We start from the raw sequence: 115,343 nt of genomic DNA on the forward strand, positions 1-115,343 counted from the left end.
CAGGCGTCACCCCCTATACATCATCTTACGATTTAGCAGAGAGCTGTGTTTTTGATAAACAGTTGCTTGGGCCTATTCACTGCGGCTGACATAAAATCAGCACCCCTTCTCCCGAAGTTACGGGGTCATTTTGCCGAGTTCCTTAACGAGAGTTCTCTCGCTCACCTGAGGCTACTCGCCTCGACTACCTGTGTCGGTTTGCGGTACGGGTAGAGTATGTTTAAACGCTAGAAGCTTTTCTTGGCAGTGTGACGTCACTAACTTCGCTACTAAACTTCGCTCCCCATCACAGCTCAATGTTATAGATATAAGCATTTGACTCATATCACACCTCACTGCTTAGACAGACTCTTCCATTCGTCTGCTTTAGTTAGCCTACTGCGTCCCTCCATCACTACATACTCTAGTACAGGAATATCAACCTGTTGTCCATCGGATACACCTTTCGGTCTCTCCTTAGGTCCCGACTAACCCAGGGCGGACGAGCCTTCCCCTGGAAACCTTAGTCTTACGGTGGACAGGATTCTCACCTGTCTTTCGCTACTCATACCGGCATTCTCACTTCTATGCGTTCCAGCACTCCTCACGGTATACCTTCTTCACACATAGAACGCTCTCCTACCATACCTATAAAGGTATCCACAGCTTCGGTAAATTGTTTTAGCCCCGGTACATTTTCGGCGCAGGGTCACTCGACTAGTGAGCTATTACGCACTCTTTGAATGAATAGCTGCTTCTAAGCTAACATCCTAGTTGTCTGTGCAACCCCACATCCTTTTCCACTTAACAATTATTTTGGGACCTTAGCTGGTGGTCTGGGCTGTTTCCCTTTCGACTACGGATCTTAGCACTCGCAGTCTGACTGCCGACCATAATTCATTGGCATTCGGAGTTTATCTGAGATTGGTAATCCGGGATGGACCCCTCACCCAAACAGTGCTCTACCTCCAAGAATCTTGATGTCGACGCTAGCCCTAAAGCTATTTCGGAGAGAACCAGCTATCTCCAAGTTCGTTTGGAATTTCTCCGCTACCCACAAGTCATCCAAGCACTTTTCAACGTGCCCTGGTTCGGTCCTCCAGTGCGTCTTACCGCACCTTCAACCTGCTCATGGGTAGGTCACATGGTTTCGGGTCTACGACATGATACTAATTCGCCCTATTCAGACTCGGTTTCCCTGCGGCTCCGTCTCTTCAACTTAACCTCGCATCATATCGTAACTCGCCGGTTCATTCTACAAAAGGCACGCTCTCACCCATTAACGGGCTCGAACTTGTTGTAGGCACACGGTTTCAGGTTCTATTTCACTCCCCTCCCGGGGTGCTTTTCACCTTTCCCTCACGGTACTGGTTCACTATCGGTCACTAGGGAGTATTTAGGGTTGGGAGATGGTCCTCCCAGATTCCGACGGGATTTCACGTGTCCCGCCGTACTCAGGATACTGCTAGGTACAAAGACTATTTTAAATACGAGGCTATTACTCTCTTTGGCTGATCTTCCCAAATCATTCTTCTATAATCTTTGAGTCCACATTGCAGTCCTACAACCCCGAAGAGTAAACTCTTCGGTTTGCCCTCCTGCCGTTTCGCTCGCCGCTACTAAGGCAATCGCTTTTGCTTTCTCTTCCTGCAGCTACTTAGATGTTTCAGTTCACTGCGTCTTCCTCCTCACATCCTTAACAGATGCGGGTAACAGGTAGTACCTGTTGGGTTCCCCCATTCGGAAATCCCTGGATCATCGCTTACTTACAGCTACCCAAGGCATATCGTCGTTTGTCACGTCCTTCTTCGGCTCCTAGTGCCAAGGCATCCACCGTGCGCCCTTATTAACTTAACCTTATTTTTTGACCTTTCAGTCATAAACTCTTTTAATACTACAGCGTTTCGGTTTATTTTCTTGTTACTATTTGATATAGATATTCAATTTTCAATGTGCATTACTTGGTGATCTCTCACCAATGGAGCCTAGCGGGATCGAACCGCTGACCTCCTGCGTGCAAAGCAGGCGCTCTCCCAGCTGAGCTAAGGCCCCACAAGACCTCTCAAGACTAAACAAGACCAATGTGCAGTTCCTTATCCTTAGAAAGGAGGTGATCCAGCCGCACCTTCCGATACGGCTACCTTGTTACGACTTCACCCCAATCATCTATCCCACCTTAGGCGGCTGGCTCCTAAAAGGTTACCTCACCGACTTCGGGTGTTACAAACTCTCGTGGTGTGACGGGCGGTGTGTACAAGGCCCGGGAACGTATTCACCGCGGCGTGCTGATCCGCGATTACTAGCGATTCCGACTTCATGTAGGCGAGTTGCAGCCTACAATCCGAACTGAGACTGGCTTTAAGAGATTAGCTTGCCGTCACCGGCTTGCGACTCGTTGTACCAGCCATTGTAGCACGTGTGTAGCCCAGGTCATAAGGGGCATGATGATTTGACGTCATCCCCACCTTCCTCCGGTTTATTACCGGCAGTCTCGCTAGAGTGCCCAACTGAATGATGGCAACTAACAATAGGGGTTGCGCTCGTTGCGGGACTTAACCCAACATCTCACGACACGAGCTGACGACAACCATGCACCACCTGTCACCTCTGTCCCGAAGGAAAACTCTATCTCTAGAGCGGTCAGAGGGATGTCAAGACCTGGTAAGGTTCTTCGCGTTGCTTCGAATTAAACCACATGCTCCACCGCTTGTGCGGGCCCCCGTCAATTCCTTTGAGTTTCAACCTTGCGGTCGTACTCCCCAGGCGGAGTGCTTAATGCGTTAGCTGCGGCACTAAACCCCGGAAAGGGTCTAACACCTAGCACTCATCGTTTACGGCGTGGACTACCAGGGTATCTAATCCTGTTTGCTCCCCACGCTTTCGAGCCTCAGCGTCAGTTACAAGCCAGAGAGCCGCTTTCGCCACCGGTGTTCCTCCATATATCTACGCATTTCACCGCTACACATGGAATTCCACTCTCCCCTCTTGCACTCAAGTTAAACAGTTTCCAAAGCGTACTATGGTTAAGCCACAGCCTTTAACTTCAGACTTATCTAACCGCCTGCGCTCGCTTTACGCCCAATAAATCCGGACAACGCTCGGGACCTACGTATTACCGCGGCTGCTGGCACGTAGTTAGCCGTCCCTTTCTGGTAAGATACCGTCACAGTGTGAACTTTCCACTCTCACACTCGTTCTTCTCTTACAACAGAGCTTTACGATCCGAAAACCTTCTTCACTCACGCGGCGTTGCTCGGTCAGACTTCCGTCCATTGCCGAAGATTCCCTACTGCTGCCTCCCGTAGGAGTCTGGGCCGTGTCTCAGTCCCAGTGTGGCCGATCACCCTCTCAGGTCGGCTATGTATCGTTGCCTTGGTGAGCCGTTACCTCACCAACTAGCTAATACAACGCAGGTCCATCTGGTAGTGATGCAATTGCACCTTTTAAGTAAATGTCATGCAACATCTACTCTTATGCGGTATTAGCTATCGTTTCCAATAGTTATCCCCCGCTACCAGGCAGGTTACCTACGCGTTACTCACCCGTTCGCAACTCATCCGCTCGGTGCAAGCACCAAGCTTCAGCGTTCTACTTGCATGTATTAGGCACGCCGCCAGCGTTCGTCCTGAGCCAGGATCAAACTCTCATTAAAAGTTTGAGTTCTCACTCATTTCTGTCACTGACAGATTTATTGTTTTTTCATTGTTCAGTACTATAACTTCAGTTATAGTGCCCTGCACATTGGTTCGTCTTGTTCAGTTTTCAAAGGTCTTTGTCACTCAATCTCTCTCAAGCGACAACTATATTAGTATATCACAGCTACCTGTCTCTGTCAACAGATTTTTTAAACTTTTTTCAAGTTTTTTTAACCGCAATACACCATAGTCCGTACGGGATTCGAACCCGTGTTACCGCCGTGAAAAGGCGGTGTCTTAACCCCTTGACCAACGGACCTTGAGCTTTTCAACTCTTTCTATTATACCTACTTTTTTACCTTTGTCAAGGACTTTTTTCAGTGAATTTGATTTTTCTTTTCCTCACTAACTTAACCACGGCTTCTGTCCGTGCAGTGTGGGGAAACATATCAACTGACTGGATATACTGGAGATCATAGACTTTTACTAGTCTAACTAAATCTCGTGCCAAGGTCGAAACATTGCAGGATACATAGACCATTTTTTCTGGGACATAGGTCAGAATGGTATCCAGTAGCTTATCATCTAAGCCTGTACGAGGAGGGTCGACTATCAATGCATCCGCTCGGTAGCCATCTTTATACCAGCGTGGAATAATCTCTTCAGCTGTTCCCGCTTCATAATGGGTATTGTCAAACCCCATTCTCTGAGCATTTCTCTTAGCATCTTCTATGGCTTCTGGAATAATATCCATCCCTCTGAGACTCTTGACCTTATTTGCGAAGGCAAATCCAATCGTCCCAACACCGCAATAGGCATCGATCAGATGATCCTCTTTGCTGACATCCAGAGCCTTAACTGCTTCACTATAGAGAATTTCTGTCTGCTCAGGATTAAGCTGGTAAAAAGCTCGAGGGGAGAGAGAAAACTCATAGTCGAGTACTCCTTCTTGAATACTCTCTTGGCCCCAGATAATTTCCGTCTTTTCACCATAGATTTCACTTGTTTTCGCTGTATTTGTATTGACTGCAACTGTGACGACTTCTGGAAAATCTTTAACTAAGTCTTTTACTAGCTGGGTTAAATTAAGCTGGCGATTTGTGACAATGATAATCTGGACTTGTCCCGTTTTTCTTGCTCGACGTACCATGATAGTACGAACGCCTAACGTTTTTCTCTCATCTGTAATTGGAATTTGGTGGTAAGTAAGAAGTTCAGCTAGGCAATTCGCTATTACTTGGGTTTCCTTATCTTGTACCAAGCAATCTTTTAACTCTACGAGGTAATGAGAGTTTTGCGCATACAAACCTGCCTTGACCTGATTTTTAAATTTTCGAGTCTGGAATTGAAGCTTAGCACGGTAGTACTTTGGTTCCTGCATTCCGATAGTTGGACGGATTTCATAGTTTTCATATCCTGCAGGAGCAAATTTTTTCAGGGCTTGATGGAGCAGATCCGTTTTGAACTCTAACTGTTTATCGTAGTGGAGGTGCATGATTTGGCAACCACCACATTCATTATAAATCGTACAAGCTGGCACGACTCGAAATTTAGACTTCTTATTAACCTTTAGTAATTTGGCTTCAACAAAGTTACGTTTAATAGAAGTAATTTGACAATAGATGTCTTCTCCTTTGAGGGCGCCTGGCACAAAAACGAGGGTTTTCTGATAGAAACCGATTCCCTCACCATTGATGCCCATCCGCTTGATTTTTAAAGGTATTTTTTGTTTGACTTTCAGATTCATACCCCTATCTTATCACATTTTAGGGTATAATAGAACTATGAAAATCACAAAACTTGAAAAGAAAAAACGTCTCTACTTGATGGAGTTAGATGGACAGCAAACCTCTTATATCACGGAAGATACCATTGTCCGTTTTATGCTATCTCGAGATAAGGTCATTAGTAAAGAGGAACTTACCGAGATTCAGGACTTTGCCCAGTTCTCTTATGGTAAAAATCTCGCTCTCTACCATCTATCATTTAAAGCTCGAACCGAAAAGGAAGTTCGTGAGTATCTGAAAAAGTATGATCTTGATGAAAAAATCACTAGTCAAGTTATCGCTAATCTTAAAGAAGATAACTGGATTAATGATCGTCAGTATGCCTACTCTATCATCAACGCAAATCAACTTTCTGGAGATAAGGGACCCTATGTGCTAGCTCAAAAACTGTCTCAAAAAGGGATTGTCAAATCAACGATTGAAGATGTTTTAAAGGATTTTGATTTTTCAGAGGTTGCTCAACGTGTGGCGGAGAAACTGCTAAAAAAATACACGGGAAAGCTTCCCGCTCGTGCCTTGCAGGATAAGATCATTCAAAGCTTGACGAACAAAGGCTTCTCCTATTCTGATGCTAAGAATGCCTTTGACGACTTGGACAGTCAAGTCGACCAAGAAACGACTCAAGAACTCATTTTTAAAGAGCTAGACAAACAATATGCTAAGTATGCTCGCAAATATGAAGGTTACGAACTAAAGCAACGATTAACTCAAGTTTTAGCTCGAAAAGGCTATGATTTTTCGGATATAGCTAGCGCTCTCAGAGAATATCTTTAATATTTTCGTGTAAAATTCAAAAAAATTAGACCGATTTATGATATAATAGTAAACGATAAACTTATAAATTGTAGAAAGTTGGTTAGTTATGAAACTTCCAAAAGAAGGCGACTTTATTACAATTCAAAGTTATAAGCATGATGGGAGTCTTCACCGTACTTGGCGAGACACCATGGTACTAAAAACAACAGAGAACGCCATTATCGGCGTCAACGACCACACACTTGTTACCGAAAGTGACGGTCGTCGTTGGGTGACTCGAGAACCGGCTATTGTTTACTTTCACAAAAAATATTGGTTTAATATCATTGCCATGATTCGTGATAATGGGATTTCCTACTATTGCAATATGGCAAGTCCTTACTATCTAGATGAGGAAGCCCTGAAATACATTGATTATGATTTGGATGTCAAGGTTTTCACTGATGGTGAAAAGCGTCTCTTGGACGTTGAAGAGTATGAGCGCCATAAACGCAAAATGAAGTATTCTGATGATTTAGACTATATTTTGAAAGAGCATGTTAAAATCCTTGTTGATTGGATCAACAAGGGACGCGGTCCTTTCTCAGAGGCCTATGTCAACATTTGGTACAAACGCTACATAGAACTAAAGAATCGGTAAAGTTGTCAAACTGGGGTGAGAGCCCTGGTTTTTTTATTTGAAAAACCCAGCTTTTCAGCTGGGTTAATTGCTATATATCTAATTTAGTGACAGTAAACTTGATGTGGGAATAGTCTTTTTCAACATCCTTATCCAACAAGAAAGCCGTGGCATCCTTCTTAACCTGAACCAGGTCAATATTCTGGGCTTGAGCTGCATAGACGCATCCACAATAACATTGACGATAGATATCATACTCCTCACACATCTCCACTGAACGTTTGTAGCCTTGATTTTTCTTGAAATCACTTGGAAGATAGTGGGTGGTATAAATCTTTTGCACATCAATTCCGATGCTGTTGATGGTTTGAGAATTCTTATGGGGACTGATGGTCAAGGCTGAACCAAAGTAGTCAAAGCCCAAGTCCATAGCTACCTGTGCTGTTTTGTCCAGACGGTAGTCAAAACAAACCTTGCAACGGTCACCACCTTCAGGTTCTTCTTCCAGTCCTCTGACTAACTTCCGGTATTCATTTGGTTCGTAGGGAGCTTCAAGGTACTGAACCGTATTGCCTGTTCGCTCATTGAAATCACTGACAAATTTCTTGGTGACGTAAGCCCGCTTGTGGTATTCTGCCTTAGGATGAATATTGGAATTGGCAAAATAGATGGTCACATCAGCGTATTTTGTCAGGTATTCTAGGGTGTAGGTACTACAAGGAGCACAGCAAACATGCATGAGAATAGTGGGACGTTGCTCATTTTTCTCCCAAACCTGTACCATTTTCTGCATAACACGGTCATAATTAATCTTCTGATTGGGATTCATCTTGCTCAGAATTTCTTCTACATCGATCATGTTCTTCTCCTTTTTCTAGTCTTATTTTATCATATAAGTTAGGAGAGCTCAAATCAATTTTAGAAGAGAAAAGCATAAAAGGAGGGATGCATGTTCCCTCCTTTGGTGTTTTTTAAAGTTACTTTTACATCATCCCGCCCATCATGCTTGGATCCATTGCTGGAGCTGGGGCTGCTGGTTCCGGTTTATTGGCTACGACTGCTTCTGTTGTCAAAATCAAGCTGGCTACAGATGCTGCATTTTGAAGGGCTGAACGGCTCACTTTCACTGGGTCAATGATTCCTTCTTCAATCATGTTGACCCATTCGCCAGTTGCTGCGTTGAAGCCTGTACCAACTTCAGCATTTTTCAAACGATCGATGACAATAGATCCTTCAAATCCTGCATTGTGGGCGATTTGACGAACTGGTTCTTCCAAGGCACGGAGAACAATATTGCGTCCTGTCGCTTCATCTCCTGTCAATTCCAAATCAGCAACGGCTGGAATGACATTGGCAAGAGCAGTTCCACCACCTGCAACGATTCCTTCTTCAACAGCTGCACGAGTAGCGTTGAGGGCATCTTCGATGCGGAGTTTCATTTCTTTCAACTCAGTTTCAGTTGCAGCGCCGACCTTGATGACTGCGACACCACCTGACAATTTAGCCAATCGTTCTTGGAGTTTTTCACGGTCGAATTCAGAAGTTGTGGTTTCGATTTGTGACTTGATAACTGCAACACGGTGAGAAATAGCTTCAGGATTTCCAGCACCTTCTACGATAACAGCGCTATCTTTGTCCACAGTTACTCTCGCTGCTTGACCAAGCGCCTCAATAGTAGCGTCCTTCAACTCAAGGCCAAGATCTTCTGTGATAACAGTTCCACCTGTCAAGATAGCGATATCTTCAAGCATCGCTTTACGACGATCACCAAAGCCAGGTGCCTTAACTGCTACGACATTGAAGGTTCCACGAATCTTATTCAATACTAGAGTCGGAAGAGCTTCGCCATCTACATCATCCGCGATAATCAAGAGTGGACGATTGCTTTGAAGAATACTTTCTAAGAGTGGCAAGATTTCTTGGATATTTGAAATCTTCTTATCAGTAATCAAAATGTATGGATTTTCGAGGTCAGCCACCATTTTTTCGCTATCTGTCACCATGTACTGTGATAGGTAACCGCGGTCAAACTGCATCCCTTCCACGACTTCAAGCTCTGTTTCCATACCACGTGATTCTTCAATAGTGATGACTCCATCTTTTCCAACTTTTTCCATAGCTTCAGAGATGTATTCGCCGACTTTCTCAGAACGGGAAGATACGGCAGCAACCTGAGCGATGGCTTCTTTGTTGGCAACAGGAATGGCATTGTTTTTCAAGGCTTCTACAGCTGCGGCAACTGCTGCTTCAATCCCACGACGGATACCGATTGGGTTGGCACCTGCAGTGACGTTTTTGATTCCTTCACGGACGATAGCTTGGGTCAAGACAGTTGCAGTTGTCGTTCCGTCACCTGCGATATCATTGGTTTTTGAAGCTACTTCTGATACCAATTTGGCACCCATATTTTCAAAATGGTCTTCCAATTCGATTTCTTTGGCAATAGTAACACCGTCATTGGTAATTAATGGTGAACCAAATGATTTTTCCAATACAACATTACGACCTTTTGGTCCCAAGGTTACTTTAACAGTATCTGCAAGGATATCGACACCACGGACCATAGCTGAACGAGCATCAGATGAAAATTTAATTTCTTTTGACATACTTACTTTCTCCTTCTATTCTTCAATGATTGCCAAAATATTGGCTTCGCCAACGATGATGTACTTTTCATCGCCATCTTTGACATCAATACCTGCATGAGCTTCAACTAAGACACGGTCTCCAGGCTTAACGCTTGGAGCAACCAAGTCACCGTTCAAGGTACGAACCCCTTGTCCAGTAGCTACAACTTGGGCTGTTTTTGTTTTTTCTTGGGCTGAGCCCGCAAGGACAAAGCCTCCAACAGTTTGTTCTTTTTCTTCTATTTTCAAGACCACACGGTCTCCTAATGGTTTCAACATCTGTTTTCCTCCATGATGAAATACATATTATTAGCACTCTTTATATCTGAGTGCTAATTCATAGTTCTATTGTATCACTTGGTCAGAAATAGTCAAGAAAAAAGTCTGACTTTGGCAAGATAAAAAGCCTGAGACCAACTCAGACTTTTCAATGTTTATACTCAATGAAAATCAAAGATCAAACTAGGAAGCTAGCCGCAGGTTGCTCAAAGCACTGCTTTGAGGTTGTAGATAGAACTGACGAAGTCAGTTACCTATACCTACAGCAAGGTGAAGCTGACGTGGTTTGAAGAGATTTTCGAAGAGTATTAAAATGGCAATTCCTCCTCTTCCAAGACCAAATCTGCCAAATCCTGTCCTGCGTTATTTTCACGCATAGCCCGTTGGGCGCGGCTTTCCAAAAGTTGGAATCCTGTGGCAAGGACTTCAGTCACATAGTTCATCTGGCCATTTTTCTCGAAGCGACGAGTACGAAGTTCTCCATCCACAGAGATAAGACTACCTTTAGTTGCGTAGCTTGCTAAGGTTTCAGCCAATTTTCCCCAAAGAACCAGATTGACAAAGTCAGCTTCACGTTCACCGTTTTGGTCTTTGTAACGACGATTCACAGCGATAGTTGCTCGCGCTACTGACTTGTCATTGTTGGTTTTGTGCAATTCTGGTGTAGACGTCAAGCGCCCGATCATGATAACTTTATTATACATATTTTCTTCCTCCTACTTATCTATTCGTAAGGAATCAAAAAAAGTTACAGAAATTTGTAACTTTTCGAAGAAATTTTTTATTTTTTATGCACCATGAAACCTGTCGCCTGTTGATTGGCCATAATAGTCATATCTGTAATCTGCACACGACGGGGTTGACTGGTCACATAGACAACAGTGTCTGCGATGTCTTGTGCCTGCAAGGCTTCGATCCCCTGATAAACCGTCGCAGCCCGCTCTTTGTCACCATGAAAACGAACTGTAGAGAAATCTGTTTCGACAATCCCTGGCTGAATGGTGGTCACCTTGATATCCGTTGCGATGGTATCAATTCGCAGGCCATCTGAAAAAGTCTTAACTGCTGCCTTGGTGGCTGAGTAAACAGCTGCACCCGCATAGGCATAGATTCCTGCGGTCGATCCCATATTGATAATATGTCCCTGATTGGCTTTTACCATTTCTGGCAAGAAACAGCGAGTAACTGCCATCAACCCCTTGACATTGGTATCTAACATGGTCAGCATATCCAACTCTTCATAGTCTTGATAGGGAGCCAAGCCAAGAGCTAGTCCAGCGTTATTGACCAAGATATCAATCTGCCCTATCGTTTCTAGAATATCGGAACAAACAGTCTTTACCATGGTCATATCCGTCACATCCAGAGGAAAAGTCCAAACTGTTTGATTTGGAAACGTTTCTGCAAACTCTGACTTGAGGGCCTCTAGTCTGTCTGTCCGTCGCCCTGTTAGAACGACATTCTCCCCCTGCTCCAGATAAGCACGCGCAATCGCTTCACCGATTCCTGAGGTCGCTCCTGTAATCACTACATTTTTCGCCATCTTATCCCCCTCTATCTGGTCTATCAAATACCGACAATTTCCTAGGACGTCCAGTGTTTAGCTGGGTCAAATGGAGTTCCAACAACTTGGTCTTCTGATAATTCAATAACCCCACGTTTTTGCGGAGCATTTGGCAAGGCAAGTTCACGAGGGCTGCACATCATACCAAAACTCTTTTCACCACGAAGTTCGCCTGGGAAAATGAGATTTCCTTTGGGCATCATCGCTCCAGGAAGAGCTACAATGGTTTTCAACCCAACACGCGCATTAGGTGCTCCTGCAACGATTTGCACTGTCTTATCACTTGCGACTGCAACTTGGCAGATGTTGAGGTGGTCACTATCTGGATGGGCTACCATCTCGACAATCTCACCAACAACAAACTTAGGTTCCTTGTCATTGACAATTTCTTCCTCAAAACCTTCCGCCTGCAACTCTTGGTTTAAACGAGCGACTTGTTCATCTGTTAAAAAGACTTGACCGCGCTCTGCAATTTCAAACAAACTTGAAACTTCGAAAATATTCCAAGCTACTGTTTCTCCATTTTCTTTGAGGAAAACACGGGCTACCTTGCCTTTACGCTCCACGTCCAGTTTGGCATCTCCGCTGTTTTTCACGATGATCATAAGGACATCGCCAACATGTTCTTTATTATATGTAAAAATCATTCTTTCCTTTTTCTCCTATTTCAGTCCTGCTAAAAAGTCGTTAATTTGTTGCTTGCTTTTACGGTCGCGATTGACAAATCGGCCGACTTCCTTGTCCTTTTCTAGCACAACAAGGCTAGGGATTCCATAAACATCCCAGAGTTTGGCCAAATCCATATACTGGTCTCGGTCCACTCGAATAAATGTGAACTCTGGATTGGTCTCCTCAATCTCTGGCAAGGATGGATAGATATAACGACAATCGCCACACCAGTCCGCCACAAAAAGGAAAACCTTCTTGCCATCTTGCTCGACAAAACCTGCTAGTTCTTCTATACTACTGGGAGTAATCATAAGACTTCCTCCTCATAGACTAGGTCTTCATTTTCATAGACAAAGGTATAGTGACGACCATCCTCGAAAATGACTCCTCCGACGAGTCGCTCTAGACTACTTTCGTAGACTTGAACATAGAGAGTCGCAATCTCACCCATATCTGAGAAAAGTTCGCGCACGACAGCGGTCAACTCTTCTTGAGTCTTCATGAGTTTGTGGTTATCTGCTGCTTTTTTAGCCCCTAAAGCAAGGGCACTTAGACCAGCCACAGTCAAGCCAGTCATCCATAATTTCTTAGCTTTCATACCATTCATTGTAACACAAAAAGGGCTCTAGGACAAATAGGGAAGTCGTAGAAAAGCAAGTAAAAAGCCCCTTCCTTAAAGGAAAAGGACTTCTTATACTCAAAGAGCAAACTAGGAAACTAGTCGCAGGTTGCTCAAAACAGTGTTTTGAGGTTGTGGATAGAACTGACGAAGTCAGTAACCATACCTACGGTAAGGCGACGCTGACGTGGTTTAAAGAGATTTTCGCAGAGTATTATCCTTATTGCCAAGCGCCTGAGTTGCCAACATAATAGCCATCAGGTGTGTAGGTATTGCGAAGCATCTTACCTGAGGAATCCAGATAGTACCACTTGTCCTAATCCTTAACCCAATCACTCTCAACCATATCGCCAGAAGAAGTGACATAATACCACTCTCCCTTGTCATAAAGCCAAGTGCTTGCTTTCATAGAGCCTGAAGTTGATAAATAGTACCACTTTCCTTGGTCGTAAAGCCAATCACTAGCAATCATAGCTCCTGATGATTTAAAGGCATACCAGTTGCCACCTTGATAGAACCAAGTTTGATTAAACATAATCCCTTTATCATTCATAAAGTACCAAGTTCCATTGTCTTTAACCCAAGCATTTTGAACTAGTTGGCCTTGTTTTTGATAGTACCAATTTTGGTCTGATTTTAGCCAGCTTTCTGCTTTTACAATCGGATAAAGTTCTCGGAAGGCTCCTCCCCCCTTGTAGGAATGACTGATAGATTCTGGGTTTGTAAGTTTTAACTCACCATTGTCATGGTCTTTCCAAGCATAAACTTTTTGACCATTGATAGTCTCTGGTAAGGTAGCAGTGTAGGTCTTGGTTTGATAGTCCCATTTTGTATCAAGGTAGGTGTAATGGTCTTTTGATTCTTCAATACGGTAGTAGCCACTTTTCTCACCATTATATACATCATCTACCACTTTAGAGGACCAGGTCTTTACTTCATTTCCACTCTTGGCCTCGACCTTGATATCTCCTCTATAGCCATAAGGTACGTAGAAATTCAGGTAACGCCCCTCTGTACCGACCATAGACTTGTCCTTTTCTTGGCCTAGGAAATTGACTGTCTGATCTTGACCATTGAGACTGACCATCCACTCGATTTTCTCAGTTTTTGGCAAATCCAAGACTTTGATATCTACTTCATGGCCATTATTAAATCGAAGAATTTTGCCATCTTGATACTTAACCCCACCCTTAATAACCCATTCTTCTTCCAATTCGAATGCTTTTCCTGAATGAGGGAAAGCCAGTAAAGCTAAACCTGCTAGAGACAAACAAAATAGTGTGATTTTTTTCATTGTATATCCTCCTTAGGAATTATTATATTAATCATATCACTATCTATTTTTTTTGCAAATCTTATCCTAAATATGCTAGAAGAAACCTCTGAGATTGCTCTCAGAGATTAGAGGATAACTAGTTACTATTCTCAACCGCTGCAGTAACAAAGGCAGTGTAGAGTTCTTCTGGGCGGTTTGGACGACTTGAAAGTTCAGGATGATACTGACAAGCCACAAAGAATTTATTTTCAGGAATTTCCACAATTTCGACCAAACGATTGTCTGGAGATACTCCTGAGAAGACAAAACCTGCTGCCTCAAACTGTTCACGAAAGGCGTTGTTAAACTCATAACGGTGACGGTGACGGCGTTGCACCACTTCTTGATTATGATAAGCAGCCGCTGCCTTAGAGCCACGTTTCAACTTAGATGGGTAAAGTCCCAAACGAAGGGTTCCTCCCATATCCTCAATATCAACCTGGTCACGCATGATATCAATGATAGGGTATTTTGTATCAGAATCAAGCTCTGCAGAATTGGCACCTTCAAGCCCTAAAACGTGACGAGCAAACTCGATACAAGTCAACTGCATTCCCAAGCAAACACCCAACACAGGAACATCATTCTCACGCGCATAACGGATGGCTTGAATTTTTCCTTCCGTACCACGTTGGCCAAAACCTCCTGGTACGATAATTCCGTCCGCATCAGACAAGAGTTCTGCCACATTCTCTGCTGTCACATCATTGGCATTGATCCAATTAATCTTCACTTCTGCGTCGTTGGCATACCCAGAGTGTTTCAAAGCTTCAACCACAGAGATGTAGGCATCTTGCAACTCCACATACTTACCAACGAGGGAGATCTTGACTTGTTTTTTCAGGTTCATGACCTTGTCCACCATGGCTGACCATTCTGTCATATCCGCTACTGGTGCGTCTAATTTCAAATGGTCACAGACAATTTGGTCCATGCCTTGCGCCTGTAAATTCAATGGAATTTGGTAAAGGTGTTCAACGTCCAACGATTCGATAACAGCTTCTGGAGCCACGTCACAGAACTGTGCTAGTTTATTTTTAATACCCTGACCAGCTGGTTTCTCCGTACGAATAACCAACATATTTGGCTGAATCCCCAAACCACGCAATTCTTTTACAGAATGCTGGGTTGGTTTGGTCTTCATTTCACCAGCAGCCTTTAGGTAAGGAAGCAAGGTTGTATGGATGTACATGACATTATCCGCACCCACATCTGCCTTCATCTGACGAAGGGCCTCTAGAAATGGCAAGGACTCGATATCTCCAACGGTTCCACCAACCTCTGTGATAATGACATCCGAGTCGGTCGTTAGAGCGGCACGCTTGATTTTTTCTTTCAAAGCATCTGTGATATGAGGAATAACCTGAACAGTTGCACCAAGGTATTCTCCACGGCGCTCCTTACGAAGAACTTCACTGTAGATTTTACCAGTTGTCACGTTGGAGTATTTGTTGAGATTGATATCGATGAAACGTTCATAGTGGCCCAAGTCCAAATCGGTCTCAGCCCCATCATCTGTCACAAAGACTTCCCCGTGCTGGTAAGGGCTCATGGTTCCCGGATCGATATTGATATAAGGGTCAAACTTCTGAATAGTCACTTTTAGACCACGATTTTTCAAGAGACGCCCCAGACTTGCTGCGACAATCCCTTTCCCAATAGACGATACCACACCACCAGTTACAAAAATATATTTCGTAGACATAGATTCCTCTTTCTAAAATGCTCAAGGCCTTGTTAACTACGAGGGGACATAGAAAACAAGACCCTTATGGATAACGACTTTTCAAGAAAACTTCCTGAAAAAACAAAAATAGCTCCCTAGTAACTAGAGAGCCCCGACCTCTAAAAGAGGTGCCCGAACAATATAATACCTCAAAGCAGAACATTTGTCAACCCGAATCGGTAAAACCTGAAAATAAGAAGATTACTTTCAGAAAACCAACTAAAAATCCGCATCCAAACGGATGACCTGCTCAAGGAACAAAAAGGAGATCTTACGATCTCCTCTGTGAAGTCTTTTACTCTTCTTCACTCGTTTCAGCGTCATCGTCAGAAAACTCGTCGTCTTCTTCGTTAAGATCCACGTCTTCACCCAAGTCATCAGGAGCAATTTCGTTGATTTCTGCATCGTAAGCTTCCACTTCATTTTTCTCATCATCTGGATTTTCATCATCATATGAAAGAGCTGGATCTGCTTCGTATGCATCTTCGTCTTCTGGATCATCTGCATTGTAGTCAATGGCATCTGAATCACCATCCATAAAGGCATTGACACGTTTTTTCTTAGCTTTTGGTGCTACTTCATCGTCGTCACTTTCTTCAAGAGCGATGATTTCTTCGTCGATTTCGTCCACACCATACCATGAACGAAGGCCCCATTTGTTGTCTCCAAGTGAGATGAAGCTACCGTCAAAGTTCAACTCTGTGTAGAACAAAGGCAAAGCTTCACGGATATCGCTGTTTGATGTTCCAAGGTAGTTTTGAATTTCGTTTACAAGATCGCTAAAATGCATCTCATGATCGCGACCACGAAGTTCCAAGATAGCACGCGCTACCTCAATCATAGATAGTTCACTTTTTTCTTGCCCAGCAAATACTTCTAATTCCAAAGCGTTTCTCCTCATTTATACTACTATTGCCAGAGCGAACAGACTCTGACCTCATTTTATCATGTACTCTTTATTGTACGATAATTTTACGGAATAGTCAAAGGTTAAATGGGAGAAAGTGACAGGACTTTTTATTTCTTTGCTACCCAGTCGATAGCATCGTGAGGTGGATTTTCGGTATCAATCCAGATGAATTCGATGCTGATGATATATGAAATTAAACTGCAATACTATACTTCTCAGGATGGTTCGAACTTACGGAATTTGTTATGTAGTAACCTGCTTTCTAAATTGTTGGCTAACCATTCTAGTATATCATTTTAAGAAAATACAAATCAATTGAATCATTCCTTAGAAATTATAAAAAATTCCCTTTACTCTATTGCTAGCTTACAAGTTTTAAAATCTAAAAAATTATCAGTTATTGTTTGAACTAACTAATCTTAGTTTAAGATGTTATTTATAAAATGTGTAAATACTCGTTGATTTTAGCTGATGATAATTCTTCACTAAAAAATATATATTCTATTCCTTTTTTTGAATTACCCGCACTATAGTTTAACATATAAGGGAAATGCTCAAATTTTGAGTACATATTTTGGATTTCCTCGTGAAAATCATATGTAAGAACCCATTTATGTTTACTCATATATTTGTCAATAGTGTCTCGTAATTCTAAATGATCTATGTGTTCATAAAAATTTGTGTACAATTGTTTTCCCTTAACATAATATGGTGGGTCAAAAAAAGTCAGAGACCGTTTTGTACGATTAATATTATTTTTAATAAATTCAATAGCATCTATATTATACAAATTGATTCTACTCTTATTTTTAGCAATTAATTCAATCTTATTTATCAATACTTCTGTATTATATCTGCAATCCATTTTATAATTTCCCATTTGGGCTCTGCCACCTATGGGACCAGCTTGAATAATTCCTGATCGATTAGTTCTATTTAGATAAAATGTAGAGAAACCTAATGTAAGTAAGTCGACATTTTCTTTGTTTCTTTGAATATCTTGCTGCTTATCCCATTCTTCAATCGTAAATACTGCCTCTTTTACTTTTTTTATAAAAGAATCAGTATTATGTAAAATTGAAAACCACATTGCATAAATGGATTTATCAAAATCATTTAACATTATTTTTTTTACGTCATTATTAAGCAACAATTTTAATGCTACTGCAGCCCCACCACAAAACGGCTCTATATAAGTATCAATATTGTTATTCTCTACCAAATATTTAACATACTGATAAGTTTTATTTTTTCCCCCAGGATAGCGTAGCGGGCTAAAATTATCCATTATTCACTCCTTCATACAATCTATTAAATACAATAGAGAAAAAATTTTGATACTTACTGCAAGTGGTTTTAATATCAATGGAACTTATAGTGGTCCCGTAATCATGAATTAAACCATTTAATGTTTCTATATCATTAGTATTTTTTAACGCCTTTACTTCCTCTTTATTTAATAACCCTTTATCAGATAAATGTCCTTTAACTGTGGTAATAAGGGAGGATAAATTATCAGCAGGCTTCTTAACTGAGAATAAGTCTATGTAAGCTTTAGTAGTATATTCAATTAACGCACGAAGTAAAAATGCAATTATGATATATTCGTCGTTACTATGTGATAAAGAGTTGTATTTTTGTAAGTTTCTTATCACTCCACAAATTTTAAAATACTTGGGATTAGCTGATAACTTTGATAAAGACTCATCATACCACCGTTGGTTAAATAAAACTTGATATTCCTGTTGCTGATTATTAATCGCTATATTTAAACATATTGGAAAATGTTTAGTTTGTCCATTATATTTAACATCGATAGTGTACGTCCCGTTTTCAGAAATAGACTCTATAATATTATCTGTAATTACGATATTTTGATGATTGCAACTAATTAAAAGCCTAGAATATTCTGAACTTTGTCTTGAAACTTTATTATTTTTATCATCTCGCAATTCAATATCATCAGCTAAATCATAATTTTCTCGTTGTATAGTAACTGATTGCTTGGGAACAAAGAATTTATATTTTGTTTCTTGATTTTGTGTGTCATTATTATTCGTAGTATTCTCACGCGTATCATTTGCTGGTAAGTTAGGAGTCTCTTTATTATCTCCCACACTATCTTCAGTAGTTTTTGTATCATTACTTATAGGAGTATTTTTTAATGACTCTTCATTAGAACCGTTGATTTTTTCAGATTCTTTATATTCCTTAATTTTGTCAGCTAAACCTGGTATTACTTTGTCACTTTTGACAATTTCATTCCATTGTCCTTGTACACTAAATACCCGTGTATCTAATTTTTTATCAATCCAAACTGCTTTACCTAATAATCCTAATATTTCATGATAGACTTTTTCATTTTTTGCTACAACTTGAAAATCATCATTAAACTCAAGTTTTAACTCTTTAATCAATGGTCTTGAAACTCTCGACACAAGAACATCTGTATCTAAATGCGTTAACTTTTCCAAATCAGACTTATAAATTTTGGCTGCATTATAAACTGAAGTTAAATAATTTAGTTGTTGTATAGCATTTCTTATCGCAACTTTTCCTTCTGGAGTAATATTTTTAATATTATCTAAAGCTTCATCACTTGATAATCCCTTTTCCCTATATTGGGTATAAAGATTATGGTAAAATACCCTTTTATCAGTCGCACTCCATGTCTTAATCCCATCAACATGTTTTGCACTAATTTTAAAAAGCGCTTCGTCTCTAGTATCTTCTTTTACTACATCACAACTAACTTCAAAATCACTTAGATTCAGATTTAATTGTTTAAGTTTATTTCTTTCTGAACTTGTTAATAGAGATGAATACTGAAACAAAAGTTTCAGCGAAGCAATTCTTCGATTACCTTCTAATACAGTATAATTAATCTTTCCAGCATTTCTGCTTTTTAAAACGATAATACGTTCACCTATTGTGTTATACCCGTTTTCTCCAATTTGAAATGCAAGTTCTTTAATCTGCTCAAATTCAACCAAATATTTGACTATTTCTTCTTCAGTATTAAAATCAAACATTGAAAATCTAGGGTTATTAAAATCTAAATTAATTTCTAAAGGATTTAAAACTACAGTATCAAACATATATATTCCTTTCACAACTGCTACATTTATAATTGATATTATAACACAAAAAACACGGCATTACACCGTGTTTCTGTGTTTATTTAATCAACTTCTTCATCTCATCAATACGTGCTACGGTCGCATCATATTTCGCTTGGTAGTCGGCTTGTTTGTCGCGTTCTTTTTGGACGACTTCTGGTTTGGCATTGGCTACGAAGCGCTCGTTAGAGAGCTTCTTACCGACCATATCCAGTTCTTTTTGCCATTTAGCGAGTTCCTTGTCGAGACGAGCCAGTTCTTCTTCGACATTGAGGAGGTCTGCCAGTGGCAGGTAGATTTCTGCTCCTGTGATGACGCTTGACATCGCGAGGTCAGGTGCAGGGATGGTTGATGCGATTTCCAAGTGTTCTGGATTTGTGAAGCGTTTGATGTAGTTGACATTACTGTTAAAGAAGGCTTCCAAGTCGCTATCGCTAGTCTTAACAAGGATGGTGATTGGCTTGCTTGGTGCTACGTTTACTTCCGCACGCGCATTCCGAACAGCACGGATCAAGTCTTTGAGACTTTCTACACCAGTGTGGGCTGCAAGATCTTCAAAGGCTGGGTTGACAGTTGGGTACTCCGCTGTCACGATAGAGCCTTCTGAGATTTGCCCAAAGATTTCCTCTGTCACGAATGGCATGATTGGGTGAAGGAGACGAAGGATCTTGTCCAAGGTGTAAAGGAGAACAGAACGTGTGATGACTTTCTCTTCTTCATTATCGCTATAAAGGACTTCCTTAGTCAACTCAACATACCAGTCCGCAAACTCGTCCCAGATGAAGTTGTAGAGAATGTGTCCAGCCACACCAAACTCAAACTTGTCAAAGTTTTCAGTAACTTTGCCAATCGTTCCGTTGAGGTTGTGGAGAATCCAGCGGTCAGTAACATTTCCAGCTTCCTTGTTTGCAACTTTTTCCACATTGGCAGTTGCTTGCTCAAGAGTCAAACCTTCATTGTTCATGAGGATGTAGCGAGAGATGTTCCAAATCTTGTTAATGAAGTTCCATGACGCATCCATTTTCTCGTAAGAGAAGCGCACGTCTTGCCCTGGTGCAGAACCGTTTGAAAGGAACCAACGAAGGCTATCTGTTCCGTACTTATCAATAACATCCATTGGATCAATCCCGTTACCGAGAGATTTCGACATCTTGCGTCCTTGCTCATCACGAATGAGACCATGAATCAAGGCATTTTTGAATGGCGACTTGCCAGTAAATTCCAAACCTTGGAAAATCATCCGAGACACCCAGAACGGAATAATATCATAACCAGTCACCAAAGTTGATGTTGGATAATAACGTTTAAAGTCTTCTGAGTCGACATCCGGCCAGCCCATGGTAGAGAATGGCCAAAGAGCAGAACTAAACCAAGTATCCAAGACGTCTTCGTCCTGAGTCCATCCGTCGCCTTCTGGAGCTTCTTCACCAACGTATATTTCACCCTCAGCATTGTACCAAGCAGGGATTTGGTGCCCCCACCAGAGCTGACGTGAGATTACCCAGTCATGGACATTTTCCATCCATTGGAGGAAGGTATCGTTGAAACGAGGTGGGTAGAATTCTACCTTGTCGTCTGTGTCTTGGTTGGCAATGGCGTTCTTAGCCAATTGGTCCATCTTAACGAACCACTGAGTAGACAAGCGTGGCTCAACCACTACACCTGTACGCTCTGAGTGACCAACACTGTGGACACGTTTTTCGATTTTAACAAGGGCACCGATTTCTTCCAACTTAGCAACGACTGCCTTACGAGCTTCAAAACGGTCCATGCCTGCAAATTCAAAGGCCAAGTCGTTCATGGTTCCATCGTTGTTCATGACGTTAACTTGTGGCAAGTTATGACGTTGACCAACCAAGAAGTCGTTTGGATCGTGGGCAGGTGTGATTTTCACGACACCTGTACCAAATTCAGGATCAGCGTGCTCATCTCCAACGATTGGGATGAGTTTATTAGCGATTGGAAGGATAACATTTTTTCCAATCAAGTCCTTGTAGCGTGGGTCTTCTGGATTGACCGCAACAGCAACGTCCCCAAACATAGTTTCAGGACGAGTTGTCGCAACTTCAAGGGCGCGTGAGCCATCTTCCAGCATGTAATTCATATGGTAGAAGGCACCTTCGACATCCTTGTGAATCACCTCGATATCAGAAAGTGCTGTGCGAGCTGCTGGATCCCAGTTGATGATAAACTCACCACGGTAGATCCAGCCTTTCTTGTATAGGTCCACAAAGACCTTACGAACGGCTTTTGACAAACCTTCGTCAAGGGTGAAACGCTCGCGAGAGTAGTCTACAGAGAGCCCCATCTTGCCCCATTGTTCCTTGATAGTCGTCGCATATTCGTCTTTCCATTCCCAGACTTTATCTAGGAATTTTTCACGACCAAGGTCATAACGGCTAATACCCTCACCACGCAAGCGCTCCTCAACCTTAGCCTGAGTCGCAATCCCAGCGTGGTCCATCCCTGGAAGCCAAAGGGTATCAAAGCCTTGCATACGCTTTTGACGGATGATGATATCCTGCAAGGTCGTATCCCAAGCGTGACCAAGGTGAAGTTTACCTGTAACGTTTGGTGGTGGAATCACGATCGAATAAGGCTTAGCCTTTTGATCGCCTGAAGGCTTGAAAACATCGGCATCAAGCCATTTTTGGTAACGACCAGCCTCAACCTCGGCTGGATTGTATTTAGGTGAAAGTTCTTTAGACATGTGTTTGTCCTTTCTCTATTGTATTCATTTTATTTTGAATCTGCTTCGCAACTTCTTCTGCAGACAGATTCGTATTATTTATTTTAAGGTAGTGGTACAACTCGTTCGGTTGATGTTGGGAATTTAATTGAAGTGTTTCAGCAGTCTCCAAAATTTCTCTTTCAGATACCTCAATATGTCGTTTTAAGGGTTTGTGCTTTAATCGATTCTCCGTTCGATTTCGATGTATGCGCTCCTCAAGACTTGTTTCCAACTCCACAAACAGAATCTCTTGATGATAGTCATCCAACAAATCCTGAATTTGCTTCAAATACAGTAGCTGGTACTGATTTGAAAAATTAATTACGTCTGTTAAAATCACAGATCGCTGATTCCGAGCTCTTGCTCCAAGGAAAGAAAAGGTAATTCCACGAACAAATTCCCACATTTCCTCTGTGTAGTCCTGATAGATTTCTAGTGCAAAATCGATAGCTTTATGGTTATAAAAGAGGGTAGCATTTGTCTTTCGAGATAACTCTTGGCCAATCGTCATTTTCCCAGAAGCCGGAGCCCCAATGATGAAAATGTGCATCAAACCACCTCCCACTCACTCCTCAGCAAGCCATATATCAGACTGTCACAGCGATTTCCTTGGGCATCTTTGCGGTCTCTTATGCGAGCTTCTAAGGTAAAGCCAAGTTTCTCAGCGACTCGTTGACTTTGGACATTGTAACCAAAACAAGTTAGTTCAATCTTGTGTAGGTTCAATTCTTTAAAAGCTAAATCAATCAAGGTACGTGCCGCTTCGGGCACATAACCTCGTCCCCAATAGTCTGGATGTAAGATATAGCCAATCTCCAAGACATCATCCTCGTGACGACGAGGGAAATCAACAGAGCCGATGACCTTATCGGTTCCTTTAGCGACAATTCCATAGCCCGCTGGGAGATTGTTCTTTTCATTACGCTCGGGAAGGATATGCTCCAGATAATAAATCTCATCTTCCAAGGTCTTGACGGGAGGAAAGCCTGCTGGGTAGGAAACTTCTGGCCTATTGGCATAGTCAAAGATATCCACAACATCAGCCACGGTACGGACTCGTAAGACTAGCCGTTCGGTTTCTATACGTTCTGGCAACTCTGCTCTTGTCATCCTTCTACCTCGCTTTCTACAAAAAATCGCCCCTGCCATATACATGACAGGGACGAATGTGCTAATCCGCGGTACCACCCAATTTCGGGCAGATGCCCGCAACTCTCGTCTTTATAAATAAAAAGACAATATTATTTCATTTTTATCCATCAGCAACCAGTTTTGACACATTTGTGGACTTCTCATCGCCGCCACTTTCTGTAAAATGTGGGATCCAAAACACCTCTGATGGCTTTATTGTAGCAAGTTTTTCACGGAAATGCAAGACTCAAGAAAGATTACTTGAAGCTGATTCCATGCTCTTTTAATTTCTTAATGGTAGCTGGGCCGATTCCCTTCAAGGCAAGGAGTTCTTTTTCAGTCCAATTTTTAAAGTCAGCAGCCGACTTGATGCCTTCATCGTAGAAAGCCTTGGCACGATCTACTGAGAGGCCACCCAAAGTAGCTGCGAAATCTTCTACAGAATTGGCTACTTTTTGAGCTTGTTCCTTAGTCGCTTCTACTGCCTGTTCCACTTTTTTAGAGACAACTTTTCCTGCTTCGCTGGCAGATTTTTCTGCGTGTTTCACGACTTTCTTGGTCTCTTCGACAACTTTGGTCACCGTACTTGAAAAGGCACCTGAACGACGAAGGCTATTTCGCAATTGTTTTTTACGTTGGAGTTTCTTTGACATGATAAAATCCTTTCAATAAAAAATCCCTGCTCTGACAAGGATTTAATAAAGATATTCTATCAAGATTTTGGGAAAAAATCAAGAAAGGAAATAAGATTCCCCTTAAAAATCTAGCCGTTTTTTCCTTTCAAACTAGTTTGACAATGATTCGACTTCTTGATAAAATATGCAGTAATGTGCAAGACTGATTCACGTAAAAAGCTGATAAGGAGAACGATATGAATAACGAGAGTTACTTTGACGGCGGTCTTTTGAGCTACGTTGGACATACTATCCTAGTCATGCTTATCATGGGATTTACTGCCGAAATTGCTACGCCTTGGGCAGTTTGCATGATGCAAAACTGGAAGGTTAAGCACACTGTCATCGATGGACGTCGCCTTTATTTTGATGGAACAGGTTCTCAATTATTCGGGAACTGGATTAAGTGGTTCCTGCTCACCATCATCACCTTGGGCATCTATTCATTCTGGTTGCATATCAAAATGGAACAATGGATCACCAAACACACACATCATGTATAAATAGAAAAAGTGCATTCATACGCACTTTTTGATTTGTAACGATTAATAATTCCGTTCGCCAAACAATCCTTCTGGCAAATCATGGAATCCCTTGCCTGCCTTGAAATTTTCGAACTTACCAAGCAAGAACTGGTAGGCATCCAAGCGACTTTCGTAGCGAATCATGGCATCTTTGGCACGTTCGTCTTGGTCTTCTTCGTAGACCTTTTGACTTTCCTTGTGCGCCATGTCGTTGATCATGATCTGGGTATTGACCCAAGCTTCAAATTCCTTCATAAATTCCTGTTCGTAACTCATTGATTCTCCTTATTCTAATCCACGGAAGAAGTCCGTATCAATCTCTCGGTAGGGCTGGATATCCTGAACATACTCCAACACGCCTTGGAATTCCCCGTTTTCATCGTGTACCGCAGCATAGGTAATGTGGACAAACTTGCCTCGCGAATCTGACTTGAACCACATTTCATACTTGTCCTTGACCCCTTCACGAAGACCTTTCATAACGGCCTTCACCTTTTCTAGATACTTGGGCGGATGGCAAAGTTCAACATTGCGACCGACTTGGGACGGCGTCCGTTTAAAAATCATCTCATCAGCTGGCGCATTGTCATTATAATACTGGAAAATATCGTCTTTATTGACAAAGGTAATCTCCATAGGGAGATGATTGAGGATGAGGTTAGCCTGCTCGACGGAGAGATAGCCATTTCCAAAAGCCTGTTGACTATGACGATCCAACACTGCTTCCTTTTCCTTAGGGGTAAAGGTAATGGTGAACTGTCCTTCTGGTGTATCGATAACTTGCTGAACTTGACCTTCAGCCGTGTCTAGTTGTACGGGCTCTTCTGCACTTTTTTCCTCAACGAAACTCTGACGTTCTGGCACCCATTTCTCTGACGGACGGATGATGGCATAGCCGTAGGCATCGCTCTCCTCCGCAATCTGAATCCAATCATCCTGAGTGAAGGACTCAAGAAGAATCATGAGGAGGATGGACTCTTCCTTGAAAATCATACTTTCAAACTCTGTCGCAAAAGCTTCAAAAGCTTCCTTTACAGTGTTAATCGACACTTCTGGTAGTGCCTTAGCCGTCGTTAGAGCTGTTTGAAAGAGTTCCCTAATCTGGTCATCCACCCCCCACATAACTTTAGGAGGTGAATCGTGACCATAGCGCTCCATGATGGGAAAAAAGAGCTCTTCCTTGCGCTGATAATGGATGCCAAATTGCCCCAACAGCCCCATTTGACGGACCAAGCCCTTGCGCATCTCTGCCAGCATTTCCTCATCTTCCATAGACTCATAGGTATCCAACAGTCTCCGAATGCGAATCAAGGCTGCACGGAGAGCCAGATTTTCATCCTTGAAGACGCGAACTGGATGGCCAGGGTGTTCGGTGTCCTCTACTTCGACGCCCTTAACAGCGTTTTTAAAAAGATTGGCATGGACATCACAGAGCTCCATGACATCTTCAAAGGTGACACCTGAGTCTGAGTTCATCAGCTCGTGCTCCATGAGGGAAATCTCGATGGCTGAAACACCCGTAAAGGTCGCATCAAAACGCTCCTGAACTGACTCAGGAGAGGCACCATTGTGCAATTCTAACAAAATATCCCGTAGGATATGAATCCGTTCATCTGCCATTAGTCTAATCCAATCACTTCATAGCCGTTCGCTTCTAGCGTGCGGACAATCTTGTCCATAGGCGTTCCTTCAAGTTTAGAACCCTGCTTAAGCGATACTTTGCGACCGACTGTATTGCGCATCAAGGGATTAGCAAGTGGTTTAAAACCGAGCTCCACTAGGATTTCCAAAACTTCTGGGTGCTTGTCTACCACTTCTGCAACGGGTATTGACACATCGATGATATTGTCCATGACGACCTCCATTGTATGTTCTAATACTCAATGAAAATCAAAGAGCAAACTAGGAAGCTAGCCGCAGGCTGTACTTAAGTACGGCAAGGTGAAGCTGACGTGGTTTGAAGAGATTTTCGAAGAGTATAAAATGATTTTACTGCTTATATTATACCATATGGGAAGAGATTAAAAAACTAGCAGTGGAATTCCTGCTAGTTTCTTTCATTTCAAGTTATTCCTTATCATCTGGTTTTGCGAGCCACTGGGCTACATCCATCAGCTTGTCAGCAAGCAGTACTTTCCCGAAACCTACTAGAGCATTGTCATCTTTTTTCATGTTCTTCAGGACTTTGATGCTTTGCATCACAAAAAAGTAATTCCCATAAGTTTTAGCTAGAGTTTTTATAAGTCCCATATTACTCTCCTTCGATGATTTCGACCTCTTTTCGGATAATATCAACGTCTCTTTGATATTGCGCTTCATTGTAGTTGACTAGCTTGGACAATTCCCGTTGCAATCTTTCTCCCATCGGTTTCATGGTCGCAAAGGTTAAGCCCCCAGAAATGACTCCACCTAGGATAGGGATCACTTTCCCCATCCCTTTGGCTAGGCCTCCTTTTGTCAGATTGACTCCAAAAATCTTCAAAACTTTTTCTAAAATAGGATACCAGAGCGTCTTTGTCAAGGCTTTCTTGTTCACTACTTTTATGACTTGCTTGGCTACTGTCACACCGCCTGATCGAAGCAGAGCACCTGCGCCATTTACTCCCAGCATCACACCTAGATACAGCACGAGAGTGTTTTTAGCATCTTCACTTAACTCATTGCGCGATGCCCAGAGATCATCAAATCCGTAAATATACCCTAGTTCCTGAGCTAGTTTTAATGAGAATGCATAAAACTGGGCTACGTCTGTCGGAATAGTAATCGCCATGACAATCCCTCCAGGTAGACCAGCCAAAACCGAAGTTCCACTGGCTAACAGGACATTGTCCTTAATACAGGCCTTGGCCACGCGATCCAAGCTTTCCTGGGGTAATAAAGCCGTCGGTCCTTGTTCAATCAAAGTTGGAATATCCTTACGGTCTAATTCCTTTGAAAACTTTTCTACTAAAAACTTTTCTCGATCGACCTTGACTACGGGTAGTTTCACCACTTGTTGTAGTACTTGCATAGCTATATCTTGTTTAGCCATATATCTCTCCGTTTTTCATTTATATCAAGGTTTATCATATCATACTATTTGAAATTTACAAATTTTTTAAACCGATTTTTATCAGATAGATACATCGTCAAATAGCTATTATCGTACTCTGGCAACAAAAAAGAGGGTTCCCCCTCTTTCTTAGTTCTTATCCAGATTGCGTAGCATCTCGTCAATCTTGTTTCCATATTCGATGGATTCGTCTTTGACGAAGGTCAAATCTGGGATTTTGTACAATTTCAAATTGCGACCAAGTTCACGTTTGATAGTACCAGTTGCTTTTTCAAGCCCGATTTGAGCTTTTTGGTTATCCGAAGCAAGGTTACTCAAAATGGTGTAGTAAACCTTGGCTACAGACAAGTCACCTAGCATCTGAACATCTGTGATGGTCACACCTTGGACACGCGGATCACGGACCTTCTTTTGCAAAATCTCATTGACTTCACGCTTGATTTCCATGCCCACACGATCCGTACGGAAATGATTTGCCATGATATTCCTTTCTCTACTTTGAACCAAAAGCTAGGCCAGCAGACCTAGCTATTTTTAAATTTATTGATTTTCAGTTCAAATTGAAACGAAGTGCAATTTGAACTCATTCGCTTCTTTCGCTGTGGTGAAAGTGATGGAACTGATTTATCAGTCCCATCACAGGGGATTTTTGAGACACTAGGCTCAAAAATAAGCAATGAAACCATCCATTTGCTTGCGTCCCTCACCACCTAAGAAAGGAGCAAAAATCTTAACGTTTGATTTCTTCCATGACATAGGCCTCAATCACATCATCAGTCTTGATATCATTGTAGCCATCAATCATCAATCCACCTTCACGACCGTTTGTAACTTCTTTAACGTCGTCTTTGTAATGTTTCAAGCTTGCGAGTTCACCGTCATAGATAACGACACCGTCACGGATAACACGGACTTTCGAGTCACGGGTAACCTTACCGTTGATAACCATGAATCCACCGATGGTTCCCACTTTAGATACCTTGAAGGTTTCACGGATAACTGCTTCACCGATAACTTTTTCTTCAAATTCTGGGTCAAGCATCCCTTTCATAGCTTCTTCCATCTCTTCGATAACCTTGTAAATAATGCTGTGGAGACGGATTTCTACATCGTCAGCTTCCGCTTGTTGACGAGCTTGTGGTGTAGGGCGTACGTTGAAACCAACGATAAAGGCATTTGAAGCTTCGGCAAGAGTCACGTCAGACTCATTGATGGCACCGACCGCTGAGTGAACGATGGTAACTTTGACACCTTCTACGTCAATCTTTTGAAGTGAGGCAGAAAGGGCTTCAACAGAACCTTGTACGTCGGCCTTGATGATGACATTAACTGACTTGAGCTCACCAGCTTTAAGTGTATCAAAGAGGTTTTCAAGGCTGACACGTTGGGTAGCTTGACGTTGTTTCATGAGGGCACGTTTCGCACGCTCTTCACCGGCTGCACGCGCAGATTTTTCATCTTCGTAAACGGCAAAGTGGTCACCTGCCATTGGCGCTTCGTTCAGACCTGTGATAGAAACTGGTGTTGATGGTCCAGCCACCTTGACACGACGACCAAGGTCATTGGTCATAGCACGGACACGACCGAAGGTATTTCCGACAACGATTGGGTCTTGGACATTCAAGGTACCTTGTTGAACAAGAAGGGTTGCGACCGCACCTTTCCCTTTATCCAAACGAGCTTCGATAACTGTACCGATCGCACGCACTGTTGGGTCTGCCTTGAGTTCTTGGATTTCAGCTACAAGAAGGACTGTTTCCAACAATTCTTCGATATTTTGGTTGAATTTAGCTGAGATTTCAACAAATTCAGAATCACCACCCCAAGCTGTTGACATAACACCATGCTCTGCCAATTCACCGATAACGCGTTCTGGGTTGGCACCTGGTTTATCAATCTTGTTGATAGCCACGATAATTGGAACGTTGGCCGCTTTTGAGTGGTTGATGGCTTCGATAGTCTGAGGCATAACCCCGTCGTCGGCCGCTACGACCAAGATGGTAATATCGGTAACAGATGCACCACGCGCACGCATAGAGGTAAAGGCCGCGTGTCCTGGTGTATCAAGGAAGGTAATCTTCTTGCCATTTTCCACGATTTGGTAGGCACCGATATGCTGAGTGATACCACCTGCTTCACCTGTTGCAACACGAGAGTTACGAAGGGTATCCAAGAGGGTTGTTTTACCATGGTCAACGTGTCCCATGATGGTTACAACTGGTGGACGTTCAACCAATTCATCTTCATTAAGATAGCCATCTTCGACGAAGAAACGTTCGATGTCGGCATTATCCACTTCAACCTTTTGTTTGGCTTCGATACCGTAATCCACCATGAGGAGTTCGATGGTTTCTCCATCCAAGGATTGGTTTTGTGTGGCCATGACACCCATCATAAAGAGTTTCTTAACGATTTCTGCTGGTTCACGTTTGATACGTTTTGCGATTTCCGCAACAGTCATACCATCTGTATACTCAAATTCTGTTGGCAATTCATGGAACTTACGCTCTGTAACAGGTTTTGGAGTCTGGTTACGGTTGTTTTGCTTGTTCCCTTTTTTATTTTTCTTGTTGTTATTCCAGTTACTATTTCTTTGATTTCTCACTTGATTCTGACTACTTCGATTCTTTTGTTGTTTTCTAGGACCATCTTCTTCGTGATCATAATCATCACGTTCTTTGTCTGGTCGAGCTTGTTTTTTACGACGTGTATCCACTGGCGCTTCTTTCGCTACAGGAGCTACTGTTACTGCTGGCTGCGTTTGTTCAGCTAGCTTAGCAGCTTCTTCAAAGATTTCCTCTGGCTCCTTGCGTTTGTTAGCTTGAGCCAAGGCTTCTTTGGCAGCTTGTGATTGTTTGAAGCGCTCCTCGCTTGAGCGTGCGTACTCTGCATTTTGCTCTGCTTTTAGGGCTGCTGCACGGGCTTTAAAGTCAACACGTGGTCCAGCTTGTTTTGGCTGGAAGTCTTGTTGCTGACGGCGATCATTGCCACGATTCCCTTGACCTTGTGGTTTTTTCCCTTGGTCGTTGAATCGGCGATTGTCGCGGTTCCCTTGACCAGGTTTACCACCATTACGGCCGTCATTTTTCTGACGGTTGCCGTTTTGTTGTTGGTCACGGTTGTTGCCCTTGTTTTGTTTGCGTCGCTCTGCCTGCTCTTTGGCACGAGCCTCACGCTCCGCCTTGAAGTTTCGACTCTGTGGTCTTGCGGCCACTACTTTTTCTTCCTTAGGAGCTGCAGGTGTAGCTGATTTGCTTTCTTCCTTTGCGGCAGCTGGTTTAGATGATGCAGGCTTTTCAGCTTTCTTTTCTACACTTGCTTTTGGTGCTGCAGGTTTTGCTTCTGCTTTAGGAGCAGGTGCAGGTTTAAAGCTAGCTGCGATTTGCTCAGCAGCAGCAGCTTCCACGCTCGATGAGTGGCTTTTCACATCCAAGCCCAACTCTTTTGCACGCGCTACAACTTCTTTACTTTCTTTTCCAAGCTCTTTTGCGATTTCGTACAATCTTTTCTTAGACAAATCATGTCCTCCTCTTCTATTCCATAAGAGACCTCATTTTCTTTGTAAATCCAGCATCTGTCACAGCCAAAACCTTTCTCGGTTTCCCGACTGCTATGCTTAATTCCAGTGTTGAAAACACGGTTATAACTTCTACTTGATAATAGTCACTTTTATCTTGAATCTTCTTGGTCAGATTAGGACCAGCATCATGGGCTAGAAAGACTAGCTTGGCTTTCTGGTCTTGGATGGCTTTAACCACCAATTCCTCACCCGATATGATCCGGCCTGCTCGTTGAGCAAGTCCCAAGAGATTACTTATCTTTTGCTTATTCAAGTCCTAACTCTCTTCTTTTCACTTTGTGATCCACATAAGCGATCAACTCGTCATAAAAGCTTTCTTCCACTTCCATGTTAAAGCTGCGGTTAAAGACTTTCTTCTTTTTTGCCTCTAGGGCTTCTGCGTTGTCTAGCTTGATATAAGCGCCACGACCATTGGCCTTGCCTGTCGGATCGATAAAGACTTGCCCTTCTTTGTTCTTGACAATGCGGAGCAAATCACGCTTATCAATCACTTCGTTGGATACAACAGACTTGCGCAAAGGGATTTTTCTTGTTTTCATCTTTCCCTCCTCTAGCAGCTTTTATTCTTCGATCAATTCGTCCGCAGCTGCGTAATCCACTTGGCCTGCTTCTTCCATAGCTTCAAATTCACTGGCAGACTTGATATCGATACGGTAACCCGTCAAGTGAGCCGCCAAGCGAACGTTTTGTCCACGACGACCGATAGCAAGAGAAAGCTTGTTATCAGGCACAACGACTAAGGCACGTTTGCTGTCATTTTCATCAAAGATAACTTGGTCAACCTCAGCAGGAGCGATGGCATTGTAGATAAACTCAGCTGGATCTGCTACCCACTCGATAACGTCGATGTTTTCTTCAACAGGAATCATACGGTCACTCTTGGCATCGTAACGAGCTGGGTGGAATTTGCTGGTGATTTTCTTGATATTGGCACCACCACGTCCAACGATTGTCCCAATAGCGTCCACGTTTGGATTGTGGCTACGAACGGCAACTTTCGTACGGTCACCAGCTTCGCGGGCTACGCTCATGATTTCAACAGTTCCATCGTAAACTTCTGGAATTTCTTGCTCCATCAAGCGTTTGATCATTTCAGGATGGCTACGGCTAACAAAGACATTGACACCACGAGGGTTGTCTTCAACCTTGTAAACGTAGACTTCGATACGGTCATGGGAAGCAAACACCTCTCCAGGAATTTGGTCTTGTTTTGATAATTGGGCTTCGATGCTACCAAGGTTAACATAAATGAAACGGTTGTCAAATCGTTCTACTGTACCAGACATGATTTCTTGTTCATGTTCTTTGTAAGTATTGTAAGTGATGGCACGTGTTTGCTTGCGCATTTTTTCCATGATGGTTTGTTTAGCAGACTGGGCTGCTACACGACCAAACTCAGCTGGTGCTTCTTCGAACTTGATTTTGTCACCAAGTTCATAGGCTGAATTAATGGCAAGAGCATCTTTCAAGCTGATTTCCAAGCGGCTATCAAACACTTCATCAACAACTTCACGGACAGTATAAACTGTAAAGTCACCTGTCTTTTCATTGAAGTCAATGGCTACGCTGTCAGATTGACCATAGCGTCTGCGATAAGCGGAACGAAGCGACTCTACTACTGCGTCGATGATGTCTTCTTTTTTGATTCCCTTGTCTTCTTCCAAAATGCGGAAGGCCTCTAGCATTTCTTTACTCATGTTCTTTTTACTTTTGAATCCTCAAAAGCTATCCTTTCTTTTCTATAGTTTTACTGCTAAACGTGCTTTTGATACTAAACTGTATGGAATTTGGACAGTTTTCTTACGTGTCTTGTCCATATATTCCATGGTCAACTCATCCTCTTCAAAGGATACCAAAGTTCCTTCAAAGACTTTTTGTTTATCGATGGCCTGGTAGAGCCCGACATGGATGTATTTCCCAACTGCTCCAGCGACAGCATCCTTGGTTTTCAAAGGACGTTCCAAGCCTGGACTGGTGATTTCTAGGAAATATTGTTCTGGGAAGGGATCAGGCTTGATGGTGTCTAGGACAGGACTGATGATTTCTGTCAGGTCTGCCGTGTCATTCAAGGTAATTCCTTCAGGTTTGTCTACAAAAATACTGAGAATCATGTCACTGCCAATCTTTCCATACTCGATATCCACGAGTTCGAAAGGTGCTTGGATGACAGGTTCTACAACTTCTCTGACTAATTCTACGATTGTTGCGATTGCGTCCACCTCCTCATAAGCAAGAGGCGAAGATATTTCCCCGCCTCTCTTTCTCATATTCTTACTATCAGTATAGCACGTTTGTCAATTTATGTAAAGCATTAGCACTCAAACAGCTGGTTTTCAAGCTATTTCTTAAAATTCTGCCTCAACTCGGTAGATCACTTGACCTTTGCTGGAGAATTTTTGCTCATATTCTGTCATGACATTGCCTTCAAAATCACTGGCATGCAAGTCTAGCCAGACGCCATTGAGCTTCATCCCATACTGAGAAAAGCTCACTAGACTGTACTCAAACAAGCCACGATTGTCTGTCTTGAAATGGATTTCCCCATTCTCAGGCAAGATGCGCTTGAAGGTATCCAAGAAACTCTTGTAAGTCAAACGACGTTTTTCATGGCGTTTTTTAGGCCAGGGATCTGAAAAGTTTAGGTAGAGACGATCAATCTCACCGTCTTCAAAGTAGTCAGTCAAATCTGAACCATCTACCCACAGCAACTTGATGTTGGGCACTCCAACTTCAAGCACCTTGTCCAAGGCATAACTCAATACCGACTTTTGAATATCAATCCCGATGTAGTTGATGTCAGGGTTTTGTTTGGCCATTCCTGATACGAAGGCCCCTTTCCCACTTCCAACCTCAACATGAATAGGATGATCATTTCCAAACAAGTCTCGCCATTTCCCTTTTGCTTCTAAGGGATTGAGGACCACATACTGAGGATTGGCCTCTAGTAATTCTGTCGCCCCTTTACGATTTCTAACTCTCATCTCTTCTTTCCATACTTGTCACGGAAGACGCGCAAGGCGTAAATCTCCCGGTTTACATTGTCTAAATCTTGATTTTCAGAGTATTTGGCAATCTGGTTCAAGTAAGAATACTGACCATACCAATACAATTTATCTAACACTGTCTGATTGTACTTATAGCCGTAGTCTCTCAACCATTGGCGCCACTGATGATCTGGAATGTAGTGGCATAGCAAATGCGCCACATCAAACATACGATCCGTCAGACGAACCGAATCCCAATCCACTAGATAAACGAGTCCACTCTCTGTCTCAATCCAATTACTATGACGAAGATCTCCATGCACAATCGTTGCATGGTCTTCCCTAAAACCTGGAACCGTCTTACCTAACTCAGCAATCACACTGTTCAAATAGTGGTTCTGCTTCAAGATTTCTGGAACTCCTTGCTGCCAAGAACGTAGCAAATCAACTGGTGTTTCCATGGTATATCCCAAACGGCTCAACTGCTTCATCAAGGGACGCGAGCGGTGAAGGCGGTTCAAGATATTAATAATCTGCTTGCGATTCATATCGTAAGGGGTCAAGATTTTGCCCGTCAGCCATTCCTGAGCGCACATATCACGGCCATCTGGCAAACGACGAGTCCATAGTAATTGAGGAGCGATTTGTTCTCTGGCTAGGCCAGGTAGGATTGGAGAGGTGTTCATTTTTACAAAGACGCGCTTCCCATCAGGGTAGCTTCCCATATAAGCTTTGCCGCTCTTCCCAGGGATAGGGGTCAGCGTTAGCTCATTATCACCCAAGTCCATTTCTTTCCTCCGTATAAAGTTTCCTTACTATTCTACTAGTTTTTGGTCTATTCGTCAACCAATCTTTTTAGTTGGTAAGGCAAATAAAACAATTGTAGGAAGAGACTAGCCCCTACAAGAGCCAACAAGGCTATTTTCTCTTGAAAAACCACTGCTCCGACCAGTAATTCTAACAAAAGAACTGCACTTCCCACACCGACTACAATCTGTTTCAACCCTTTCTCCTTCTCCCCTTTTTCTAGTGGAAAGAGCTGGGTCAAGTATTGGTAGTCAAAGGCATGATAGAGGGCCAGTAACTGAAAGAGCAAGAGGTAGTTAAATAGAACCACCACTGCTGTCGCAATCCAAGATTGCTCGATAAAGAGCAAAGCTAACAAGGATAGGAGCAAAAGACGCAAACTGAGGGCAAAGAGGTCTCCATTTCGCAAGTAAGAACGGAGATAGAGGTTTTGCCAAATCTTGCTCGGCACTTTCTGAACTGCTTTAAGGATGAAATCCAGATAAGCGCGACGTTTGACACTATTTGAAACGCCCTTGACCTGAGTAAAGAGAGCAAAGAAACGAAGCAAAACTTGCTTGCGCTTGCTTTCTTGGGCAATGACATAATCCCAATCCAGCCCAGTTTCAGTGAAAAATTTGCTGGCTTTTTGGCGAAAAAGGAGGTATTTCCCAGCTCCTAATAAAAGCACATAGACGAGAAAGACTGGCAAGCCATAGCCCATGGCTAAAAACAAGGGTGCAAACAAGAGTAAAAAGAGGGTTTGAACAATTGTCCAGAAAACCAGTGAACTCACCGTCTGTCCTTTGAGGTAGGACTTTACCTCTTCTTCACTGACTAAGAGAAAGAGTTTGTCCGGTCCTTCCATGTAGGTCGCGATTCCTCCCCAAGCCAAAAGCAAGGCAGATACAATCCCCAAAAACAAGAGGATAGGCCAGTGATTTTCAGGAAAATCTTGCAAGAGTTGACTGTACTGGTAAGCTAGAAAACCGATGAGAATCAGCAAGAACAAGACAAAGTGGTCATTGAGAACATAGCGCAGATAACCGACACACTCCTTACGAAAAGCCTGCTTTCGCTTTAAGAACAAGTCTTTCATAGCTCCTCCTCTTTGGTCAGAGCCAAGTAAATATCATTCAAACTCGCTTCAGGCATGCCAAAGGCTTCGCGCAGTTGCTGGAGGTTTCCCTGAGCCCTCACCTCCCCCTTGTGGAGAATAACAAAGGCGTCACACATCTTCTCCGCCGAGTCCAGCACGTGGGTACTCATGAGGATAGACTTACCTTTTTGCTTTTCTACTTCCAAAAGCTGAATCAAGTCAGAAATAGCCAGCGGATCGAGGCCAAGAAAAGGCTCATCCACGATGAAAAGACTCGGATCCACCACAAAAGCACAGATAATCATGACCTTCTGCTTCATCCCTTTGGAGAAATGCACAGGAAACCAATCTAATTTTTGATCCAAACGAAACATTTTTAACAAAGATTCTACTCGCTCAAAAGCCACATTTTGTTCAATACCGTAAGCCATAGCCACCGTTTCGATATGCTCTCTGAGAGTCAGCTCTTCATACAAGCTAGGCGTTTCTGGGATGTAGCCAATCTGCTTGCGATAGTTGGTCGCATCTTCTCGCAGTGTCAAACCATTAATCTTGATTTCCCCACTGTAAGGTGTCAAAAGACCGATAATCTCATTGATAGTCGTTGATTTCCCAGCACCGTTGAGACCAATCAAACCGACCAACTGCCCACTTTCAACTGTAAAGGACACATCTTTCAAGACAGGAACGTGAACATAGCCTCCTGTCAGGTTTTTAATTTCTAACATATTTTCTCCGAATCTGGTATAATGTAGCTATATTATATCAAAATTCAATACAGTAGAGGTGGATTTTATGTCAGATTGCATTTTTTGTAAGATTATCGCAGGGGAGATTCCTGCTTCAAAAGTATACGAGGATGAACAGGTTCTTGCCTTCCTTGATATCTCTCAAGTAACACCTGGACATACCTTAGTAGTACCAAAAGAACATTATCACAATCTTTTGGAGATGGATGCCGCAAGTGCCAGCCAACTCTTTGCCCAGGTGCCAACAGTGGCTCAAAAAGTCATGAAGGCTACCAAGGCTGCCGGCATGAATATCATCGCCAACTGTGAGGAAGTTGCTGGTCAAACAGTCTTTCATACTCACGTGCATCTCGTACCTCGCTACGGTGCAGACGATGACCTCAAGATTGACTTTATCGCCCACGAACCTGACTTTGACAAACTTGTCCAAGTCGCTGAAACCATTAAAAACGCTTAAGGAGATGCCATGAAACTATCAAATCTACTGCTATTCGCAGGAGCTGCAGCTGGAAGTTATTTTGTCGTGAAAAATCGCCAAGCCATTCAGGATGAAGTGCTAGATACAACTGACCGCGTCGAAGCTATCAAGGATGATTTGGATATCATCCAAAACAGCCTACAAATCATCGACCAACAAAAAGCACTTATCAAAGAATACCAAAAAGATTTAACCTACAAATTTAAAGTCTTGGAAAAAGATTTCCAAACCAGAATGGCGGTTCTCCAAGAAGAAAACCAAGAATAAGAAAGCCTCCAACTTTCCTTAAATCCATTTTGGGTTGCTAGATTCGAACAGAAAAGGGAGGGAATGAAAATGAAACAGTCTTTAAAAGTTCTAGCGAAGGTCATCGCGATCCCTTGTGGTTGCCTCTGCCTGCTTGCAGCCTTGGCATTTCTACTACTGATGAATCTTTTCAAGGCTTCACCGAGTGACATCCGAAATGGGAATGAAACCTTAAAACAAATCTTTATCTCCCTTGACCTCCCTCCTGAGAAAGTCGAATCAGATGGACACTATCAATACGAGGGAGGGGGCTTAAATTTTTATGTTACTTTCTCAGATGAGGTTGTCAATAGCCACCCCGTTCTAAAGGAAAGTCCAAAACTCACCAAAAACCGACTTAAAGTCTATGTCCTCCAGACAGGAGACATCTCCTACTATAAAGTAGGAGACAACTTATTCAATCGTGGTTTAATACAATTTTTAGGGGAGGAGGGCGAGAAGTATTTCCAAGAAAAAGGAAAGAAATCAAATTCTTCTTACACAATTCTAGCTTGGAAGGATCAGAAAAGTCTAAAAAAGGGAATCGCATTCTATGAAAAAGCTTTGACCTTAGTAGATATTCAGGATAATTCGGCGATCAAACACATTGATACCATCACCGTTAAGCATGACAAAGAAGCGGAAATCAAGCAACTCATCCAGGAGATGGATGAGGCTGGCTTGCTCACTCAAAAGCATAGATAGTAGACTAACTGGAGAATGATTTCTCGATACTAAATTTTTAATGATAACAAAAAAAGAGCCCGATGGCTCTTTTTACTTTATTCTCCTTCAAAGGCATCTTTTATATGGTCAAAGAAGCCTTTTTTCTTTGGATTGACTTTCAAGTCACCTGCAGCTGCGAATTCTTTAAGCGCAGCTTTTTGGCGGTCGTTCAAACCTGTCGGAGTCACGACATTGACAGTAACGTATTGGTCACCAACGGCACCGCCACGAAGGCTCGGTGCTCCCTTGCCACGTAGACGGAATTTCTTGCCAGTCTGAGTTCCTTCTGGGATAACCAATTCAACATCTCCATGAACAGTTGGAATTTCCACAGTATCTCCAAGAGTTGCTTGGACAATATTGAGATTTAACTTGTAGAAAATAGTTGTTCCTTCACGTTCAAATTTATCACTGGCTTCAACAGAAACCACCACGTACAAGTCCCCGTAAGGTCCACCGTTAAAGCCTGCTTCACCTTGACCAGCGAGGCGGATTTGTTGGCCTGTTTCCACACCAGCAGGGATTTTTACATGTACGCTATGAGCTTGTTTTTCATGCCCTGTTCCGTGACAAGTTGTACATGGATCTTTGATTTCTTTTCCGCGACCATGACAGACATCACAGGTTACTTGGCGACGCATCATACCAAGAGGAGTCTGCGTATCGACGTTAATGACACCAGCACCATGACAGCGTCCACAAGTGACTGGACTTGTCCCTGGCTTAGCACCAGAGCCATTACATGTACGACAGCTGGCTTCACGATTGTATTTAACTTCTTTTTCCGTTCCGAAGATAGCTTCTTCAAAGGTTAAGTTCACACGATACTGGAGGTCATCCCCTTGACGAGGAGAGTTTGGATTGCGTGAAGCTCCTCCTCCTCCGAAAAAACTTGAGAAGATATCTTCAAAACCACCGAAGCCACCTGCTCCGTCAAAGCCACCAAAACCACCAGCACCACCAAAGCCACCGTTGGCACCCGCAGCACCATACTGGTCGTAGGCTGCACGTTTTTGGTCGTCACTCAAAGTCTCATAGGCTTCTTGAACTTCCTTGTATTTTTCCTCAGCGCCAGGCTCCTTGTTGATATCTGGGTGATATTTTTTCGAAAGCTTACGATAAGCCTTTTTGATCTCGTCTGCCGAAGCGTTTTTCGACACCCCCAGACGATCATAAAATTCAGTATTGTTCATACAAGATACTAAGAGCGAACAGAAAGCGACTGAAATTTAGGAAACCGACAAGAAACCCTGATTTCTTAGGAGGTTTATCTAATTTCCAAGCTTTCCGCTTGAGTTCAATTACGAACACCCTTATTCCTTTCTGTTAATATTGCGGAACGAAACCTCGATTTAGGTCAGTTTCAGTTCCTTTCTAACTTAGTTTAAAGAAGAACCAAAAATTTACGTTCCAACTCTTTTCTTACCGAAAAACAGAGGCTGGGTTGCAACCTCTGGATTTCTTCCTATACTTATGACATCAGACCAAGGCTAAGACAAAGACCTATCCGCCTCATCTAATTTTCAAAACAACTTTTGACGCAGTAGCTGATTGGATTTTGGGTTCGTCTTTCAGACTCCCAAAAATCCTAATCATCCTCGCGGGGGTTCGACTACGAACTAAAAACTTTCAATTTTTAGTTCTGTCTCACCGCCTATTTCTCCGTAAACTCTCCGTCTACGACGTCATCTCCTGCGTTTCCTGTTGCTTGTGCGCCTTCTGCTCCTGCTTGAGCTTGTTGGGCTGCAGCGGCTTGTTCGTAGAGTTTAACAGCAAGTCCTTGAGCTTTTTCGTTCAATGCTTCAAGTTTCGCTTTCATTTCGTCCAAGTTATTGTCTTCTTGAGCTTTTTTAAGGTCATCAAGGGCAGCTTGGGCAGCATCACGTTCTGCGTCGAAGCCTTTGCCTTCAGTTTCCTTGATTGTCTTTTCAGTCGCAAAGATAGCTTGGTCTACTTCGTTACGAAGGTCTACTTCTTCTTTACGTTTCTTATCTGCTTCAGCGTTAGCTTCAGCATCTTTCATCATGCGGTCGATTTCTTCGTCTGTCAAACCTGAGTTAGATTGGATCACAATAGTTTGTTCTTTTTGAGTTCCAAGATCTTTAGCCTTAACAGACACGATACCGTTCTTGTCGATATCAAATGTTACTTCGATTTGAGGAATTCCACGAGGTGCAGCTGGGATATCAGTCAATTGGAAGCGTCCAAGAGTCTTGTTATCAGCTGCCATTGGGCGTTCACCTTGAAGAACGTGGATATCAACGGCTGGTTGGTTGTCTGCTGCAGTTGAGAAGACTTGTGATTTAGATGTTGGGATAGTAGTGTTGCGATCGATAAGTTTTGTGAAGACGCCACCCATTGTTTCGATACCAAGTGACAATGGTGTCACATCAAGAAGGACAACGTCTTTAACATCACCAGTGATCACACCACCTTGGATGGCAGCACCCATAGCAACCACTTCATCAGGGTTTACTGATTTGTTTGGTTCTTTACCAGTTTCAGCTTTCACAGCTTCTACAACGGCTGGGATACGAGTTGAACCACCAACAAGGATAACTTCGTCGATTTCTGACAAGCTCAAACCTGCATCTGAAAGGGCTTGACGAACTGGAACTTTTGTACGTTCTACAAGGTCACGAGTCAAATCATCAAATTTCGCACGAGTCAAAGTCATTTCCAAGTGAAGAGGTCCAGCCTCACCTGCAGTGATGAATGGCAAGCTGATTTGTGTTGAAGTTACACCAGAAAGGTCTTTCTTAGCTTTTTCAGCCGCATCTTTCAAACGTTGCATTGCCATCTTGTCAGTAGACAAGTCAATACCGTTTTCTTTCTTGAATTCTGCTACTAAGTGATCGATAATTTTTTGGTCAAAGTCGTCACCACCGAGTTTGTTGTCCCCTGCAGTTGACAATACATCGAAGACACCGTCACCCAATTCAAGGATAGATACGTCAAATGTACCACCACCAAGGTCGAATACCAAGATTTTTTCTTCTTTGTCAGTCTTGTCCAAACCGTAAGCAAGAGCTGCTGCAGTTGGTTCGTTGACGATACGTTCTACTTCAAGACCAGCGATTTTACCAGCGTCTTTAGTTGCTTGACGTTGAGCATCGTTGAAGTAAGCTGGAACTGTGATAACTGCTTTGGTTACTTTTTCACCAAGGTACTCTTCAGCGTAACCTTTCAAGTATTGAAGAATCATAGCTGAGATTTCTTGTGGAGTGTATTCTTTTCCATTTGCAGAAACTTTTTCAGAAGTTCCCATCTTAGATTTGATAGAGATAACAGTATCTGGGTTTGTTACTGCTTGACGTTTTGCAGCATCACCAACGATGATTTCTCCGTTTTTGAATGATACTACAGATGGAGTTGTACGGTTACCTTCTGGGTTTGCGATGATTTTGCTTTCAGTTCCTTCAAGAACTGCAACTGCTGAGTTTGTTGTACCTAAGTCAATACCAATAATTTTAGACATGTGTTTTTCTCCTTAAAGTTTAATTCGAATTTTGATTTTTTTGATATTTCCCTTAAGTGGTGGGGACGTGAGCAACTCCCTACGGGATTTCATCACTTATTTTTGAGCCAATTGTCTCAAAAATCCCCTGTTTCAGTAGCACACGCTACTGAAACTTTCACCACGGCGGGCAACATCTTCCTTGCAAGCCTCCAGCTTGCTTTTTATCTTTCTTCATAGTTTATTGTCATTTCGGACAAAATTTTTAAGCTCTGTTGCCTAGTTATATACTACTACCATGGCTGGGCGTAGGATGCGGTCATGGAGTTTGTAGCCTTTTTGAAAGACTTGGGCGATGGTATCTGCTGGATGTTCATCATCTGCTGGGAGAGTTTGGATGGCCATATGATAGTTATGGTCAAATTCGCCGTCAGCTGCGATTTCTTCGATTCCTTCTTCTTTCAAAGCGTAAACCAAGCTTTCTTGCACCATCTCCAATCCTTTTTTAACATCGTCTGTCAAACCTTCAACGGCTAGTGCACGTTCTAAGTTGTCGAGCGATGGTAAGATTGCTTTTGCCAGGTCTTGGCTACGATAACGTTGCAAGTTTTGACGTTCTTCATTGGCACGGCGTTGAATATTTTGCATTTCTGCATGAGCGCGAAGGTATTTATTTTCAAACTCATCTGCACGTTCATTTGCCAAGTCCAACTCTGACTTTTCAGGAGTTGTTTCTTCAGTTGTTTCCACAACTTCCTCTTCTTTCATTTCTTCATTTTTTATATCTTGGGCCATTTTCGCCTCCTTTAATGATTTCAATCTTAATGTACTTCGTAATGATTACTGCTGAGGTAGCGGTAAAAATCTGTCAACTTCATGGTCAAAACACGATTGACAACATTGACTTGATTGACCAATTGCTGGTAGTCCAGATTGACCGGACCGATAATCGCTAGAATTCCAAAACCACGATAAGGGATGAGGAATTTACTGCTAATCACTGCTAGGTCAGCTAGACAAGACTCTTGACTGTCCGCAACACGGACATTTTGCATCTGATCTTCATGCAGACTTTCACGAATCTCTAGGGCCACCTTTTGCGGTTGGTCAAAGAACTGATAGGCTGCTAGATTGGCAAAATTTAAGAGATTGACTTTTCCCGCTACCACAATATTTTCGTTGAACATTTCCCTAAAGATATGTTCAAAGAGATCCATGACATTGTCCGTTGTCGTAAAGTAACGCTGGATAATCTGTGGAATCTCCGTCCGAATCTTGTAGTGAATATCTAGAACGGTATGACCGAGGAAACGTTCCTGAATGATGCTCTTCAGTTTCAGCAAATCTTCCTGCAAGAAGTTCCTTGGAATCAGAAATTGACTGGTAACCGTTCGGGACTCGTCTAGGGTAAATACTGCCAAGGCTGTATGTTGTCCCAAAACAACGATATCAAAGGCTGTCAACCGTTGCCTGCTCGGCTCAACATCCAGAGCCACTACCGTACAGCCACTCAGTTCTGTCAGTAGATTAGCAGCCTCTTGCAGAATATCCTCCAGTTTGAAGAACTCCTGATCAAAGGCTTTGACAATCTCGTATACCTCATTTTCAGCCAGTCTGTCAAAAGCAAGCGAGTGTTTCACATAGTACTGAAATCCCGCGACACTTGGCATCCGACCGCTTGAGGTATGAGCCTTCTCAAGCAAACCCTGCTTCTCTAGAGCTGCCATGTCATTACGAATGGTAGCACTACTAGAATTGATAGACTCTTGTAGCGCCTTGGATCCGACAGGTTCGTGCGTTTTGGTAAAGATGTCAATAATCAGATTTAAAATATCCTGCTGACGCTCTGTAACCATCTCATCACTCCTCTCTGTCCGATCAATTAGCACTCTATGCATCCAAGTGCTAACTCATGATTCTATTATACACCCTTAGAAGAGAATGTCAAGACAAAAACTCAAAAAATTAGCACTCTTTTGCCAAGAGTGCTAAAAATCAGTCTGAAGACCTAGAATCTCACTTCTCATCTACTTGGTATTTCCTTTTAAGTCTGAAAAAACCATAGATTAGATAAGAAATCAAGCAAGCGTATAAAACGAAAATAATAAAGAAAGACTGAGACAAATTTTCTCGATACAAACTCATGAAAACAACAAGACCACCTGAAAAAGTGGCTATACAGGAACGAAGTCTAGACCGCATAACTTCCCATCTGAGACCCTTACTCATATAGACTTGATCCTCTGAAAGTATATCAGAAGTTGGTTTACGAAGAATTAAACAAAAATCTGTTTCTATCAATTCCCAACCTCTATTTCTAAAATCTTGTAGTTCATGCTTATACTTTTTAAAAAATCTAGAGTCATAGATATGATAGATGACATCATCTGGTTGGCATTGTTCAAAATAGAAAAAGCCAAAACGATTAGTTCTATATCTCCAACCTTTCAAGTGCATCTCATGTAAATATTCTTCTTCCTTGTCCAAATCAACTATTGTAAAAATCCGAAATTGTACTTCACTATTCATTGTCTTACCTCCAGATTAGAAAACAGGTATTGCTTCATTTATCAGATAATTCTTTCCATTTTTGAAACAATTTCCAAAAAATATAAGAAATCTGAACCACAAGAGCCAACAATAAAACACAATCTATGATAGTAAGCAAAAACACTAGCCCACTAAAAACGTCTCTTTCACTGAGCAACTTTAAGAACAACGGAATCAACATTGACAAGAAAAACAAAACAGGAAGCAACCGCAGTCTTAAAATCCGATGAACCATATCTAACTTCCCAGTAGCATCATTATAAATTTCAAACTCTGCATCCGATTCAATTTCAGAATGTGCTTTTCTAAAATAAGAAAAACCATTAAAGTCTGTAATATGCTCCCAGCCACAGTCTTTAAACAGTTGCAAATAAGAGGTTTTCTCTGATGTTTTCATTGGATAAAAATCCAACTGATAAGATACTTGTTCCGGCTGACACTTTTCAAAGGTATACTTAACCACAAACAATAAGATAGAATAGCTTACTTTCCTAAGCTTCCAGCCCTTGGCATGCATTTCTCTAAAGTATAGAGCCTCCCTCTCATAATCCGCAATTGTAAAAATTCGATAAACATTTTTCTTTTCCATCATCCTTCCTCCCGACTATTTCTATAGAGCCGTTCAATACGTTTCAATTCAATATCTAAGACTTTTCGTCCCAAGTCTGTTATCTGATAGATTTTACGTTTTTCCTCTTCCCGGATAAAGGAAATCAAGCCATCATTTTCCATCTTTGACAAGGTTCCATACATAGTCCCTGGACTAATCAAAACTTGCGAATCTGTCATCTCCTTGACCTTTTGTGTGATACCATATCCATGGTTCTCCTTCTGTAGACAAAACAAGATATAAAACCCCGTTTCAGTCATGGGAAGGTAAACACGCCTGATCTTATCTGTTAATTCCATTTAACCACACCTCCTATTTAATTCGATATATCGCACCTCGATATATAAACTATATCACATCTCGATATAAAATGCAAGAAAAAGAGAGAACGATTTCTCGTTCTCTCTTCTTAGGCTCAGGAATTAAGAAGTCATTTTGTTATTTCCTAAGAGTGGCTTAATCTTTCTTGCGAAGAACAAAAGCTGCTAGGCTTGCAAAGGCAAGACCGATGATTGAAAGAAGACCAGATACTGCTGAACCTGTGTTTGGTAACAAGTTCTGCTTTTGACTACTTCCTTCTTCTGGTTGACTATTATTTCCAGAATCTTTAATTGGGGCCGGAGTGAATTCCCAGGTGCCTACGAAGTGTGCGTCTGCTCCATTGATGATTTCAGATGTCTTGTCATAAGACTTGAAGCTCCATGTGCCTTCTGCTGTCTTCACTTCTGTTTGACTTGGTTGAGTTGGAGTTACTTGGCTGCCGTCCTTCAAGTCTGTTTGGTCTGCTGGAAGCAAGGTTTTCACTTCTTGTGGAAGTTCTTTGCCTGGAGTTCCGCTGACAAACTCGTGAACTGCTTTATGAGTCACTGTTGGAACCGGGCTTGCTGTAAATTCCCATGTACCTATAAACTTAACATCTGATCCATTAATTGTTTCCGATGTTTTATCGTAGGACTTGAAGCTCCAGGTACCTTCTGTTGTCTTCACTTCTGTTTGACTTGGTTGCGTTGGCGTTGCTTGACTACCGTCTTTCAAGTCTGTTTGGTCTGCCGGAAGCAAGGTTTTCACTTCTTGTGGAAGTTCTTTACCAGGGGTTCCACTGATAAACTCATGAACCGCTTTATGAGTCACTGTTGGCGCTGGGGTAAATTCCCAAGTTCCTGTAAATTTAACGTCTGCTCCATTGATGGTTTCTGATGCCTTGTCATAGGACTTGAAGCTCCATGTGCCTTCTGACGTCTTCACTTCTGTTTGACTTGGTTGAGTTGGAGTTACTTGGCTGCCGTCCTTCAAGTCTGTTTGGTCTGCTGGAAGCAAGGTTTTCACTTCTTGTGGAAGTTCTTTGCCTGAAGTTCCGCTGACAAACTCGTGAACTGCTTTATGAGTCACTGTTGGAACCGGGCTTGCTGTAAATTCCCATGTGCCTACAAACTTAACATCTGATCCATTAATTGTTTCCGATGTCTTGTCGTAGGACTTAAAGCTCCATGTGCCTTCTGTTGTCTTCACTTCCGTTTGACTTGGTTGAGTTGGAGTTACTTGGCTGCCGTCCTTCAAGTCTGTTTGATCTGCTGGAAGCAAGGTTTTCACTTCTTGTGGAAGTTCTTTGCCTGGAGTTCCGCTGACAAACTCGTGAACTGCTTTATGAGTCACTGTTGGAACCGGGCTTGCTGTAAATTCCCATGTGCCTACAAACTTAACATCTGATCCATTGATGGTTTCTGATGCCTTGTCATAGGACTTGAAGCTCCATGTACCTTCTGCGGTCTTCACTTCTGTTTGACTTGGTTGAGTCGGAGTCGCTTGACTACCGTCTTTCAAGTCTGTTTGGTCTGCTGGAAGCAAGGTTTTCACTTCTTGTGGAAGTTCTTTTCCTGGCGTTCCGCTGACAAACTCATGTGTTGCCTTGTAAGTTGGTGCTGGGGTGAATTCCCAAGTACCGACAAAGTGAGCATCCGCTCCATTGATGGTTTCTGATGCCTTGTCATAGGACTTGAAGCTCCATGTACCTTCTGCGGTCTTCACTTCTGTTTGGCTTGGTTGCGTTGGAGTTGCTTGACTACCATCTTTCAAGTCTGTTTGGTCTGCTGGAAGCAAGGTTTTCACTTCTTTTGGAAGTTCTTTTCCTGGCGTTCCGCTGACAAACTCATGTGTTGCCTTGTAAGTTGGTGCTGGGGTGAATTCCCAAGTACCGACAAAGTGAGCATCCGCTCCATTGATGGTTTCTGATGCCTTGTCATAGGACTTGAAGCTCCACGTACCTTCTGCCGTCTTCACTTCTGTTTGACTTGGTTGAGTCGGAGTCGCTTGACTACCGTCTTTCAAGTCTGTTTGGTCTGCTGGAAGCAAGGTTTTCACTTCTTGCGGAAGTTCTTTTCCTGGCGTTCCGCTGACAAATTCATGTGTTGCCTTGTAAGTTGATGCTGGGGTGAATTCCCAAGTACCGACAAAGTGGGCATCCGCTCCATTGATGGTTTCTGATGCCTTGTCATAGGACTTGAAGCTCCATGTACCTTCTGCGGTCTTCACTTCTGTTTGACTTGGTTGAGTCGGAGTCGCTTGACTACCGTCTTTCAAGTCTGTTTGGTCTGCTGGAAGCAAGGTTTTCACTTCTTGTGGAAGTTCTTTTCCTGGCGTTCCGCTGACAAACTCATGTGTTGCCTTGTAAGTTGGTGCTGGGGTGAATTCCCAAGTACCGACAAAGTGAGCATCCGCTCCATTGATGGTTTCTGATGCCTTGTCATAGGACTTGAAGCTCCATGTACCTTCTGCGGTCTTCACTTCTGTTTGGCTTGGTTGCGTTGGAGTTGCTTGACTACCATCTTTCAAGTCTGTTTGGTCTGCTGGAAGCAAGGTTTTCACTTCTTGTGGAAGTTCTTTTCCTGGCGTTCCGCTGACAAACTCATGTGTTGCCTTGTAAGTTGGTGCTGGGGTGAATTCCCAAGTACCGACAAAGTGAGCATCCGCTCCATTGATGGTTTCTGATGCCTTGTCATAGGACTTGAAGCTCCACGTACCTTCTGCCGTCTTCACTTCTGTTTGACTTGGTTGAGTCGGAGTCGCTTGACTACCGTCTTTCAAGTCTGTTTGGTCTGCTGGAAGCAAGGTTTTCACTTCTTGCGGAAGTTCTTTTCCTGGCGTTCCGCTGACAAATTCATGTGTTGCCTTGTAAGTTGGTGCTGGGGTAAATTCCCAAGTACCGACAAAGTGGGCATCCGCTCCATTGATGGTTTCTGATGCCTTGTCATAGGACTTGAAGCTCCAAGTACCTTCTGCTGTCTTCACTTCCGTTTGACTTGGTTGTGTTGGCGTTACTTGACTGCCATTAGGTAAATTCTTTTCTGTTGCTGGAAGCAAATCTTTCACTTCTTGTGGCAACTCTTTACCTGGAGTTCCACTGACAAATTCATGGTGTTTTTCGTAAAGAAGAGCAGTGCTCACCTGATTAGAAGGAGCTGATAAGTTATCAACATGCAAGGTTACAGTGTTGTTAATTTTTTCAGGTCCCTTTTCTTCCACTTTTTTGTTTGTAGTAGTATTATAAGTTACAATAATTTCAGCAGAAGAATTTGCTTTTATGTATTCAGGTGTCATTTTAACAGTAACTGTTTGACCTGATTTCTCGATCGTATAGTCACGTCCTTCTTGCAGAGTCACTCCACCTGATTCAACTTTAAGTTCTTGATAATCAAGGCGCTCATCAAAATTCTGAACCATTTCGATAGATGAAGGCGCTGCTAAAAGATCTTTGCCAGGAACCGGAACTTTAAACCTTGCTTTATAAGTGATATTTTGCCCCTCTTTAGCTGGAATCTCTGTAGGATCAACTTCTAGAACAGGGCTAGGATCAAGTTTTTCAACATAGAGACCAAAGACGGCCGAAGCAACCTCTGTTGATGAATAAGCAAAATTCATCCTATTACTATTCGATCGAAGGGCGAAACCAGAGATATTGTTCTCAGAATAGCTACCACTTGTAATCTGAGTCGCAATCCAAGCAGTTCGTTCTCCTTGGTCTTCCTGTTTCAAAACATTGGCATTGTTCATCAGACGAAGATTAACATCATTTTGATAACCTTTAATATAGAAGGTTTCCTTCAAGTTGTTTGCATCCATTGCATCGATATCCGTTGGTTTCATGACCAACTTCAAATCTGTCTCTGAACCATCTGCATAACTCAACTCGGCTGTTACATCAGCATCAATCCAAAATGCTTTATTCATGATGTAGTCATGATTCGCATCTACGTAAGGAACATTACCAATTTCAAAAGCACTACTTTCCCATAATTCAGAAATTGAGAAAAATTCAACAGTAGATTTTTGAGTACTATTCATTTCAGACTCTGCTTGAGCAGTGTTTAGATAGTGAAGAGTTACCTTATTGAATTTTAAGTAAGCATCTACTTGCTTACCATTGACTGTCCCAATATTTGTGAATTTTAGAGAAAGAGGATTTTCAAAAACTTGATCCTGCTTTTTACTTTTATCTACTTTAAGAGTAAAGTTCTCCATCTCGCCTGGATAGGCACCACCCCAGAGATATTCATAGTGGGGATTCGATAAATGAAACTGATCAACAGCCTGTGATTTAGATAAAACACTAAAATTGTTGATGTTCAAATTAAACTTACGAATATCCAAGGTTGAGATATCCGTTTCATTTTTTATTTCTTCTAAAGCCGCATAAGATTGAAGCGGAAGAAGAAAAATAGAAAAAAGTAAAACGACTAGTCCGAGAAAAGCCTGTTTTTTTCTACTGAAAATAGTAGAAAAAGGCATTCTCATGCGATATTTCCATTTCATAATGTACCTCCAAAACTAAAAATGATTATTTGATCATTTCAAAAGAAATATTCATCTCATTCTAACACAAAGAAAGGGAAATTGAAAGCAGATATAAAAAAATATTTACTTTTTTGTATTTCCAGATTGTCAATTTTCGGTGAGAATAATTAAAATATCAAAATTTCAGAACAGGCGTTTACACTATGTAAATAGCTGTTTTATTGTTGAACCTATTATCACTCCATGAGTTTCATAACGTACTCAAGCTACACATAAACATTAATATATTTAATTTTTTATAAAAAAGAACCCAAGAATAAATTCTGGGTTCTTTTTAGTATTTCTCGTACAAAAGATGCTTTTGTACAATTAGAGAGCCTTAGTCTTTCTTACGAACGACAAAGCCTACTAGACCAGCGATAAATAAACCAATCATTGAAAGAAGACTGGTAGAAGCTGTACCTGTGCTTGGTAGAACTTTCTGTTCTTGGCTTGCAGTTTCTTCTTTCTTAGTGCTTTCAGCTTGGTTCCCTGTTGTTGCAGTATCATTCTTATCACCGTTGGTTGTTGTAGGAGTTACTTTCTTAGTTCCAACTTCGACAATCTCATCTACTGCTGGAGTGGTGATTGTGCTTGATTTCTCAACACGACCTGTTTCAACGCCATCTGTGTAAGTCACTGTATAAACAATGGTGCGAACACCCTTCTTACCAGCTATCTTCACTTGACGACTGCCTTCTGGAAGGTCTGCGTTCTGCACTTCTTTGACTTGGAAAGCAACTTCTTCTGTCTTCGTTTCTTCCTTAGTCGTTACAACTGGGGCTACTACTTTCTTAGTTCCAACTTCGACAACTTCGTCTACTGCTGGAGTAGTGATTGTGTTTGATTTCACCTCGCGACCTGTTTCAACGCCGTCTGTGTAAGTCACTGTATAAACAATGGTGCGAACACCCTTCTTACCAACAGCTTTCACTTGACGACTTCCTTCTGGAAGATTTGGATTTGTTACTTCCTTAGTTTGGAAAGCAACTTCTTCTGTCTTGGTCTCTTCCTTAGTCGTTACAACCGCTGCTTTCTTAGTTCCAATTTCGACAACTTCGTCTACTGCTGGAGTAGTGATTGTATTTGATTTCACCTCGCGGCCTGTTTCAACACCGTCTGTGTAAGTCACTGTTTCAACAATGGTACGAACACCTTTTTGCCCAGCTGTTTTCACTCGGCGAACACCTTCGGCTAAGAGTGCATTTTCAACCTCACGAGTCTGGAAGGCAACTTCTTCAGTTTTGGTTACTTCCTTAGTCGTTACAACAGTTTTTGAACCTGTATAAGTAATCTTGTTTTTTGCAACTTTCTTAGTCTTGCGTGAAACTTCTTTACGAGATTTTTCAACACCATCCACTTTTGTCACTTCATAAGTGACTTCATCGATACCTTCTTCACCTTCTTCAACACGCGTTTGACCTTTATCCAGTGCTGGATCTACTTTCGTTTCTTCTTTGAAAGCAACTTTTTCCTCCACAGTCACTGTTTCTTTGGTTTCAACACCTGTTTTCTTAGTTCCAACTTCGATGATTTCTTCTACTGGTTCTTTAATTACTGTTTGGTTCTTTCTATCACGTTTTTTCTCAACGCCATTTACCAAAGTAACATCCCAAACAACTTTCTTCTGACCTTTTTCTCCCGCTTGTTTTACCTTTCGAGTACCTTCAGCGAGGTCTGCATTGTTTTCTGTCCGAGATGGGTAAGGAATCTCCTCAGTAGTTGTGACTTCTTGATGTTCTTCTTTTAAATCTCCCCCAGTGAGAAGTGCCTCAGCCTTAGCTTTTAAAGAATTGTAGCGAGCTTCAAGCGCCGCAAAACTTTTTTGACCTTCTGGACTCTTCATTGCCTTCTTTGCAGTCTCAAAAAAATTCTTTGCTTCTTCTACATCACCCTCTAGGAGTTCTTTATTATCCTCATCTGGACTATTTGTAAAATCCTTAATTGAAGATTCTATACTATCAAGCATTCTTTTGAAAGTATTTGCAATACTTCGCTCTTGGCCATCTGGAATTTCTTCATCTTCCGCTGGTGTCTCTTCCGCATGCACTGTTGGAATTTGATACAAGTCGGGAGCTACATGATAAGTGGCTACTCCAAGTGCATTTAAAGCAAGTATAGAAATTCCTAACTTTAATAATTTTTTTCTACTCATTATTCTTTCCTTAACACTTTCAATATACAGTAAGGAGAAGAGTAAAATTTTCTACTCTCCTCTTACTATATGATACTAACGTTCAGCTTTACGCTTCCAAACTAGAAGTCCAGCAAGTCCTAGAGCTAGGGCTGCAAGTACTCCAAAGATTGAAGATCCTTCAGAACCTGTATTTGGCAATGTTTTCTTAGGTTCTGCTGGAGGAACGGTTCCACCTGGTGGCGGAGTTTGTGGTTTTTCTGGTGTTGGTGGTGTTGGTGGGAACACCACAACTTTGTTGGTAGTTTTTGGCTTTGGATTATGGTTAAAGCTTACTTCAGCTGTATTTGGTACACCACCAGTGAATTTTGTAAAATCTGTTCCTTCTTTGAAGTTAGTGTAAAGTACAAGACGTACGGTACTTCCCTTCAAGGCTTCAAGAACATCCTTATCGCTGATTTCAAAAGTCACAACATTGCTAGTTTCATCGTAAGTAACAGTAGCAATTGCTTCTAAATCTTTACCTACTAATTCACCGCGGTCATTTGAAACTTTAGACAATTTATCAATAGCTGCTTGAAGCTTGGTTTGAGCTTCTTTTAGTTTCTTGATTTCATTTTCAAGTTTCTCTTGTTGTTGTTTCTTATCAGCTGGTGCCAATTCTGATTCTTTCTCAGCTGGTGCTTGAAGTTTAGCCAAGTTTTCTTCAGCTGCTTTCAACTCTGCTTCCAAGCTTGCAAGATCTTGACTTGGCTCGCTAGTTGCAGGTTTCTTATCTTCTGATGCATAAGAATCAGATGTAGCTGGAGTTGTTTCTTCAGCAGCTGTTGCTGGAGTAGCTGGTGTTGTAGTTTCAGCTGGTTTAGCTGGCTGCGCTGCCTTAGCTGCTTCCAACTTCGCTTTCAATTCAGCTACTTTAGCTTCCGCTGCCTTGAGTTCTTCCTTCTTACCAGTCTCTGTTGAAGTCTCTTCTGTTGACTTGCCTGTCAAAGCTTTGAGTTCTTTCTCAGACTGTTCAAGTTGAGCTTGAAGAGTTGCTTTGATCTTGTCAAACTGAGCATTTTCAACTTTAAGAGCGATACGGTCTTTGTTGACTTTCAAGACTGAATCGATTTTATCAGTGATCGTAAAGCTAGTCAAGTCTGTCTTGATAAGACGACCATATTGATCCTTCTTAGCATTTCCGTTTTCATCTACTGGATCTGTTGGAACCGGTGTAGTGATATCGAAGCGGAAGGTATCTAAAGCGTTTGGTAAGTGGTAGTCTTTATCAGGTTTAGATCCATCTTCTGGCCCAACTGTCTTAGCAGGTTCACCTGGTGTTGGATCTGTTGGTTTTTCTGGGTCACGCGGTTTCACCGTTACTGGTTTTGTTTCCTTGCTGCCAGATTGACCATTCGCATCCTTGAAGTTGACAGTTGCTTTGTTTGGTACCAATTGGTCCTTATAAGCTTTCAAATCGCTATTCGCTTTGAGTTTAGCTGGAATATACAATTGGATTTCTTTGAAACCTTTCAATCGAGCGAAATCTTTCACTTTCACAGTGACTGTATTTCCCTTAACACTTGTTTCAAGGGCACCATTTGCATCACGACCATCCACATAGGCTACTGGCGTATCAGCGATTGCCAAGACCGGTTCGAGTGTATCTGTGACTGTGAACTCTTTGTACTTATCAATATCTTTTGGCAAAGTTGTATTGACATTATACATGTATGGTGCGTCGTATTCCACATCCAAGTGGTCCAAGGTACGATTAATCTTCTTAGAAATTTCTGGTTCTGGTTCTTTTGGAACGATTACCGGAACTTTATTCGAATCTTTGTGTAGCCCTGGTTTGTGTGGGAACTTCGCGTCATAAGAAGCTGTATTTGGAACAGTGAATCCACGATCTGTTAGATATGGAGTCAAATCAGCTCCCGCTTTAATCTTCGCAGTGAAGCTCAATTCAACTGCTTGACCACCATTTGCTTTCACTTGCTCTTTTGTAAGTGTCAAGGTAATGGTTTGACCGTCTACCTTGATTTGGCTAGCCTCAAGCGCTTGACCATTCAAGCTCGCGTTTGCTGAACCTGCATAATCAAGAACAGATTCAAGTGTATCACTTACACTGAAGACTGTCGAATCTGTTGGAACACTTGTTTTCACGTTGTAGGTGAAGACTTGATCACGATCAGCGAGTGTTTCTTCAGCTTTCGTGTTGACATCTTTCTTGATTTCTGGCTCTTCTGGAGTCGGTGGCGTTACTGGAACTTCATTGGAATCCTTAGTGAAGCCTGGTTTGTTTGGAAGATCTACCTTGTAAGCTGCCTTGTTCGGAACCTTGATTGACTTATCTTCTGTTACATAATCGGACAAGTTAGCACCCGCTTTGATCTTAGCGTCGAAAGTTAATTCAACAGCTTGACCAGCACTTGTTTTAGCTTGTTCTTCTGTAAGCGTCAAGGTAATGGTTTGACCTTCTACCTTGATTTGGCTAGCGTCAAGAGCTTGACCATTCAATTTAGCACTTGAAGTTCCTGCGAACTCAAGAACATCCACTAGTGTATCCGTTACCGCGAAGGCTGTCGCATCTTGCGCTACTGTTGTTTTCACGTTGTAAGTGAAGACTTGGTCACGTTTGTCAAGAGTTTCAGCTTCTTTGCCGTTCACATCTTTCTTGATTTCTGGTTCTTCTGGTGTTGGTGGCGTTACTGGGACTTCATTAGAGTCTTTCGTAAAGCCTGGTTTGTTTGGAAGATCTGCCTTGTAAGCTGCCTTGTTAGGAACTTTCACAGTCTTATCTTCTGATAGGTAAGCAGACAAGTTCGCGCCGGCTTTGATCTTCGCGTCGAATGTTAATTCAACTGCTTGACCGCCATTGGCTTTCACTTGTTCTTCTGTAAGGGTCAAGGTGATGGTTTGACCTTCTACCTTGATTTGGCTTGCTTCAAGAGCTTGACCATTCAATTTAGCACTTGAAGTTCCTGCGAATTCAAGAACGTCTACTAGTGTATCTGTGACTGAGAAGGCTGTCGCATCTTGCGCTACTGTTGTTTTCACGTTGTAAGTGAAGACTTGGTCACGTTTGTCAAGAGTTTCAGCTTCTTTGCCGTTCACATCTTTCTTGATTTCTGGTTCTTCTGGTGTTGGTGGCGTTACTGGGACTTCATTAGAGTCTTTCGTAAAGCCTGGTTTGTTTGGAAGATCTACCTTGTAAGCTGCCTTGTTAGGAACTTTCACAGTCTTATCTTCTGATAGGTAAGCAGACAAGTTCGCGCCGGCTTTGATCTTCGCGTCGAATGTTAATTCAACTGCTTGACCGCCATTTGCTTTGACTTGTTCTTCTGTAAGCGTCAAGGTGATGGTTTGACCTTCTACCTTGATTTGGTTTGCTTCAAGAGCTTGACCATTCAATTTAGCACTTGAAGTTCCGGCGAATTCAAGAACGCCCACTAGGGTATCTGTGACTGAGAAGGCTGTCGCATCTTGCGCTACACTTGTTTTCACATTATAGGTGAAGACTTGGTCACGTTTGTCAAGAGTTTCAGCTTCTTTGCCGTTCACATCTTTCTTGATTTCTGGCACTTCTGGTGTTGGTGGCGTTACTGGGACTTCGTTAGAGTCCTTGTGCACTCCTGGTTTGTGTGGGAAGCTTGCGTCATAAGAAGCCTTATTCGGAATCTGTGTACGACCGTCTTCCTTCACATACGCAAACAAGTTCGCGCCGGCTTTGATCTTCGCGTCGAATGTTAATTCAACTGCTTGACCGCCATTTGCTTTGACTTGTTCTTCTGTAAGCGTCAAGGTGATGGTTTGACCTTCTACCTTGATTTGGTTTGCTTCAAGCGCTTGACCATTCAATTTAGCACTTGAAGTTCCTGCGAATTCAAGAACGTCTACTAGTGTATCTGTGACTGAGAAGGCTGTCGCATCTTGCGCTACTGTTGTTTTCACGTTGTAAGTGAAGACTTCATCACGTTTGTCAAGAGTTTCAGCTTCTTTGCCGTTCACATCTTTCTTGATTTCTGGCACTTCTGGTGTTGGTGGCGTTACTGGGACTTCATTGGAATCCTTGTGATATTTCGGATTGTGATCGATGTCGTAAGAAGCCTTGTTTGGAATTTCAGTCTTACCATCTTTATTCACATAAGCTGATAAGTTGGCATTATCTCTAATCTTAGCCTTGAAATTCACTTCAATTGACTTACCGGCATCTGCTTTTACAGAAGCTTCTGTAAAGGCAACTTTGATGACTTGACCAGAAAGTGTCACTGTCGCCTTCGATCCTGCATCCTCACCATCAAGTTTAACAGTAGCTGAAGCATTCTCACCGACAAATTCTAGAACTTCTTTCAACTCGTCTGTCATCTCAAACACAGTTGCGCTGGCAGGCATTGTTGTTTTCAAAGTATAAGTAAATTCTTCATTACGTTTTGCAAGATCATAACGTTCTGCTCCGTTTACTTCCTTCTTAAGCTCTGGAGTAGTGGTTGGTGGTGGTGTAACTGTAACTGGTTTTGATTCTTTCTTAGAATCAGGATTATCATTAATGATGTAGCTAGCAGTATTTGGTACTACCGGCTTGTCTTTTGATTCATTTGGATAAGTCGCTAAGAGTGCATCAAAGGTAATGCCTTCCTTCACCTTAGCCTTAAATGAAACTTGTACAGCTTTACCAGCATATTGTTTCACTTGCTCTTTACCAAATGTGACCGTCAAACGTTGACCTTCTGTTGTTACAGTGAGGTCTTGAACAGCTTGGCCATCAACAGTGACCGTTGCTTCTCCTTCAAATGCCAATTCTTTGACGATATCATCTGAAATGGTGAAGGTATCTGCCACATGTGGAACCGTTGAGTCAATCGTATAAGTAAAGATTTCTGATAACTTACCAAGATCTGCGTGTTCCTGACCATTCACCTTCTTCGTGATTGGTGGTGGTGTAACAGTGACCGGCTTGGTTTCTTTCTCACCTTGTTGGTCATTCTTGTTGGTGTAAGTAATCTTAGCTTTGTTCTCAATAGATGGAACAGTTGAGCCTTTCTTCACTTTGGCATGAATCACGAGCTCTACTTCTTGGTTACCGTAGTCACCCGCATTCGCAAAATCTTTCATCGTTGCAGTCACGGTTTGACCTTGAACTGTTACATCGAAGAATTTCGCTGCAGCTCCCTTGATTTCAGCTTGACCTGGAGTCAAGTTCTCATCCAAGGTATCCGTTACAACGAAGGACTTGTACGTTGTAATATCATTTGGCAATTTCGCTTTGATATTATAAGTAAAGTCGGTTTCCGCACCGATTGTTGCCTCTGTCAGTGTTTCGTTGATTTTCTTATCAACACCTGGTTCTGATGGAGGGGTTACGGTGACAGGTTTCGTTTCTTTTTCTCCGCTATGATCGTTCTTATCTGTGAAGCTGAACTTCGCAGTATTTGGAATGTTGATACGACTCACTCCATCATTGATCTTAGCCGGAATAATCAATTCCACTTCTTGACCAGCAAGAGCTGTAGCGTTCGCAAAGTCCTTCATCGTTGCAGTCACGGTTTGACCCTCAACTGTTACATCGAAGAAGGCTGCAGCTGCTCCTTTGATAACTGGTTTGCTTGAAGTTTCATTGATAACTGACAAATCTCCTTCAAGTGTATCTGTAATCACAAATTTCTTGTAATCTGTAATATCTGTTGGAAGTTTTGTCTTAATGTTGTAGTTATACGCTTGACCTGTCGCGATATCTAAGTGATCAAGAGTTTCATTGATCTTCTTCGTTACAGGAGGTGGCGTTACGGTGACAGGTTTCGATTCAACTTCTTTCTCTACATTATTCTCATTTGTAAAGGAAATAGAAGCCTTGTTTTCAATGGTTGTACCTGTCACATCATTTTTAACTTTTGCAGGAATGACTAATTCAACAGTTGAGTATTTTGCAAGTTCACCAAACTGACCATCCTTTACCGTTGCCGTAATCTCTTGGCCATTGGTGTGGATATCAAAGAGGGCCGCTGCAGAACCTTTAATACTTACGTCTCCTGCAAGTTCCAAATTAGCATCCAGTGTATCACGAATCACAAATTTCTTGTAATTGGCAACATCACTTGGTACTGCTGTTGTAATGTTGTAGTTGTATGGTTGCCCATCAAACGTTTGGAAGCTATCCAAGTTTTCATTGATTTTCTTATCAATAGTTGGTTCTTTTGGTTTTGGTGGGGTAACCGTTACTTCGTTAGAAGTTTTCTTGATATCATTCAAGGCAACATCTGCCGTATTTGGCACTTTAACCTGACCATCTTTCTTGTACTTAGAAAGGTCAGCACCGGGGCGAATCTTAGCCTTGAAGGTCAATTCAAGGTATTGAACATCTTTAGTTTTACGACGCGTTACCTTACGTGAGATTTTTTCAAGTTGAGTTTTATCAAGAGTCAGTGAAACAGTTTGACCTTCAACTTTTGTAGCAGTTTTCAACTCAGTATTATCTTTTTCACCAAGTTTTACATTCAAGCTATCTGCCTGAACTTCCAACTCTGAAACAACTGTATCCGTAAGGCTGAATGTATCTGCAAGGCCTGGCCATGGAACAGTCACCTTGTACTCGAAGAGTTCTTCTTCTTTCTTAAGATCTTCATGTTCCTTATCATTGACCTTCTTTGTAACTTCTGTCTCGACTGGTGGTTTGACATAGACTGGGTTTGAGCGTCGAATTGTACTTGGTTTGTCAGCTGTTTTAGCATGGTTACTTGGATCAGGATTATTATCCTCACCATTCCACATGATATTACCCTGGTTCAGCAAACCGAAACCATCATTATCCTGAAGAAGGGCCATAAATTCTTTGCTCGCTTGATTATTGCGATATTGCTCCTTCAAGCGAACGGTAATGGTCATTTTAGCTTTTTGAAGCACTAAGTATTCATAACCATTCACACTTGGTACATCCGCAACAACAACTTCTCGGTCGTTTCCAAGATCGTCCTTTTGCTTCACAACACGTGTCAGGATAGTACCTTCTGGGCCAGACGCATGATGACCTACAACTTCCAAACGATAGTCAAGAGGGTCAGTCAGCATAACATTTTTCTTGAACTCATATGGAGCGTTGTTAAAGTTGTAATCTACTGTATAAGTAAATGTTTCATCTTTGGCAGACAAGTTCGCTGCATAGGATGGTTTTTTTGTTAATTGAAGCGGATCTTCAATAGTACCAGTATCATTGCTTTGATCTTGGTCTGCAATTTTCTTGGTGGCACTTGGGTAACAGTATTCAAGTTTTTGAACTTCTACAGTTTCTTTCGAACCACCGATTGTTTCAGTCGCAAAATCACCAACTTTAAATTTACCAGTCAGCTCAGGAACTGGAACTGTCTCCTTAACTGGTTTGTAGTCTGCAGGAGGGTCTTGCTCATCATCCTCATCAACTTGTTCAGCATGTGCTTCCTTACTCAAATCATAGTCAAACTTGTTGTTTCCTGGATTAAAGACACTCTCTGGAACAGAGATTGTAACCTTGTCTCCTTCTTGAACAATCTTACCACGAATTTCTTTCTTCGAATCGGTAACCTTTGATACAATCTTCTTACCATTAATTCGAACTGCATCTACCTTATATCCTGGAGTAACTTCAAACTCACCTTTGATATCTTCTTTAACCAGAGCAGCACCAACAGATTCTAGAACTCGACTTGAGAATTTATTGATATCGCTTTGTTCATTAACATAGAAGGAAACATCTTTTCCATTGATATTTTTAGCTGGAGAAGCCATCCCCTCTAATGCTTCATGGAAAATCTCTTGGACACTTCGGTTATCCCCTATATCAAAATATTTTGAATAACCTTCTTTATATGTGTCATAGTACTGAGCTTTGGAATTCGCAAAGATTGTTACGTCTTCCCAGAAACCAACTACTACTGTTCCTTCAGAACCAACAACATTTTTAAGTCTTGTAGATGCTTCCTTAACCTCTTTCACACGCCCTAAAACGTTTTGAGACGCCTCTGTTAGTTCATTAAAATTCCATGCACGTGTAAGAATATTGTTCCGATAGTCACTGTACTCTAGACGAACCTTACCATCAGGGTCACGTTTCCCATTGGCAACACCATCCGTAATCAAAAGAAAGATAGTTTTACGACCATTAGCCATATTCCCTTTTCTTTCATTATATTGAGCAATGACATCGTCAATAGCTGGAACAGTTGGTGTTCCTCCCGCTACTTTAATATTATTAATGAATTGATGGATATCATTTTGGTCAGAAGACAAGTTACTTGCCTTGTATTTGTAATCATAGTCAGGTCCCCAACTACCATAAACATCTTTACGGCCTGTAAAATCGTTATTGTAGTAGTAGTTGTATCCATCTGCACCTTGGAAGGTCGCCATCATAACCCGGTCTGATGTATCTGGATTATCAGTCTTAACCAAACGTGGGTTATTTTCATCATACTCTTCTTCCTTCACAAATGTCGTCAGAGTTTTTAAAGCATTCTGGACATTTGGAATGGTGTTCTTAAATGATCCACTCGCATCCTGCAAGATTACCAAATCCACTGGTTTTCTAGGCAGGCGCCAGCTAATTTTTTCCGTTTTTTCAATTTTACGGGAACATCCATTTTGTGTTATCTTTGTATTTCCACCTACTTCAATAGTACTACCGCCTTCATTTGCTGCAGCGCTACCAAGCAGCTGTCCCATTAAGGCTAATGGAACAGATAAGAATAAAATGATAAACAATATGGAGACCTTTTTAATGAAATCTCTCATTGCTATTTCTGAAATCCTATTGTGATTTCTTCTTCCCCCTTTTCTATAGTAGATATATGTTAGCTGAGTAGTGTTTGCAACTCTTTAGAAAAGCTTTCCGCATTGGAATGATTAACCAATACATTTTTTACTTCTTGCTTTTTGGTTACAAAATACATACTTGGTATGGTCTGAACCTGTAATAGATCTGCCGCTGATTGATCTTCGTCATAATAATAAGGGAAAGTGTATCCTTTTTCCTTAATGTATCGATCAGCACTCTCCTTCGTTTCTTTACCAGGTTCGTTCATATTTAGTAAAACAAAATTGATCTGTTCACCATACTTTTCATACATCTGCTGAACAATGGGTAGTTGTTTCTGACAATGAGGACACCAACTAGCCCATTCGACAATTAACATAGGTTTATCATACAGCTCTGAACTAGCAACCAATTTACCGTCTTGAGAAGTCATTTTAAATCCTGGAAGTTGTTGACCTTTTAGACTCAAGGCAGTATTGTTCTCAGCACTTGAAGTTGATTGCGAAACTGATGAAGTCCCTACTTCTCCGTCCTTAGCGGGTCTAGTATAATAAATCAAACCCACCGACAATCCGATGATGACTCCCACTGCTAAAAACGGAAGCCACCACTTATCTTTTTGCATAGAATCTCCTTTCCTTTTTAATGAAATATGGCGAGTAGAACTTGAGTAAATAATATAGTAAATATTTTATAAACTCTCCAAAACTCATCCATTCCAAAAAACATTTTATCATTTACTAATTCGTATTTCAAGAAATATGTTGTCAAATTGTAAACTTTTTTCTTTCCCACGCTAAACCCGCCACACTACTGCATTAAATAGGTATAACGAAAATTCATGAACGTCATTTTCTAGTTATTTTCAGAATATTATTTCTTTTTAATGCATAATTCACTCTTTCTCATTTTCTGTATTTCTATATAATAACTATACTAAAAACAGCATCAAAATCCATTTAAATTTTTGCAAAAATAAAAAAGATTGTCCACTCAGACAATCTTTTTATATTCTTAATATAAGTCAAGATAATTATCAACTTCCCACTGTGAAACAAAGGTCGCATAGCTAGCCCACTCGATGCGTTTCGCTTCAAGAAAGCTAGTGTAGATGTGTTCACCTAGGGCTGCCTTGACCACTTCATCTTCTGTCAAAGCTTTCAAGGCGTTATGAAGAGTTGATGGAAGGTCGGTGATTCCAGCTTCCTTACGCTCTTCTGCTGTCATGATGTAGATATTTTCTTCGATAGGAGCTGGTGCTTCGATTTTGTTTTCAATACCATGCAAACCAACTTCCAATAGAACTGCCATAGCGATGTATGGGTTTGCCATCGGGTCCACTGAACGCAACTCAAGACGAGTTCCCATACCACGTGAAGCTGGTACGCGCACAAGTGGCGAACGGTTACGACCAGCCCAAGCAATGTAAACAGGCGCTTCATAACCTGGAACCAAACGTTTGTATGAGTTAACTGTTGGGTTCATGATAGCAGTATAGTTGTAAGCATGCTTAATCAAACCGCCAAGGAAATGGTAGGCCGTTTCAGACAACTGCATTCCTTTTGGATCATTTGGATCAAAGAAGGCATTATTTCCTTCTGCATCAAACAAGGACATATTACAGTGCATACCTGATCCAGCAATACCAAATTTCGGTTTAGCCATAAAGGTTGCGTAAAGGCCATGTTTGCGAGCAATGGTTTTAACAACGAGTTTAAAGATTTGAATCTTGTCACAGGCACGGAGGACTTCATCATACTTGAAGTCAATTTCATGTTGTCCAACCGCAACCTCGTGGTGACTCGCTTCTACTTCAAATCCCATTTTGGTCAAAACATTCACGATTTCACGACGCGTATTGTCTGCAAGATCAGTAGGGGCCAAATCAAAGTAACCACCCTTGTCATTTACCTCAAGAGTTGGATCGCCATTTTCATCCAGCTTAAAGAGGAAGAATTCTGGTTCTGGACCAAGGTTGAAGGATTTGAATCCTACTTCTTCCATATGACGAAGTGCACGCTTCAGATTACCACGAGGGTCACCTGCAAAGGGTTCGCCTTCTGTTGTATAGACATCACAGATCAAACCTGCAACACTTCCATTTTCATCTCCCCAAGGGAAGACTGTCCATGTATCCAAGTCTGGGTACAAGTACATATCTGACTCATTGATACGTACAAAACCTTCAATAGAAGAGCCATCAAACATGGCTTTGTTTGACAAGACCTTATCTAACTGTTCATCTGTAGCAGGAATTTCGACGTTTTTCATGGTTCCCAGAATATCTGAAAACATGAGACGGATAAAGGTAACATTTTTTTCCTTGACTTCACGACGAATATCTGCAGCTGTGATTGGCATGGGTTTTCTCCTTAATATATATGACTACTTGCGATTGCCTAACCGCGACCAAAGGGTGACCGTACTGAAGCAAAGCGCCCCTGCTGGAGGAGTTCATTGTGAAGTGCGCGACGCACTTCCGTCTGACTCACGGCTTTCTTGGACTTCGCCTCGCGTTCAGCATATTTTTTCTTAATCGCAGCAATATTATGACCTTCAGAGATATAATCTTTGATTTCAAGCAGACGATCCATGTCATTCAACGAATACATGCGACGGTTCCCTTCGTTTCGATCAGGTTTGATCAACTCTTGATCTTCATAATAACGAATCTGACGCGCCGAGAGATCGGTCAATTTCATAACACTGCCGATAGGAAAAACAGCCATATTTCGGCGAAATTCTCTTTCCTTCATTTACAATTTCCTTCTTCCTGTCTATTATAGTCTAAAAAAAGACATACGTCAACGAATAATGTCATAAAATGTAACATTATTTTCTTTTTTTCTCCCAAAAGAGTTTCAGTTGCTCAATATCATAATTTACAAGGATTGCGACAAAAACTCCCATAAATGTTTCAAATACACGTGCAAACACGTACAAAAATGTTTCTCCGCTCGGTATTGATAGGGTAATGATCAACATAGCCGCTACACCACCGATAACTCCTGCCTTGTTGTTCATGGCGACATTTGTCATAATGGTTAACATGGTGCAAATCGGAACAACTAGTAAAGTTACCCAAAAGGCTCCATGAAATAAAGTGTTTAAGAGGAAAAAGACAAGGGCGTAAAAACCGCCAATACTATTTCCTAAGATACGCGAAGTTCCAAAATGGACACTCTTATCAAAGCTTTCTCGTAAACTGAAGACCGCTGTCAACGCTCCAATTTGAAGCCCCTTCCAGCCAAAAAAACCAAAAATCAAGAGAACTATAAATACGGCAATCCCTGTTTTGAAGGTTCGCATACCAAGCTTGAACTGTGACTTATCAAATTTATATTTTTTAAAATAACTCATAATCTCAACTTTCTACTACCATTTTAACATAAATTAGTTGATTTTATGAGTGAAAATCAATAGGAAGCGTTTTTAATTTAGGGCTATAAAAAAGAGGAAACAGAGTTCCTCTTTTCTATTTAACTTTCAGAGCTTACTTGCTTTCGTCTTCTTTACGTTTCAACTGACCAAGTCCTAAAACTCCTACTAAAGCTGCTAGACCAAGATATGGCATGTAGCTTGAATCATTTGTACCTGTTTGAGGTAGAGTAGGGTTACCTTTTGGATTTGGAGTAGGAGTTGTTGGCTCCTCTGGTTTCTTAGGTTCTGGCGTTGTCGTGCGAACTGTATTTGAAGCATAAGCAACTTTGTTCACAGTATTTACATAGGTATTTTCAAAGGTTCCGACAGCAATTCGTTTCATTTGAATATAAGTCTCAGCCTGGAATGGAGAATCCAACTGAATCTCTTGAAGGAATTCTTCCTTGAAGCGAATTGTAATCATTCCCTTATCTTGATTATGTTCAACCTGTGTTTCAGCTGTTAAGTCTGTCCCTGCCTTAATAACACGACCGTCTTTCAATCGGATATCAACCTTGGCAAGAACTTTATAGTTTCCAGTGTATTGATCACCTTTTTGGTCATAATCATCTACAAAACTATAGTCATTCAAGTCCTCAGAATGATTTTGTGGAATCAAACCACCGATTAAACGATAATTGAAGAACTGGTTCAACGGAATTGTTTGGCCATCAATATTGTCACTGCTTGGATCCATACTGATTGTCACATCTTTTTTCGGTGTGATTTTCGGTACGTTGTTGACAACTACTTCTGTAGCATAGCCATTTCCAAAATCAATTTGGTAGGCTTTGTTTTCATACTTACCACCCGTTTGACCAAATTCAGGTTTAACTGTCATCGGATCTGTGATTAGCAATGATTTTCCTGCTGCTACATAGTTCTTGTAGAATTCTGCTGGATTATCAGCTGAGAAGAGTTGGAAAGCACCTTTAACAGTGATGTTTGCTTTCTTCAACAGCTCTTGAACCTTCTTAGGCGCAGCTTCTAAACTATCAAATTGTTGAACACTGATACCTGATACAAGGTTGCCTTCTAGATCACGAATCTTAACCAATTCTGGTTGAAGGGTTAAGGCTTCTTCTGGATAATCATCCACATAGTAGAAACCATTTTGAATCGCTTCTTTAGAAGATTTATCTCCCTTGTATTGGTCCAAATCCCATGTGAGTTCATAGTAGTTTGTTGAACCAGCTAGAACTTCTTTGCCATCAATATTCACACCTTGCTTGTTCTTGTTAACTTTCAAAGGCTTGATGTAGTTGTTATTTGGATTGTCAGGATCATTTGGTTTACCTGGAGTCGTTACACGAACAATGTTTGACTTGACACCGTAGGCATCGTTGACTGTCAATGTAAAGTTGTTTGTATAAGTCGCCCCATCATTCAAGACACGACCAACAACAGTTGGATATAGAGTCTCAAAGGATTTTGTCAAATCTGCATTGAAAGCTGCCAAGGTCTCCTCAGTAGCCTTAAAGGTTACAGTGTGACTAGCTTTGTCATAGCTTGTTTCAAAACCTTTGCTTGCAGCCTTGGTTGCTTCCAAATCAAACTGATAGCCAGTTGGAAGTGGATCTACCAATACAAACGAAGTTGTTTTTGGACGCCCTGCAGTTAAAGCTTCCGTTTTCAACTCAAACTTCACTACAGACTGCTTAGCAACTAGAGTACGGTCGATATCTACTCCATCCTCATTTTTAATTTCTTTATTAATCTGAGGTTGTGCAAATAGACGATTGTAATGGAAGTGAACTGTTGGCACCGCTGGTGGTGTTGGCAACTGCTTAGGAGTTGGTGCTACCGGCGGAGTTGGCAATGGATCATAATTGGGCTCTTCTGGTTTTGATGGCTCTGGTTGATCTGGAGTTTTTACCGGTGGTGTTGGCTCATTTTCATAGCTTGGTGCTACTGGAGCTGGTTCCAATGGTTTCTCTGTCTCATATGTTGGCTCTTCTGGTTTTGATGGCTCCGGTTGATCTGGAGTTTTTACCGGTGGAGTTGGCTCATTTTCGTAGTTTGGTGCTACTGGAGCTGGTTCCAATGGTTTCTCTGTCTCATATGTTGGCTCTTCTGGTTTTGATGGCTCCGGTTGATCTGGAGTTTTTACCGGTGGAGTTGGCTCATTTTCGTAGTTTGGTACTACTGGAGCTGGTTCCAGTGGTTTCTCTACTTCATAAGTAGGAGCTTGTGGTGCAGTTGGTTCTACTGGCGGAGTTGGTTTTTCTAATGTGATGGTTGGCAAATTAGTTGCTCGAACATTTCCGTTAATCGCAAACCAAATATTTGGCTTTTTGGGAGATAATTTCTCTGCTCTACGTGGATCATTCGCTGCAGGCTGTCCCAACACTTCTGAAGACGAAATTGTTCCGATAGTCATACTATTTGAAGGACCTGAGATTTCCACTGCTCCCGCACCATACCAAGAGTTTGGTGCATCTGCATTATCCCAACCAGAATCTGGTTGACTATTCTTATACATGGTGAAGCGGGAACCACCAACTCCTTTTTTGAAGTTTTCAGATTCTGTCGCATAAATTTGGCCGTTCTTTTCACCAACTGAAGAACCCGAAATTTTGATGAAATTCCCAGTATAATCTTTAGCCATCTCGATTGAGTTTGCTTCGCGGTTAAGAGACGCTACAGACATCAAGGCCTTGTCAAAATTAATAATTTGACCATCTTCATCATAGAATTGAAACTCAGTCTTAACGAAGAGAGAGGTAGCATCTTCTGTATTACCAGTATAAGCCGAAGCGAAAACCCCCATCGTTGGGTCTTTAAAAATTCCCAACCAAGCCTTATCATTGCGGAACTTGGAACTAGAATCAAGAGTATAAGTATAGACGATTTTAGAAACTTTTTTTCCTTGATAGTAAGTCCCCTGAAGATTCGTATAAGTTGCTGTTGCAGACTGACCTCGTTTCAGCAGGACTGAAGACCATTCAGTTGGTCCCTTACCACTTGTTACATTTGAATTGTACTCAGAATACTTACCGACTGTACCAAAGCTTTCCTGTTTGTTTGTCTGGTAGTTAGCATTTTGAATGTCTGTTACTTTAAAGTTATCCAACTGGAAGAGTTTATTGGCAAATTCTGCAGTATTCTTCACAGCTGCTTCCATGCCAGTATAGCTAACAAATTCACCAGTTGTAGTCAATGAAAGTTCAGCATTAGGCTCCGATTTGAAAATCAAACTTTGAGCACTTGGGCGACTCAAGTTTCCATCTTCATTCTTCTTTGATTCTGCTAAAGCCATAGCTGCCTTAATTTTGGCCTGCTCAGCTTCATAAGCTTGCAACTTAGCCGGATACTCAGCCAACTCTTTCTTATATTTGGCAAGATCAGCTTCGTATTTAGCTAATTTTGCTTCATAGTCAGTTTTAGCCGCGGCATTCCGCTGCTTGATTTCTTCGTTTTCAGCTTGGAGCGCTGCATTTTTTGCCTTGTTGTCTTCAACAGCCTTCTCATAAGCTGTTTTAGCATCAGCATTTGCCTTTTGAACGCGAGCTAGTTCTGTCTGATAAGCCGCTAACTTAGTTTGGTAGTCTGTTTCGTTAGCTGCATTCGCTTGTTTGACTGCTGCCAAGTCTTTTTCGTATTGTGCTATTTTAGCCTCATAAGTTGCCTTGGCTGTTTCATTTCGTTGTTTAATAGCTTCATTTTCAGCTTGGATAGCATTGTTTTTAGCTTTGTTTTCTTCAACAGCCTTTTCATAGGCTACTTTTGCATCAGAATTAGCCTTTTGAACACGTGCCAATTCTGTTTTATAAGCTGCTAATTTAGCTTGATAATCAGCATCATTATCCTCTTTAGCTTTCTTAATAGCTGCAAGGTCTGCTTCATACTGCTTCATCGCTGCTTCATAATTCGCTTTTGCAGTTTCATTACGCTGTTTAATCGCTTCATTTTCAGCTTTAAGCGCTTCGTTTTTCGCAGTGTTTTCTTTTACTGCTTTATCATAAGCCTCTTTAGCTTCAGCATTAGCTTTTTGTACTCGAGCTAATTCTGTCTGGTAAGCTGAAAGTTTATTTTGATAATCCTTTTGACTATCTTCATTTGCTTTTTTGACAGTTGCTAAATCTTTTTGATATTGTGCTAGCTTAGCCTCATATTCTGCTTTAGCTGTTGCATTAGCAGTGTTGATTTTTTCAACTTCTTCTTGATGACTTTTTAGATCTTTTTGGTACTTGTCATCCGCTGCTTTGTTTTCAGCATTGATTTTATCTGTTTCAGCCTGATGAGCTGCGACTTCCTTTTTATATGCTTCAGTTGTTGTCTTTACTTCTTCAGCCTGTTTAGCATAGTCGCTTTTAATTTCATCTTGTTTTTGAGCATTTTCTGTAGCAGTTGTGGCTGTTCCTTTGTCTTTTGTTTCATCTTGAACCACCTTAACTCCTGCAGATTTTGCATCAGCAACTGCTTTATCCAAATCAGCTGATGATACTTCTACTGGCAAAGCTGAGTCTTTAGAACCAGCCTTAGCTTGGCTTTCTTTGGCAACTTGGCTCATTTCACCCTGAGCTTCAGGTAGATTTGTGGCTGGGTTCCCTGTAGTAGCTACCTCAACTGTACTTGTACTAGTTGTCTCTGTAACTTCATCAGCAAATACTGCTTTGTCTGCAAAAGCAATCAAAGCAGTTCCTAAAACAGCACCACACAAAGTTTTCGCAACTTTGCTTTTACGAAATCCATAGACTTCTTTTTTATTTTTCATTATAATCCTTTTCCTTATCTAAATTTAGTCGTTACTTCTTATACTAGCACTTTACAAGGCAGGATGCAAATATTTACTCTTTTTTTATTTATAGAAAAATTCCACCTATTTATAAATTAAATTAAAAAGAAGATGGTCACACCATCTTCCTTTAGTTAAACTATTTATTTTTCAGTCAATGCTGCCAATCCTGGAAGAACTTTACCTTCAAGAAGTTCCATTGATGCTCCACCACCAGTAGAAATCCATGAGAACTTGTCTGCACGGCCAAGGTTGATGGCTGCAGCAGCTGAGTCACCACCACCGATGATTGATTTAACACCTGGTTGTTTTACGATAGCATCCATGACACCGATTGTACCAGCTTGGAAGTCAGGGTTTTCAAATACACCCATAGGTCCGTTCCATACAACTGTTTTCGCACCAGTCAAAGCTTCGTCGAATTTAGCGATAGATTTAGGACCGATATCCAAACCAAGGAAACCTGGGTCTACTGCTTCACCTTCAGTGTCTTTCACTTCAGTGTAGTCAGCAAATGCGTTTGCTTCTTTTGAGTCAACTGGCAAGATCAATTTGCCGTTTGCTTTTTCAAGAAGAGCTTTCGCAACATCCAATTTATCTTCTTCTACAAGTGAGTTACCGATTTCGATACCTTGAGCTTTGTAGAATGTGTAAGTCATCCCACCACCGATAAGCACTTTATCAGCTTTTTCAAGCAAGTTTTCGATAACACCAATCTTGTCAGATACTTTTGAACCACCAAGGATCGCTACGAATGGACGTTCTGGAGCTTCAACTGCTTCTTGGATGTAGGCAATTTCGTTTTCAAGAAGGAAACCAGCAACTGCTTTTTCAACGTTTGCTGAGATACCAACGTTAGATGCGTGTGCACGGTGAGCAGTACCGAATGCATCGTTTACGAAGATACCATCTCCAAGTGAAGCCCAGTATTTACCAAGTTCAGAATCGTTTTTAGATTCTTTCTTGCCGTCAACATCTTCGAAACGAGTGTTTTCAACCAAGAGAACTTGTCCATCTTCAAGAGCGTTAACAGCGGCTTCCAATTCAGCACCACGTGTAACACCTGGGATAAATTTAACTTCTTGTCCCAATTTAGCAGCCAAGTCAGCAGCTACAGGAGCAAGTGATTTACCTTCTTTGTCTGCTTCTTCTTTTACACGTCCAAGGTGAGAGAAGAGGATTGCACGTCCACCTTGTTCAAGGATGTACTTGATAGTTGGAAGAGCTGCAGTGATACGGTTATCATTGGTAATCACGCCATCTTTAACAGGTACGTTGAAGTCAACACGAACGAGAACTTTTTTCCCTTTCAAGTCAACGTCTTTAACAGTCAATTTTGCCATTAGATATGACTCCTTCTTTTTTTATACGTGTTAATTATATCACAAAATCCGCAAAAGAGATAGAAAAACCCTAAACTTTTCTTGTTCATTCTTCTATCTATTAACCTAAAAACCTAGGATTGCAGTGCGGGAAATAGTAATCTTCACATAATTCGGTTGGAATATTTTAGGCGAATTTCTTGATTGATCTGCCTAATTACTTCTACACTATCCTTTTTCTAAGATTTTAATCCTTAATATTCTAAACTCTACAGTCCTTCTTTTTGAATTGCTGGGTTTCTTATTATACAATATAACTAAAATAATTTCTTCAGTTTGTGCTATTTGAGATTAAAAGAAGGGGAATTGCTACGATGAAATTAGAAAGACTAATCTATATTTTACTGTCTCTTTTGAATAAGAAGAGAATAACAGCTAAAGAGATCGCAGAGAGGTTTGAAATATCTACTCGAACTGTATATAGAGACATGGATACACTCAGTTTAGCGGGGATCCCAATCTATTCGGAACGTGGAGATAAGGGAGGTTTCTATATACCGAGCGACTATAAGATAGACAGAAACTTTTTCACTGAGGAAGAGAGACAGTTTATCATTAATATGAGCCAAAATGTTAGTAAAATCGTTGGTCATTCAAGTCTTGACAGTATCGAACACAAGCTGTCTTCTCAAGAAATTACAAGAGCAAACAGTCCTTTTTACTTTGATCTCAGTTCCTGGACTCTTAATACAAATTATTTACTAGAAATTGAGGAAGCGATACAAACTGAACAGATGATTTCTTTTTCTTACTATTCGAAAAAACAAGAGAAAAGTCAGCGAACAGTTATTCCATACAGATTGATCTATAAACTGAATGCTTGGTATGTTATCGGTTACTGCTTAGAAAAATTAGATTTTCGTATTTTTAAATTAACTCGAATTCGTGAACTAGAACTAGTGGAGATAGAAGATAAACCATTCGATTATCCACGTTTATCTCAAGAAAAGTTAGAGCTTTTTTTAAATCCCCCAAAACATAAAGTGGAGGGGCAAAGAGAAGAAATCGAACTAGTTTTTACAAGATTTGCACTTCCAAAAATCTACGATTACTTCACGGAAGAAGAAATCAGAGTCGAGGACGAAATAATAAAAGTTCAGGCATTTAGAGCTTTAACTCCTTCGTTTTTTGATTTACTATTAAGTTTTGGTTATCAAGTAAAGGTCGTATCTCCAAGTCACTTACAAAATCTACTGGTCAGTACTCTCAAAAAAAATCTTCAGCAATATGACAACCTGTAGTCATATTTCCTTTTGTATACTCTTAAGTGGGCAAAATATTTCGTGATATTCATCATAGCCCAATTATTTTACAGGAGGTTCCAAATGGATACAAAAACACTTGCAGAAAGCTATTTTACGGCAGTAAATGAGGGAGGCTGGGAAGATTTCGTAGCTGAAAACTTTGACTATGGCATGTGCGATAGTATAGAAATTCGACAAGGACGTGATGTTTATTTGCAAGGCGCAGGCCAATTCTATGCTTTGAGCCAGCATCTTGAAGTGAAGCAATTACTTGTTGATGGTCGAGCAGTCTCAGCTTTAAATCGCTACCGTCTACATTCTCCTCAAGGAAAAGAACTAGAGCTGGATGTCGCAGAATTTCTGAAATTTGATGAATTTGATAAATTAGTTGCATCCAATATTTATTTCGACACCTATCGTTTCCAAAAATTTATCCAAGGAATTGAATAAAAAAATCTAGCTTCAAATTTACTCTTCAATTTCAAAACTAAAAACAAGGCCTGACTAATCTACAGTCAAACCTTGTTTTTTATTTTTATGAGAAAATCCAAGATTCGTAAATCTGATTAGTCTTCTCTCTTCTTTCCAGCAAGCAAGCCGTAGCCACTCATTAGTCCGAGGAGTCCCAGCGCTACTAGACTAGCATCTCTTGTCGCTCCCGTATTTGGAAGCTCTTTACTTACTTCTTCAATTTTTGCTGGCGTTGCTGAGAGCGCTTGATCCCTTGTTTGTGAGACTTGCTCTTCTTTCGTTCCTACTTCGACAATTTCTGGAAGAGCTTCCTTGAGAACCTCAGTAGAATGAAGGGTGCGTTTGCCCTGAGCATCAACTTCTACAAAGCGACGAACTTGGCCTTCAACGCCTGCTTGAACTAGCTGGCGTTTGCCTTTGAGAAGGGCTGCATTTGGTCGTTCTTGACGTTCGAAGGAAACTGTTCCCTCTTCAACTTCCAGTTTCGGAGTTTCTAGAACTAAATCTTTCACACCTTCAGCTGGTTGGTTGCTTGATAGAACTTTTGTTCCAACTTCGGTGATTTCTGGGATTGCTTCCTTGACTACCTCAGTCGAACGAAGAGTGCGTCTACCTTGGGTATCTACTGCTACAAAGTGGCGAACTTGACCTTCAACTCCAGCTTGCACAACACGGCGTTGTCCTTTGAGAAATTCGGAGTTTGGTCGCTCCTGACGTTCATAGGCTGTTGTTTCAGTTTCAATAACTAGTTCAGGGAGGGCCTCAACCGTCGGGGCCACTTCATTTGGATCCATGCTACCAACATGATGGCTTTCTTCTGCAGGAGCTAGTTTCTTATTCAGCTTTTCTTTCATTTCTGAAAAAGCTTGTGGAGTTGGCATCTCTGAAGCTAATAAAGTTTCTGCTTGTTCAATCAACTCAGCTTTAGGATCTTTTTCACGGACAGATTCGAGCAAACCTTCCAATTCTTCTCTAGCTGTCTGATAACGTTGATTTCCATCCAAGTCCGCTCCAGCTTGTTTCAATTCATTCAAGGCTTTATTGACTTCTTCTTGACTGGCATCATGGTTTTCTGCTACAGCTTTCGCTACATTGAGCTTCTCTACTAGTGCTGCTTGTTTGTCCTCGCTTGAGAAGGTGTAGGCAAGGGTTGACTGACGGCCTTGGGCAGCAGTAATTTCTTGTTTGAGGTACTCGTCGTTGACAGCTGCTTTTGGAGAAACCAAGACATCGAACTCAGCTGTGTGTCCCTTGTAATGCAAGGTCAAGGTTTGTCGTCCAGTCTTTTGAGCATCGTAGCCTGTAATTTCAACACCTTGATCTGTAAAGGCATGGCTTTCTTCTGTCTCATCATCATAGAGAACGCCGAAGCGACCTTCTGCAAGATCCAGTTGATCTCCTACTAGATAGTCTGTTTTCGGTTTCTGAGTAATGTACAAGCCTGCTACTTCTTTCGGCTTCCCTTCATCTTGACCAGTCACTTGTACTTTTAAGTCACCAGTAACCGAAAGTCCAAGGTAGCTGACTGTGAGCTTTTGTTCCCCTTTTTGATGAGCGTCGTATCCAGAAACAGTCACACCTGAGTGAGTAAGGTTAATCAGCTCATCGGCTTGTCCCCCTTCGTACTGAACACGGAGGTTTCCGCCTCTGAGGTCAAGTTTTTCTCCCTCTTTGTAAACTATCTTCTTAGGTCCTTTTTCAAGGCTAACTGCAGCAATTTTTCTCTCATCCTGCGGAATCGCTACAGCCAAGGTGTTACTGATTTCTTTGCCAGGTAGTTGGGTACGATAGTAGAGGAGAGTTGGTTGCTTGTCAAAGCCCAATGGTGCTGTTGCCAAGTCGCCTCCAGTTTCAGACTTCAAGGTTGCAATTGGTGTTTGTGAATCTGCCTTGTCGTAAACGGTGATAGTTGCACCCGCTGGAACATCAGAGAAACCAAGTTGAACTTGGTGGTTTCCAAGTGAACGGGCAGCTACCTTAGCCATTGGAATATTTTGACTTTCTGTGTCCAAGGTTTCGTACATCTTCCAGTTGTAGATACGAATGGCCTTCCAAGGTGTCCCATTATCTGAAGTGATAACTTTTAGGCGCCAGTCTTGGGCAGTGATTGGTTTGTCAAGAGTGATATCTGTCACGTGTGCTTTGTTGCCACGGACTTCCTTAGCTAGTTTCCACTCACCATCTGTATCCTTGTAGTAAAGATCAAAGTCCTTGGTGTTCATCAAACCATCGTTGACAGACTCACCACCAGCTCCCGCATGATCCATGACCCATCTAACAACGGTACGTGACTTGGTCAAACGAATATCCACACTACCGCTCAACTGAGCTGAAGACCACTTGTCTGACAGACTTGTAATCGTACCATTCAACATGCCTTCGATGCCTTCCCCGCCTTCAGTATTCGGGAAAGTGCTACCAATAACCTTTGCACCTGGAACGATATTTTCAGCTAAAGGTCTTGGAAGAGTCGTATCCTGAACTGTCATCCCCCAGTTAAAGGATGCCGTCGCAGCTTCGGAACGAAGGCCATTTTTACCAACTGCAACGACTTTCAGTTCCTGAGTCGTACCAGTCGCATTAGCAGAACGGCTAACTTTTGGCAAGTAGATGGTTGAAGCAGATGATCCTGTCAACAAACGCCAGTTATCTCCATCTTTTTCGTAGACTTCATAGAAATCTGCATCTTGGTTACCCGCAAACTGGACCACTGCTTCAGCTTCTTGGGCATTTTTAAGAGATTGTTTCACCACAGATAGCCCCGTCGGTGCCTGTGGTGCTTGGTGATTGTCCGTGATAGTTAATTGTCCTAGGTTGAACTGATAATCTTTTACAGCACCTTCATGTTCGAAGAAGAGTTTGACTGCATAGATGGTTTTACCTGCTAGTGAGCTAAGGTCAAATTCTTCATTCTTCCAGTCATCAGAGAGAGTCAGTTCTTTCCATGCAGCTGCATCCTCAAATTTGTAGTCTGGAGTCGTAGAGAAGGCCATATAAACTTTAGAGCCTTTTCCTCCCTTGTGGGCAACACGAAGTTTGGTTTTCTCTGTTACTTCTAGTTTGGTAGAATACAAATTCACATCCTGGTCCGTCTTACCAGCTACATCGCCTGAGAATTTAAGGGAGTTTCCTCCATTATAGGCATCTGTAAAGTCATATTCTGCACGAAGTTTTTCCCCTGTTGAAGTCTGCCACCAGCGCCATGTTGGCAAGACACCAGAAACAGAACGGTAGTTCCACTCAGAATCCTTAGAAACTTTGCCGTCTACAAACCATTTTCTACCATGACCTGTATTAAAGGAGGTCGTGAAGGTTCGACCTACTGCTGGTGTACGGTCAGCAACTAAATTGGCAATTCCATACCACTCTTTATCTGCTGGTTTTTGAGCCGTTGGATCTCCTTGGTAACCTGTAAAGAAGATGTCTTCGTTCTTGTGGTAGTCTTCGCCTGTTTTTCCTAGACTGGTAATCGTATCTGGTGCAAAAAGTCCAAGTGACAAACGCAACTTGCCTTTTTCATCTAAGAGGGCATCCCATTTGACTTTGGTCTTATAAGAACCACCTTGTTGCAATTCCAAGCCTGCAAAGACATCATATTGACTACGCTCTAGCCATTTGGCCATCTCTACGGAGTGGTCATTCTTTTCCTTGTTCCAGTTGAAATTGGCAAAGAATTGATCTGCAGGGACTTTGTCACCTTCTTTTTGCATGAACTGGTAGTTGTAATCACCTAGACCATCTTCGTGGTAACGACCGTATTTGTAGGTCATGGCATCGTACCAAGCATACTTGATCGGGTGGTTGACTTTGGCTGCGTATTCTTTTGTATAGAGCATGAATTGGCGCATTTTTTCACCAAGAGGTGCTACCAATTCCCCCGTTGTTTCCTGATTGATGAAATAGCCATCAAAGCCATAGTACTTAGCGAGATCAACGAGTTTGCGTGCAATTGGGAATGTGCCATCCTCATCTTGTTTCAAGGCAGCGGCAAATTTCTCTTGGTCAGCAATACTGTTTGACCAGTTGAAAAAGAGTGTTCCATAAACGGGAACTCCGTTGCGGTGACCGGCATCAATGACATCTGGAGTTGGAACTAGACCTTCCCAGAAGACCATTGAATCCAAGTATTGCCAGTAGTCAAAAGCATAGGCCTTGAATTCTTCTCCACCAACAGAAGCGTGGTCTTTGGCCTTTGAGTTGGTGTTTGCTAGCGCCTGAACCTTGGCTCTTCTGCTTGCTTTTTCGTTAACCAACTGGCCTCTATGGCGCTTGGCGAGTTCAACTGATGAACGGTTAATGGGATCATCCTCACGCGCACCCGGTTCCCATTTTAATAAATCTTCCCAAGTATCAAATTTGATTTCTTTTGGTCGGAGACTCTTTTCCTCATTTTTAGGAACGTCTGCTAGAGTCGGTTTGTCGGCTTTCTTCTCAGCCACTTGAGGAGCTTCCTCTGGTTTGACTTCTTCTTTTTCAGTTGGTTGAGCAGGTTTTTCAGCTTTATCTGCCGGAGCGGGTTTTGCCTCTTCTTTTTCATTGACCAAATCCGTTATTGCTGGAGTGTTTTCTGAAATTGGTTGCTCAGCTACTTTGTTCTCTGTTTCCTCTAATTGTTTTTCAAGGGCTGCAGTATCTGGATTAGCTGTTTCACTAGCTCTTGTAGCTTGGGCGCTCGTATTTGCAGCTGTTTCAGGGACTGCGACTTGTTCGGCAAGAGCTGGGCTCGCAAATAGAACTGAACCAATCATCAAGGAACAAGCTCCGATTGACAGCTTACGAATACTGTAACGGCAACGTTTTTCAAAAAATAGATCTTTCATCTTATCCTCCTAATAAAATATAAAGTAAGCGCTTTACTTTTTGATAAAAAGTAACTGTTCTCAGTGCACACCACCAGAACAGGATCATCTTCATTTTATCCTATATGAAAGCGATGTCAATCTATTTAACATAAAAACTATAACTAGGATAATAATCAGTAAAATTTGGACACAATCCTATAAATCATTTCTCTTATAGGTAATCTATCTCTCATTTTAAACGAAAGTTCTTGTTTCTTATGAAAATTTCAGCTAAACACTTGTGAGATTTACTTTTATCCTTTAAAATAGAATAGGAGAAATTCCGTTATTATTTTCCGGAGGAAAAAGAAATGTCCATTAATTGGCAGGAAATTTTATTTCACTTTTTAGGAGGTCTAGGACTGTTTTTATACAGTATCAAGACCATGGGAGACGGTTTGCAACAAGCTGCTGGAGATCGCCTTCGTTTTTACATTGACAAGTACACTAGCAATCCCTTTTTAGGCGTTCTAGTCGGAATCGTCGTGACTGCCCTGATTCAGTCAAGTACGGGGGTTACAGTTATCACGGTCGGACTGGTCAGCGCTAGTCTTCTCACTCTTAGACAGGCTATCGGAATTATCATGGGAGCCAACATCGGAACCACTGTTACTTCCTTTATCATCGGTTTCAAACTAGGCGAGTATGCTTTACCCTTGATTTTCCTTGGAACTATGTTCCTCTTCTTCACAAAAAACAGAACAGCAAACAATATCGGGCGCATCCTGTTTGGTGTAGGGGGAATCTTCTACGCTCTCAACCTCATCAGTGCCGGTATGAGCCCGCTTAAAGATTTACCACAATTCAAGGAGTATATGGTAACCTTGGGTCAAAATCCTATTTTAGGAGTGGTAGCTGGTGCAGTGATTACCGTCCTCATTCAGGCCTCTTCGGCTACAATCGGGATTTTGCAAGGTCTCTATGCAGGTGGGTTCCTTGATCTTAAAGGTTCACTACCAGTTCTCTTCGGGGATAATATCGGGACAACCTTAACCGTTATCATTGCGGCAGCTGGAGCCAATGTCTCTGCAAAGCGCGTTGCGGCAACCCACGTTACCTTTAACGTTTTAGGGACTATTCTTTGCTTAATCTTATTAGGCCCCTTTACTGCTATGATCGAGTACTTCCAGGCACTCCTTCACCTCTCACCTGAGATGACCATCGCCTTCTCTCACGGTGCCTTTAACGTAAGTAACACCATTGTACAATTTCCATTCATCGGAGCCTTGGCCTACTTTGTAACCAAGCTCATCCCTGGTGAAGACGAGGTTGTCAAGTACGAGCCCCTTTATCTCGACGAGCAACTTATCCAGCAATCTCCTTCTATCGCTCTAGGAAATGCCAAAAAAGAACTCTTGCACTTGGGGAACTATGCAGCCAAAGCTTTTGACCTTTCTTATAGCTATATCATCGGTTTGGATGAAAAGGTAGCTGAAAAAGGGCACAAGACAGAGGAAGCCATCAATACCATCGATGAAAAACTCACTCGTTACCTCATCAGACTCTCAAGCGAATCCTTGAGTCAAAAGGAAAGCGAAGTCTTGACCAACATTCTGGATTCATCTCGTGATTTGGAACGGATTGGGGACCACGCAGAAGGCTTGCTCAACCTAACAGACTATCTTCAACGCAAGAATGTTCAGTTCTCTGAAGCAGCTTTAGAGGAATTAGCTGATATTTATCAAGCAACAACCGCATTCATCAAGGATGCCCTTGATAGTGTAGAAAACAATGATATTGAAAAAGCTCAAAGTCTGATTGAACGCCATAAAGAAATCAACAATATGGAACGCGTTCTCAGAAAGACCCACATCAAACGCCTTAACAAAGGTGAGTGTTCTACACAAGCTGGAGTCAACTTTATCGACATCATTTCCCACTACACTCGTGTATCTGACCATGCTATGAACCTAGCTGAAAAGGTCATCGCTGAACAAATCTAATAAACAAGAAGCTATCCTGAATGGGATGGCTTTTTCGTTTCCTCATCAAGAATTTCTTTTGGAGCATATAGAAAAATGCTTTGATTCACAATGGAATCAAAGCATTTTAAAGAGTTCTCCAAACATGATAGCAGAAACTGCAGTGCCCCTATACTTGGCTTCTTCTCTTTTGATAAAGCGCGCCAAGTTGATCAACTCAGGTGCTGGGTGTTTGGGATTGATGAGCAATTCACGGGTGACCAGTCCTGAAAGTCGGACTGCTAGTAATTGCTCATTTGTAGTAGGCAGCTTCTTAGCAGTCTCTAGGAGAGCAGCGACTAAATCGTCACTCAAGCCCTGACGGGCATGGTTGTAGAGATCTCTTATAAGGCTTTCTAGGTTTGGTTCTACCATCCCGACCAACCTCCCTTATATTTAATAATTTTTAATCAAATCAACCGTTGAGCGGTCTAATTTTTTCACCAAGGCTTGCAAGAAAGCTTGGGCTTCTAGGAAGTCATCCATCGCGTAGAGGGTTTGGTGAGAGTGGATATAACGAGCGCAGACACCGATAGTTGTAGATGGGACACCACCATTTTTCAGATGAGCTGCTCCAGCGTCTGTTCCACCTTTTCCACAATAGTATTGGTATTTGATGCCAGCTTCTTCAGCCGTTGTCAAAAGGAAATCCTTCATACCTGGTAGGAGCAAGTGACCTGGATCATAGAAACGAATCAAAGTTCCATCCCCAATCTTGCCTTGACCACCATAAACATCACCAGCAGGTGAACAATCAACTGCTAGGAAGACTTCTGGGTCAAACTTAGTTGTAGAAGTATGAGCGCCACGAAGACCAACCTCTTCTTGGACGTTCGAGCCAAGATAGAGTTCATTTCCGAGTTTTTGACCTGATAAAGCTTCAGCTAGCTCGCTTACCATGAGGACGCCGTAGCGATTGTCCCAAGCTTTTGAGATGATATTTTTTTCATTGGCTGTTAAGATCGCTGAGCTATCTGGCACGATGGTGTCACCCGGACGTATACCAAGGCTTTCTGCCTCAGCCTTGTCTGCAAACCCACCATCAAAAATGATATCTGAAATTGCTGGCATAGTTGGTCCACCTGTTCCACGTGTCAAATGTGGAGGGACAGAACCTGAGATCACTGGAATTTCACGACCGTCACGAGTAAAGAGTTTAAATCGTTGGCTGCTGACCACCATAGGGTTCCAGCCACCGATTTCAACCACACGGAAGGTTCCGTCTGGCTTAATCTCACTGACCATAAAACCAACTTCATCCATGTGAGAAGCGACCAAAACACGCGGTGCATCGACAGCTTCTGAATGCTTGATACCAAAAATACCACCCAAGCCATCTGTCACTACTTCATCCACGTGTGGTGTCAACTTTTCACGAAGATAAGCCCGGACAGGCGCTTCATGACCTGAGATTGCAGCAAGCTCTGTTACTTCTTTGATTTTTGAAAATAATGTTGTCATATCAGTTCCTTCTTTCTGTCCTCCATTTTACCACTTTTTATAGGAGAAGGATAGTAGGAAATTGGATTAGTTTTTACTAGTTTATCCTATAAAATAGAGGGATAGATATTATTTCAGGAATTTTTCTTTCTTTTTACATTAAATTGTCAGAAAATTTATTGACAGATTAAAAAAATCGTGTTACATTATCTCCAAGGGTATTTTTATACCAAATCTACATGAAAGGACGGGGCATGAAACTCTCTCATATTTTAACAGGCTTACTTCTACTCCTGGTCTTTCTCTCCATTAGTATTGGAACCAGTGATTTTTCTTGGGAAAAATTCTTTACTTTTGACCAACAGACTTGGCTTCTCTTTCAAGAGTCGCGTCTTCCAAGAACTATCAGCATTCTCCTTGCAGCCTCCAGTATGAGCATGGCAGGACTCCTCATGCAGACCATTACTCAAAACCAGTTTGCTGCTCCGAGTACAGTAGGAACGACAGAAGCTGCCAAACTGGGAATGGTGTTGAGTCTCTTTGTCTTTCCGTCTGCGAGTCTGACCCAAAAGATGCTCTTTGCTTTTGGCTCATCCATCTTATTTACCCTCTTCTTCCTAGCCTTTATGACTATTTTTTCTGTAAAGGAAAGGTGGATGTTGCCCTTGATCGGGATCATCTATAGTGGGATTATCGGTTCTGTCACAGAAGTTATCGCCTATCGTTTCAATCTGGTTCAGAGTATGACTGCCTGGACCCAGGGCTCCTTCTCCATGATTCAGACCCATCAGTATGAGTGGCTCTTCTTAGGCCTCATTATCCTAATAGCCGTTTGGAAATTATCCCAAACCTTTACCATCATGAATCTGGGCAAGGAAACCAGTGAGAGTTTGGGGATTTCTTACTCTCTACTTGAAAAACTGGCCCTCTTTCTAGTCGCGCTAACGACAAGTGTCACCATGATTACCGTGGGTGCCTTGCCTTTTCTCGGGGTCATCGTTCCCAATCTTGTCCGCAAGCGCTATGGAGATAATCTAAGTCAAACCAAACTCATGGTCGCTCTGGTCGGTGCCAATCTAGTTTTGGCCTGTGACATCCTCTCTCGAGTCTTGATTCGGCCCTATGAGCTGTCTGTCAGTCTCATTCTAGGAATCATCGGTAGTCTCGCCTTTATCCTACTTCTATGGAGAGGGGGACAAAAAGATGCAGTTTAAAAGCAAACACACTAAGCTCTTCTGGCTTCTCATTATTCTGGCCATCGGAGCTTGTCTCCTCTACTTTTGGCCCATCACTAACCTGTCTGCCTTTGCCTGGAAGCTGCGTTCCCAAAAAATCATCGTTTATCTCTTGGTAGCCATCGCGACTGGAATTTCGACCATTAATTTTCAAACCCTGACGGAAAATCGCTTTCTGACGCCAAGTATTTTGGGAATCGAATCCTTCTATGTCTTGCTACAGACCCTGCTACTGATATTTGAAAGCAAATTTCTACAGCTTGGAAAGTCTCCTGTCTTAGAATTTCTAATCTTGCTTCTGCTTCAATCCCTCTTCTTTCTCGCCTTACAAGGTTACTTGAAGACGCTGATGAAGCAAGATCTGGTCTTCATTCTGCTAATCTGCCTAGCCCTCGGAAGTCTCTTTCGAAATATCAGTACCTTCCTCCAAGTTCTGATGGATCCAAATGAATACGATAAACTGCAGAACAGTCTCTTTGCCTCCTTTCAGCATCTCAACACTTCCATCCTAGCCATCGGTTCTCTGATCATCCTTGCTTTGACAATCTTTTTCTTTCGAAAAGCAGTCGTTCTGGATGTCTTGCACCTGCAAAGAGAAACGGCTCAGATACTGGGACTCGATGTTGAAAAAGAACAGAGAGAACTCCTCTGGGGCATCGTGCTCTTGACCTCAACAGCCACTGCCTTGGTAGGGCCTATGGCCTTCTTTGGCTTTATGCTAGCCAATCTCACTTACCTGATTGTCAAAGATTATCGGCACAAGTTGCTCTTTATCCTAGCCATTCTGATTGGATTTATTAGCTTAACCTTGGGGCAAGCCCTCATCGAACGAGTCTTTGCGCTGGAAATTCGCATCAGCATGATCATCGAGAGTGTGGGTGGTCTCTTATTCTTTATCTTACTTTACAGGAGGGCCCGTCGGTGAAACTGGAAAACATTGACAAATCCATTCAAAAACAGGATATTTTGCAAGACATTTCCCTTGAAGTCAGTCCTCAGAAACTGACAGCCTTCATTGGTCCAAATGGTGCTGGAAAATCAACTCTTCTCTCCATCATGAGCAGACTGACCAAGAAAGATCAGGGAATCCTCAGTATCAAAGGGCGTGAAATCGAGAGTTGGAATTCGCAAGAACTAGCCAAAGAGCTCACCATCCTAAAGCAGAAGATCAATTACCAAGCCAAATTGACTGTAGAAGAATTGGTCAGCTTTGGACGTTTTCCCTACAGCCGTGGTCGACTGAAGGCAGAAGACTGGGAAAAAATCCGAGAAACTCTGGACTATCTGGAACTGACAAACTTAAAAGACCGCTACATCGATAGTCTGTCTGGTGGACAGTTGCAACGTGTTTTTATCGCTATGGTACTGGCCCAAGATACAGACTTTATCTTGCTAGACGAACCGCTCAATAATCTCGATATCAAGCAAAGTGTCAGCATGATGCAGATACTTCGGCGACTGGTGGAGGAACTAGGGAAGACCATTATCATCGTCCTCCACGATATCAACATGGCTAGCCAGTATGCGGATGAAATTGTTGCCTTTAAAGACGGTCAAGTCTTTTGCAAGGGAACGACTGCTCAAATCATGCAGGCTGACCTGCTCAGTCAACTCTATGAGATTCCCATCACGCTCGCGGATATCAATGGCAAAAAGATCTGTATCTATAGCTAGCTATTCTGAACTCATGTTAGAGAACCCTCTGTCTCTTAGCTAACAAGTCTATCTAAGAGACCCCTACATCGTTACTATATTTTAAAAAGGAGAAATCATGAAAACATCCCTTAAACTTTATCTCACTGCCCTAGCTGCCAGCTTCTTGCTCTTACTTGGTGCATGTAGTACAAATACAAACTCAAGCACTAGCCAGACAGAGACAAGTAGCTCTGCTCCAACAGAGATAACCATTAAAAGTTCACTAGATGAGGTCAAACTTTCAAAGGTTCCTGAAAAGATTGTGACCTTTGACCTCGGTGCTGCGGATACTATTCGCGCTTTAGGTTTTGAAAAGAATATCGTCGGAATGCCTACAAAAACTGTTCCGACCTACCTAAAAGATCTTGCAGGAAATGTCAACAATATGGGTTCCATGGTTGAGCCAGACCTAGAAGCCATTGCTGCTCTTGAGCCGGATTTGATTATCGCTTCTCCACGTACCCAAAAATTCGTAGACAAATTCAAAGAAATCGCTCCAACCGTACTCTTCCAAGCGAGCAAGGACGACTACTGGACTTCTACCAAGTCTAATATCGAATCTCTAGCAAGCGCCTTTGGTGAAACTGGTACACAGAAAGCCAAAGAAGAATTGGCAAACCTGGATAAGAGTATCCAAGAAGTCGCTACTAAAAACGAAAGTTCTGACAAAAAAGCCCTTGCTATCCTCCTCAATGAAGGAAAAATGGCTGCCTTTGGTGCCCAATCTCGTTTCTCTTTCTTGTACCAAACTTTGAAATTCAAGCCAACTGACACCAAATTTGAAGACTCTCGCCATGGCCAGGAAGTCAGCTTTGAAAGTGTCAAAGAAATCAATCCTGACATCCTCTTTGTCATCAACCGCACCCTTGCCATTGGTGGGGACAACTCTAGCAACGATGGCGTCCTAGAAAATGCCCTCATCGCTGAAACTCCTGCCGCTAAAAATGGTAAAATTATCCAACTAACACCAGACCTCTGGTATCTAAGTGGCGGCGGTCTTGAATCAACTAAACTCATGATTGAAGACGCTCAAAAAGCTTTGAAATAAGCAAGAAAACCCAACATCACCTGATGTTGGGTTATTTTTTTTCTTGATTTCGTCTGAGGGAAAAGTGGTCTGGGACGGGATCTTTTCCTATTGGCGACCAAGGATGGCATCGGAAAATTCGAGCCAAGCCCATCAGAACACCCTTGAAGCCATGTTTTTCAATAGCCTGAATCATGTAGTTGGAACAAGTCGGCTCAAAGCGACAAGAAGGTGGAAAGGCTGGGGAGATAAAACGTTGGTAAAAGCGTACTGGCGCTATTAAGATGCGTTTCATTATTTCTTGGTTACAGCCATAGTGTGTAGTTGGCTGATTTCTTTTTTATTAAGGCGACGGGATTCTCCTGGACGAAGACCTGTCAAGTCTAGGTGTCCAAAACGTGTCCGAGACAACTTATCCACTTGAAGACCGACAGCTTCAAACATCTTTTTAACCTGATGGTTACGTCCTTCATGGATGGTCAACTGTACCACAGAGCGATTTTTAACTGGATCCACTTTGAGAATTTCATAAACAGCTGGCTTGGTTTTCTTGCCATCAATCTCAAGACCGCGGGTCAAGGGGCGGAGATTGTCCTTATTAGCCACACCTTTAACACGCGCGACATAGACCTTGTCAATCTCATTACGGGGGTGAATCATTTCATCTGTAAAGTCCCCATCATTGGTCAAAATCAAGACACCTGATGTATCCCAGTCCAAACGTCCCACAGGGTAAATGCGTTCTTTGACATTAGGCAAGAGATCCACAACAGTCTTGCGGCCCTTATCATCTGTCACACTGGAAATCACTCCGCGTGGTTTATTGAGCAAGTAGTAGACCTTTTCTTCGTTGTAGATAGGCTGGCCTTCAACTTCAACCTTATCACCAGCCTTGATAGTCGTTGCGAGTTCACGTACCACTTGGCCGTTGACGGTTACCAAGCCTTGCTTGATCAACTCTTCTGCTTTTCTCCTACTGGCCACACCTGCGTGGGCAATATATTTATTGATTCTCATCTTCTTCTATCCTTTCACCAAATAATTGGCTTTCTTGAGCTTGAATCTCAAGCTCATCAATCACTGGCAGTTCTTCCAAATGGTTAATCCCCATGTAATCTAGGAAATAATCCGTAGTCACATAGAGATTAGGGCGGCCCAAAACTTCTTTTTTCCCATCTTCTCTTATCAATTCAAAAGCTTGTAGCTTAGCTAGAGCTCCACTAGAATTGACCCCACGAATAGCATCAATCTCAATTCGGGTAATCGGTTGCTTGTAGGCAATGATGGACAAGGTCTCAAGGGCAGCCCGAGACAAGCTCTGGTTGATGGGTGCCTTGGAGTATTCCTTCAAAATCGCTGCAAATTGAGGCTTGGTGACCAATCTGTATGCACCACCTGTCTCGATCAGGGACAAGCTCGAATCTTGGTCTTTTTCATACTTCTGGGCTAATTTTTCTAAACTCTGTTGGATGCCTGTCGGTGGCAGAGAGAGGAGTTCAGCCAACTGACGGACCCGAATCCCATCTTCACCTGCTACAAACAAGAGCGCTTCTATTTCTGCTAAAGTACTCATCTTTCCTCTCTATCAAGTCTAGCTTTATGCCTCTTGATTTTCTTCCTTCTTTTCCATGAGATAGATATCTCCGAAACTCTCCTCTTGCACGAGGATTAATTCCTGAGTTTTGATTAACTCTAAGGTCGCCAAAAAGAGGGTAATGACCTCTTGGACATTCTGGGCTTCCTTGAACAAATCCTGCAAGCGCAACTGGTCTCGTTCAGTCAAGGACTCTTTTACGATGACCATCATGTCCTCAATCTTATACTCATCGCGCAGGATGGTCGTGTGGTTCTGAGCGAACTCCTCTTTTTTCTTGGCTAGGATATTTGAAAAAGCCAAAAAGAGGTCAATGGTCGTCTTGTCATGTACAAGCTCTGCATCTTCGTAAATCAACTCTGTCGGCGCTTTGGAATAGTACTGAGCCCGATCTTGGTGCTTAGCCTCCAAGTGCTCACCCAGGAGTTTGAACTTGCGGTATTCTTCGATTTGGGAGAGAAGGTCCTGCTCCAGGTCATCCTCTAAGTCTGTCACTTCTGCTACCTTTGGCAAGAGCTTGCGGCTCTTGATCAGCATCAGCTGACTGGCCATAACCATATACTCGCCCGTTACTTCCAGACGCATGGCCTGCAGAGTTGAGACATAGGCTAGATACTGTTCGATAACTTCTGTAATGGGCACATCGTAGATATCCATCTGGTACTTAGAAACCAAGTGCAAGAGTAAGTCCAGTGGCCCTTCAAAATCTTTTAATTTAATATCCATTATCTATATTTTTCTAAGGTCAGGACTGTTTTTAATCCTAATTTTTTTGCAATTTCGTACAAATCGACCTTGTTTTCTATCTGTCTTAGAATGAACTGTTCCCGTAGGGCTTGGGCTGATAGTTCTGGGAAACCTTTCTCCTTGACAAAGGACTCCAGCTGACGAAAGGCCCACTGACGAGAATAGGCTTTCCCTCCCCTTTCAAAGAGATAGGTCTGCCCCATTAAGGGTTCTAGCTCTGGAATCAAGGTCGTAGGTATGGTGACAATCCTCTGTTGGGAAGCCTTGCTGATTCTCAACACTTGAAAATCCAGATTGATATCTGCAACCTTGAGGGCTAAAATCTCACTTGGCAAGAGCCCTATTTCCAAGATAAGAAGCGCCAGCAAGCGTCCTTCTGGATAATTACTTTCCTGCCAAAAAGAGTCTAGATCTAGAATCTCTGGCTTTTCAGTCTTCTTTTCAGCTTGTTTGGCTAATTCCAGACGGTAAAAACTGTCCACTTCTCCTTTTCGATAGAGAAAGTAGAGAAATTGGTTGCAGGCCGAAAGTTTTCGCTTCTGGGCGCTAATTTTTAGATTGGCTAGCTGGCCTTGGTAAATCTTAAGACTGGTCTCAGAAATCCGCTCACCCACAATGTCTAAAAATTGCTCCAGATCATACTTATAGGACTGCTTGGAATTGGCAGACAAGCCCTGTTTTTCCTCTAAAAAGTCTGAAATCCTATCTCTCATTTGCATCGAATCTCATATTCCTTACTAAAGTCATGCAAAAGGGCATTGACAGCCTTGAGGATGGACTTGCGCGTGATGATTCCTTGGAAAATTCCTTCACCATCTACCACTGGCAAGAAGGGTTCATCCACCAGTTTATGGAGGACCTCTGTGATGTTATAGTCTGGAGCGACGACTGCCACATCTGTCTTGGTCATATTGACGATGTCTGTCGTTGCCATCTGCTCATCCGTCAAACCTTGCTCCATTTGATAAGCCAAAATGTCCCTCAGACCAATGGTTCCAACAAAGCGTTTGTCAAAGGTCACAACAGGGATACGGGTATAGGTGATTTGGCTCAGCACCAAAATTGCATGGTCAGCGTTATGGGTATCAATCAAGGCTGCTAGATTCTCAGCAGGGGTAAGAAAAGTCTCTTCCTGCTCCAATAAAAATGCTTCAAATTCCTTGGCAATCATCGAGCAAACTCCTTGGACAAGCCTGGATAAACCTCATGGTCACGTGTCAAAAAGTCTACTTTAAAATAGCTGTCATCAATCTCCACTCGAGCATAGAGACATTCTCTGATAGTCCCTCGTGGTTGGCTGATGGAGCCTGGATTTAGAAAAAGAGTCTTGCCTTCCATCCAAGCATTTGGCACATGCAAGTGACCATAGAGACAGATATCGGCATCTTCTTCCTGAGCCCAGTAGTCCAACTTTTGAAAGTTGAAATTGATGTCAAACAAGTGTCCATGCGTCTGGATGATCTTAGTGGGACCAAGTTGAGTCACCAACCGTTCTGGGTAGCCAGCATAAAAGTCCATATTTCCTTTGACGACATGAATGCCTTCCCAGAGCGGAGAGTCTGGACGGAGTTCTGAGTCACCATCGTGAAAAATGGCATCAACTTTCCCCAGATAACGATCACGAATTTCTTCCACAATCAAGCTATCGCCATGGGAATCACTCATTACAATGATGGTTTGCTTTGCCATGATGGAAATACCTCCAAAAGTTTCTTAACGGCTAAGGCACGGTGGGATTGGCTATTTTTTTCTTCAAGGGTTAATTCAGCTGCTGACTTACCTGTCTCTCCCACAAGGAAGAGCGGATCATAACCAAAGCCATTTTCACCCTTGGGTTCAAAGTTGATATAACCTGGCCAGTCAGCTTCAACCACCAAGCTTTCCTTGTTTGGACTAGCTACGACTAGGGTTGTGTGGAATTGAGCCGAACGGTCCTTGAGTTCAAAGACCATGGCCAATTCGTGCAAGAGTTTGGCATTGTTTTCACGGTCGGTTGCTCCCACACCTGCAAAACGGGCTGACCAGACTCCTGGCAAACCGCCGAGGACATCGACTTTGAGACCTGAGTCATCTGCTAGCACCATCTTGCCTGTTAATTGGGAAATGGTTTCTGCCTTGAGGCGGGCATTTTCTTCAAAGGTCATACCTGTTTCAGCTACTTCAGGCAAATCTGGATAGTCATTGAGATTTTCCACATCGTAGCCTAACTTGTCAAAGATAGCTCGGAATTCCTTGGTCTTTCCTTCGTTACGAGTCGCAATGAGCAGAGTTTCTCTGACCTTGCTAGTTTCAAAGAAGGTTTCCACTTCAACTCCTTCTTTAGGCAATTCGACATGCAAAAGCTGTCCATTTTCAATCAAGAGCAGGGCACCCTGACGTTGGATGACTTCTAGATTGCGGCCTGCTTCAGCATTTAAAATCTCAACGATAAAGGAGAGCAGACGGAAGTTAGAAGACCAGCGCATCACCGTTATCGTAATCGGAAAGCCATTTTCCTCGTCACGAAAAATCCGCGCTAAATCCATAAAATCAAGCTCGAGAGAATCTTTGATAAGGCTATAGATGCCTCCATAGACATCCCAGACACCGACATACCAGTCCTGGTCATCCTTGTATTCATAAATTTTATTTGTCATAATGTTACATGCTCCACATGAATCTCTTTTTCCAGCCATTCTTCCCCAATCTGGGCAAAACTTTGGCTACTGGCTGTTGTGTAAAAACGATGTTGAAGAGGCCCCGCATCTCGGCTACGATTGATTTCAAAATAGTTCAGTAAAACCGAGATATCCCGTACACACTCTGCTCCACTATCGATGAGTTTTACATCTGGTCCCATGACATTTTGGATGATGGAGCGAAGGAGCGGGTAATGGGTACAACCCAGAATCAAGCTATCCACCTTGCCGACCAAGGGACGCAGGGTTTCATAAACCACTTTCTTGGTTACACTAGTTGATAAGGCACCAGATTCAACCAAGGGGGCAAACTTGGGACAGGCCAAACTTTCCACCTGTAAGTCTGGATCCAAATCATGGATTTTCTGACGGTAGATGTCTGATTGTACCGTCATGGGAGTTCCAATCACCCCGATTTTCCCACCTTGACTGGACTTGATAGCTGCCGAAGCTCCTGGCAAAATCACACCTAGAACGGGAATGTCTAGTTTGGCCTTGATTTCTTCCCAGACGACCGCAGTCGCAGTATTACAAGCAATGACAATCATCTTGACATCCTTGGTCAAGAGAAAGTTGACCAACTGCCAAGTATATTCACGAATTTGCTCAGCAGGGCGGGGACCATAGGGTGCCCGTGCCGAATCTCCAATATAGACGATTTCTTCATGGGGAAGCTGGCGCATGAGCTCACGAACAACAGTCAAGCCCCCGACACCCGAATCCAAAAAACCAATTGGTCGATTATCCATACAGTCTTCTTTCTAGTCTTTTTTCTGATTGATAGTTCATCATGATTCCTTGTCCTGAACGATCGGATAGACAGCTTGATAAAATGTCAACTTCCTCTCTCTTAATCATAATCAAATATCAATAGAATGCAAGGAAAAAGTCTTATCATTGAGAACTATTGAACATAGTGAGAAGTCTGGAACTTTCATCCCAGACTTTTCCTATTTATTTCTTTTTATTGTTAGCAAGGGCTGCTTTTTGTTGGCGGATGATTTGGTGGTAAACTTGTTGTACCTTGGCTTCGCTTGGTTTTTGACCATTTGCGCTCAAAAGAGCACGAACTGCCTCAGCGTTCAAACGTGGGTTGTCCGCAAATTCTTTTTCGATTTGCTTACGAACCAAGTACATCCCTCCAAGAGCTCCTCCTAGAAAAGCTAGCACAATCAAGACAATCTCTAAAAGTAAATCCATTCTTTTTCTCCTGTTTCTTTTTGAGTCTTCTATATTATACCATAAAGTGACTTTCCTGACTAGTTTGTTTTACGCTTTCAAGAAGGGCAATAGGCGACAAAAAAAGGAGCCCTGCATTTCAATGAAAGAGAGCTCCTTGCTGCGTTTAATTTACATAAATAGCCAGTGTTTGATACGGTTTGAGCAGAATTTTTTCTGATACTTCTACATCTTCATAGTTTGAAATCAGAATCTGTCCATTTTGGTAGACCACTGGCAAGTCGATTTCCACTTCTGTGGCATAAAAGTTATTGAGCACCAATAACTTTTCATCCTCATACTGACGTTCAAAGGCATAGACTTGCTTACTATCTTCAAAGGCTGGTTTGTAGCTTCCTTCTGAAATGATCGGCATTTCCTTACGAAGTCGAATCAAGTCTTGGTAGAAGATGAAAATTGGGCCTTGGATGTCATTTTCTACGTTGATATCTTTATAGGATTTACCAGCTTTCAACCATGGAGTGCCTGTTGAAAATCCTGCATTTTCTGAAGCATCCCACTGCATGGGAATGCGTGAATTATCTCGTGACTTGGCCTGAATAATCTGGAAGGCTTCTTGCTCACTTTTCCCTTCTTTTAAGAGCATCTGATAAGCATTGATGGACTCGACATCCACATAGTCAGCCATGGAATCATAGTCTGGGTCAATCATTCCGATTTCCTCGCCCATGTAGATATAAGGTGTCCCACGTGACAGGTGAATGCTGGCAGCCAGCATAGTCGCCCCTTCATTGCGGAAATGTTGAATATCGACAAAACGATTCAAAGCTCGTGGTTGGTCGTGATTGTTCCAAAAGAGGGCGCTCCAGCCGTTTTTATCACTCATTTCCTTGCCCCAGCTATGGTAAAGACTTTTCAACTCTTCAAAGTCAAAGGGAGCTAAAGTCCACTTCTGTCCGTCCTTGTAGTCCACCTTGAGATGATGGAAATTAAAGGTCATGGATAATTCTTGACGGTCAGGTGACGAATAGAGGACACAGTTTTCCATGGTGGTCGAGGACATTTCCCCAACTGTCATAAAGCTATCGTCAGATCCAAAAGTAGCTTGGTTCATCATACGCAAATAGTCATGAACAATGGGCTTGTCTGTGTAAGCTGGCTTGCCTTCATTTTCTGGGCAATCCACTAAGACCTCATCCTTGCCGATCAAATTGATCACATCAAATCGGAAACCCTTGACACCCTTGTCCCGCCAGAAGTTGACCACTTTGAACAACTCTTTGCGGACATTGGGATTGCGCCAGTTAAGATCTGCCTGAGTCTCATCAAAGAGGTGGAGATAATATTTCCCTGTCTCCCCGAAAGGTGCCCAAGCAGAGCCACCAAACTTAGAAATCCAGTCTGTCGGTTGATCTTGGATGAAGAAAAAGTCTTGGTAATACTTATCACCGGCCAGGGCTTTCTGAAACCATTCATGCTCGGTCGAACAATGATTGAGCACCATATCTAACATAAAGTCAATCTTGTGCTCTTTACCAACACGCACCATCTCTTCAAAATCAGCCATATCACCAAAAAGGGGATCCACAGCCATATAATCTGAAATATCATAACCATTATCCCGCTGAGGACTTGGATAGAATGGATTGAGCCAGACCATATCCACACCTAGCTTGGCTAAATAGGGGATTTTTTCGATAATCCCACGGAAATCTCCAATGCCATTTCCAGTGGTGTCTTTGTATGATTTTGGATAGATTTGATAGACTACTTTTCTTTTATCAAGTGCCATCTGTTTCTCCTTTTCCGATAAAAGGGAGGAACCTGTGTTCCTTCCCTATTTGTGCTATTTTAATTAGATCCGTGTTGCAAGCATGAGCGGTTGACCAGCTTGAATGATCGTCGGATAAGTTCCAGTGATAGTCGCTGTATAAGCATCTTGGTTGGTGATGATAACAGGAGTTTCTGTTACGAGACCCGCAGCCTTAATGACATCCATATCAAAACGAATCAATTTCTGACCTACTGTGACATGGTCTCCTTGGGCTACAAGACTTTCAAATCCTTTGCCATCAAGACCTACTGTATCCATACCGATGTGGATGAGTAATTCCACTCCCTCATCAGAGACAATACCGATGGCATGCTTGGTAGGGAAAAGAACCGTCACTGTCCCATTGACTGGAGAAGTTAACTCACCTTGGCTTGGTTCAATAACCAAACCTTGTCCCATGACACCTGATGCAAAAACAGGGTCCGTCGCTTGACTCAATTCTTTCACTCGACCAGCAAGTGGGCTGACAATTTCTACTGGAGCATGGGTTACTGGCTCGTGAGTCACAAATTCTGCTTCTTCTTGGGCAACGAATTCTGCCTGCAAGGCTGTATCGTCCTCTGTTTTTGTAAAGAAGCCTGCCTTACGGAAGAAGAAAGTCAAGAGCATTGGTACAACAATAGCAACTAGCATGGTTCCTGCAAACGGCAGCATGTATTGAGGTTGAATAGAGAGGATACCTGGCAAACCACCGATACCAATAGAAGCCGCAGTTACATTGAAAGTAACGGACAACATCCCTGCAAGGGCTGAACCAATCATCCCAGCTACAAATGGATAGATGTATTTGACATTGACCCCAAAGAGGGCTGGTTCTGTAACACCGAGATAGGCTGAAATGGTTGCAGGAAGTGAAATCTGAGCCTCACGCTCATCATGACGATGCATGAAATAATAGGCAAATACGGCTGAACCTTGGGCAATATTAGAAAGAGCAATCATTGGCCAAAGGGCAGTTCCGCCAGCATCCGCAATCAATTGTGTATCGATGGCATTGGTCATATGATGCAAACCAGTGATGACAAATGGAGCGTAGAGGGCACCAAAAATCGCACCGAAGAGCCATTTAACTGGACCCGTCAAACCTGCCAAGACAACTGCAGAGAGTCCTTGCCCAATTGTCCAACCGATTGGTCCCAAGACAGTATGAGCCAAAATCAAGGCCGGAATCAATGACAAGAAAGGTACAAAAATCATGGAAATGACTTCTGGGATATGCTTACGCCAGAAAATTTCCAAATATGCCAAACTCAATCCTGCTAATAAAGCTGGAATAACTTGGGCTTGATAACCGATACGATTAACAGTAAAGTAGCCAAAATTCCATACCCAGTTGGCTGCGATTTCTGATGCAGGTGTTGAAGCTACTGCATAGGCATTGAGCAACTGAGGTGAAACCAAACAGATCCCGAGAACAATTCCCAAGATTTGGCTGGTTCCCATCTTACGAGAGACAGACCAGGTAATCCCTACTGGCAAGAACTGGAAGATCGCTTCACCAGGCAACCAGAGGAAGTGATTAACCCCTGCCCAAAACTGAGAGGATTCTGTGATGGTCTTACCATCCAACATCGACCAATGCACACCTTCAAGAACATTACGGAAACCGAGGATCAACCCTCCGACAATCAGGGCTGGAATAATCGGTGTAAAGATTTCCGCCAGAGTGGTCATAACACGTTGGACCACGTTTTGATTGCTCTTAGCTGCGGACTTGGCTGCTTCTTTGGAAACACCCTCAATGCCTGAAACAGCTGTAAAATCATTATAAAAAATCGGCACGTCATTCCCAATAATCACCTGAAATTGACCCGCATTTGTAAAGGTCCCTTTGACGGCTGGAATCGACTCGATGACCTTGACATTGGCCTTCTTTTCGTCTCCGAGAACAAAGCGCATCCGTGTCGCACAGTGGGTGACGGCAGTAACATTCTCCTTACCTCCAATCGCTTGAAGCAGATCTTTGGCTTCTTGTTCAAATTTTCCCATTTGATTCTCCTTATATTTGTCAAAGCAAGCTTGACTTGATAGCTCTATTGTAAACGATACCAAACTTGTATGCAACTTGTTTGTGATAAAAAGAGGATATTTTTGGATATTTTCTAGCACTTGTATGGTAAAATAGATACAAGTGTGTATAGAATAAGATTCAAAACTCATTTAAGGAAGCAATATGAAGAAATACCAACAACTATTTAAGCAAATCCAAAAAACCATTCAAAACGAGACTTACGCTGTCGGAGATTTCCTCCCCAGTGAGCACGACCTCATGAATCAGTATCAGGTGAGCCGTGACACCGTCCGAAAAGCTCTGTCCCTCCTCCAAGAGGAAGGATTGATCAAAAAGATAAGGGGGCAAGGTTCCCAAGTCGTCAAAGAAGAAACGGTCAATTTCCCTGTCTCCAACCTAACCAGCTACCAAGAACTGGTCCAGGAACTTGGACTTCGCTCTAAGACTAATGTCGTCAGCCTGGACAAGATCATTATCGATAAAAAATCCTCACTGATAACCGGCTTTCCAGAGTTTCGGATGGTTTGGAAGGTAGTCCGCCAGCGTGTGGTGGATGATCTGGTATCGGTTCTGGATACGGACTATCTGGATATGGAACTGGTCCCAAATCTCACTCGCCAAATCGCTGAGCAGTCTATCTACTCGTATATAGAGGACAACCTCAAACTCCTTATTGATTATGCTCAGAAAGAAATCACCATTGACCACACTAGCGATCGAGACAAGATTCTCATGGACATTGGCAAAGACCCTTATGTCGTTTCCATCAAGTCAAAAGTCTATCTCCAAGACGGGCGCCAGTTTCAATTCACCGAAAGTCGCCATAAATTAGAAAAATTTCACTTTGTTGACTTTGCCAAAAGACATCCGAAATAAACACTTACAGTTGGGGATACTCTCAACTGTTTTTTGTAGTAAACGATCTAGTTGATAGTTGGAAAAGAGGGACTGCTTGCTACTTATTCTACTATTTTAAGAAAAAACAACAGCAAATATGTATCTTGCTAAAAAGTTCTTGACAAATGCTAAGCGACCATTAGAATGGGAGGTGAGGAGATAAATAGAAACAAATTAAACGAAACTGCTTTATAAAATGTAAGCGGTTTCTAATACACAAAGGAGGGTTTTATGAAAAAACACTTTTGGGAGAAATCCTGTCGCTATAGCATCCGCAAGCTGACGGTTGGGACTGCTTCTGTTTTACTGGGGGCTGTTTTTCTAGTCAACCATACTGTAGCCGCAGACAGTGTTGAGGTCAAGCAAACTGAACCAACCTCTGTCGAAGCTATCACTAAGCCTGATAGTGAACCCAAAGCTGCTGAAGCTACTGAAACTACAAAACCATCTCTAGCCGAGAGTCCAGTAGTTTCCAAAAGCAAGTCAGCTGAGGAGACTAAGACGACAAATAGTCAAGCTAGTGAAGAAGCCATTGTAGAAGCTAAAGAAAATAAGGAACCTGAAAAAGCAGATCAGCCTGTGACAAAGCAAGAAAACTATCAACTCAACTACGATCAACCAACAGCTCCCTCCTATGATGGATGGGAAAAACAAGCCCTTCCTGTCGGAAATGGAGAGATGGGAGCCAAGGTTTTCGGACTCATTGGCGAAGAGAGAATCCAGTACAACGAAAAGACCCTCTGGTCAGGAGGACCACAACCTGATAGCACCGACTATAACGGAGGAAACTACAAGGATCGCTACAAGGTCTTAGCAGAGATACGTAAAGCCCTCGAAGCTGGTGACCGCCAAAAAGCAAAACAGCTAGCTGAACAAAATCTAGTTGGACCAAACAACGCCCAGTATGGACGTTACCTAGCCTTTGGAGATATCTTCATGGTCTTTAATAACCAGAAGAAAGGACTAGATACTGTAACTGATTATCATCGTAATCTAGACATCACCGAAGCCACTACGACCACTTCTTACACCCAAGATGGGACGACCTTCAAACGCGAAACCTTCTCCAGTTATCCTGATGATGTCACTGTAACCCACTTGACCAAAAAAGGAAACAAGACACTTGACTTTACCCTTTGGAACAGCTTGACAGAAGACTTGCTTGCTAATGGCAACTACTCTTGGGAATATTCCAACTATAAGAATGGTCATGTCACTACAGATGCAAACGGAATCCTTCTAAAGGGAACTGTCAAAGATAACGGCCTCCAATTTGCATCCTATCTAGGAATTAAAACGGACGGAAAGGTGACTGTTCAGGACGAAACTCTGACCGTTACAGGCGCAAGTTATGCAACCCTCTATCTCAGTGCCAAGACTAACTTTGCTCAGAATCCAAAAACCAACTATCGAAAAGACATTGACCTCGAAAAAACAGTTAAAGGGATTGTCGAAGCAGCTAAGTCCAAAGACTACGAGACACTTAAAAAGGCCCATATCAAGGACTATCAAAGTCTCTTTAACCGCGTTAAACTAAATCTAGGCGGAACCAAGACTACTCAAACGACAAAAGAGGCCCTTCAAGGCTATAACCCAGAAAAAGGGCAAAAATTGGAAGAACTCTTCTTCCAATATGGCCGATATCTACTCATCAGTTCGTCTCGTGATCGGACAGATGCTCTTCCTGCCAACCTCCAAGGAGTCTGGAACGCTGTAGACAATCCACCTTGGAACGCTGACTACCACCTCAATGTCAATTTGCAAATGAACTATTGGCCAGCTTACATGAGCAACCTTGCTGAAACTGCCAAGCCAATGATCAATTACATTGATGACATGCGCTATTATGGCCGTATCGCTGCCAAGGAATACGCAGGTATCGAATCCAAAGACGGACAAGAAAATGGTTGGCTGGTCCACACTCAGGCGACACCATTTGGCTGGACTACTCCAGGCTGGAATTACTATTGGGGTTGGTCGCCAGCTGCTAATGCCTGGATGATGCAGAACGTTTATGACTACTACAAATTCACCAAGGATGAGACCTATCTCAAAGAAAAGATCTATCCTATGTTGAAAGAGACTGCCAAGTTCTGGAACTCCTTCTTGCACTATGACCAGGCCAGTGACCGTTGGGTGTCTTCTCCATCCTACTCACCAGAACACGGTACCATCACCATCGGAAATACCTTTGACCAATCGCTAGTCTGGCAGCTATTCCACGACTACATGGAAGTTGCCAACCATCTGAAAGTCGACCAAGACTTAGTCACAGAGGTCAAGGCTAAATTTGACAAACTTAAACCACTTCACATCAATAAAGAGGGCCGTATCAAAGAATGGTACGAAGAAGACAGTCCGCAATTCACCAATGAAGGGATTGAAAATCACCACCGCCACGTTTCCCATCTAGTTGGTCTCTTCCCAGGTACGCTCTTTAGCAAGGACCAGGCTGAATACCTAGAGGCTGCGCGTGCTACCTTGAATCACCGTGGAGATGGGGGGACTGGTTGGTCTAAGGCCAATAAAATCAACCTCTGGGCTCGTCTGCTGGACGGTAACCGTGCCCATCGCTTACTCGCTGAACAGCTCAAGTACTCAACTCTAGAAAACCTTTGGGATACCCACGCGCCTTTCCAAATCGACGGAAACTTTGGAGCGACCAGTGGGATGGCAGAAATGCTTCTCCAATCACACACTGGCTATATTGCACCATTGCCAGCCCTTCCAGATGCATGGAAAGACGGTCAAGTTTCTGGCTTGGTTGCCCGTGGTAACTTTGAAGTCAGCATGAAGTGGAAAGATAAAAACCTGCAAAGCTTGTCCTTCCTTTCAAATGTCGGTGGAGACCTGGTTGTAGATTATCCAAATATCGAAGCTAGCCAAATCAAGGTCAATGGCAAACCAGTCAAGGCAACGATCCTTAAAGATAATCGTATCCAGCTTGCAACGCAAAAAGGTGACGTCATTACCTTTGAACATTTCCCTGGCCGTGTGACCAGTCTGACAGCCGTTCGACAAAATGGAGTCACTGCCGAACTTACCTTCAACCAAGTAGAAGGCGCTACCCACTATGTCATCCAAAGACAAGTGAAAGACGAAACTGGCCAAACCTCTGCGACCAGAGAATTTGTAACCAATCAAACCCACTTTATTGACCGATCACTAAATCCTCAACTCGCCTATACTTATACTGTCAAGGCTATGCTGGGCGAAGTTTCCACACAAGTTTCTGAACAGGCCACTGTCGAAACCTATAGCGAGTTGATGGACGACCGAGATAGCCGCATCCAGTACGGAGCTGCCTTTGGAAACTGGGCAGACTCAGAATTATTTGGAGGAACAGAGAAATTTGCTGACCTTTCAAAAGGAGACTACACAGACGAAGATCTCACTGCTACCATTCCTTTCACTGGCGTTGGTATCGAAATCTATGGACTGAAATCGTCTGAACTAGGTCTTGCCACTGCTAAAATTGATGGCAAAGAAGTCGGGGAGCTTGACTTCCATACTGCTGGAGCAACTGAAAAAGGTAGTCTCATTGGTCGCTTCGCAGGACTATCTGACGGACCTCACACATTGACTCTTAGTGTTAAACGTGAGCACAAAGGACGTGGTAGTGAGCGCTCGAAAATTTCATTAGACTACTTCAAGATCCTAGCAGGAACAGGCAATACGATTGAAAAAATAGATGATCGCGATTCGCGCATCCAGTATGGTGCCCAGTTTAAGGACTGGTCTGACCCTGAACTCTACGGAGGTACGGAAAAATACGCTGATATTAACAACAGCGACTCTAGTGCAGCTTCAGAAGCTCAGGCAACTATTTCCTTTACAGGGACGGGTATTCGTATCTTTGGCTTAAAGAGCCTCGCTCTTGGACGAGCACGTGTTACACTAGATGGCAAAGAAATGCCAAGTCTAGACTTCTACACTTCAGGTGCAACTGAAAAGAGAGCTTTTATTGGTGAATTTACAAACCTTACTGACGGTCCGCACACCCTGACACTACAAGTTGACCCAGATTCGCCAGAAGGTCGCAAGAAAATCTCTCTAGACTCCTTTGATATCATCAAAGCCCCTGCTGTTGGTATAGATAGCCCGAGCATTGCGCCTCTTAAGGAAAATGACAAAACCATTTCCTTAAGCCTACCAGCTGGAGATTGGGAAGCCATCGCAGTGACCTTCCCAGGTGTCAAAAATCCTCTAGTTTTGCGTAAGGTGGATGAAACACATCTAGTTACAAGTGGAGATCAGACTATCCTATCAATCCAAGACAATCAAGTTCAAATCCCAATCCCTGAAGAAACCGATCGCAAAGCTGGAAATGCCATTGAAGCTTATACCATTCAAGGAAATACCACAAGCAGCCCTATCGTAGCCGTCTTTACTAAAAAGGATGAGAAAAAGGTTGACGAGAGTCAGCCAACTACAAGAAAGGGGGACGAACCAGCTCCTACTGTTGAAATTCCGGAATACACCGATCCTATCGGAACGGCAGGGCAAGAGGAACCACCTACAGTGACAATTCCTGAATACACTAAACCTATCGGGACTGCAGGGCAAGAAGTGCCACCCACTGTAGAAATGCCTGAATACACCGAACCTATCGGAACGGCGGGGCAAGAAGAGTCTCCTACTGTAGAAAAGCCTGAATACACCGAACCGATCGGAACAGCAGGTCAAGAGGAAGCACCTACTGTTGAAAAACCTGAATACACCAAACCTATCGGAACTAGCGGAGATCAGGCCGCTCCAAGCCTTAGCCTTCCTGACTATCCAGTTCAAGTCTTAAAAGATAAGGAGACTGGAGTAGAAATCATCGGTGGAGCCAGCGACTTAGAAGGAATTTCTCACGTTTCTAGCCGACGTGTCCTAGCTCAAGAACTCTTTGGCAAGACCTATGACGCTTACGACCTACAACTTAAAAATCCAACAGATCATAGCGTACAGCCAAAAGGCGCTGTCTTAGTTCGCTTGCCTGTTTCAGCTAGCGTAGAAAACATCTACTACATCACTCCAACCAAGGAGTTGCAAGTCCTTGATTTCACCGTTCGAGACGGAAAGGTAGAATTCATCACTAATCATTTCAGTACCTATGCTGTCGTCTATCAAGCAACTGGAACAAGCTCTAACACAGAGGAAAAACCAAGTACTTCAGATGCAGAAACCTCAGCACACGAGGCTGAACAATTTCCAGCTAGTCCGAGCCTTGCTAAAGCTGGAAATCATTCTCCTAAAGAAGAACTTCCAGCAACAGGAGAAGTGTCCAACCCACTCCTCTTCTTAGCAGGACTCAGCCTAGCCCTTACAGCCACTTTTATGTTAAAAGGGAGAAAGGATGACTCCAACTAACCTTTAAACACACAAAAACAGGATGAAGATCACCTTCATCCTGTTTTATTTTGTCATCAAAAGTTAGTTTTACAGTAGGTATAAAAAGGCTAAGGTCAAGAGACTTGCTAGAAGCCCAACTCCCCAAAAGAAGAAGTCAACCTTCCACTCGCTCCAAGGATTGCCCTTGCCTGAGAATCCTCCAAGCTCGAAATGGTGATGCACAGGTGTCATACGGAAAATACGTTTTCCACCACTAAGTTTGAAGTAGGTAACCTGCATCATAACAGAGCTTGTCTCAAAGACATAGATAATCCCAATCAGTAAAAGGGTCCATTCTTGGTGGAGGGCCATAGAGATTGCTGCCAGCATCCCACCAAGAGCCAAACTTCCCACATCTCCCATGAAGACCTTGGCAGGCTTGTGGTTAAAGACGAAGAAACCTAGCAAACCACCAATCATGGCAAGAATCACAAGAAGGATATCCAGTTGATTTTGCATATAAGCAATCACACCGTAGGCCGATAAGCTAATCACCACGGAAATACTTGCTAAGCCGTCAATCCCGTCTGTCAAGTTTACTGCGTTTGAAAAGCCAACTAGCCAGAAAAGGGCAAAGAAAATATAGAAAATGCCTAGATGAACTTGGTAGCCAAAGACCGAAAGCATGTCGCCACCACGCTCATAAAAGAGGTAGAAAATCACTCCTCCAAGGAGCTGGAGAGCAAGTTTTTGCTTGGGATTTAAGCCTTCGTTAATCTTACGAAAGACCTTGAGGAAATCATCCAAAAAACCTACCAAACCATACAAAACCAAGATAAACAAAATCATGCCTACATTGTTGGTCAATTGTTGGGTAAAGAGAGCGACAAGGAAGCTCACAACAACTGCAACGATCAGGAAGACAAGACCTCCCATGGTTGGAGTTCCAGCTTTAGCTTGGTGTTGCTTGACATCCTCGTGCATCTGCTGACCTGTAATCTGTGCTTTTCGATAAAATCGGATAAAGGCTGGAATACCTATCAAGGTCAATAGAAAGGCTAGAACTCCAGCACTAATGGAACTAATCATCTTAATCTCCTAAAGTTATTTTCATTTTTTTAATGTCTTTAAGGGCTGTATTGGCACGGACACTTTGTTTCTTGACCGTTTTGCCACTACCTTCCCACTCGACTTCTATATTCAGCCATTTGGCAAATGTTTGCACATTTTCATCTGTCCAGCCATACATATCAGGCATTTCTTCGACCTTATCTGACAGGATCAAGATTTGCTGATTGGCTTCCAAATTATCTCCTTCAGAAACCGAGAGTTCCTTGATCTTGGTTCCTGTTCCGATAACGATTGGTTGGACAAGGTTACGACGCAATTCCTCTGCGAGGTCACCTGGGGTAAAGTCCTTGGTAGCTGGCATAGCATAGCTTGTCGTCTTGCTGACCTGATCCAAGCTCTTGGCAGTTGACTGAAGATTGAGGGATTCTTTAGTGGCAGAAGCTCGCTCAAGGATTGGGTTGGCAAACTCCCCAAGCTGAACACCCGAATAATGCTCTGGCTGTTGCACCGTTACATAGAGGATAAAGTCAGGATTTTCTGCAGGATGCATCGACACAACTGAGAAGATATAGTTGGTTTCACCTGTCAGATAGCCCCCATTCTTCTCATCGGCAATCTGAGCAGTCCCTGATTTCAGGGCAACATTCTGTCCCGGAACATTGACATTTGGTTTTCCTGTACTGTGGTTGTACATGGTACCGTAGACAGGATCTGTTCCGACCATGACCATGTGCTCCCGAGTAGAGGACGCTGCTGCTTTTGACACAGGATTTCCGACAATTTCCTTTTGAGACTTACGAACAGACTGGTCATTTGGATCATAGAGGGCACTGATAAATTTCGGCTCCAACATAACCCCATCGTTGGCAATAGCTGTAAAGGCACGAAGCATCTGGGTCTGGGTAACAGAAATCCCTTGTCCAAATGAACTCATGGCGATATTGACAATGTTATCAGCAGGCAATTGACCTGTGTACTCATCCGCCAGACCAAAACGGGTCGGCACCCCAAACTTAAAGCGGTTAAGGTAGTCCAGCCAGGTTGCATCCCCCATCTTTTGCTCAAGCAAGGTCATTCCGATATTACTTGAGTGGGCAAATCCTTGAGAGAAGGTCATAGTGCCACCACTGGTCAATCCTTCATTGACGTCCCAGTCTCGAATGGTCGCATCAGCTATTTTCAATTCGCTACTGTTAAAGTATTCGCCACCAGGGAAGGTATTGTTGTCAATAGCCGAAGCTAACATCATCACCTTCATGGTTGACCCTGGCTCATAGTTACTTTGATAGAGGATATCACGCCAGACAAAGTCTTTTGTGATGCCATCCTTGGTATCTGCATTAAAGGTCGGCCGTTGGGTCGTAGCCAGGATTTCCCCTGTTTTAGCGCTGACCAAGGTAGCCGTCATATACTTGCCTTTTACCTTTTCCTGAAAGGCATCCATCTGGGTTTCCATAAAGGATTGCAAGGGACTAGAAAGGGTTGTGTACACATCCTTTCCATCTACCGTTTGTTGAGAAGCTTGATCTGTACCCGGAACAATATTTCCCAGACGATCCTTCTCATAGGTGATGATCCCATCTGTACCCGCCAGAATGTTATTTAAAGAACTCTCCAATCCAGATGTCCCAATCAAACGTTTGGTGCCATCCTCATTTTCATGGAGTTGCGCTAAACCGATAAAGGAAGAAGCAAACTGTCCATTGGGATAACTGCGGTTAGGGCTAGTTGTAAAGTCAACTCCCTCAACACCAGCAGTTTTGAGGTCATTTTTAATAGCCATCATATTGGCATAGGTGATCCCATTTCCCTTGGTCCCAAAGGATACCTGTTTTAGATCTGGTTGAGAAAGCTGTTCTTTGACATAAGACTCCTCCATATCCAGATACTTATGGAAAATTTCAGCTACCTTATTAAATTGAGAATCCTCTACATAGAGAATTTTGCCTGTTGCTGACTTGTAGGTCTTATCAATAACGGCATAGATATTATACGAAGTCGCATCCTCTGCAATAGGCGTTCCATTACGATCGTAGATGGTTCCCCGTTTTGCAGGAATCGTCTTGGTTGTTTGGTGAACCTTGTTGGCTTCTTGAACCAAGTCCTTACCAAATTTTTTACCCGTTCCGATGATGACCGCAAAGTTGACCAAAAAGACAGCGAAGAGTATGACAGCCAATAAACTCAGGCTTTTCCCTACTCTTCGGCGATTTTCTTCTGGAGATTTACGGTTACGAACGGCATAACGGATGATTTTTTCTTTCCACTGTTTCATTTCTTACTCCGCTGCTCGGATATTTTCGTTATTCAGCTGCAAATCTTTAGAGTTTGCAATCTCTTTCAAACGTTCTGAACGAATCAATTCATTGACCTCTTGCTTGGCATCATCTAGCTCGGTTTTCTTTTCTTCGATTTGAGCATTGACCTTGGTCAATTCATTCTGAACTTGTAATAGCTTGGTCTGCATAAACACAACGCTAATTGCCAGGATAATCATTGTTGCAGCAATCGAAACATAGAAGGCCTTTTCCACACGTGAAAAACCTTTGAACTTCGTTTGCAATAACTGGCTTGTTTTTTCGATTCTTTCTGCCATGTTTTTCCTCTTACTTGTGAATTTTTCTAGCCACGCGCAACTTGGCTGAATGCGAACGATTGTTGGCTTCTAGCTCTTCAGCACTTGGCAAGATTGGCTTACGGGATACCAATTCCATCTTGGGCTTAAGGTCATCTGGAATGAAGGGCAAGCCTTTGGGAACTTCCACTGTTGAAGCTTCCTTGAATAATTGCTTGGTCAAGCGGTCTTCCAGCGAATGGAAGGTAATGACCGAGATTCTACCATCCAGAGCCAGCATGTCCATGGCCTGCTGGATAGATTCATCTGCAGCGCCCAGCTCATCATTGACTTCGATTCGGATAGCCTGAAAAATCTGCTTGGCAGGGTGTCCCTTTTTCTTGAGCTCCTTGGCAGGCTTGGCCGACTTGATAATCTCTGCCAACTCCGTCGTTGTCTCAATGGGTTTCACCTCACGCGCTTGCTCAATCTTACGAGCTATCTGTTTAGAAAACTTATCCTCACCATACTTGAAAAAGATCCGAACCAAGTCATGATAGTCATAATGATTGACCACCTCATAGGCCGTCAGACTAGCTTCCTGATTCATCCGCATATCCAGTGGCGCATCCTTTTTATAAGAAAAACCACGTTCACGCTGATCCAGCTGAGGACTGGACACTCCCAAGTCATAACAAATTCCATCAATTTCCTGGACACCAGCCTCCTGCAAACGTGCCTGCAAATGACGGAAGTTATCCTTGATAAAGGTTACCATCCCCTTTTCGATATAGGGTGCCAACCGTTTTTGCGCATTGTCAATGGCATTCTGGTCCTGGTCAAAGGCATAGAGATGCCCTTTTTCGCTCAATTTACTTAATAAATATTCGCTATGGCCTGCTCCGCCCAAAGTCGCATCAACGTAGATACCGTCAGGTTTTACGTCAAGCATATCAATCGTTTCATGAAGCAAGACCGTTACATGATGAAATTCTTTTGTCATATCCTATCTATTTTACCACAAATCTGACCAGCTTGCACTTGTCAGACAAGGCTAAGTTTCTTCGAAAAAAATTCTCAAAAATATGTCATATATACTTGACACCTCATCCCCAAAAGAATATAATATAGTCAAATATATACGACATATCAGAAAGGAGACCCTATGAATCGTGTGAAAGAATTCCGCAAGGAACTGGGCATTTCCCAGCTCGAGCTCGCCAAAGATATCGGTGTCTCGAGACAGACCATCAACATGATTGAAAATGACAAGTACAATCCAACCCTAGAACTCTGTCTCAACCTCGCCCGCAGCCTCCAAACTGACCTCAATAGCCTCTTTTGGGAAGACGATTTTTAAAAAAGGAGCAAACAAATGAAAAAAGAAACTCTCACTGAAAAACTCATCAAACGCATATACGGTATTTCTGGTCCCCTTGACGAACACAAACGGCGCGAGGCCGATCGTATCGGGAATCAGGTCTTTATTGTCCTCTTTTATCTGATGACATTTGGCAATCTTATCCCGCTCGTTCTTGCCTATAAATACCCGCAAATTGTCGCTATCGGCTATCCTCTCGTGGTGTTTAGCATTTCGATGATGGCTGCCCTCTATGTAGTCTCTCAAACCAAGAAAACGGGCATCACAGCCATTGATCCCGAAATGCTGAGTCAAAAAGAAAGTAAAAAGCTACATTTTCCGGGTCTAAAAGCCGGTCTGATCTACGGCATAGCGATATTTTTTATAATGCCACTCATCGATACCCTAACCAGTGAAAATCCAAATTTCATCAGTTCTCTTCTGAATTCAAAACATATTTTAAAAACGATACTGGGAGCGTTCTTTTTTGGACTGATGATGCAAATTATCGTCTCTCTTCGCATTCAAAAGGCCAAGAAAGACCAAGAAGACGACTAGGAGGTGCCTTATGAAATCACTAGCTAGACTACTGATCAGTCATGTTTTTATCAGTATCTTTGTTACCTTTTTCCTACTTTCTGGACATCTTGAGCATCCTTTCTTGATTATCTTTCTTTTATTCCTTCCTGTATTGAACAAGGGACAGAGATTCCAGAAAATCCAATCAAAAAAAATACGTCTTCTAAACGCATCTCTCTGTTTTATCCTCGTATCCTTTCCACAACTTTTAACAGATCCTATGGATTGGAGATACCTGGTATTTCTAATAATCTGTATCATTTTTAGTTTGGTTTACTTCTATACTCTCTATCAACTCTTTAAAGAAGTCAATCAAAAATCGCTCATTTAGGAGGTTACTCCCATGAAAAAAGAAGATTTCACCACTCGCTTACTCAAACTATTCTTTCACATACAAGGGCCTTTTGATGAATGCCGTCAAGAGATGATTTACAAGGCTTGTGCCCGTGCCTTGATCCAAATCGTTTACTCCTCCCTCCTACTCTTCTTGTTCTATCTCCTATTTGGACGCTTCATAGAGTTAGTTCGTGATGCCATGCCCTACCTCTATTTTGGACTTATCTTCGCCCTCGCATCTAGGGCGAGACTAGCAGTTCGCAACTTACATTTAGACAAGGATGACCAGTCCGAAATCCATCACAAAAGCTACAGCAAAAGCCAAATCAACCTTCGTAGTTGGGGTGTATTCATCAGTATTCAGCTTGGTCTCTTCCTCTTACTAATCTTTCATAAACTCTTTGTTCAGCATCTTCCCCTCGATACCTTTTGGGACAGTCTCTCCCAGTTCGATAAAATGCTCCCTTTACTAGTGTTGGGATTGGGTATTGGTGCCATCTTTGGAACCATGACCTACGCCTTTTTATCGGAACACGAGATGAAACACTCTGAATCAGGAATGCATAAGGAGAATATAGAAAAATGACCAGTGTATATGATTTTTCCGTTTTAAACCAAAATAACCAAGCAACTCCCCTGGATAGCTATCGTGGCAAGGTTCTCTTGATTGTCAACACTGCTACTGGATGTGGTTTAACGCCCCAGTACCAGGGGCTTCAAGAACTCTATGAACGCTATCAAGATAAGGGCTTTGAAATCCTAGATTTCCCTTGCAATCAGTTTATGGGACAAGCACCCGGCAGCGCAGAGGAAATCAATAGTTTCTGTAGCCTACACTATCAGACCACTTTCCCTCGCTTTGCCAAGATCAAGGTCAACGGCAAGGAAGCAGATCCTCTTTATGTTTGGCTAAAAGACCAGAAATCTGGCCCACTAGGAAAACGAATCGAATGGAATTTTGCTAAGTTTCTCATTGGTCGAGATGGGCAAGTCCTTGAGCGCTTCTCTTCCAAAACAGACCCCCAAACCATCCAAGAGTCTCTCCATAAAATACTCTAATTTCTTTTTAAAACGTATCCTTTCATTTAGTTTGATCCCTGAAGGGTGCGTTTTTTCTTTAAAAAGTAACTGATTTTCTTTAATTTATATTTATTTTTTTGCTTTTTGCTATTGCAATTCTTTCATTAATTTAGTATATTTGTTATATTAAAAGTTTTCAGTCATTTTAAGGGAGAAATGACCTTTTAAATTTTTTTATCTTAAAATGAAAGCGCTTTATAAACAGGAGGTAAGGTGGCTTACAAATTATCAGAGAGTTTTTTCATTAAATCAAGTTGTAACCAAGTCAGACTTGGGCTTGGGCAGTAGCTGACTGCCTTTCTAAAAACTAGGAGTATATTATGAATCGATACCTTTTTGAAAAAGGGCAAACATTTAGCATTCGGAAGTTGACTGTAGGTGTGGCATCTGTTATCGTCGGACTGGCATTTTTTGCTTCTGGAACCGTGCGTGCAGACGAAACGTCTCCTGCCACAACATCCAATTTAGATCAGCAAATGAAACAAGTAGCAGATATAGAAGAGACCAAGGTTGAACCAGTCAAAGAAGAAGGCCGTGTAGAAGCTGAAAAACAAGAAACACCTGCTGCAGATACCAACAGTGCTGACTTGCTCCCTGAAGACATTCAGGACCGTGCCTATCCAGACACACCTGTCAAAGAACTCGATACGACTACTATCGTTGACCAGAAAGCTAGTCCAAAAGTAGAAACTAAGAGCATTCTAAAGGACAAGGAAGAAGCTCCAAAAGAAGCTGAGAACGGAAACCGTGCCATCATTAACGGTGGACAAGACCTCAAACACATCAACTACGAGGGACAACCTGCTACTGCTGCTACTATGGTTTACAGCACTTACAATGCAGGAGAACAACGCTACCTCGTTTCAGGCTCAGGTATCTTTGTAGCACCTAACCTGATCCTTACCGTTGCTCATAACTTCCTAGAAGCCAATAAAGAAACTAGCGAAGGTCACATTCGTGGTGGAAAATCTGCCCAGTTTTACTATAACGTTGGTTCAAACAGCGAAAAGAAAAACTCACTGCCATCTTCTGGGACTACGGTTTTATTCAGAGAAAAAGACATACATTTCTGGAACAAGAAAGAGTTTGGAAAAGGCTATAAGAATGACCTTGCTCTTGTAGAAGCTCCTATTCCTCTTCCGATTGCTAGTCCAAACAAAGCAGCAACCTTTGCGCCTTTAGCGGAGCACAAGACACATCAGCCGGGAGAAGCCATCAGTACGATTGGCTACCCAACTGACTCGAGCTCAAAAGAACTGAAACAACCTATCCTAGCTGGTCAGCTTTACAAGGCAGATGGGACCATCCGATCTGTTGAGTCCTATGATGATAAGGGAACAACCGGTATTACCTACAAAACCACTTCTGTATCTGGTTTGTCTGGTGGCGGGATTGTCGATAGCCAAGGAAAAGTTCTGGGGGTTCACCAACACGGAACCGTTGACAATGGTGTGGCTGAAAAGGATCGCTTTGGTGGCGGACTCGTCCTTTCACCTGAACAACTGAAATGGGTGAAGGACATGATTGCCAAGTATGGTGTGAAAGGCTGGTACCAAGGTGATAACGGAAATCGTTACTACTTTACCGATGAAGGACGTATGCTTCGGAACGAAACAGCTGTTATCGGAAGCAACGAATATTCCTTCAACCAAGATGGGATTGCTACCTTGACCAAGGGAGTTGAATACGGTCGTGTGGTTATTCAACACGAAGACGAAGAAGGAAATCCTGTCAAAGATAATGACACCTTTATCGAACAGACAGCTGTTGATTCGCCATTTGACTATAATTTCAAAAAAGAAATTGAGAAGACGGACTTCTATCAGAAGAATAAAGACAAATACGAAATTGTATCCATTGATGGCGTAGCAGTTAATAAACAGCTAAAAGATACTTGGACTGAAGATTACAATGTTGTCAGCAAAGCGCCTGCCGGTACACGTGTCATCAAGGTGGTCTATAAAGTCAACAAAGGCTCCTTCAAAGTTTACTACCGTCAAAAAGGAACCACTACTGAACTAGCGGAAGCGACAGTTGATAACAATGAAGGTCAAGAGTATGACGTTTCCTTTGTCAACACCTTCCATGCAAAAGACATTGCTGGCTACCGTCCAGTCAAAACCAGCCTGGAAGCAAGGATCCAGCATAAAGGTGTGAATGAGGTCGTCTTTGAATACGAGCCAGTCGCTGATACAGCCAATCCAACGACACCGACTCCACCAGTCGCTCATCCAGAAGATAAAGAAACCGAGATTGGCAATCATGGACCTCTTCCAAGCAAGGCTCAACTCGATTACCACAAGGAAGAATTGGCAGCCTTCATCCACTATGGAATGAACACTTATACCAATTCTGAATGGGGAAATGGGAAAGAAGACCCCCGGTACTTCAATCCAACCAACTTGGATACTGACCAGTGGATTCGCACTCTGAAGGAAACGGGCTTCAAACGAACCATTATGGTTGTTAAACACCACGATGGTTTCGTTGCTTACCCATCTAAGTACACCAACCATACCGTAGCTGCTAGCCCATGGAAAGATGGAAAGGGTGACCTTCTCGAAGAAGTTTCCAAGTCTGCTAGCAAGTATGACATGAATATGGGTGTTTACCTTTCACCATGGGATGCCAACCATCCTAAATACCATGTCGCAACCGAAAAAGAATACAACCAATACTATCTCAACCAGCTGAAAGAAATCCTTGGTAATCCGAAATACGGTAACAAAGGGAAATTTATCGAAGTTTGGATGGACGGTGCACGTGGTAGCGGTGCCCAAAAAGTAACCTATACCTTTGATGAATGGTTCAAATACATCAAAGAAGCCGAAGGAGATATCGCTATCTTCTCTGCTCAACCAACAAGCGTTCGCTGGATCGGAAATGAACGGGGAATCGCAGGCGACCCTGTATGGCATAAAGTTAAAAGAGCCAACATCACAGATGATGTAAAAAATGAATACCTCAACCATGGTGACCCAGATGGCGATATGTACTCTGTAGGGGAAGCTGATGTTTCGATCCGTTCAGGCTGGTTCTATCATGACAATCAACAACCGAAATCACTCAAAGAGTTGATGGACATCTACTTCAAGTCTGTTGGTCGTGGAACCCCACTCCTTCTCAATATTCCACCAAATAAAGAAGGAAAATTCGCAGATGCAGATGTGGCTCGCTTGAAGGAATTCAAGGCAACCCTAGACCAAATGTATGCGACTGACTTTGCCAAAGGCGCGACTGTAACAGCAAGTTCTACTCGTCAAAACCACCTTTACAAGGAAAGCCACCTCACAGACGGTAAAGATGACACCAGCTGGGCGCTCTCAAATGATGCCACAACTGGAAGCTTTACAGTCGATTTGGGGCAAAAGAGACGCTTTGACGTCGTTGAACTCAAGGAAGATATCGCCAAAGGTCAACGTATCTCTGGTTTCAAGATTGAAGTTGAAATCAACGGACGTTGGGTGACATACGGCGAAGGTTCGACCGTTGGTTACCGTCGCTTGGTTCAAGGCAAGCCTGTAGAAGCACAAAAAATCCGTGTAACCATCACTGGTGCTCAAGCAACTCCAATCTTGACCAACTTCTCAGTCTACAAGACACCAAGCAGCATTGAAAAGACTGATGGCTACCCTCTTGGACTTGAATACCACTCAAACACAACGGCAGATACAGCCGGAACAACTTGGTACAATGAATCTGAAGGTGTTCGTGGCACTTCTATGTGGACCAATCAAAAAGATGCCAAAGTAAGCTATACCTTCACAGGAACCAAGGCCTATGTCGTCTCTACAGTCGACCCAGGTCATGGAGAAATGTCTGTCTACGTTGATGGTCAAAAGGTTGCCGATGTCCAAACTAAGAATGCTAGCCGTAAACGCAGCCAAAAAGTCTTTGAGACAGGCGATTTAGCACCAGGCCAACACACTATTACCCTCGTGAACAAAACAGGCGAACCAATTGCTACAGAAGGGATCTACACCCTAAACAATGATAGCAAAGGGATGTTTGAACTTGAGTCTACTAACTACGAAGTCGAAAAAGGAAAACCAGTCACTGTTAAAATTAAACGTGTTGGTGGAAGCAAGGGAGCTGCTACTGTTCGCTTCATCACAGAACCTGGAACTGGGGTTCACGGTAAAGTTTACCAAGATACAACTCAAGATGTGACTTTTGAAGATGGAGAAACAGAAAAGACTGTGACCATCCCAACGATTGACTTTACTGAACAAGCCGACTCTGTCTTTGACTTCAAAGCCAAGCTCACTTCTGTCACTGATGGTGCCCTGCTCGGTTTTGCTACCGATGCAACCATCCAAGTGATGAAAGCTGAATTGCTGATCAAGGACCAAACAAGTTATGATGACCAAGCTAGTCAGTTGGATTACAGTCCTGGCTGGCACCATGAAACCAATTCGGCAGACAAATACCAAAAGACGGAGTCTTGGGCTTCCTTTGGTCGCTTAACTGATGAGCAAAAGAAAAAGACAACTGTCACAGCCTACTTCTACGGTACTGGACTTGATATCAAGGGCTATGTCGATCCAAATCATGGTATCTACAAGGTATTCCTCGACGGCAAAGAAGTTCCTTACCAAGAGGGTATGGGAAATGCTTCGACTATTGATGGTAAGAAATACTTTAGCGGTCACGCTGCCCAACGCCAAGGCAATCAAACTCTGGTTAGCCTAAAAGGTCTGGACGAAAACTTGCACGCAGTCACCCTTCAACTCGATCCTGATCGAAACGATTTGTCTCGAAATATCGGTATCCAGGTAGACCAATTCATCACTCGTGGCGAAGGCAGTGAACTCTACAGTAAGGCAGATATCATCCAGTCTATCTCTAAATGGAAAGATGATCTGTCAAACTTTGATCCAGCAGGTTTGAAAAATACAGCTACTGCACGTCAAGCTTTCCAAGCAAATCTAGAAAAATTGAGAAACCAACTCAGTGCTGATGCAGTGGATGTTCAAGAAGTCATGTTGACTGTCAGCGCCTTACAAGATATCCTGTCCAAGGACGAGAACTATCAAAGAGGGCAAGAGGAACCTAGTCCAGATCAACCTGAACAGCCTGAAGAACCTTCTAAACCTGATCAACCTGAACAACCTGCTCAACCAAAACAACCGGAAATTGAGTACGATAAGGCTATGGACAGCTTGGCAAAAGCTATCGAGAAAAAAGTCGCTGAGCTTGGATCCAACAAGGAAGCTAAGAAGCAATTGTTAGCAATTGCTGACCAAGCCATTGCTGCCATCCAAGAAGCTAAGACTCAGGAAGCAGTCAACAAAGCACTTGAAACTGCTCTCGAACAAATCAGCAAGCTCGAAGCAGCTCAGCCTGAAAAACCAGCGCAACCGGAAAATCCTGCTCAGCCTGAGAAACCTGTTCAGCCTGAAAAGCCAGCGCAACCGGAAAAACCTGCTCAACCGGAAAAGCCAGCTCAACCAGAAACTCCAGTTCAACCTGAGAAACCTGCTCAGCCTGAAAAGCCGACTCAACCGGAAAAGCCAGCTCAACCTGAAACTCCAGCGCAACCTGAGAAACCTGCTCAACCTGAGAAACCGGCGCAACCTGAGAAACCGGCGCAACCGGAAACTCCAGCGCAACCGGAAACTCCGGCTCAGCCTGAAAAACCGGCGCAACCGGAAAAACCGGCGCAACCGGAAAAACCGGCGCAACCGGAAAAACCTGCTCAACCTGAGAAACCTGCTGAGACTGAGAAACCTGCTCAACCTGAGAAACCTGCTCAGCCTGAAACTCCAGCTCAACCTGAGAAACCAGCGCAACCGGAAAAGCCAACTCAACCTGAGAAACCTGCTCAGCCTGAAACTCCAGCTCAACCGGAAAAGCCGGCTGAACCTGAGAAACCTGCTCAGCCTGAGAAACCAATTACGTCTTCAAGTCCTGAGGAAGGGGTTAAAGACCTTGTCTTTACACTTCCAAGCTTGGAAATCGTCAATAAGGTCGTACCGTTCAAGACTATTCGTCACGAAAACCCACAATTAGACAAAGGAAAAGAGCATGTTCTATCAGAAGGAAAAGACGGTCTTTTAGTTGAGTATGTTGAAGTGGATGGTGACAATCGCAAGGTTCTCCAAACAGAAGCAACTCCAGCTCAAGATCGAGTGATTGAGGTAGGTAGCAAACAAAGCTCAGTTGGTACAGAAGCGCCACCAGTTGTGACTCTTCCTGAGTATGTTCTACCAAGAGAGACTGAAAAACCGACTCCAGCCGTAACAGATAATTCATCAGCAAAAGATGAAAAAGCTCCTGTTACAGCTACGGTCAAAGAAGACAAGGAAAGAGAACTCCCTGCAACTGGGGAACAAGAAGCAACTGCTTTCCTCTTCTTGGCAGCCATTACTTCTATCTTGTCTCTCCTCATCTTCCAAAAGAATTTCAAAGACTAATAACCCTCTTTGATTGATTCTTTCTAATTATTCAGTTCCCCCGTTGAGAAGACCAGTTGGTCTTCTCTTTTTCTATCTGTAAAATTTAAAAACATCCACAAATTAAACAGCACCCCAAAAGTCAGACAGAAAAAATCTAACTTTTGCGGTGCTGTTCACTTATTTTAATCCGTTAGTTCCACACAGAAAGCATCCCACGGAGCCAAGGTCTGTTTTTCAACTGCTTCTTTAGCAGTAGTGTTTTCAATCAAGATTGACTTAACTCTCCCTTCTACTGAAAAGTTTTGTTTTTCATTGGACAAGTTAGCCACAACTAAGAAACGTCGGTCGCCATCTTTGCGTATATAGGCAAAGACCTTATCCGCCGTATCGAGCAATTCAAAATCAGCTCGAATCAACCAACTGTTTTCCTTACGGATTTGAACGAGTTTTTGATAAGTATAGAAAATAGAATCTGGATTTGCCAGTGCTTCTTGAACGTTGATTTCTTCGTAGTTTGGATTAACTGCCAACCAAGGTTGACCTGTTGAGAAGCCAGCATTTTTGCTTTCATCCCATTGCATTGGGGTACGGGCATTATCACGACCAATGACACGGATGCTGTCCATGATTTCTTCAATCGGAACGCCTTTTTCAAGAGCTTCACGCGCATAGTTGAGGGATTCAATATCTTCTACTTGGTCCAGTGTTTCAAACGGATAGTTGGTCATCCCAATCTCTTCACCCTGGTAGATATAAGGAGTCCCCCTCATAAGATGAAGCAAGATCGCAAAGGCTTTGGCAGATTTTTCACGGTATTCTTGGTCATTTCCCCAGATAGAGACGATACGAGGAAGGTCATGGTTGTTCCAGAAGAGGGAATTCCAGCCATCTTCAACTCCTAACTCTGTCTGCCATTTGTTAAAAATCTCTTTTAACTTCCCTACATTTAACTCTTTTTGGTAGTGCCACTTAGGTTGCCCTTCCTGATACTGAAGACAGATGTGTTCAAACTGGAAGACCATTGACAATTCTTGTCCCTTTGGATCCGAGTAAAGCTTAGCAATCTCTGGCGTTGCTCCCCAGGTCTCCCCTACTGTCAAGAGATCTTTGTCGCCAAAGGTCGCCTGATTCATTTCCTTTAGATAGGGATGCAGCATAGGACCGTTATTGACTACTTTCTCATCAGGAATCTTGCCAATCATATCAATGACATCCATACGGAAACCACCAATACCTTTATCAATCCAAAAGTTCATCATCTCATAAATTTTCTGGCGAAGTTTTTCATTCTCCCAGTTGAGATCAGGCTGTTTCTTACTGAAAAAGTGAAGATAGTATTGACCTGACTTTTCATCGTATTCCCAAGCAGACCCACTAAAGATAGAATCCAAATCATTGGGCTCATCGCGCCAGATATAGTAGTCGCGCTCAGGACTACCAGGATTCTCACAGGCCTCGACAAACCAGGCGTGTTCATCCGAGGTATGATTGACCACCAAGTCCATGATAA

General features: G+C 42.5%; 89 protein-coding genes, 2 tRNA genes, 2 rRNA genes and 1 pseudogene (2 of these 94 only partly in view). 21 read left to right on the forward strand and 73 right to left on the reverse strand.

The window, feature by feature from the left end; genetic code table 11:
- The 5 genes from EL140_RS07685 to rlmD all read right to left on the reverse strand — a co-directional run.
- Positions 1-1,836 (reverse strand): 23S ribosomal RNA (locus EL140_RS07685); it reaches 1,067 nt to the left of the window's first position.
- Between the two features lie 122 nt (positions 1,837-1,958).
- Positions 1,959-2,031: transfer RNA gene (locus tag EL140_RS07690), tRNA-Ala, on the reverse strand.
- A gap of 51 nt (positions 2,032-2,082) precedes the next feature.
- Positions 2,083-3,631 (reverse strand): 16S ribosomal RNA (locus EL140_RS07695).
- The 16S and 23S rRNA genes sit together here with 2 tRNA genes alongside, the layout of an rRNA operon.
- A 230-nt stretch (positions 3,632-3,861) precedes the next feature.
- A tRNA-Glu gene (locus EL140_RS07705) sits at positions 3,862-3,933 on the reverse strand.
- 45 nt (positions 3,934-3,978) lie between these two features.
- Entirely contained in the window at positions 3,979-5,361 is a 1,383-nt protein-coding gene (gene rlmD / locus EL140_RS07710) for a 23S rRNA (uracil(1939)-C(5))-methyltransferase RlmD (RefSeq protein ID WP_063636931.1), read from the reverse strand.
- A 37-nt stretch (positions 5,362-5,398) separates the two neighbouring features.
- Here rlmD and recX point away from each other — a divergent pair, with 37 nt between their 5' ends.
- Complete coding sequence (gene recX / locus EL140_RS07715; RefSeq protein WP_000705072.1) at positions 5,399-6,175, forward strand: recombination regulator RecX; 777 nt, start codon at positions 5,399-5,401, stop codon at positions 6,173-6,175.
- A gap of 88 nt (positions 6,176-6,263) precedes the next feature.
- Positions 6,264-6,797: a nucleoside tri-diphosphate phosphatase gene (gene ntdP, locus EL140_RS07720; RefSeq protein ID WP_000775317.1), complete on the forward strand. Its 534-nt coding sequence runs from the start codon at positions 6,264-6,266 to the stop codon at positions 6,795-6,797.
- 70 nt (positions 6,798-6,867) lie between these two features.
- Here ntdP and EL140_RS07725 read toward each other — a convergent pair whose 3' ends face one another.
- The 17 genes and pseudogenes from EL140_RS07725 to EL140_RS07810 all read right to left on the reverse strand — a co-directional run bounded on the left by EL140_RS07725 (position 6,868) and on the right by EL140_RS07810 (position 24,119).
- Complete coding sequence (locus EL140_RS07725) at positions 6,868-7,635, reverse strand: epoxyqueuosine reductase QueH (protein WP_000567567.1); 768 nt, start codon at positions 7,633-7,635, stop codon at positions 6,868-6,870.
- A 124-nt stretch (positions 7,636-7,759) separates the two neighbouring features.
- Positions 7,760-9,382, reverse strand: coding sequence for a chaperonin GroEL (groL, locus tag EL140_RS07730; RefSeq protein ID WP_000031548.1), 1,623 nt, complete (start codon positions 9,380-9,382; stop codon positions 7,760-7,762).
- A 15-nt stretch (positions 9,383-9,397) separates the two neighbouring features.
- Positions 9,398-9,682, reverse strand: a complete 285-nt coding sequence (gene groES / locus EL140_RS07735) for a co-chaperone GroES (protein ID WP_000917326.1) — start codon at positions 9,680-9,682, stop codon at positions 9,398-9,400.
- A gap of 308 nt (positions 9,683-9,990) precedes the next feature.
- On the reverse strand, positions 9,991-10,386 hold the full coding sequence (locus EL140_RS07740) for a single-stranded DNA-binding protein (protein WP_000282459.1): 396 nt from the start codon (positions 10,384-10,386) through the stop codon (positions 9,991-9,993).
- 77 nt (positions 10,387-10,463) lie between these two features.
- Positions 10,464-11,225 carry an SDR family NAD(P)-dependent oxidoreductase gene (locus EL140_RS07745; protein WP_001107788.1) on the reverse strand — a complete coding sequence of 254 codons (762 nt, stop codon included), beginning with the start codon at positions 11,223-11,225 and terminating at the stop codon, positions 10,464-10,466.
- A 41-nt stretch (positions 11,226-11,266) separates the two neighbouring features.
- On the reverse strand, positions 11,267-11,893 hold the full coding sequence (ytpR, locus tag EL140_RS07750; RefSeq protein WP_000578274.1) for a YtpR family tRNA-binding protein: 627 nt from the start codon (positions 11,891-11,893) through the stop codon (positions 11,267-11,269).
- A gap of 15 nt (positions 11,894-11,908) precedes the next feature.
- On the reverse strand, positions 11,909-12,226 hold the full coding sequence (locus tag EL140_RS07755) for a thioredoxin family protein (RefSeq protein WP_000632591.1): 318 nt from the start codon (positions 12,224-12,226) through the stop codon (positions 11,909-11,911).
- Complete coding sequence (locus EL140_RS07760) at positions 12,223-12,522, reverse strand: DUF4651 domain-containing protein (protein WP_001013970.1); 300 nt, start codon at positions 12,520-12,522, stop codon at positions 12,223-12,225. Before EL140_RS07760 ends, EL140_RS07755 begins: the two co-directional genes overlap by 4 nt.
- 232 nt (positions 12,523-12,754) lie before the next feature.
- Positions 12,755-13,828 (reverse strand): annotated as a pseudogene (locus EL140_RS07770) (N-acetylmuramoyl-L-alanine amidase family protein).
- 118 nt (positions 13,829-13,946) lie between these two features.
- On the reverse strand, positions 13,947-15,554 hold the full coding sequence (locus tag EL140_RS07775) for a CTP synthase (protein ID WP_000105258.1): 1,608 nt from the start codon (positions 15,552-15,554) through the stop codon (positions 13,947-13,949).
- 316 nt (positions 15,555-15,870) lie between these two features.
- On the reverse strand, positions 15,871-16,461 hold the full coding sequence (rpoE, locus tag EL140_RS07780; RefSeq protein WP_000418415.1) for a DNA-directed RNA polymerase subunit delta: 591 nt from the start codon (positions 16,459-16,461) through the stop codon (positions 15,871-15,873).
- Positions 16,462-16,921: 460 nt separating this feature from the next.
- Positions 16,922-17,773 carry a DNA adenine methylase gene (locus EL140_RS07785; RefSeq protein ID WP_000368590.1) on the reverse strand — a complete coding sequence of 284 codons (852 nt, stop codon included), beginning with the start codon at positions 17,771-17,773 and terminating at the stop codon, positions 16,922-16,924.
- On the reverse strand, positions 17,766-19,583 hold the full coding sequence (locus tag EL140_RS07790; protein WP_000460638.1) for a hypothetical protein: 1,818 nt from the start codon (positions 19,581-19,583) through the stop codon (positions 17,766-17,768). The genes EL140_RS07785 and EL140_RS07790 overlap by 8 nt, the downstream gene beginning before the upstream one ends.
- Positions 19,584-19,662: 79 nt before the next feature.
- On the reverse strand, positions 19,663-22,314 hold the full coding sequence (locus EL140_RS07795) for a valine--tRNA ligase (RefSeq protein ID WP_000032149.1): 2,652 nt from the start codon (positions 22,312-22,314) through the stop codon (positions 19,663-19,665).
- Positions 22,307-22,885: an AAA family ATPase gene (locus EL140_RS07800; RefSeq protein WP_000546930.1), complete on the reverse strand. Its 579-nt coding sequence runs from the start codon at positions 22,883-22,885 to the stop codon at positions 22,307-22,309. The genes EL140_RS07795 and EL140_RS07800 overlap by 8 nt, the downstream gene beginning before the upstream one ends.
- On the reverse strand, positions 22,885-23,445 hold the full coding sequence (locus EL140_RS07805; RefSeq protein WP_000196171.1) for a GNAT family N-acetyltransferase: 561 nt from the start codon (positions 23,443-23,445) through the stop codon (positions 22,885-22,887). The genes EL140_RS07800 and EL140_RS07805 overlap by 1 nt, the downstream gene beginning before the upstream one ends.
- Positions 23,446-23,723: 278 nt before the next feature.
- Positions 23,724-24,119: a helix-hairpin-helix domain-containing protein gene (locus EL140_RS07810; RefSeq protein ID WP_000038698.1), complete on the reverse strand. Its 396-nt coding sequence runs from the start codon at positions 24,117-24,119 to the stop codon at positions 23,724-23,726.
- A gap of 218 nt (positions 24,120-24,337) precedes the next feature.
- On the opposite strand from EL140_RS07810, the gene EL140_RS07815 reads away from it, so the two are divergent.
- Complete coding sequence (locus EL140_RS07815; protein ID WP_001058556.1) at positions 24,338-24,643, forward strand: DUF898 family protein; 306 nt, start codon at positions 24,338-24,340, stop codon at positions 24,641-24,643.
- A gap of 42 nt (positions 24,644-24,685) precedes the next feature.
- Here EL140_RS07815 and EL140_RS07820 read toward each other — a convergent pair whose 3' ends face one another.
- The 15 genes from EL140_RS07820 to EL140_RS07890 all read right to left on the reverse strand — a co-directional run bounded on the left by EL140_RS07820 (position 24,686) and on the right by EL140_RS07890 (position 36,893).
- On the reverse strand, positions 24,686-24,940 hold the full coding sequence (locus EL140_RS07820) for a DUF1912 family protein (protein ID WP_000119707.1): 255 nt from the start codon (positions 24,938-24,940) through the stop codon (positions 24,686-24,688).
- Between the two features lie 9 nt (positions 24,941-24,949).
- Entirely contained in the window at positions 24,950-26,284 is a 1,335-nt protein-coding gene (locus EL140_RS07825) for a DUF438 domain-containing protein (protein WP_000752871.1), read from the reverse strand.
- On the reverse strand, positions 26,284-26,517 hold the full coding sequence (locus tag EL140_RS07830; protein ID WP_000368739.1) for a DUF1858 domain-containing protein: 234 nt from the start codon (positions 26,515-26,517) through the stop codon (positions 26,284-26,286). The genes EL140_RS07825 and EL140_RS07830 overlap by 1 nt, the downstream gene beginning before the upstream one ends.
- 214 nt (positions 26,518-26,731) lie before the next feature.
- Positions 26,732-26,914, reverse strand: coding sequence for a hypothetical protein (locus EL140_RS07835; protein WP_000522943.1), 183 nt, complete (start codon positions 26,912-26,914; stop codon positions 26,732-26,734).
- A 1-nt stretch (position 26,915) separates the two neighbouring features.
- The gene (locus EL140_RS07840; protein ID WP_001118426.1) at positions 26,916-27,695 is read right to left on the reverse strand and encodes a hypothetical protein; all 780 of its coding nucleotides are present in this window, start codon (positions 27,693-27,695) and stop codon (positions 26,916-26,918) included.
- Positions 27,696-27,845: 150 nt separating this feature from the next.
- Positions 27,846-28,196 carry a 30S ribosome-binding factor RbfA gene (gene rbfA / locus EL140_RS07845; protein WP_001273601.1) on the reverse strand — a complete coding sequence of 117 codons (351 nt, stop codon included), beginning with the start codon at positions 28,194-28,196 and terminating at the stop codon, positions 27,846-27,848.
- Between the two features lie 250 nt (positions 28,197-28,446).
- On the reverse strand, positions 28,447-31,233 hold the full coding sequence (gene infB / locus EL140_RS07850; RefSeq protein WP_000039168.1) for a translation initiation factor IF-2: 2,787 nt from the start codon (positions 31,231-31,233) through the stop codon (positions 28,447-28,449).
- A 16-nt stretch (positions 31,234-31,249) separates the two neighbouring features.
- The gene (locus EL140_RS07855; protein WP_001041395.1) at positions 31,250-31,549 is read right to left on the reverse strand and encodes a YlxQ-related RNA-binding protein; all 300 of its coding nucleotides are present in this window, start codon (positions 31,547-31,549) and stop codon (positions 31,250-31,252) included.
- Positions 31,542-31,835, reverse strand: coding sequence for an RNase P modulator RnpM (rnpM, locus tag EL140_RS07860; protein ID WP_000857560.1), 294 nt, complete (start codon positions 31,833-31,835; stop codon positions 31,542-31,544). The genes EL140_RS07855 and rnpM overlap by 8 nt, the downstream gene beginning before the upstream one ends.
- A gap of 21 nt (positions 31,836-31,856) precedes the next feature.
- On the reverse strand, positions 31,857-32,993 hold the full coding sequence (nusA, locus tag EL140_RS07865) for a transcription termination factor NusA (protein WP_000032277.1): 1,137 nt from the start codon (positions 32,991-32,993) through the stop codon (positions 31,857-31,859).
- Between the two features lie 42 nt (positions 32,994-33,035).
- The gene (gene rimP, locus EL140_RS07870) at positions 33,036-33,515 is read right to left on the reverse strand and encodes a ribosome maturation factor RimP (RefSeq protein WP_000338695.1); all 480 of its coding nucleotides are present in this window, start codon (positions 33,513-33,515) and stop codon (positions 33,036-33,038) included.
- 126 nt (positions 33,516-33,641) lie between these two features.
- Positions 33,642-34,277, reverse strand: a complete 636-nt coding sequence (gene trmB / locus EL140_RS07875) for a tRNA (guanosine(46)-N7)-methyltransferase TrmB (protein ID WP_001266088.1) — start codon at positions 34,275-34,277, stop codon at positions 33,642-33,644.
- Positions 34,274-35,068 carry a cell cycle regulator CcrZ gene (ccrZ, locus tag EL140_RS07880; protein ID WP_000363020.1) on the reverse strand — a complete coding sequence of 265 codons (795 nt, stop codon included), beginning with the start codon at positions 35,066-35,068 and terminating at the stop codon, positions 34,274-34,276. Before ccrZ ends, trmB begins: the two co-directional genes overlap by 4 nt.
- 47 nt (positions 35,069-35,115) lie before the next feature.
- Positions 35,116-36,165, reverse strand: a complete 1,050-nt coding sequence (locus EL140_RS07885) for an ABC transporter permease (RefSeq protein WP_000653781.1) — start codon at positions 36,163-36,165, stop codon at positions 35,116-35,118.
- A complete protein-coding gene (locus EL140_RS07890) occupies positions 36,162-36,893 on the reverse strand; it encodes an ABC transporter ATP-binding protein (protein ID WP_000889938.1) in 732 nt (243 codons plus the stop codon). Before EL140_RS07890 ends, EL140_RS07885 begins: the two co-directional genes overlap by 4 nt.
- Positions 36,894-36,960: 67 nt before the next feature.
- Here EL140_RS07890 and EL140_RS07895 point away from each other — a divergent pair, with 67 nt between their 5' ends.
- From EL140_RS07895 to EL140_RS07905, 3 genes are all read left to right on the forward strand, one after another.
- Positions 36,961-37,371, forward strand: coding sequence for an HIT family protein (locus EL140_RS07895; RefSeq protein ID WP_001278311.1), 411 nt, complete (start codon positions 36,961-36,963; stop codon positions 37,369-37,371).
- A 9-nt stretch (positions 37,372-37,380) separates the two neighbouring features.
- A complete protein-coding gene (locus tag EL140_RS07900; protein ID WP_000777741.1) occupies positions 37,381-37,659 on the forward strand; it encodes a hypothetical protein in 279 nt (92 codons plus the stop codon).
- Positions 37,660-37,722: 63 nt separating this feature from the next.
- Positions 37,723-38,382 (forward strand): hypothetical protein, encoded by a 660-nt coding sequence (locus EL140_RS07905; RefSeq protein WP_000782734.1) that lies wholly within the window; start codon positions 37,723-37,725, stop codon positions 38,380-38,382.
- A gap of 77 nt (positions 38,383-38,459) precedes the next feature.
- On the opposite strand, the gene dnaJ is transcribed toward EL140_RS07905, so the two are convergent.
- The 16 genes from dnaJ to EL140_RS07995 form a co-directional block, all read right to left on the reverse strand.
- The gene (gene dnaJ, locus EL140_RS07910; protein WP_001066317.1) at positions 38,460-39,596 is read right to left on the reverse strand and encodes a molecular chaperone DnaJ; all 1,137 of its coding nucleotides are present in this window, start codon (positions 39,594-39,596) and stop codon (positions 38,460-38,462) included.
- Positions 39,597-40,057: 461 nt separating this feature from the next.
- Complete coding sequence (gene dnaK / locus EL140_RS07915; RefSeq protein ID WP_000034683.1) at positions 40,058-41,881, reverse strand: molecular chaperone DnaK; 1,824 nt, start codon at positions 41,879-41,881, stop codon at positions 40,058-40,060.
- Positions 41,882-42,139: 258 nt separating this feature from the next.
- A complete protein-coding gene (gene grpE / locus EL140_RS07925) occupies positions 42,140-42,655 on the reverse strand; it encodes a nucleotide exchange factor GrpE (protein ID WP_000046025.1) in 516 nt (171 codons plus the stop codon).
- A 26-nt stretch (positions 42,656-42,681) separates the two neighbouring features.
- Complete coding sequence (gene hrcA, locus EL140_RS07930; protein WP_000255748.1) at positions 42,682-43,716, reverse strand: heat-inducible transcriptional repressor HrcA; 1,035 nt, start codon at positions 43,714-43,716, stop codon at positions 42,682-42,684.
- A gap of 160 nt (positions 43,717-43,876) precedes the next feature.
- On the reverse strand, positions 43,877-44,389 hold the full coding sequence (locus tag EL140_RS07935) for a DUF2812 domain-containing protein (protein WP_001083802.1): 513 nt from the start codon (positions 44,387-44,389) through the stop codon (positions 43,877-43,879).
- 34 nt (positions 44,390-44,423) lie between these two features.
- On the reverse strand, positions 44,424-44,999 hold the full coding sequence (locus EL140_RS07940; RefSeq protein ID WP_000412549.1) for a DUF2812 domain-containing protein: 576 nt from the start codon (positions 44,997-44,999) through the stop codon (positions 44,424-44,426).
- Positions 44,999-45,319 (reverse strand): PadR family transcriptional regulator, encoded by a 321-nt coding sequence (locus tag EL140_RS07945; RefSeq protein WP_000423974.1) that lies wholly within the window; start codon positions 45,317-45,319, stop codon positions 44,999-45,001. The genes EL140_RS07940 and EL140_RS07945 overlap by 1 nt, the downstream gene beginning before the upstream one ends.
- 157 nt (positions 45,320-45,476) lie before the next feature.
- Positions 45,477-49,826, reverse strand: a complete 4,350-nt coding sequence (locus tag EL140_RS07950; RefSeq protein ID WP_126475669.1) for an LPXTG-anchored SHIRT domain periscope protein — start codon at positions 49,824-49,826, stop codon at positions 45,477-45,479.
- Positions 49,827-50,187: 361 nt separating this feature from the next.
- Entirely contained in the window at positions 50,188-52,002 is a 1,815-nt protein-coding gene (locus tag EL140_RS07955) for a G5 domain-containing protein (RefSeq protein WP_000087620.1), read from the reverse strand.
- Between the two features lie 75 nt (positions 52,003-52,077).
- Complete coding sequence (gene padA, locus EL140_RS07960) at positions 52,078-60,723, reverse strand: LPXTG-anchored isopeptide-forming adhesin PadA (protein WP_001204248.1); 8,646 nt, start codon at positions 60,721-60,723, stop codon at positions 52,078-52,080.
- 59 nt (positions 60,724-60,782) lie between these two features.
- On the reverse strand, positions 60,783-61,370 hold the full coding sequence (locus tag EL140_RS07965; RefSeq protein WP_001168156.1) for a TlpA family protein disulfide reductase: 588 nt from the start codon (positions 61,368-61,370) through the stop codon (positions 60,783-60,785).
- Between the two features lie 389 nt (positions 61,371-61,759).
- Complete coding sequence (gene glnA, locus EL140_RS07975; protein WP_001122885.1) at positions 61,760-63,106, reverse strand: type I glutamate--ammonia ligase; 1,347 nt, start codon at positions 63,104-63,106, stop codon at positions 61,760-61,762.
- 38 nt (positions 63,107-63,144) lie between these two features.
- On the reverse strand, positions 63,145-63,501 hold the full coding sequence (gene glnR, locus EL140_RS07980) for a transcriptional repressor GlnR (protein ID WP_000664333.1): 357 nt from the start codon (positions 63,499-63,501) through the stop codon (positions 63,145-63,147).
- 76 nt (positions 63,502-63,577) lie between these two features.
- Positions 63,578-64,105, reverse strand: a complete 528-nt coding sequence (locus EL140_RS07985; RefSeq protein ID WP_000119887.1) for an FUSC family protein — start codon at positions 64,103-64,105, stop codon at positions 63,578-63,580.
- Between the two features lie 133 nt (positions 64,106-64,238).
- The gene (locus EL140_RS07990; protein ID WP_078232927.1) at positions 64,239-68,882 is read right to left on the reverse strand and encodes an antigen I/II family LPXTG-anchored adhesin; all 4,644 of its coding nucleotides are present in this window, start codon (positions 68,880-68,882) and stop codon (positions 64,239-64,241) included.
- A 164-nt stretch (positions 68,883-69,046) separates the two neighbouring features.
- On the reverse strand, positions 69,047-70,246 hold the full coding sequence (locus EL140_RS07995; RefSeq protein WP_001096772.1) for a phosphoglycerate kinase: 1,200 nt from the start codon (positions 70,244-70,246) through the stop codon (positions 69,047-69,049).
- A gap of 353 nt (positions 70,247-70,599) precedes the next feature.
- Here EL140_RS07995 and EL140_RS08000 point away from each other — a divergent pair, with 353 nt between their 5' ends.
- Together EL140_RS08000 and EL140_RS08005 are read left to right on the forward strand one after the other, a co-directional pair.
- On the forward strand, positions 70,600-71,526 hold the full coding sequence (locus EL140_RS08000) for a helix-turn-helix transcriptional regulator (protein WP_000764446.1): 927 nt from the start codon (positions 70,600-70,602) through the stop codon (positions 71,524-71,526).
- Between the two features lie 84 nt (positions 71,527-71,610).
- On the forward strand, positions 71,611-71,979 hold the full coding sequence (locus EL140_RS08005; RefSeq protein ID WP_002879744.1) for a hypothetical protein: 369 nt from the start codon (positions 71,611-71,613) through the stop codon (positions 71,977-71,979).
- A 116-nt stretch (positions 71,980-72,095) separates the two neighbouring features.
- Here EL140_RS08005 and EL140_RS08010 read toward each other — a convergent pair whose 3' ends face one another.
- A complete protein-coding gene (locus EL140_RS08010; RefSeq protein WP_000653745.1) occupies positions 72,096-76,820 on the reverse strand; it encodes an endo-beta-N-acetylglucosaminidase in 4,725 nt (1,574 codons plus the stop codon).
- A gap of 332 nt (positions 76,821-77,152) precedes the next feature.
- Between EL140_RS08010 and EL140_RS08015 the strand changes: the two genes are divergently transcribed.
- Entirely contained in the window at positions 77,153-78,784 is a 1,632-nt protein-coding gene (locus tag EL140_RS08015; protein ID WP_000026658.1) for a Na/Pi cotransporter family protein, read from the forward strand.
- Between the two features lie 96 nt (positions 78,785-78,880).
- On the opposite strand, the gene EL140_RS08020 is transcribed toward EL140_RS08015, so the two are convergent.
- The gene (locus tag EL140_RS08020; protein ID WP_000230156.1) at positions 78,881-79,177 is read right to left on the reverse strand and encodes a bacteriocin immunity family protein; all 297 of its coding nucleotides are present in this window, start codon (positions 79,175-79,177) and stop codon (positions 78,881-78,883) included.
- Between the two features lie 21 nt (positions 79,178-79,198).
- Positions 79,199-80,263: a glutamyl aminopeptidase gene (gene pepA / locus EL140_RS08025; RefSeq protein WP_000209177.1), complete on the reverse strand. Its 1,065-nt coding sequence runs from the start codon at positions 80,261-80,263 to the stop codon at positions 79,199-79,201.
- A 233-nt stretch (positions 80,264-80,496) separates the two neighbouring features.
- On the opposite strand from pepA, the gene EL140_RS08030 reads away from it, so the two are divergent.
- From EL140_RS08030 to EL140_RS08045, 4 genes are all read left to right on the forward strand, one after another.
- Entirely contained in the window at positions 80,497-81,456 is a 960-nt protein-coding gene (locus tag EL140_RS08030; RefSeq protein ID WP_000777213.1) for an ABC transporter permease, read from the forward strand.
- The gene (locus EL140_RS08035; protein ID WP_001159847.1) at positions 81,446-82,402 is read left to right on the forward strand and encodes an iron chelate uptake ABC transporter family permease subunit; all 957 of its coding nucleotides are present in this window, start codon (positions 81,446-81,448) and stop codon (positions 82,400-82,402) included. The genes EL140_RS08030 and EL140_RS08035 overlap by 11 nt, the downstream gene beginning before the upstream one ends.
- Positions 82,399-83,151, forward strand: a complete 753-nt coding sequence (locus EL140_RS08040) for an iron ABC transporter ATP-binding protein (protein ID WP_000764283.1) — start codon at positions 82,399-82,401, stop codon at positions 83,149-83,151. Before EL140_RS08035 ends, EL140_RS08040 begins: the two co-directional genes overlap by 4 nt.
- 97 nt (positions 83,152-83,248) lie before the next feature.
- Entirely contained in the window at positions 83,249-84,220 is a 972-nt protein-coding gene (locus tag EL140_RS08045; RefSeq protein WP_000858275.1) for a siderophore ABC transporter substrate-binding protein, read from the forward strand.
- A 31-nt stretch (positions 84,221-84,251) separates the two neighbouring features.
- Here EL140_RS08045 and yidD read toward each other — a convergent pair whose 3' ends face one another.
- From yidD to treP, 12 genes are all read right to left on the reverse strand, one after another.
- Positions 84,252-84,494: a membrane protein insertion efficiency factor YidD gene (yidD, locus tag EL140_RS08050; RefSeq protein WP_000821619.1), complete on the reverse strand. Its 243-nt coding sequence runs from the start codon at positions 84,492-84,494 to the stop codon at positions 84,252-84,254.
- Positions 84,494-85,216 carry a pseudouridine synthase gene (locus EL140_RS08055; protein ID WP_001222211.1) on the reverse strand — a complete coding sequence of 241 codons (723 nt, stop codon included), beginning with the start codon at positions 85,214-85,216 and terminating at the stop codon, positions 84,494-84,496. Before EL140_RS08055 ends, yidD begins: the two co-directional genes overlap by 1 nt.
- A complete protein-coding gene (scpB, locus tag EL140_RS08060; protein ID WP_000105285.1) occupies positions 85,203-85,772 on the reverse strand; it encodes an SMC-Scp complex subunit ScpB in 570 nt (189 codons plus the stop codon). Before scpB ends, EL140_RS08055 begins: the two co-directional genes overlap by 14 nt.
- 24 nt (positions 85,773-85,796) lie before the next feature.
- Positions 85,797-86,519, reverse strand: coding sequence for a segregation/condensation protein A (locus EL140_RS08065; protein WP_000351885.1), 723 nt, complete (start codon positions 86,517-86,519; stop codon positions 85,797-85,799).
- Complete coding sequence (gene xerD, locus EL140_RS08070; protein ID WP_282644648.1) at positions 86,519-87,253, reverse strand: site-specific tyrosine recombinase XerD; 735 nt, start codon at positions 87,251-87,253, stop codon at positions 86,519-86,521. Before xerD ends, EL140_RS08065 begins: the two co-directional genes overlap by 1 nt.
- The gene (cbpB, locus tag EL140_RS08075; RefSeq protein ID WP_000560697.1) at positions 87,250-87,711 is read right to left on the reverse strand and encodes a cyclic-di-AMP-binding protein CbpB; all 462 of its coding nucleotides are present in this window, start codon (positions 87,709-87,711) and stop codon (positions 87,250-87,252) included. Before cbpB ends, xerD begins: the two co-directional genes overlap by 4 nt.
- Positions 87,708-88,229, reverse strand: coding sequence for a metallophosphoesterase (locus EL140_RS08080; RefSeq protein ID WP_001118939.1), 522 nt, complete (start codon positions 88,227-88,229; stop codon positions 87,708-87,710). The genes cbpB and EL140_RS08080 overlap by 4 nt, the downstream gene beginning before the upstream one ends.
- The gene (locus tag EL140_RS08085) at positions 88,205-89,215 is read right to left on the reverse strand and encodes a nucleoside-triphosphate diphosphatase (protein WP_391592434.1); all 1,011 of its coding nucleotides are present in this window, start codon (positions 89,213-89,215) and stop codon (positions 88,205-88,207) included. The genes EL140_RS08080 and EL140_RS08085 overlap by 25 nt, the downstream gene beginning before the upstream one ends.
- A complete protein-coding gene (racE, locus tag EL140_RS08090) occupies positions 89,173-89,967 on the reverse strand; it encodes a glutamate racemase (protein WP_000370365.1) in 795 nt (264 codons plus the stop codon). Before racE ends, EL140_RS08085 begins: the two co-directional genes overlap by 43 nt.
- A gap of 205 nt (positions 89,968-90,172) precedes the next feature.
- Positions 90,173-90,418 (reverse strand): YneF family protein, encoded by a 246-nt coding sequence (locus tag EL140_RS08095; RefSeq protein WP_000364994.1) that lies wholly within the window; start codon positions 90,416-90,418, stop codon positions 90,173-90,175.
- Between the two features lie 145 nt (positions 90,419-90,563).
- A complete protein-coding gene (treC, locus tag EL140_RS08100) occupies positions 90,564-92,189 on the reverse strand; it encodes an alpha,alpha-phosphotrehalase (protein WP_001162367.1) in 1,626 nt (541 codons plus the stop codon).
- A 63-nt stretch (positions 92,190-92,252) separates the two neighbouring features.
- Complete coding sequence (treP, locus tag EL140_RS08105) at positions 92,253-94,220, reverse strand: PTS system trehalose-specific EIIBC component (RefSeq protein WP_000514346.1); 1,968 nt, start codon at positions 94,218-94,220, stop codon at positions 92,253-92,255.
- Positions 94,221-94,404: 184 nt separating this feature from the next.
- On the opposite strand from treP, the gene treR reads away from it, so the two are divergent.
- Positions 94,405-95,118 (forward strand): trehalose operon repressor, encoded by a 714-nt coding sequence (gene treR, locus EL140_RS08110; RefSeq protein WP_000760677.1) that lies wholly within the window; start codon positions 94,405-94,407, stop codon positions 95,116-95,118.
- 252 nt (positions 95,119-95,370) lie between these two features.
- Positions 95,371-100,494 carry an SIALI-17 repeat-containing surface protein gene (locus tag EL140_RS08115; protein WP_000716125.1) on the forward strand — a complete coding sequence of 1,708 codons (5,124 nt, stop codon included), beginning with the start codon at positions 95,371-95,373 and terminating at the stop codon, positions 100,492-100,494.
- A gap of 69 nt (positions 100,495-100,563) precedes the next feature.
- Here EL140_RS08115 and mraY read toward each other — a convergent pair whose 3' ends face one another.
- Genes mraY through rsmH form a run of 4 tightly spaced genes read right to left on the reverse strand, consistent with a single transcriptional unit; the run spans position 100,564 to position 105,083 of the window.
- Complete coding sequence (gene mraY, locus EL140_RS08120; protein WP_000625795.1) at positions 100,564-101,544, reverse strand: phospho-N-acetylmuramoyl-pentapeptide-transferase; 981 nt, start codon at positions 101,542-101,544, stop codon at positions 100,564-100,566.
- Between the two features lies 1 nt (position 101,545).
- Positions 101,546-103,801, reverse strand: coding sequence for a penicillin-binding protein PBP2X (pbp2x, locus tag EL140_RS08125; protein WP_000816040.1), 2,256 nt, complete (start codon positions 103,799-103,801; stop codon positions 101,546-101,548).
- 3 nt (positions 103,802-103,804) lie between these two features.
- On the reverse strand, positions 103,805-104,122 hold the full coding sequence (gene ftsL / locus EL140_RS08130; protein WP_000840795.1) for a cell division protein FtsL: 318 nt from the start codon (positions 104,120-104,122) through the stop codon (positions 103,805-103,807).
- A 10-nt stretch (positions 104,123-104,132) separates the two neighbouring features.
- Positions 104,133-105,083, reverse strand: a complete 951-nt coding sequence (gene rsmH, locus EL140_RS08135; RefSeq protein WP_000159388.1) for a 16S rRNA (cytosine(1402)-N(4))-methyltransferase RsmH — start codon at positions 105,081-105,083, stop codon at positions 104,133-104,135.
- A 162-nt stretch (positions 105,084-105,245) separates the two neighbouring features.
- On the opposite strand from rsmH, the gene EL140_RS08140 reads away from it, so the two are divergent.
- The 6 genes from EL140_RS08140 (at position 105,246) to EL140_RS08165 (ending at position 113,851) form a co-directional block, all read left to right on the forward strand.
- Positions 105,246-105,440: a helix-turn-helix transcriptional regulator gene (locus tag EL140_RS08140; protein ID WP_001082470.1), complete on the forward strand. Its 195-nt coding sequence runs from the start codon at positions 105,246-105,248 to the stop codon at positions 105,438-105,440.
- A gap of 15 nt (positions 105,441-105,455) precedes the next feature.
- Positions 105,456-105,998 (forward strand): DUF3278 domain-containing protein, encoded by a 543-nt coding sequence (locus EL140_RS08145; RefSeq protein ID WP_000712417.1) that lies wholly within the window; start codon positions 105,456-105,458, stop codon positions 105,996-105,998.
- A gap of 10 nt (positions 105,999-106,008) precedes the next feature.
- Positions 106,009-106,350: a hypothetical protein gene (locus EL140_RS09745; protein ID WP_000838133.1), complete on the forward strand. Its 342-nt coding sequence runs from the start codon at positions 106,009-106,011 to the stop codon at positions 106,348-106,350.
- A 12-nt stretch (positions 106,351-106,362) separates the two neighbouring features.
- The gene (locus EL140_RS08155) at positions 106,363-106,941 is read left to right on the forward strand and encodes a DUF3278 domain-containing protein (RefSeq protein WP_000711214.1); all 579 of its coding nucleotides are present in this window, start codon (positions 106,363-106,365) and stop codon (positions 106,939-106,941) included.
- Entirely contained in the window at positions 106,938-107,414 is a 477-nt protein-coding gene (locus EL140_RS08160) for a glutathione peroxidase (protein WP_000205055.1), read from the forward strand. Before EL140_RS08155 ends, EL140_RS08160 begins: the two co-directional genes overlap by 4 nt.
- A 341-nt stretch (positions 107,415-107,755) precedes the next feature.
- On the forward strand, positions 107,756-113,851 hold the full coding sequence (locus tag EL140_RS08165) for an alpha-L-fucosidase (protein ID WP_001083119.1): 6,096 nt from the start codon (positions 107,756-107,758) through the stop codon (positions 113,849-113,851).
- A gap of 164 nt (positions 113,852-114,015) precedes the next feature.
- Here EL140_RS08165 and EL140_RS08170 read toward each other — a convergent pair whose 3' ends face one another.
- Positions 114,016-115,343, reverse strand: the 3' portion of a protein-coding gene (locus EL140_RS08170) for a glycoside hydrolase family 13 protein (RefSeq protein ID WP_001156795.1). 283 nt of this gene lie beyond the right edge of the window; only the last 1,328 of its 1,611 coding nucleotides appear in the window; its start codon lies off the right edge, out of view — the gene reads right to left on this strand; its stop codon occupies positions 114,016-114,018.

It is taken from the genome of Streptococcus oralis ATCC 35037 (assembly GCF_900637025.1).
GTDB lineage: Bacteria > Bacillota > Bacilli > Lactobacillales > Streptococcaceae > Streptococcus > Streptococcus oralis.

Bases quoted from the DNA above. Each gene is read 5' to 3' on its own strand.
- rlmD (WP_063636931.1), bottom strand. From the start codon at position 5,361: ATGAATCTGAAAGTCAAACAAAAAATACCTTTAAAAATCAAGCGGATG.
- recX (WP_000705072.1), top strand. From the start codon at position 5,399: ATGAAAATCACAAAACTTGAAAAGAAAAAACGTCTCTACTTGATGGAG.
- ntdP (WP_000775317.1), top strand. From the start codon at position 6,264: ATGAAACTTCCAAAAGAAGGCGACTTTATTACAATTCAAAGTTATAAG.
- EL140_RS07725 (WP_000567567.1), bottom strand. From the start codon at position 7,635: ATGATCGATGTAGAAGAAATTCTGAGCAAGATGAATCCCAATCAGAAG.
- groL (WP_000031548.1), bottom strand. From the start codon at position 9,382: ATGTCAAAAGAAATTAAATTTTCATCTGATGCTCGTTCAGCTATGGTC.
- groES (WP_000917326.1), bottom strand. From the start codon at position 9,682: ATGTTGAAACCATTAGGAGACCGTGTGGTCTTGAAAATAGAAGAAAAA.
- EL140_RS07740 (WP_000282459.1), bottom strand. From the start codon at position 10,386: ATGTATAATAAAGTTATCATGATCGGGCGCTTGACGTCTACACCAGAA.
- EL140_RS07745 (WP_001107788.1), bottom strand. From the start codon at position 11,225: ATGGCGAAAAATGTAGTGATTACAGGAGCGACCTCAGGAATCGGTGAA.
- ytpR (WP_000578274.1), bottom strand. From the start codon at position 11,893: ATGATTTTTACATATAATAAAGAACATGTTGGCGATGTCCTTATGATC.
- EL140_RS07755 (WP_000632591.1), bottom strand. From the start codon at position 12,226: ATGATTACTCCCAGTAGTATAGAAGAACTAGCAGGTTTTGTCGAGCAA.
- EL140_RS07760 (WP_001013970.1), bottom strand. From the start codon at position 12,522: ATGAATGGTATGAAAGCTAAGAAATTATGGATGACTGGCTTGACTGTG.
- EL140_RS07775 (WP_000105258.1), bottom strand. From the start codon at position 15,554: ATGTCTACGAAATATATTTTTGTAACTGGTGGTGTGGTATCGTCTATT.
- EL140_RS07785 (WP_000368590.1), bottom strand. From the start codon at position 17,773: ATGGATAATTTTAGCCCGCTACGCTATCCTGGGGGAAAAAATAAAACT.
- EL140_RS07790 (WP_000460638.1), bottom strand. From the start codon at position 19,583: ATGTTTGATACTGTAGTTTTAAATCCTTTAGAAATTAATTTAGATTTT.
- EL140_RS07795 (WP_000032149.1), bottom strand. From the start codon at position 22,314: ATGTCTAAAGAACTTTCACCTAAATACAATCCAGCCGAGGTTGAGGCT.
- EL140_RS07800 (WP_000546930.1), bottom strand. From the start codon at position 22,885: ATGCACATTTTCATCATTGGGGCTCCGGCTTCTGGGAAAATGACGATT.
- EL140_RS07805 (WP_000196171.1), bottom strand. From the start codon at position 23,445: ATGACAAGAGCAGAGTTGCCAGAACGTATAGAAACCGAACGGCTAGTC.
- EL140_RS07810 (WP_000038698.1), bottom strand. From the start codon at position 24,119: ATGTCAAAGAAACTCCAACGTAAAAAACAATTGCGAAATAGCCTTCGT.
- EL140_RS07815 (WP_001058556.1), top strand. From the start codon at position 24,338: ATGAATAACGAGAGTTACTTTGACGGCGGTCTTTTGAGCTACGTTGGA.
- EL140_RS07820 (WP_000119707.1), bottom strand. From the start codon at position 24,940: ATGAGTTACGAACAGGAATTTATGAAGGAATTTGAAGCTTGGGTCAAT.
- EL140_RS07825 (WP_000752871.1), bottom strand. From the start codon at position 26,284: ATGGCAGATGAACGGATTCATATCCTACGGGATATTTTGTTAGAATTG.
- EL140_RS07830 (WP_000368739.1), bottom strand. From the start codon at position 26,517: ATGGACAATATCATCGATGTGTCAATACCCGTTGCAGAAGTGGTAGAC.
- EL140_RS07835 (WP_000522943.1), bottom strand. From the start codon at position 26,914: ATGGGACTTATAAAAACTCTAGCTAAAACTTATGGGAATTACTTTTTT.
- EL140_RS07840 (WP_001118426.1), bottom strand. From the start codon at position 27,695: ATGGCTAAACAAGATATAGCTATGCAAGTACTACAACAAGTGGTGAAA.
- rbfA (WP_001273601.1), bottom strand. From the start codon at position 28,196: ATGGCAAATCATTTCCGTACGGATCGTGTGGGCATGGAAATCAAGCGT.
- rnpM (WP_000857560.1), bottom strand. From the start codon at position 31,835: ATGAAAACAAGAAAAATCCCTTTGCGCAAGTCTGTTGTATCCAACGAA.
- nusA (WP_000032277.1), bottom strand. From the start codon at position 32,993: ATGAGTAAAGAAATGCTAGAGGCCTTCCGCATTTTGGAAGAAGACAAG.
- trmB (WP_001266088.1), bottom strand. From the start codon at position 34,277: ATGAGAGTTAGAAATCGTAAAGGGGCGACAGAATTACTAGAGGCCAAT.
- ccrZ (WP_000363020.1), bottom strand. From the start codon at position 35,068: ATGGACTTGGGTGATAATGAGCTAACGCTGACCCCTATCCCTGGGAAG.
- EL140_RS07885 (WP_000653781.1), bottom strand. From the start codon at position 36,165: ATGAAAGACTTGTTCTTAAAGCGAAAGCAGGCTTTTCGTAAGGAGTGT.
- EL140_RS07890 (WP_000889938.1), bottom strand. From the start codon at position 36,893: ATGTTAGAAATTAAAAACCTGACAGGAGGCTATGTTCACGTTCCTGTC.
- EL140_RS07895 (WP_001278311.1), top strand. From the start codon at position 36,961: ATGTCAGATTGCATTTTTTGTAAGATTATCGCAGGGGAGATTCCTGCT.
- EL140_RS07900 (WP_000777741.1), top strand. From the start codon at position 37,381: ATGAAACTATCAAATCTACTGCTATTCGCAGGAGCTGCAGCTGGAAGT.
- EL140_RS07905 (WP_000782734.1), top strand. From the start codon at position 37,723: ATGAAAATGAAACAGTCTTTAAAAGTTCTAGCGAAGGTCATCGCGATC.
- dnaJ (WP_001066317.1), bottom strand. From the start codon at position 39,596: ATGAACAATACTGAATTTTATGATCGTCTGGGGGTGTCGAAAAACGCT.
- dnaK (WP_000034683.1), bottom strand. From the start codon at position 41,881: ATGTCTAAAATTATTGGTATTGACTTAGGTACAACAAACTCAGCAGTT.
- grpE (WP_000046025.1), bottom strand. From the start codon at position 42,655: ATGGCCCAAGATATAAAAAATGAAGAAATGAAAGAAGAGGAAGTTGTG.
- hrcA (WP_000255748.1), bottom strand. From the start codon at position 43,716: ATGGTTACAGAGCGTCAGCAGGATATTTTAAATCTGATTATTGACATC.
- EL140_RS07935 (WP_001083802.1), bottom strand. From the start codon at position 44,389: ATGAATAGTGAAGTACAATTTCGGATTTTTACAATAGTTGATTTGGAC.
- EL140_RS07940 (WP_000412549.1), bottom strand. From the start codon at position 44,999: ATGGAAAAGAAAAATGTTTATCGAATTTTTACAATTGCGGATTATGAG.
- EL140_RS07945 (WP_000423974.1), bottom strand. From the start codon at position 45,319: ATGGAATTAACAGATAAGATCAGGCGTGTTTACCTTCCCATGACTGAA.
- EL140_RS07950 (WP_126475669.1), bottom strand. From the start codon at position 49,826: ATGAAATGGAAATATCGCATGAGAATGCCTTTTTCTACTATTTTCAGT.
- EL140_RS07955 (WP_000087620.1), bottom strand. From the start codon at position 52,002: ATGAGTAGAAAAAAATTATTAAAGTTAGGAATTTCTATACTTGCTTTA.
- padA (WP_001204248.1), bottom strand. From the start codon at position 60,723: ATGAGAGATTTCATTAAAAAGGTCTCCATATTGTTTATCATTTTATTC.
- EL140_RS07965 (WP_001168156.1), bottom strand. From the start codon at position 61,370: ATGCAAAAAGATAAGTGGTGGCTTCCGTTTTTAGCAGTGGGAGTCATC.
- glnA (WP_001122885.1), bottom strand. From the start codon at position 63,106: ATGCCAATCACAGCTGCAGATATTCGTCGTGAAGTCAAGGAAAAAAAT.
- glnR (WP_000664333.1), bottom strand. From the start codon at position 63,501: ATGAAGGAAAGAGAATTTCGCCGAAATATGGCTGTTTTTCCTATCGGC.
- EL140_RS07985 (WP_000119887.1), bottom strand. From the start codon at position 64,105: ATGAGTTATTTTAAAAAATATAAATTTGATAAGTCACAGTTCAAGCTT.
- EL140_RS07990 (WP_078232927.1), bottom strand. From the start codon at position 68,882: ATGAAAAATAAAAAAGAAGTCTATGGATTTCGTAAAAGCAAAGTTGCG.
- EL140_RS07995 (WP_001096772.1), bottom strand. From the start codon at position 70,246: ATGGCAAAATTGACTGTTAAAGACGTTGACTTGAAAGGGAAAAAAGTT.
- EL140_RS08000 (WP_000764446.1), top strand. From the start codon at position 70,600: ATGAAATTAGAAAGACTAATCTATATTTTACTGTCTCTTTTGAATAAG.
- EL140_RS08005 (WP_002879744.1), top strand. From the start codon at position 71,611: ATGGATACAAAAACACTTGCAGAAAGCTATTTTACGGCAGTAAATGAG.
- EL140_RS08010 (WP_000653745.1), bottom strand. From the start codon at position 76,820: ATGAAAGATCTATTTTTTGAAAAACGTTGCCGTTACAGTATTCGTAAG.
- EL140_RS08015 (WP_000026658.1), top strand. From the start codon at position 77,153: ATGTCCATTAATTGGCAGGAAATTTTATTTCACTTTTTAGGAGGTCTA.
- EL140_RS08020 (WP_000230156.1), bottom strand. From the start codon at position 79,177: ATGGTAGAACCAAACCTAGAAAGCCTTATAAGAGATCTCTACAACCAT.
- pepA (WP_000209177.1), bottom strand. From the start codon at position 80,263: ATGACAACATTATTTTCAAAAATCAAAGAAGTAACAGAGCTTGCTGCA.
- EL140_RS08030 (WP_000777213.1), top strand. From the start codon at position 80,497: ATGAAACTCTCTCATATTTTAACAGGCTTACTTCTACTCCTGGTCTTT.
- EL140_RS08035 (WP_001159847.1), top strand. From the start codon at position 81,446: ATGCAGTTTAAAAGCAAACACACTAAGCTCTTCTGGCTTCTCATTATT.
- EL140_RS08045 (WP_000858275.1), top strand. From the start codon at position 83,249: ATGAAAACATCCCTTAAACTTTATCTCACTGCCCTAGCTGCCAGCTTC.
- yidD (WP_000821619.1), bottom strand. From the start codon at position 84,494: ATGAAACGCATCTTAATAGCGCCAGTACGCTTTTACCAACGTTTTATC.
- EL140_RS08055 (WP_001222211.1), bottom strand. From the start codon at position 85,216: ATGAGAATCAATAAATATATTGCCCACGCAGGTGTGGCCAGTAGGAGA.
- scpB (WP_000105285.1), bottom strand. From the start codon at position 85,772: ATGAGTACTTTAGCAGAAATAGAAGCGCTCTTGTTTGTAGCAGGTGAA.
- EL140_RS08065 (WP_000351885.1), bottom strand. From the start codon at position 86,519: ATGGATATTAAATTAAAAGATTTTGAAGGGCCACTGGACTTACTCTTG.
- xerD (WP_282644648.1), bottom strand. From the start codon at position 87,253: ATGAGAGATAGGATTTCAGACTTTTTAGAGGAAAAACAGGGCTTGTCT.
- cbpB (WP_000560697.1), bottom strand. From the start codon at position 87,711: ATGATTGCCAAGGAATTTGAAGCATTTTTATTGGAGCAGGAAGAGACT.
- EL140_RS08080 (WP_001118939.1), bottom strand. From the start codon at position 88,229: ATGGCAAAGCAAACCATCATTGTAATGAGTGATTCCCATGGCGATAGC.
- EL140_RS08085 (WP_391592434.1), bottom strand. From the start codon at position 89,215: ATGGCTGGAAAAAGAGATTCATGTGGAGCATGTAACATTATGACAAAT.
- racE (WP_000370365.1), bottom strand. From the start codon at position 89,967: ATGGATAATCGACCAATTGGTTTTTTGGATTCGGGTGTCGGGGGCTTG.
- EL140_RS08095 (WP_000364994.1), bottom strand. From the start codon at position 90,418: ATGGATTTACTTTTAGAGATTGTCTTGATTGTGCTAGCTTTTCTAGGA.
- treC (WP_001162367.1), bottom strand. From the start codon at position 92,189: ATGGCACTTGATAAAAGAAAAGTAGTCTATCAAATCTATCCAAAATCA.
- treP (WP_000514346.1), bottom strand. From the start codon at position 94,220: ATGGGAAAATTTGAACAAGAAGCCAAAGATCTGCTTCAAGCGATTGGA.
- treR (WP_000760677.1), top strand. From the start codon at position 94,405: ATGAAGAAATACCAACAACTATTTAAGCAAATCCAAAAAACCATTCAA.
- EL140_RS08115 (WP_000716125.1), top strand. From the start codon at position 95,371: ATGAAAAAACACTTTTGGGAGAAATCCTGTCGCTATAGCATCCGCAAG.
- mraY (WP_000625795.1), bottom strand. From the start codon at position 101,544: ATGATTAGTTCCATTAGTGCTGGAGTTCTAGCCTTTCTATTGACCTTG.
- pbp2x (WP_000816040.1), bottom strand. From the start codon at position 103,801: ATGAAACAGTGGAAAGAAAAAATCATCCGTTATGCCGTTCGTAACCGT.
- ftsL (WP_000840795.1), bottom strand. From the start codon at position 104,122: ATGGCAGAAAGAATCGAAAAAACAAGCCAGTTATTGCAAACGAAGTTC.
- rsmH (WP_000159388.1), bottom strand. From the start codon at position 105,083: ATGACAAAAGAATTTCATCATGTAACGGTCTTGCTTCATGAAACGATT.
- EL140_RS08140 (WP_001082470.1), top strand. From the start codon at position 105,246: ATGAATCGTGTGAAAGAATTCCGCAAGGAACTGGGCATTTCCCAGCTC.
- EL140_RS08145 (WP_000712417.1), top strand. From the start codon at position 105,456: ATGAAAAAAGAAACTCTCACTGAAAAACTCATCAAACGCATATACGGT.
- EL140_RS09745 (WP_000838133.1), top strand. From the start codon at position 106,009: ATGAAATCACTAGCTAGACTACTGATCAGTCATGTTTTTATCAGTATC.
- EL140_RS08155 (WP_000711214.1), top strand. From the start codon at position 106,363: ATGAAAAAAGAAGATTTCACCACTCGCTTACTCAAACTATTCTTTCAC.
- EL140_RS08160 (WP_000205055.1), top strand. From the start codon at position 106,938: ATGACCAGTGTATATGATTTTTCCGTTTTAAACCAAAATAACCAAGCA.
- EL140_RS08165 (WP_001083119.1), top strand. From the start codon at position 107,756: ATGAATCGATACCTTTTTGAAAAAGGGCAAACATTTAGCATTCGGAAG.